Here is an 81,791-nt window from a genome sequence, read left to right as displayed (position 1 = left end):
CGCCGACGGAGCAGGTGCGCCCGGAGCACCCGGCGCTTCCGCAGGCGCCGACGGAGCAGGTGCGCCCGGAGCACCCGGCGCTTCCGCAGGCGCCGACGGAGCAGGTGCGCCCGGAGCACCCGGCGCTTCCGCAGGCGCCGACGCGGCGGGCGCCTGGCTCGCCGAACCCTCGGCCGCCGTGCGGGTACGGCGCGGGGGTGTCGCAGGGGCCGGGGTGCCCGGCGTTTCCGGGGGCGACGCCGCGGGCGTCTGGCTCGCGGAGCCGGCGGAGGCGGTGCGGGCGCGGCGTACGGGGCGGTCGCCGGCGGCGGCTCGGGCGGGGCGCTCGCCGGGGGCGCGGGTGGGGCGGGCGGGGGCCGGGGGGAGCTGGCCCTTGAGGGGGCCCCACTCGTTGGGGTCGGGGACGCCGGGCGGGAGCATCTGGCGGCGCTTGGGGCCGCCGTGCTCGGACTCGCCGGGTTCCTTGGCGCCGGGCCATGCCTTGGCGACACGGGCGGCCAGGACGAAGTCCTTGCGCAGGGGGTGGCCCTCGAAGTTCTCGGGGAGGAGGAGGTGGTCCAGCCCGGGGTGGCCCTCGAAGCGGACGCCGAACATCTCGTGGGTCTCGCGTTCGTGCCAGGCGGCACCGGCGTAGACGTCCACGGCGGTGGGCAGCACCGGGGACTCGTGCGGGACCGTGGTGCGCACGAGGAGCCGGCGGACCGGGGCCAGGGCCACGACATGGGCCGACACCCGGAATCCGGTGCCGGGTTCGTCGACGGCGCTCAGCCAGTCGAAGTAGGTGCAGCCCAGGGTGGTGCGGGCGGTGCTCAGGGCCTGGATCCAGGAGCCGGAGGGGACGTCCACGGTGAGGACGTCGTACGACTCCTCGGCGGTGGCGTCCGCGCCGAAGAGTTCCTCGGCGGGGGCGGGAAGCCAGCCGGTCACCGCTCCCCCTCCCCGGTGGAGCCGTCGTTCCCGCCGGTGGTGGTCGGCGGGGCCGGCGGCTTCACCAGGTCGCTCTGGAGGGCCGCCGGTGACGGGCGGGCGGGGGCCGGGGTCTCGGCCGGCGCCGAGGACGCGGTGGTCCCGCCGGCCGCGGTGCCCGTTCCGTTGCCGTACCGCTCGCCCAGGGACTCCTTCGCGATCTTCTCCTGGAGTTTCAGGATGCCCTGGAGGAGGGCCTCGGGGCGGGGCGGGCAGCCGGGGACGTAGACGTCGACGGGGATGATCTGGTCGACGCCCTTGGTCACCGAGTAGGAGTCCCAGTAGGGGCCGCCGCAGTTGGAGCAGGCGCCGAAGGAGATGACGTACTTCGGTTCCGGCATCTGCTCGTAGAGGCGCTTGACGGCCGGGGCCATCTTGTCCGTGACCGTGCCGGACACGACCATCAGGTCGGCCTGGCGGGGGCCCGGCGCGAAGGGGATGACGCCGAGGCGGATGAAGTCGTGGCGGGCCATCGACGCGGCGATGAACTCGATCGCGCAGCAGGCCAGGCCGAAGTTGAAGACCCAGAGGGAATAGCGGCGACCCCAGTTGAGGATCACCTTCATCGGCTCGGGGGCGAGGCGGGCGAGGGCGCCCAGCCGCTTCGGCTCGGGGAGGGACACGGGCTGCGGGGTGGACCGTTCGGCGGGCCGCGGAGCGGACTGCGCGGCGGCGGTCGTTTCTGGCGTCACGTCCATGCCAGGACGCCCTTCTTGTATGCGTAGAGCAGGCCGACGGCGAGGAAGCCGAGGAAGACGAACATCTCCACCAGCGTGGTCGCGCCGTAGCCGTCGTCGGCGAACACGGTCGCCCAGGGGAAGAGGAAGATCGAGTCGATGGCGAAGATGACGTAGAGGAAGGCGTACACGTAGTAGCGGACCTGGGTGTGGGCCCAGTGCTCGCCGACGGGGTCGACGCCGCACTCGTACGTCAGGAGCTTCTCCCGGGTGGGGACCTCGGGGCGCAGCAGGCGTCCCGCGCCGAAGGCGATGGCCACGAAGAGCACGCCCACGGCGGCGAGCAGTCCGACCACCGAGTAGGACTGGAAGTAGTCCGCCGCCACGACGTACTCCGCCGCGACGGCGACGGTCGGTTCCGGCACGTCCGCCCCTCGCTCCCTCACCTGGCGACCTGTACGTACGCGCTCCGTACGCCATACATACGTCGCTGTTCGACGATCTGTACGCACGGGAGTCTAGGCCCTGCTAAAGAGACCGTAAGCAGCCCGTCACAGCTCGGCATGCGCAGGGCCGTGACCTGGGGTCCGGTCGCCGGGCCGGGGTGACGGCCAGGCGGAGCGAAGAGGGCGGCCGGGCCGGGGCGAAGGGTGCGGCCGGGGCGACGGGGCGGGCGGGCGGAGGGGCGGTGGGGCGGGGAGGACGCCTGCGGCGACGGGTGGGGTTTTCCCCAGGGGGGCCGGGCGGTCCGCCTCATGGCGCCGGCGGGTCGGGGGCGGGCAGGCTGGGGCCATGACCGAGCCCCTTTCCCCCTCGACCGGCCGTGGACGGCCGTCCGGGCGGCCGTTGCCCTCCAGCCACACGCCCTCCGAACCGTTGCCGCCGGCGCGCCTCGCGTTCGAGGCGCACACGTGGAAGGAGATCGCGCATCTGCTGACCAATCTCCCGCTGGCGCTGATCGGCTTCACCTTCGTGACGACGGTGCTGTTCACGAGTGTCTTCCTGACGCTGACGGTGATCGGTTTCCCGCTGCTCGCGGCCGCGCTGCTGGGGGCGCGGCAGCTGGGCAAGCTGGAGCGGATACGGGCGCGGGCGCTGCTGGGGGTGCGGGTGGACGAGCCGAGTCCGCTGCCGTTGCGGGGCGGCGCGGACGGGTTCGTCGCGCAGGTGTGGATGAGCGTGAAGGACCCGGTCGGCTGGCGCTCGATGCTGTACGAGCTGATCCGGCTGCCGTGGGGGATCGCCACCTTCACGATCACTCTCACGGGGTTGTTCGTGGTGTGGCCGGTGCTGCCGTACATCGTGCGGGGGCTGGCCAACGCGGACCGGGCGATGGTGCGTGCGCTGTTGTCGCCGTCGGACGAGCTGGAGCGGCGGATCGCGGAGCTGGAGTCGGACCGGGGGGTCGTGGTGGACACGGCGGCGGCCGATCTGCGGCGCATCGAGCGGGATCTGCACGACGGGGCGCAGGCCCGGCTGGTGAACCTGGCGATGGGGCTCGGCCTGGCGAAGGAGAAGTTGCTGGAGGGCCGGGCCGACGACGCCGTCGCCTCGATGGTGGCGGAGGCGCACGGCGAGGTGAAGCTGGCGCTTCAGGAGCTGAGGGATCTGGCGCGGGGCATCCATCCGGCGGTGCTGACCGACCGGGGGCTGGACGCGGCGCTGTCGGCGGTGGCCTCGCGGTGCACCGCTCCGGTGAAGGTGTCGGTCGATCTGCCGGCGCGGCCCGCGGCGGCGATCGAGGGGATCGCGTACTTCACCGTCTCGGAGCTGCTCCAGAACGTCAGCAAGCACAGCGGGGCGAGGTCGGCGGCCGTGGACGTCTGGCGGTCCGACGACCGGCTGCTGATCCAGGTGTGGGACGACGGGCGCGGCGGCGCGAGTGTCGACGGCGGCACGGGGATCGCCGGTCTCGCGGAGCGGCTCGGCGCGGTCGACGGCCTCTTCGTGATCGATTCACCGGTGGGCGGGCCGACGACGATCACGGCGGAGCTGCCCTGGCGGGGGCGGTAGGCGGGGTGGGGATATCCCCCGGAGCGGGACGCCGACGGGCTGGATGGTTCGGCGGGCCGGGGGCGTGGAGGGTGGGTGTACGCCGGGTCGTGGTGCGCTCCGGTCGGAGTGCGGGTGAGGAGGAGGAGCGGCTGTGGAAACCGCGTATGGACAGGGGTACGGCGGCTGGGACGACACGGCCGGGGCGGGGCGGCTGCGTCGGTTGCCGGCGGGGCTGCGGGCGCCGTTGGAGGGGCGTAGCTGGCGGGAGTTCGGCTATGTGCTGCTGGGGCTCCCCGTCGGGGTGCTGATGTTCACGTACGCGGTGACGATGCTGTCGCTCGGGGTGGGCCTGCTGATCACGTTCCTCGGTGTGCCGGTGCTGGCGGCGGGGCTCGCCGGGTGCCGGGGGCTGGGGGCGCTGGAGCGGGCGCGGGCGCGGGCGCTGCTCGGGGTGGAGGTCGCCGCGCCGGAGCCGTTGCGGGTGCGCAAGCGCGGGGCGCTCGCGTGGATGGGCGCCGTACTGCGCAGCGGGTCGTCGTGGCGGCAGTCGCTGTACGCCGTCGTGCAGTTCCCGTGGTCGGTGTTCTCCTTCGTCGTCGCCCTGAGCTTCTGGGCGTACGGGTGGGCGATGCTGACGTATCCGCTGTGGTTCTGGGTCTTCCCGATGTGGGTCGGGCAGGACGGAGTGCAGCTGTACGGGGACGAGCGGCACTCCGTGTATCTCGACAACCCGTTCGAGGTGACGGTGACCGCGCTGGTGGGGCTGATGTTCACCATGGCCACGCCGTGGATCGTGCGGGGGCTGACGACGGTGGACCGGGTGCTGGTGACCGCGCTGCTCGGACCGTCCCGGCTGGGGGCGCGCGTGGTGGAGCTGGAGTCGGACCGGGGGGTCGTGGTGGACACGGCGGCGGCCGATCTGCGGCGCATCGAGCGGGATCTGCACGACGGGGCGCAGGCCCGGCTGGTCGCGCTGGCCGTGGATCTGGGCGTGGCGAGGGAGAAGCTGACCGAGGATCCGCAGACGGCGGCACGGCTGGTGGACTCCGCGCACGGGGAGGTGAAGACGGCGCTGCGGGAGCTGCGGGACCTGGCGCGGGGCATCCATCCGGCGGTGCTGACCGACCGGGGGCTGGACGCGGCGCTGTCGGCGGTCGCCGCTCGGTGCCCGGTGCCGGTGGTGGTGGATGTGGATCTGCCGGGGCGGCCGGTGCCGGCGATCGAGGGGATCGTCTACTTCACGGTGTCCGAGCTGCTGCAGAACGTCAGCAAGCACGCGGGGGCGTCCCGGGCCGTGGTGGATGTGTGGAAGGTCGAGGGGCGGCTGCTGCTCCAGGTCGTCGATGACGGGATGGGCGGTGCCGACGTCGGGGCCGGGTCCGGGCTCGCCGGGCTGGCGGAGCGGCTCGGGGCCGTCGACGGGGTGCTGGTCGTGGATTCACCGGCCGGCGGGCCCACCCGGGTGACCGCGGAACTGCCCTGGCGGGCGTGATCCCCGCAGCCGGGCCGTGAGGGACCGGCGTACGGCCGCCCGCTCCGGCGGGTGTCGCGGAAGGACCAGGGCGCGTCCGGAGCTCGAGGCTCCGGGCGCGCTTCTGCGTGTCGTGGCCCTTCTGACGGATCTCCGCGGCGGCGCGGCCCCCGGCACGGCGGGAGCACGCACCGGACGCCGCTCCTTCTCCCCCGGAGGTCCGCCGGAGGGGCCCTAACCGGCCAAGACCCGGCGGGGTTCTTGCGGTCAGGGTGTCGGGGTGGCGGGGCGGGGCGGGAATGCTGGGATGCTGGGGCGGTCGGGTGGGTGGGCCAGGATGAGGGCCGGCTCCGGTGCTGCGGGGGGATGGGTTCGTGGAGGACAGGGTGCGGGTGGTCATCGCCGAGGATTCGGTGCTGTTGCGGGAGGGGCTCACCCGGCTGTTGACCGACCGGGGGCATGACGTCGTCGCGGGGGTCGGGGACGGCAACGCGTTGATCAAGACGATCGGTGAGTTCGCGGCGCAGGGGGAGCTGCCCGATGTCGTCGTCGCCGATGTGCGGATGCCGCCGACCCATACCGACGAGGGCGTGCGGGCCGCCGTACAGCTGCGGAAGCAGCACCCGCGGCTCGGGGTGCTCGTGCTGTCGCAGTATGTGGAGGAGCGGTACGCCACCGAGCTGCTCGCCGCGTCCAGCCGGGGCGTCGGGTATCTGCTGAAGGACCGGGTGGCGGACGTGCGGGAGTTCGTCGACGCGGTGGTGCGGGTGGCGGGCGGGGGGACCGCGCTCGACCCCGAGGTGGTGGCCCAGTTGCTCGGGCGCAGCCGCAAGCAGGACGTGCTCGCGGGGCTCACGCCGAGGGAGCGCGAGGTGCTGGGGCTGATGGCGGAGGGGCGGACCAACTCCGCGATCGCCCGCCAGCTGGTGGTGAGCGACGGCGCCGTGGAGAAGCACGTCAGCAATATCTTCCTGAAGCTCGGGCTGTCCCCGAGCGACGGGGACCACCGGCGTGTGCTGGCGGTCCTCACGTATCTGAACTCCTGACCGGTCACCCCCTGCCCGTCCCCCACCACCCCCGGTCACCCCCGGAACGGCGGATGTCCGCCCCCTGTCCCCCTGAGCGCCGGGTCCGTCAGTACTAGAACCGTCGCTTCCGGGGGAGCGTCTCCTGTGGCGGTTCAGCGGGTGTGCGGGGTGGGACGGGTCAGGATCGGCGGGGGGCGAAAAATGCGCGTCGAACAGTCGAACGGTCCAGGAAGGTCCGCAGCACCGACGTAGGGTTGGTCTCGGGAGGGCCGCTGGGACGGTCGTTCCCGGACAGCCGCCTCAAGGGAGGTCAAGTTCAGTGACCAGCCAGGTCAGCAGCCCAGCGGAGCAGGCCGACGAGGCCGTTCTGGGAGAACAGCGCAAACCGACGGGGAGCAAGGACGTCCGGCGCCTCGATCGGGTGATCATTCGGTTCGCCGGGGACTCCGGTGACGGTATGCAGCTCACGGGTGACCGTTTCACCTCCGAGACCGCGTCGTTCGGCAACGATCTGTCGACGCTGCCGAACTTCCCCGCGGAGATCCGCGCCCCTGCCGGCACCCTGCCCGGCGTCTCCAGCTTCCAGCTGCACTTCGCCGACCACGACATCCTCACGCCCGGCGACGCGCCCAACGTGCTGGTCGCCATGAACCCCGCCGCGCTGAAGGCCAACATCGCCGACGTGCCCCGCGGCGCGGAGATCATCGTCAACACCGACGAGTTCACCAGACGGGCGATGCAGAAGGTCGGCTACACCACCAGCCCGCTGGAGGACGGCTCCCTGGACGGCTACAGCGTCCACCCCGTCCCCCTGACCACGCTGACGGTCGAGGCACTCAAGGACTTCGACCTCACCCGCAAAGAGGCCGAACGCAGCAAGAACATGTTCGCCCTCGGCCTGCTGTCCTGGATGTACCACCGGCCCACCGAGGGCACCGAGAAGTTCCTGACCACCAAGTTCGCCAAGAAGCCCGACATCGCCGCCGCGAACATCGCCGCCTTCCGGGCCGGCTGGAACTTCGGCGAGACCACCGAGGACTTCGCCGTCTCCTACGAGGTCGCACCCGCCGCCACCGCGTTCCCGCCCGGCCTCTACCGCAACATCTCCGGCAACCTCGCCCTGTCCTACGGACTGATCGCCGCCTCCCGGCAGGCCGACCTGCCCCTCTACCTCGGTTCCTACCCGATCACCCCCGCCTCCGACATCCTCCACGAACTCAGCCGCCACAAGAACTTCGGCGTACGCACCTTCCAGGCCGAGGACGAGATCGCCGGAATCGGCGCCGCCCTGGGCGCCGCCTTCGGCGGCTCCCTCGCCGTCACCACCACCTCCGGCCCCGGCGTGGCACTGAAGTCCGAGACCATCGGCCTGGCGGTCTCCCTGGAACTGCCCCTGCTCATCGTCGACATCCAGCGCGGCGGCCCCTCCACCGGCCTGCCCACCAAGACCGAACAGGCCGACCTGCTCCAGGCCATGTTCGGCCGCAACGGCGAGGCCCCCGTCCCCGTGATCGCCCCGCGCACCCCCGCCGACTGCTTCCACGCCGCCCTCGAGGCCGCCCGCATCGCCCTCACCTACCGCACCCCGGTCTTCCTGCTCTCCGACGGCTACCTCGCCAACGGCTCCGAACCCTGGCGCATCCCCGAACCCGACGAACTGCCCGACCTGACCGTGCAGTTCGCCCAGGGCCCCAACCACACCCTCGACGACGGCACCGACGTCTTCTGGCCCTACAAACGCGACCCGCACACCCTCGCCCGTCCCTGGGCGATCCCCGGCACACCCGGCCTGGAACACCGCATCGGCGGCATCGAGAAACAGGACGGCACCGGCAACATCTCCTACGACCCCGCCAACCACGACTTCATGGTCCGCACCCGCCAGGCCAAGATCGACGGCATCGACATCCCCGACCTCGACGTCGACGACCCGCACCACGCACGGACCCTCGTCCTCGGCTGGGGATCCACCTACGGACCCATCACCGCCGCCGTCAGACGGCTGCGGACCGCCGGGGAGTCGATCGCGCAGGCGCATCTGCGGCACCTCAACCCCTTCCCGCGGAATCTGGGTGCCGTGCTGAAGCGTTATGACAAGGTGATGATTCCCGAGATGAACCTCGGGCAGCTCGCCACGCTCATCCGGGCGAAGTACCTGGTCGACGCCCACTCGTACAACCAGGTGAACGGCATGCCGTTCAAGGCGGAGCAGCTCGCCGCGGCTCTCAAGGAGGCCATCGATGGCTGAGACGACGACCGGTGCGTCCGGCTCGTCCGGGGAAGGCACGGGCACGATCGAGGCGCTCTCGCTCGTCCCCAAGGCCGAGGCCAGGCAGTCCATGAAGGACTTCAAGTCCGATCAGGAAGTGCGCTGGTGCCCCGGCTGCGGTGACTACGCGATCCTGGCCGCCGTCCAGGGCTTCATGCCCGAACTCGGCCTGGCCAGGGAGAACATCGTCTTCGTCTCCGGCATCGGCTGCTCCTCCCGCTTCCCGTACTACATGAACACCTACGGGATGCACTCCATCCACGGCCGCGCCCCCGCCATCGCCACCGGCCTCGCCACCTCCCGCCGCGACCTGTCCGTCTGGGTCGTCACCGGCGACGGCGACGCCCTCTCCATCGGCGGCAACCACCTCATCCACGCCCTGCGCCGCAACGTCAACCTCAAGATCCTGCTCTTCAACAACCGCATCTACGGACTTACCAAGGGCCAGTACTCCCCCACCAGCGAAGTCGGCAAGATCACCAAGTCGACGCCCATGGGCTCACTGGACGCCCCCTTCAACCCCGTCTCCCTGGCCATCGGCGCCGAAGCCTCCTTCGTTGCCCGCACCGTCGACTCCGACCGCAAACACCTCACCGACGTGCTGCGCCAGGCCGCCGCCCACCCCGGCACCGCCCTCGTCGAGATCTACCAGAACTGCAACATCTTCAACGACGGCGCCTTCGACATCCTCAAGGACCGCCGGCAGGCCGAGGAAGCCGTCATCCGCCTCGAACACGGCCGGCCCATCCGCTTCGGCGCGGACGGCACCCGCGGCGTCGTCCGCGACGAGTCCACCGGTGATCTGAAGGTGGTCACCGTCACCCCGGAGAACGAGTCCCGCGTCCTCGTCCACGACGCGCACTCCCCCTCCCCCACCACCGCGTTCGCCCTCTCACGGCTCGCCGACCCCGACACCCTCCACCACACCCCCATCGGCGTCTTCCGCTCCGTCGACCGGCCCGTCTACGACACGCAGATGGCCGACCAGCTGGACAACGCGATCGAGCAGTTCGGCAAGGGCGACCTGTCGGCGCTGCTGGCGGGCGGGGACACGTGGACGGTCGTCGGCTGACCCTCCGCGCGGACTCCCCAAGGCCCGGGCCGTACGCATGCCGTACGGCCCGGGCCTTCGTCTTGGGACTCGACACTTACTTCAAAGTGGGTACTTTCGAAGAGTTAGCGCACCTCCTAGGGTTAGTGGCGCACTGGCCCCCCTGGAGGAGTTTCAACATGAGCATCGTCGTCACCGGAGCGACCGGACACCTCGGCAAGTTCGTCGTCGAGGGCCTGCTGGAGAAGGTTCCCGCCGAGCAGATCACGGCCGTCGTACGCAGCGAGGAGAAGGCCGCCGGGTTCGCGGCACACGGAGTGAGGATCGCCGTGGCCGACTACAACGCCCCGGAGACGTTCGACGGCGTCATCTCCGCCGGCGACAAGGTGCTGCTGATCTCCGGCAGCGAGATCGGCAACGACCGGGTCGGGCAGCACAAGGTCGTCATCGACGCGGCCAAGGCCGCCGGCGCCGCGCTCCTCGCGTACACCAGCGCGCCGGGCAGCCTGACCGCCGCACTGGCGGACGACCACCGGGGCACCGAGGAGGCGCTGCTCGCCTCCGGCCTGCCGTACGTCCTGCTGCGCAACGGCTGGTACAACGAGAACTACACCGAGCAGCTCGGCCCCGTGCTCCAGTACAACGCCGTCACGCACGCCGCGGGTGAGGGCCGGGTGTCCTCGGCCGCCCGCGCGGACTACGCGGCCGCCGCGGTCGCCGTACTGACCGGTGAGGGTCACGAGAACAAGACGTACGAGCTCGGCGGCGACACCGCGTGGAGCTTCGCCGAGTACGCGGCCGAGCTGAGCCGGCAGACCGGCAGGGAGATAGCGAACAACGCCGTCTCGGTCGAGGCCCTCACCGGCATCCTCACCGGCGCCGGGCTGCCCGAGGCGTTCGCCACGATCCTCGCGGGCGTCGACGCCTGCATCGAGAAGGGCGAGCTGGTGGTCTCCTCCGGAGACCTCTCCCGGCTGATCGGCCGCCCGACCACGCCGATCGCGGACTCGATCACGGCAGCGCTGAAGGCCTGACCCACAGCAGCGCCGAAGGCCCGCCCCTCGGGCGACACCGGCCCCGGCTGTCATGACCGTATGGCGATACGGGTATGACAGCCGGGGGTGGTCGGCGTTACCTTCGTGGGACCCGGGCCGCGGGGCGCGGCCGGGCGAGAAGGAGGGGCCGTGGTGGCGCAGTCCAAGGGCGAACACCGGATAGGTCTGCTGAACGGCTTCGCCGCGTACGGGATGTGGGGGCTCGTCCCGCTCTTCTGGCCACTGCTCAAGCCCGCCGGCGCGGTGGAGGTACTCGCCCACCGCATGGTGTGGTCCCTCGGCTTCGTGGGGATCGCCCTGCTGGTGCTGCGGCGCTGGTCGTGGGCCGGCGAGCTGTTGCGGCAGCCGCGCAAGCTCGCCCTGGTCACGGTCGCGGCGGCGGTGATCGCCGTCAACTGGGGCGTGTACATCTGGGCCGTGAACAACGGCCAGGTCGTCGAGGCCTCGCTCGGGTACTTCATCAACCCGCTCGTCACCATCGCCATCGGCGTCCTGCTCCTGAAGGAACGGCTGCGGCCGGTGCAGTGGGCGGCGGTCGGCGTCGGCTTCACCGCAGTGCTCGTTCTGACCATCGGCTACGGACGGCCGCCGTGGATCTCCCTCTGCCTCGCCTTCTCCTTCGCCACGTACGGGCTGGTGAAGAAGAAGGTGAACCTGGGCGGCACGGAGTCGCTCGCCGCGGAGACCGTGATCCTCTTCCTGCCCGCGCTGGGCTATCTGCTGTGGCTGGGCTCGCGGGGCGAGTCCACCTTCGGCACGGAGGGCGCCGGGCACGCCCTGCTGCTGGCCTCGACCGGCCTGGTCACCGCGCTGCCGCTGGTCTGCTTCGGGGCGGCCGCGATCAGGGTGCCGCTGTCCACGCTGGGGTTGCTGCAGTACATGGCGCCGGTGTTCCAGTTCCTGCTCGGGGTGCTGTACTTCGGTGAGGCCATGCCGCCCGAGCGCTGGGCGGGCTTCGCCCTGGTGTGGCTGGCCCTGTCCCTGCTGACGTGGGACGCGCTGCGGACCGCCCGCCGCTGGGGCGGAGCGCGTACGGCGCGGGCGCGGCCGGAGCCAGTACCGGTGCCGGAGGCCGAGCCGATCGCGCACAAGCCCGCGGGCTGACCTCCGCAGCTCCAGGCGTTTCCGCAGTTCCAGGCGTTTCCGCACCTCCGGACCTCCGGACCTTCAGGCGTTCCGCGCTCGCCGCGGCCTGTCTCGCGGCGGGGTACACGCTGGACAGCCTGCGCTCCTGATTTCCTCCCCCACTCGACGGCGGGCCGCCCCCCAGCGGCCCGCCGTCGCCATGTCCGGCCGCGTCGGCCGCGTCGGCCGCTTCGGCCATGCCGCCCGCGCCCTCCCGGTCCGAGCCTTCACGCTGCCCCTGACCGGGGTTTCGCCCGATGAGTCCGACATGCGAACACCACTGGCCGAATAGCGCTCTTGACGGAAAGTCAGCCTCGCCCGCACCATCCTGGCACCTCATCCACTCAGATTCGACATGAACACGCCAACAGCGGTTCATGCGGGATCCCTTGGAATCCGGAGCCCCCACATGAAGCTCTCCGTTCCAGTCACCGGGCGGGCCGCCGCCGTCGCCGTCGCGGCGGCCACGCTCTTCACCAGCGGTTCCGTGGCCGGGGCCGCTCCCGCCCCGGAGGCGGTGGCCGCCGCGCCCGACCTGCCCGTGGCCAACGTCAAGGCCCATCTGACCCAGTTCCAGTCGATCGCCGCCGCCAACGGCGGCAACAGAGCCCACGGCCGGGCCGGCTACACGGCCTCCCTGAACTATGTGAAGGGCAAGCTGGACGCCGCCGGCTTCACCACGACCGTGCAGTCCTTCACGTCCGGCGGCCGCACCGGGTACAACCTCATCGCCGACTGGCCGGGCGGCGACACCGACCAGGTGCTCATGGCCGGTTCGCACCTGGACAGCGTCTCCTCCGGGGCCGGCATCAACGACAACGGCTCCGGCTCCGCCGCGGTGCTGGAGGCCGCGCTGACCGTGGCCCGCACCGGCTACCAGCCCACCAAGCACCTCCGCTTCGCCTGGTGGGGCGCGGAGGAGCTGGGCCTGGTCGGCTCGCGCCACTACGTCAACAACCTGTCGTCCGCGAACCGCGCCCGGATCAGCGGCTACCTCAACTTCGACATGATCGGGTCGCCGAACCCCGGGTACTTCGTCTACGACGACGACCCGGCCATCGAGAAGACCTTCAAGGACTACTTCACGGGCATCGGCGTCCCCACGGAGATCGAGACCGAGGGCGACGGCCGCTCCGACCACGCGCCGTTCAAGAGCGCGGGCGTGCCCGTGGGCGGTCTCTTCACGGGCGCGAGCCGCACCAAGACCGCTGCTCAGGCCGCCAAGTGGGGCGGCACGTCCGGCCAGGCGTTCGACCGCTGCTACCACTCGTCGTGCGACACGACGTCCAACATCAACGACACGGCACTCGACCGGAACTCGGACGCGCTGGCGTACGCGGTGTGGGAGCTGTCTGAGTAGGAGCGGGAAAGTACGCCCAGCGCACGGGGGGTTGCCCGTTCCGGGGCCGGTCAGCGGCGGTGGGTCGCTGCCGGCCCCGGTCGCGCCGCGGGGACCTGCGGGCGGTCGGCCGCCGCGGGGGCGGTGCGCGTCACGGTGGTGCGTTCGGCTCCGAGGGCGTGGGCGTGGGCCGGGGTGGCCGTGGTCGAGCGGAGGCGGGAGGCGGCCGCCGCGGGCATGCGGGTGCCGTGGGCCAGGTCGGCGGCGACGGTGGAGCGAAGGGCGGCGATCCGGGCCAGGTGGAGCCGGAGTTGTCCGGGGCCGAGCGACGCGACGTCGACGCTCAGCGCCGCCCGTACGGCCGCCGGGTGGGTCGGGATCGGCGCGGCGCCGTTGGCGGGGGCGCGGGCCGGGTCGAGTCCGGCGGAACGCAACGCCGCGGCACGGGCACTCCAGGGTGCCTCGACGGGGTGGCGGGAGGTGGGCGTACGGGCGTGCAGGGGGCCCGGGGCGCCGCCGTACGCCGCCGGGCTGCCCGCGGGGCGGGCGGACCGGTCCGCGAGCGTGCGCCGGCTCATCGTGCCGGTGAGCTCGTTGACGTGCACCTCGACCCGGGGTCGAGGGGTTCGGTCCGGGGGTGGAGACGGCCGCGGGGTGGTGCGGGGGCGGGCGGCTTCGGGGACCGGTACGGGTGTCGGGGTGGAGGCGGCGTCGGGGGTCAGGTCCACGCCGGGAGCGGTGGCCGTCCGGGCCGCTCCCGGGGCGAGGGCGCGGCCGGCCGCCGTCCGGCGGTCGTCGCGGCGGGGGGCGCCGGGTCCGCTGTCACTGGCCATGCGCGTGCGGGCTCCCGGCGTAGGGGGCGGCGTCCAGGGCGCGGGCTCGTTCGGCGAGGCGGCCCATGCGGGTACGTGCCTTCTCGAGCTGCTCCACGTCGTCGGCGGCGGGACCGGCGTCCGCGGCGAGCTCGGCCCACACGGCGATCAGGTCGCGGCCCAGGTGCAGGCCCTGGAGCGGGTCGCGGACCGCGCGCCAGGCCGCCGCCGCGCTCTGGATGTTGCCGTACGCGGCCCGCGGGTCGCGCAGTCGGTGCCGGAGGGCTGCCAGGTCGAGGGACAGATGGAAGGACCTGAGCGCGTCACCGGCCAAGTAGGCGATGTACGCGGTCAGTTCGCGCAGCCGGAGGACCTCGGCATGCTGGGGGCCGAGGGTCGCCGTCGCCTGGGCCACGGTGTGCTCGGCCATCTCCGCGGCCTCCTGGATACGGCCCGTCTTCACGGCCTCGTTGATGCGCGAGACGGGCTCCGCGAAGGGTGAGGGGGCCGCCCCGTCGGACTCCTCCGGGTCCAGCACGGCCTCGGCGACGGCGTCGAACTCGCGCACCGGCGCGGGCTTGGGGCCGCCGTCGTCGTCCGCCAGCGTCCACTCCGGAGCGGAGTAGGGGTCGGTCGCGGACTCCTCCGGCGGGGCCGGCGCGGGGGCGGGTTCCGGCGCGGACACCTGGGCGGGGACCGGCACCGGGGTCGGCGGCGCCGCCGGCGGCCAGGGCTGCGGGTCCAGCGAGACGGGCGTCGCCTCGGGGACCGCGTCGGCGGGAGGGGCCAAGACGCGCTCGGGGGCGGTGACGGACTCGGGGGCGGGCTGCCCGTGCGCGTGGGCCGGGGCCTGCTGAACCGGTCCCTGATGCGGCGGCCAGGGCTGTGGCTCCAGGGCGGCCGGGCTCAACTCGGGGGCCGGTGCGGCATCGACGGCCTCGGCGGGGGCGGCGGCCTCGGCGGGGGCGGCCTGCGCCGCTGCCGGGTGCTGACCCGGAGGCCACGGCTGCGGCTCCAGGGCGCTCGGGCTCAGCTCCGGGGCCGGTGCGGCGTCCGACGAGTGGGTGGGTGCCGGGGCGGCGGGCGGGGCGGCGGCGCGCGGCGGCTGCCACGGCTGCGGTGCGGATACGGGCAGGTCGGTGCCGGGAGCGGCCTCGCCGACCGGACCGTGGTCCCCGGCCGCGGGCGAGGCGGCAGCGGCGGACGGGGGCGCCGCAGGGCCGTATTCGCCCGCCGCAGGGCCGTATTCGCCCGCCACGGGCTCGGCCGCGTGGCCGGAATCCGACGCTGCCCGGCTGTACTCGTCCGCCCCCGGCGAAGCCGCACCGGCGGAGTCGGCCGTCGCCCCGCCGTACTCCCCTGCCGCGGGGGCGGTCGTACCGGTGGCCGGGTCGGCGCCCTGCCCGTACTCGCGCGCCGCGGGGGCGGGGGCGGGGGCGGCGGTGGCTGCGGGGGCGGCGACGGACTGGGACGCCTCGCCCTGGACGTGGGGCGCCTCGCCCTGGACGTGGGGCGCGTTGTCGGGTGCGGGGGAGACGCCGGGGTGGGGGAGGCCGGGGGTGCGGGGTGGCTGGGCGAGGGGGCCGTCCTCGGGCTCCGGGACGGCGCGCAGGACGAAGGTCGACGGGGCGACACCGCCCGCCGGCTTCACCGCGGTGAGCGGCATTGTCCGGGGTTCCCGCTTCGGCTCGGCGGCAGCCGCGGGCTCCGCCGGTGTGCCGCCGGGCTGCCGGCCGGGAGGGGTGGCCTTCGCGGCCGTCAGCGGCAGGGTGCTCGGCTCCCGCTTCGGCTGCCCGGAAACCACCGGGTGACCGGCCGGGTCCGCCGTTGACGGCGCCGGGTCGACCGCCGACAGGCGCAGCGTGCTGGGCTCCCGCCTCGGCTGGGGCAGCGACTGCGACTCCGGCGCCTGCGGCGACTGCGAGTGCGACTCCGGCGACCGGGGGTGCGACTGCGGCTGCGCGTGCGGGGTTTGCGGGGCTGCCGCCTCCCGCTCGGGCATCGCCCGCGCCGCCGACTCCGGTACCGCGCGCAGAACGTGCGTGGACTTGTCACGGCGCGGCCCCGGCTCGGCGACCGGCTCGCCCACGGGCGGCGCGGGCGCGCCGACGGGCGGAGCCACGGGCGCCGACTCGGCGGCCGGCCGAGCGGACTCAGCCCCAGGCCGTACGGGCCCTCCCAGGGGCGCCGCGGCCCGCGGCTGGTGTGCCTGATGCGGGACCGGACCCGGTGCCGCGGTGGGCGGGGCGAGGCCGGGTGCCGTGCCCGGTGTCGCGATGTCGCCCCTCGGCTCGCTCACCTGTACGGGCTCGCCCGCGAAACGGCTGGAGCCGTCCACCTGGACCTGGAGCGGTACGACGTAGCCGATGCGTTCGTCGTGGACCGTGGCCAGGACGGGGTGACCGGTGGCGAGGGCGAGACGGTGCAGGTAGTCGAGCGCGGCGGTCTGGAGGGACTTCCCCCCGGCCGCCGGCACCGGCATGCCGCCGACCGTCGCGCCCGCCTCGGCGGAGACCCGTACGTCGATCGGGGTCAGCCCGGCCGGCGCCGGCGCGCGCCCCGCACGCTTGAGTTCCCGCTTCTGTTCGCGGCTGAGTCGAGTCATCGTTCCCTCACTCGGGTCGGTCAGAAGGAGAAACGGCGGACGGGAAGGCAAACGACACGGACGACGCGAGGGACACCGGCTTTCCGCCGACTCCCGGGTACGACGCCGTGGATGGCGACGACGCCGGTGACGTCGACGGTTGCGCCGCCGCCTCCACCGTACGCACATCGTCGACCCGCCACGGCTCGCCCTTCCCGGAACGCACCAGCTTCAGGTACACCGTGGCCTGCGGACCGGTCCCCGTCCAGCCGTCCCGGCCGTGCGCCTCACCGTCGACGAACACGGCGCGGTACGCCTCGGTCGCGGTGTCGGTGGGGGCGTCGCCGTCGTCGTCGAACTCCACCTCGACCGTGGTCCACGCCTGGTGCGCCGCCCAGGAGTTCCATCGTTCGCCCGCACCGCTCGCGGGGCGGTACGAGCGCTCCGCCTCGCGCTTGTCCGGGGTGAGCCAGCGCGCGGTGCGCAGAACGGCGTCGTGCGGACCAGAGTCGTACTTCGTGTCGTAGCCGTACGCCACCTCGACCCAGGCCCTGGAGACGGAGGTCGCGTCCTGGTCGTCGACGCCGGACGGGCTCGGGACGTGCGCGTCGGCGCCCAGCGGTTCGCCGGACGGCAGCGGGGCCTTGGGGGCGACCGACGGTTCGGCCGAGACCCCGGGGCCGCCGGCCGTCTCGCGGTGGTCCTGCAGACCGCACGCGGTGAGGACCGCCATGCCGGTCACGGTCGCGAGGACGACCGCGGCGGGCCGGCGGAGCCCGCCGGACGCACCGCGTCCGCCCGGTCCCGTACGGGCACCGGGCGTATGGCGCCCGTGGCTCCTCCTGCTCATCGTCGTCCCCCTCCTCACCTCGGTGTCCTTTCCCGTCCTCATCGTCCGTGCCGTCATTTCAGGCCCAACCAGGGCGCCGGATCCACGTACTTGCCGTTCTGCATCACCTCGAAGTGGAGGTGGGCGCCGGTGGAGTAGCCGGTGGAACCCACCGGGCCCACGCGCTGGCCGACCTTGACGTGGTCGCCGGCCTTCACGTTGAGCCCTGCGAGCATGTGGTTGTAAGTGGTGGAGATCTGGTCGCCGTTGATGGTCCCGTGGGAGATGACGACGCGGTTGCCGTATCCGTTGGCCCAGCCGGCGAAGGTGACCACGCCGTCGCGCGCGGCCAGTACCGGGGTGCCCGCCCCCGCGCCGAAGTCGGTACCGGTGTGCAGCTTGCGGACGCCGAGCGTGGGGTGCATGCGCCAACCGTACGGGGAGGTCACGGGCGGGTTGCCGGCCAGCGGCATCGCCATCTGCCTGCCCGGCGGGAGCTTGCCCGGCGGGTCGTCCACCGACTCGTACTTGGCGATCAGGGACTTGATGCGGACGACGTAGTCCTGGGTCTCCTTGTAGGGCGGGATGCCGCCGTACTGCTGGACCGCGCCGGGGCCCGCGTTGTACGCGGCGAGCGTCAGGTCGAGGGTCTCGCCGCTCGCCTGGCCGCGGTCCTTGTAGCCCTGGACCTGTTTGGCCAGCGCGCAGTCGTAGCGGCCCTGCGCCATGATCGCGTCACCGGGGTCGTACGGGGATATCCGGCCGTTGCCGTCGTCGTCGCGGCCCCAGGTCTTCCAGGTGCCCGGCATGAACTGGCTCAGACCCTCGGCCCCCACGGGTGACTTCGCCCTGGGGTTCCAGCCCGACTCCGCCTCGATCTGCGCGGCGATCACGGCCGGCTTGATGATGTCGCACATCGAGCCCGCCTTGAGGACCCACGGCACGTACTCCGCCGGGACCTGGCCCGTCTTGAGGCCGCCCCCGACGCCCTGCTCCTCGGCATCGGCCTCGCCTCCCCCGCTCACCGCGACCATCATGACCACGGGCATCATCACGGCCGCCACACAACCGCCGACCACCCAGCCCGTGTTGGACCCTCCCCCGTTGGACATCTGCTCCCCTCAGCATCGAAGTCCGGTCATGTTCCTGCCAGTCGAGGCCGGCCAGACGAGTCTCTCCGCTCACCCGGGCTCCCCGCGTCACCAGCGCGTCACAGGCTCGTAGCAGGAACCCACGTCCCGATTCCCAAGCCGCCGCCCCACGTTGAAGATCGGAGGTGAGCGCTACGACGGGGCCTCGAAACGAGGCCGGACACCGGACTCGAGAGGTCCGGTGACCTGGTCCGCAACCGGGTCCGGGCGACGGGTCCGGGCGACGGGTCCGGTCCGGCCGCGTCGGCCAGGGCCGACTTCGCGGAAGGCCGGCATTCGGAAGTCCGGCGGGTCTTCGCGCGCTCACGGCGTGTGTGACGTGTCGTCGGTCACGGGTGTGGACGGACCGTCGGAGACGGCGGTCCGGTCAGGACGGCCGGTCCGCCGCCCTTCGACCGACACGACAGGCAACGGACCGACGGCTCGGCGGGCCGGGCGGCATGGATGCCGGCCGGCTCAGGGAGACTGCCGTGGAGAACAGTGGACGCGGGGGAGAGTGGTGATGCGGTGATGCAGGGCAGGACAGGGCAGGCGGCGGCCGGGCCGGAGATCTGGGTGCGGGGGCCCGTCGTGGAGGCGGAGGCGCGGCCACCGGAGCCGGAGCCCCTGCCGGTCGCCGGCGCGCGGCGGTTCTCCTGGGTCGCCACACACGGCGGCGCCGGGTCCACCACCCTCGCCGCGGTCTTCGGCGGTCACGACGCGGGCCGCAACTGGCCCCGGCCGGAACACGGTGAGCCCGGATCGGTGCTCCTGGTGGGCCGTACGCACGCCGCGGGGCTCGACGCGGTGTCGCACACCCTCGACATCTTCCGGCGGGGCGACGCACCGCCTGGACTCGACCTCGACGCGATCGTGCTGGTCGCGGACGCGCCCGGGCGGCTGCCGCGGCAGCTCGTGCAGCGCGTGAAGGTGATCGGTTCGGTCATCGACGTCTACCGCGTGCCCTGGGTGCCCGCCTGGCGCACCGGCGATCTCACCGGGCCGCCGCCGCGGGAGAGCGCGGCGCTGGCCCGTCTCACCGGGAGGACCCCATGAGCCACCCCCTGCACACCGCGGCCACCACCCTGGCCGGGCCTCCGGGGACGGTCACCTATGAGCTCAACTACGTGCTGAACATCCTCGCCTGGCTGGTCACGGCGGCCGGTGTCTGCGGACTGCTGCTCGTCGGCTCGCGCATGGCCATCTCGCTGCGGTCGGGGGAGGGCGACGAACACCTCACCCAGTTCGCGATGGTGATGGGCGCCTGCATCATCGGGGCGACGGCGGGGCCGATCGTGGACTTCGTGATGTAGCGGGGCGGGAGAGCGAGCGGGTGACGGCCCGTCGGTTCCACGGGAACCGGCGGGCCGTCGCCATGTGCGCCGCCACCGCCGCCGCCCCCGCACCCCGACCTCCCCATTTCGCACACCGGTACGACACACTCCGCTTCGCCGCAGGTCCGAGGCTTGCTGACGGTACGTCACTGTCCCGGACATGACGAGCAGTTCCCGTCTGTCACGACCACGTCACCGCCCAGTGCTGGATCACTACATCGCTTGGCTCAGGGTCACAGGAGTCGCCAAGCTCACAGGGCGACCGGGAACCCGAGCGCATCACGCCGGCCCCGACAGCATCCCAACGCACCCATCCGCTCAAGTGAGTTGAGGTCGACCGCCGAGACGCGGCCGATCGAAACGGGGAGAAACCACATGCTGAACGCGATAGCCACCAAGGCGCAGCAGGCCGTCTACCTGGCCGACGGAACGGTGCCCGACCCCACCCGGGACGCCCCGGGCGCGCTCACCGGCAAGGTCGACACCGTGCTCGGCATCGTCGCCTGGGCCGGTACCGCGGCCGGCGTCGCGGGCGTGCTGATCACCGGCGCGATGATGGCGATCTCGATGCGCCGCGGCGAGGGCTCGGAGCACATGGGCCGCCTCGGCATGGTCCTCGGCGGCTGTGTCCTCGTCGCCGCCGCGGGCCCGCTCGTGAACTTCGTCTTCGCCTGATCCGTCACAGCGAGTCGAAAGGGGGAGCGACGATGCTGAACTCCGGCCGGGCCCGAGGAGGCAGCGGGGAGTGGGAGCAGCCGTTCTGGCAGCAGCGGGGCTGGATCCTGTCGGCCGGGTTCCTGGGGGTGCTGCTCGTCCTCGCGGTCCTCTTCGCGGTCACGGGCAACGGCGCCGACCGGTCGCCCGGTGCGTCCGGCGGCCCGAGCCCGGCACCGACCTCGTCATCGGACTCCGGCTCCGGGCCGGGGTCCGGTGACGGCGGTTCCGAGGACCGTCCCGCCGGGTGCCGTACCGACGACAGCGGCCAGGCCAGGCCCACCGAGGCGCCGCGCGACTTCCGCTGGAAGGCCAACGGCACCGGGCTGGTCCCCGTGTCGAAGACGGCGGGTCCGCTGAAGTTCGACGGGCCGGTCTGGTCCTGCTTCGCCCACACCCCGACGGGCGCCGTCATGGCCGTCCACTCCATCACCGACCACCTCAGCTACGACGGCTGGCGCCAGGTCGTCGACCGGCAGGTCGTGCCGGGCGCCGGCCGCGACGCGCTGGTCAGGACCCGTGCCCAGTCGGGCGACAAGTCCACGACGGGGTCGCCGGACGCGGGCGGCTACGCCGGTTTCACGGTCCTGACGTACAACCGCTCGCAGGCGACCGTGATGGTCCTGGTCAGCGGCATGGGCGGCGGTGGCTACGGCGCCGCCTCGGTGACCGTGCGCTGGCAGGACGGCGACTGGAAGCTCGTCCCCGAGGCCGACGGCACGATCTACGGCGGTGTGTCGCAGGTGAGCGGCACCGACGGCTTCGTCACCTGGGAGGCGTGACATGGGCTGCTCCTGGAAGATCTACGACTGCGTCATCGAAGAGGGCGGCAAGCAGTTCACGGAGGGTGCCGTCGTCGTCTTCGCCAAGGCGATCGGTGACGGCGCTGCGGAGGTCCTGAAGGCCCTGAACGGTGTCTGGCTGGGCATCGACGTCGACGATCCCGCGGGCAACGTCACCCATGGCAACCCCACGATGGATCCGGGCAGTCCCATCGGCCTGATCACTGCGGAGGTCAACTGGATCGTCGCGTACGTGGCGGTGACGTCACTGCTCGTCGCGTCGATCCGGATGGCACTCGACCGCAGAGGCCAGTCGATGAAACAGGCCTTCACGGGGATGTGGAAGGTCATCCTCGTGGGCGCGGCGGCCGTACCGGTGGTCACCGCGCTGATGAAGGCGTCGGACGCGTACGCGGCGGACGTGTACGCCAAGTCCGATCTCGGCGACAACGCCTCCGCGATGCTGGGTGTGCTGACGCTCAGCCAGCCGGGTCTGGTGCTGATCTTCGGTCTGCTGGTGATGCTGTCGAGCTTCGTGCAGATCGTGCTGATGTACATCCGCATCGGCGTGCTGATCATGCTGGTGGGCACGCTGCCGCTGGCCGCCGCGTCGTCGATGACCGGGTGGGGCGAGGGCTGGTGGAAGAAGCACATCGGCTGGCTCGCGGCCTGGCTGCTGTACAAGCCGGCGGCGGCCCTGATCATCTACTCGGCCACGGCGATGACCAAGGACAAGGAGGATCTGGACGCGGTCATCGCCGGCATGGGCATGCTGATCATGGCGGTGTTCGCGCTGCCCGCCCTGCTCAAACTGATCGTTCCGGCCACCGCGGCACTCGGCGGCACCTCGGGCGGCACGGTCACCCTCAACGCCGCCAACAACATCGCCTCCGGCGCGGTCAGCATCGCGGGCGGAGCCGTCGGCGCCGCCGGCCAGGCGGGCGGCGGGGGCGGGGGCGGGGGTTCCGGCCCCCAGGGCTCGCCCTCCTCGGGCGGGGGTTCCTCCGCGGGAGCCGGAGCGGGCGGGGCCGGGGGCGCGGGCGCGGCGGCGGGCACCGCGGCCGCGGGCGCGGCCACGGCGGGCGCGGCCGTCGCGGTCCAGGCAGCCGCGGTCGTCGTACAGACCGGTATGCAGGCGGCGACCGAGATGACCAACTCCCTCGACGACAACGACGGCATGAAGGGCCACAACCAGTAGCCGGTCCCCCGCGCCCCGGAGGAGGCGAGCCCGCAGAGGAGGCGAAGCCCGCAGAGGGGCGCGGGGAACCGCGCGACGGGCCAAGACGGGCCACGACGGACCCGCGGCCGCCCGATCACCACGACCCCCGGGCTCGTAGGCACTCGAAACCCAGCGAACTACAGCCGGAAGAAGGATTTCCCATGTCCACCGACGCCCTCACGCGTCCCACCTACGGAAACTGGCGCCGGCCCCGCCGACCCGGCCTCGGCCCGTTGGGCCTCCTCGGCACCGTGGTCGCCTTCGGCGGACTCCTCGTCGCGCTCTTCGCCTCACTCGTCTCGCTGACGGCGGCGATCGCCGTCCTCATCCCCGTCGGCCTCTTCCTCGCGCCGCTCGCGCTGCGCACGGTCGACGGCCGCAACGTCTATCAGGTGGTCGCGGTGCGCATCGGTTGGTTCAGGCGCAAGGCGAACGGCTCGCACACCTATGTCTCCGGCCCGCTCTCCCGCCGCTCGGGCGGCCGCTACCACCCGCCCGGCCTGCTCGCCCGGACGAGGATGCACGAGGGCAGGGACGCCTACAACCGCTCCTTCGGTGTGCTCCACCACCCGGGCCGCAACCTCTACACCGTGGTGCTGGCGTGCGAGCCGGACGGCGGTTCGCTGGTCGACCCCGAGCAGGTCGACATCTGGGTGGCGTCCTGGGGCGACTGGCTGTCCCGGCTGTCGCACGAGCCGGGCCTGCGCGGCGCCCAGGTCGTCGTCGAGACGGCGCCCGACACCGGGACGCGGCTGGCCGCCGAGGTCCTGCCGCGGATCTCGCCGGACGCGCCCGCCGCCGCCCGCGCGGTGATGGAGGAGGTCGTCGCGCGCTACCCGTCCGCCTCCTCGGAGATGCACACGTACATCGCCCTGACCTACGGCCCCTCCGGCGGCCCCAAGCGGAGCGTCGAGGACGTCATCACCGATCTGTCGATGCGCCTGCCCGGCCTGCTGTCGGGCCTGGTCGCGGCGGGCGGCGGCTCCGCCTACCCGCTGTCCGCGGAGCGGCTCTCGGAGGTCGTCCGGGTGGCGTACGACCCGGCCGTCGCCCCCGATGTGCTGAGCACCCGCGCCGAACAGTCCACCACCGGCCTGGAGTGGGAGGACGCGGGTCCGGCGGCGGCGGTGGAGTCGGTGCAGTCGTACAAGCACGACTCGGGTGTCTCGCGTACGTGGATGCTGACGCTGGCGCCGCGCGGCACCGTGCGCTCCGGCGTGCTGCGGGGGCTGCTCGAACCCGCGGCGGGGACACGCCGCAAGCGGGTCTCGCTGATCTACCGCCCGATCGACCCGGCGACCTCGGCGCGGATCGTGGAGTCCGACCGCCGGGCCGCGCACTTCATGGCGGGCTCGCGGCGCGGTCTCGTCCAGGCGCGGGCCAGTTCCGAGATGCAGGCGGCCGAGCAGACGGCGGCCGAGGAGGCCGCGGGCGCCGGACTCGTGGAGTTCTCGCTGATGGTGACGGTGACCGTCGACGACGAGGAGCAGCTCCCGGACGCGGCGATCACCGTACGCAACCTCCAGGCGTCCTCCCGCATCCTGATGCGCCCCGCCGACCGTATGCAGGCCTCGGCGTTCACCTGCACGCTCCCCGTCGGCCTGCTGCCGTGGGAGCACACCCTCGTTCCGTACCAGATCCGGGAGGCGCTGTGACCAGGTCCAGCACGTCCGCCCCTCGTCCCGCACGGCCCCGGACGGCGCCCCCGCGCGGCTGGCCCGGCCCCGGCGGCGGGCAGGTCGGGCACGTCGACCCGCCCGCGCTGTGGCGGGCGACCACGGTCCAGGCGTGCGGCCTGTGGCCCTTCGCGGCGGGCTCCGGCGCGCCGATGACGGGGGTGCCGCTCGGGCAGCACCTCCATACGGGCGCCACGGTCTGCGGGGACCCCATCTCCTGGTTCACCCGCGCCCGGTACATCTCCAACCCGTCGCTGTTCATGCTGGGCATGCCGGGCCTCGGCAAGTCCACGCTGGTCAACCGCATGCTGATCGGCATGTCCGCGACCGGGGTCACCCCGCTGGTGCTGGGCGACCTCAAGCCGGACTACGCCGACACGGTGCGGGCGCTCGGCGGCCAGGTGATCTCCATCGGGCGGGGCGTGGGCGGCATCAACGTCCTCGACCCCGGCGCGATGGGCGAGGCGGCGGCCCGGATCGGCGGCGAACGCGGCCGGATCCTCGCGGCCGAGGCCCACGGCCGGGTACTGAACATGGTCGCGGCGCTCATCACGATCGTGCGGGGCCGTCCGATGGACGACCACGAGCAGTCGGTGCTGTCGGCGTGCCTGCACCATCTGGCGGAGCGTACGAAGCCGGGGCGGGCACCGCTGCTGCCCGATCTGCTGAAGGTCCTCGACGAGGGCCCGGACCGGGTCCGCGCGGTGACGCTCGACCGGGGCAACGAGGCCCGCTACCAGGAGGCCGTCGACCCGCTGCACCGTTCGCTGCTGGGCGTGCTGGACGGCCCGCTGGGCGACACCTTCGCCTCCGAGACGTCGACCCGGATCGACCCGGCGTCCCCCGCCGTCTGCGTGGACATCTCCCGGATCGGCGAGGCGGACACCCAGCTCACGGCGGCGGCGATGCTGGCGGCCTGGTCGGACGGGCTCGGCACGGTCGCGGCGGCCCACGCCCTCGCCGACGCGGGCCTCGCGCCCCAGCGCTGGTTCTTCACGGTCCTCGACGAGCTGTGGCGCCCGCTGCGGGCCGCCTCAGGCATCGTCGAGCGCATCGACGCGCTGACCCGTCTGAACCGTTCCCTCGGCCTCGGCGACGCCAAGATCACCCACACGCTGAAGGACGCGGAGGCGCTGGGCAGCGAGGCCGACCGGGCGAAGGCGCGGGGCTTCGTGGAGCGGGCCGGGATGGTGGTCTGCGCCGGCCTCCCCCGTGCGGAGATGCGGGAACTCGGCGAGATCGTCGGCCTGTCGGAGCGGGAGATCGAACTCGTCTCGTCCTGGTCCTCGCCGCCGGGCTGGGCCAGCACGGGCGGGAACGAGGAACCGCCGGGGCGTGGCCGTTTCCTGATCAAGGTGGGCGGGCGTCCGGGCATCCCGATCAAGGTGTCGATCACGGACACGGAACGGGAGCTGCACAACACGAACACGAGGTGGAACCGGCCGTCGTTGTCCAAGGCCGGGGGCGTGTGAGCGGGGCGCCTCACAGCTCGGGGGTACGGGTTCGCTGGCGGGTGCGGGCGGTTCGTGGTTTCTCGCGCAGTTCCCCGCGCCCCTGAAGGGATCGGGCCTGCGGCCCGCCCTTCACCCTTTCAGGGGCGCGGGGCGGTGACACATGCGGCTCCGCCGCGTGGGCGCGAACAACCCCCACCCACCCGCACCCGCCAAGAACCCCGTACCCCCGAGCTACTAGGCCCCCCGACAAGGTCGACGGGGCCGTGGGGGCGGGACAACGCCGCATCAACGAGCTGACGGGGGAACCGAAAAGATGAGTACACGCAAGAAGTCGCACAGCACCGCCGACGACCTCCTCCCATGGGTCGTCCCCGGCGTCGCCCTCCTCGGCGCGCTCCTCTTCTTCGCCGCCTGGCTGGGCGGCACCCTGGGCGCCGCCCTCACCGGCAGCGGCTGGGACCCGCCCCCCTTCACCCTGGACACGATGTCCACCCTCGTGAAGGAGGGCCCGGCGACCGTCTGGCCGGCGACCTCCACCGGCGCGATCACCGCCGGCATCGGCACGGTCCTCGGCGCGGCCGTCGCCCTCCTCGCCGCCCCCGTCGTCCTGATCCGCCGCCGGGGAGCGAAGCCCACCGGTCTGGCCGGCCGCAGGGAACTCGCCGGTCTCCTGCCGAAGGGCGCCGCCGTCCGCGCCCGCCAACTCCGCCCGTCCCTGCCGAAGTCGGGCCGTCTGGACCCGGACGACACGGGCAACCTCCTCGGCAACCTGGAACCCGGCGGCCCCGAACTGCGCAGCAGCTACGAGGACGTGGAACTGGACCTGATGGCGCCGCGGGCGGGCAAGTCCACCGGCATCGCCGTCCCGCGTGTGCTGCGCGCCCGCGGCAGTGTCCTGCTGACCTCCAACAAGGCGGACGTCTACAGCGTCACGCGGGCCGAACGCGAACGCGCGGGCACGGTGTGGACGTTCGACCCGCAGGGCATCGCCCACACCCCGCGCGGCCTGTGGTGGGACATGCTCGCCGACGCCGCGACGATCGAGGGCGCCCGCCGGCTGGCCGGTCACTTCGTCGGCGCGGTCAACGACGACGCCTCCAAGCGGGACTTCTGGATCTCGGCGGCCCAGAACACCCTCACCGCCCTGTTCCACGCGGCCAACCGCGGCGGACGGCAGGTCGGGGAGGTGCTGGCCTGGCTGGCGGACCCCGCCGACCGCACGCCGGTCGACCTGCTGCGGGACGCGGGCATGGCGGCCCTCGCCGACCAGCTCCAGGGCACCGTCCAGGGCGCGGTGGAGACCAGGGACGGCATCTACGAGACGGCCCGCCAGTGCGTGGCCTGCCTGCTCGACCCGACCATCGCGGCCTGGGTCAGCCCGGACCCCGGGATGCCGCAGTTCCTGCCCGAACGGCACGTGCTGTCCTCGGACACGCTCTATCTGCTCTCCAAGGACGGCGGCGGCTCGGCGGCCGGTGTGATCGCCGCGTGCGCGGACTCCGTACTGCGCGCGGGTGTCGTCGCCGCCGAGCGGATGGGCGGCCGCCTCGACCCGCCGATGACGGCCGTGCTGGACGAGGCGGCGAACGTCTGCCGCATCTCCGACCTGCCCGACCTGTACTCGCACTTCGGCTCGCGCGGCATCAACGTCGTTACGCTGCTGCAGAGTTACCGGCAGGGCACGCGCGTGTGGGGCGACGCCGGGATGGACGCGCTGTGGGGCGCCGCCACCATCAAGCTGCTCGGGGCGGGCCTCGACGACGCGGACTTCGTGGAGAAGGTCTCGCGGCTGGTCGGCGAGCACGACGTGTCGACGGTGAGCTATTCCCGCAGCAAGGACGGCAGGTCCCGCTCCACGTCGTACCGCCTGGAACGCATCCTGCCCGCCGACCGCATCCGCGCCCTCCCCAAGGGCACCGCCCTGCTGCTCGCCACCGGGGTCAGGCCCGCCCTCGTCCGGCTGCGCCCCTGGTACGCCGAGCCCGGCGCCGACCGTATCGCCCTCGCCGCCCAGGCCGAGGTGAAGGCCATCACGGCCCGCGCGACGCAGAGCGCCACCCGATGAGCACGGGCGAAGACCCCACGGAAGGGAGCACCCCGATGACCACCGCAGTGGACCGGCCCGGCACGGAGCCGCCCGGCGGCGAACCGTACGGCAACGAACCGTTCGGGAGTGAGCCGCACGACGTCGACCAGCCGGGTTTCGAGCAACCGGTGTCCGCGTCCCCGCCGTTCATCCTCTATCTCGACGGCGCCGAGTACGCGCAGGAGATGCGGAGCCTGGCCGTCTGGGTCAGTGATCTGCTGCTCCCCGTGTACGGCCGTGAGGTCAGCTCCCAGCAGCCCTGGTGCCCGCGCTGGTGGGAGCACCTGGAGGCGGTGGCGAGGCTGCACGGCCTGTGGCTGGCCTGGCAGGAGCTCACCGACCCCTCGACGGGCCTGTCCGGCCCGGCCGTCTGGCACCGGGACCACCTGGGCCCCGTACTCGCCGAACTCCGCTCCCCCGCGGGCCCGTTCGCGGGCTGCAAGGCGGGCAGCCACCGGGCGAAGCGGCCGCCGGCCGCCGAACCGTACGGGACGGGACCCTGAGCGGCGCGACGGGCCTCCCTACCCTGGACCGGCGCGCGGTGGATCATCGCGCGACCGGCAGCGGGAACGCGGTCCCGGCCACTGCCGTACACGGGTTCCCGGACACAGCGACGGCCGCCGTCACGCGGCCGACAGGAGAAACACCATGAGCACTCCGACCCACCCGACCGACCCCGGCAACTCCACCAACCCGACCCTCCGGTACTTCGAGGACGTCGTCGACTGGCGCCACCGGCGGGCCGGACGGGCGCACACGCTGGTGCGCGCCGTTCACTCCACCGCCACGGGGCGGGTGGTCGCGGTCGTGTCCGAGCTGGCGAGCAACCCCGACGACCGGGGCGTCACCGACGACTTCGGCAGCGTCGCGGACGCCGTGCTGCCCGTGCTGCGGCGGGCCTTCGGCGTGGAGCCGGTCGAGGTCTTCTGGATCGCCCACTTCGGCGCGTTCTCGTACCACGACCCGACCGGGCCGGAGTCCTTCACCCAGATCCTGCTGACGGCGGGCCCGTCCGGCCACGTCGACGACCTGGCCGGTGACCGGACCTTCACCGTCCGGGACGTCGAGGAGCTCCTCGGCCGTGCACTCGAACCGGTCGACCGGGTGCTCGCCCGTATCGACCACGAAGCGACCCGGGGGAGCTGACGGATGACCGAGCATGTGTCGGGGCGGGATGTCCTGCGCCAGGCCAAGGAGTTGTACGAGCCCTACCGGGGCGCCGTGGCCCCGACGGGGCAGCGGGTGGCGATCATCCGGTTCCAGCCCGCGGAGAACGATCCGCCGGACTGGAAGATCAAGCTGGAGGCGTCGAAGGTCTCCGCCGAGCAGAAGGTGAAGAGCTTCGAGCACCTCGGCTTCCGGGCGGACCATGTGGTGATGCCGCCGGGCACCACGCGTGCGCAGTTCGCGGAGGTGCTGGAGCGGGCCAACCAGGATCCGCGGACCCGCGCGATCATCGTGCAGTTCCCGCCGCCGGCCCATCTCCAGCCGCTCGTGCAGCGGATGGACCCGGCGAAGGACATCGACGCGCTCACCAAGGGCCGCTCCCCCTACAACGCGTGCGCCACGGCCGAGGGCATCTGCCGGGTGGTGGAGCCGTTCGCCAAGGACGACCCGGTGATCGCGGTGGTCGGCAGCAAGGGGTTCGTCGGGCAGGGCGTCGTCACCACCCTGCGCGAGCAGGGCCACCGGCTGATGGAACTCGACGCCGGTGACGACCTGCGGCGGGTACGCGACGCCGACATCGTCGTCTCCGTCACCGGCAACCCCGGCATCCTCGGCCCCGACCATCTGCGCCCCCACCACCGGCTCGTCGTGGACTCCGGGTTCGTACCGCAGGCGGACGGCAGCGTGAAGGGCGACGTCCAGCGGGCGGCGTACGACATCCCGCAGCACCTCACCCCGGTGCCGGGCGGCATCGGTCCGGTCGAGATGGCCACGCTCATGGAACGCGTCGTCCGCCGCGAGGTCGACCCCGACGCGCCCTCCTGGAAGGTCGAGCCCCGCCCGTACCTCACCAAGGACCAGCTCGCCCAGGGCCCCCAGGAACCACCGCACGCCGCGGCGACGGCGGCCCGGCCGGCCCAGAGCCGGCCGGTGGCGGGCGAGCAGACCGTGGGCGGGCAGACCGTGAGCGAGCAGACCGTGGGCGGACAGACCGTGAGCGGACAGGCCGGGGGCGGGCAGGCGACCAGGCAGCAGACGCCGACGCAGCAGACGGCGGGCGGTACGGCACCGGACGGGCCCGCGCCGGGGCAGCAGGCGGCCGGCGGGCGAGGTCCGCAGGCGGCGGGGCCCCAGGCCTCCGGACCACGGACGCCCAGCTCACAGGCGTCCAGCTCACAGGCACCCGGCAACCCGATCGCGCAGGCCGCCAGACTCCGTACCGGGGCCGGGCACGGGGGTGTCGGCCCCGGTACGGTCAATCCGACCGCCGGACCGTCCGGACCGGCCCGCGCCCAGCTGCCCGTCCCGCCGAAGCCGCCGACGCCGCCGACGCCTGGCGGTCCGGGCCGCTGACCGCCGAGCATGGTGCGGGGGCGCTCCCCCTCGCCCCCGGGCACCACCGCTCACACCGCGCACCCCCGCTCACACCGCGCAGTTCGCTCACACCGCGCAGCCTCCAGAAGCCCGAGAAGGTCATGCAACCGCACACCCCCCAGCCCCGTGCCTCGACTCCCCCGCCCTCCTCGCAGGTCCCTCCCCTGTCGCCGTCGCCTGGCCCCTCGCCCCGCCACGCGACGCCCCCGCACTCCTCGCCCCTCCACGCCCTGTCCCCCGGCGCCCCGCCCTTCGGCCCCCTCCCGCCGGGTGGCTTCCCGCTTCCCCCGGCCGGGCGGATCGCCGCCGCCGTGCGGGCGGGTGAGGTGCGGGCCGTCGATGTCGTCGCGGAGTGCCTCGGCCGGATCGAGGCGGCGGAGCCCGCGCTGTGCGCGTTCGTGGAGGTGTGGGCCGAGGACGCGCTGCGGCGGGCGGCCGAGGTGGACCGGCGGGTGGCGGCCGGTGAACCGCTGCCGCTGGCCGGTGTGCCGATCGGGGTGAAGGGCCGGTCGGGGCTGCGCGCGGCCACGGCGCGGGCGCTGGTCGCGGCGGGCTGCGTTCCCGTGGGGGCGACCTCGGTGCCCGGTCGCGGCACACCGTGGCAGACATGGGGCCTCGGCGCCGGTGGCCGGACCGTCAACCCCTGGCGGCCCGACCGGACCCCGGGCGGCTCCTCGGCCGGTTCCGCGGCGGCGGTGGCCGCCGGCCTGGTGCCGATGGCGACCGGGACCGACGGCGCCGGGTCCGTGCGGATCCCGGCCGCGTGGTGCGGGGTCGTCGGCCTGAAGATCACGAACGGGCGGCTGCCCACCGCCGACCGCACGGGGCTGGCGGCGCCCGGCGTCCTCACCAGGTACGCGGCGGACGCGGCGGCGTACTGGCGCTGCGTCCGTGGCGAGGAGAACCAGCCCACCGAGCCGGTGGAGGGGCCGCCGGCCCACGGGGGCGGCCGCGGCGGCCCTCCGCTCACCGAGGGCGCCCCGTCCCCCGTCACCGCCGTCTGGTCGGCCGACCTCGGCTTCGCCGACACCGACCCCGAGCCCGCCGCGATCGCCCATGCCGCCGCGCTCCGCCTCGCGGACGCCGGCCTCCTCCGTCTCGTACAGCCGGATCGGCCCGTACGGCTGGACGACCCGGCCCCGGCGTGGCTGGCCCTGCGTGGCTCGTCGGCTCCGGATGCCGAGGCCGAGCGCGCCGCCGCCCACGCCCTCCGCGCCGGGAACGACCGGCGGCTCGCCGCGCTCTTCACCGGCGCCGATCTGCTGCTGACCCCGGCCACCCCCAACACCCCGCACGGCCACGAAGGCCCAGGTGACCGCTACTCCACGGCCCTCACCTGGGCGTTCAACCTCAGTGGCCACCCCGCCCTGAGCCTCCCGGCGGGCTTCACCTCCGACGGCTGCCCGGTCGGCCTGCACCTGGTGGCCCGCCACGGTGAGGAGGACCTGCTGCTCCACCTGGCCCGGGCCGCCGAGGCCGCCCGCGCATAGCCGCCTCCCCCACACCGCACGCTGCCGCTCCCCGGTGGAGCGGCTACGTCGTGATGTCCCGCGTCGTGAACCGTGCCCAGGCCGCCGAGCCGAACACCGCCGCGTACAGGGCCTGGAGGCCGAGGTTGCGTCGGAGTTCGTCCCAGTAGACCGGCTCGCGCATGAGGTCGGCGAAGGACAGCCAGTAGTGGGAGAAGAAATAGGGGTGGAGGGCGTCGAGCTGCGGGATCTGGTCGAGGATCTGGACGGTGATGAGCAGCCCGACCGTGGTCGCCATCGCTGCGATACCGCTGTTGGTGAGGGTCGAGACGAACAGCCCCAGCGCGGCGATCCCGGTCAGCGACGCGGCCACCGCCAGCGCGATCAGCAGCGCCCGGAAGAGCCCCTCGCCGAAACCGATGCGCGTCCCGGAGATCGTCGTCACGTCCCCGAGCGGGAACAGCAGCGCCCCCACGGCCAGGGCGGAGGCCGCCACGACCAGGGTCGCGACCAGGCAGAACGTCATCGTCGTGGCGTACTTGGTGAGCAGCAGCCGGGTACGGCCGGCGGGCGCGACCAGCAGATAGCGCAGGGTGCCCGCGTTGGCCTCACCGGCGATCGCGTCGCCCGCGACGACGCCGACCGCCATCGGCAGGAAGAACGGCAGCGTCGCGGCCAGCGCCGTGAAGACCAGGAACAGTCCGTTGTTGGTGATCTGCGCGATGAACGCCGGGCCCTCGCCGCCACCGCCGCCCGGACCGCCGCCCATCGACGAGCCGTCGCCCGTCTCGATCTTCACGGCGATCCCGACGAGGACCGGCACGGCCGCGAGCACGGCGAGCAGCGCGAGCGTCCGCCACCGCCGGAAGGTGGTGACCAGCTCACTGCGGAACAGCCCGAACGTCCACAGGGCGTGCGGCGCCCTGCCCGCGGCGGGAGCCGCCGTGACGACCGGGGTGGCCGCCGCAGGAGTGGTGCCCGTGTGCTCAGCCCGCGACATCGAAGCCCTCCCCCGTCAGCGCCACGAACGCGTCCTCCAGGGAGGCGCGTTCGAGCCCGAAGCCGCGTACCCGGACGCCCGCGGTGACCAGTGCCGCGTTCAGCTCGGCGAGGTCGCGGTCCGGTGGTTCCCCGGTCACCCGGTCCTCCGTCACCACGACGTCACCGACCCCCTGTTCCTTGAGCACCCGGGCGGCGTCCGCCCCGTCGGGCGTGGTGACGACGAGCCGTCCACGTGCCCCGGCGGCCAGTTCGGCCACCGGCCCCTGGGTGATCAGGCGTCCCTGGGCCATGACTGCGGCGTGGGTGCACACCTGCTCGATCTCGTCGAGCAGGTGCGAGGAGAGGAAGACGGTGGTGCCGTCGGACGCCAACTCGCGCACCAGGGCGCGGATCTCCCGCATGCCCTGCGGGTCGAGCCCGTTGGTCGGCTCGTCGAGGACCAGCAGGCGGCGCGGTCGCAGCAGTGCCGCGGCGAGGCCCAGCCGCTGTTTCATGCCCAGCGAGTAGGCCTTGGACTTCTTCCCCGCGGCCGCCGTGAGCCCGACCCGGTCCAGCGCGGCCGCGACGCGGGCGCCCCGGGTGCGGGGGTCGGCGGTCGGGTCGGCGGCGTCGTACCGGAGCAGGTTGTCGCGGCCGGAGAGGAACCCGTACAGCGCGGGCCCCTCGATGAGGGCGCCGACCTGCGGCAGTACGGTCCGGGCGGCACGCGGCATGGGCCTGCCGAGGACCTCGGCGGTGCCCGAGGTCGGCTCGATCAGGCCCATGAGCATGCGGATGGTGGTGGTCTTGCCCGAGCCGTTGGGGCCGAGGAAGCCGAAGACGCTGCCCGCCGGGACGGTCAGGTCGAGGCCGTCCACGGCGAGCTGCCCGCCGCGGTAGCGCTTGGTGAGCGCGCGGGTGGCGATCACCGCCGTACCCGCGTCCGCGCTGGCGCCCGTGGCCGTGTCCGGGTGCGGGGCCGGGTCCGGGTCCGGGGCCGCGGCGGGCAGGTCCTGCATGGGCTCCCTCATTCAGGTACAGGCGTACGGCGTACCGGCCTACTTGGCCGCGTCGGCCGCCTTCACCAGCGCGTCCTTGGTGACGGCGCCCGCGTACACCTTGCCGTCGTCGGTGAACAGGACGTTGATCAGGCGGGTCTTGAAGACCGTACCGGAGCCGAAGTCGCCCTTGACCTGGTCGCCGAGGGAGTTCAGGAACCCGTCGACGCGGCTGTCACCGGACGACTCGGAGCCGCCGGTGGGCATGCCGCCCTCGGCCCCGCTGTCGAACTCGGCGATGGTGCTCCAGCCCTTGCCGATGGTCTTCAGTCCGTCGAGTCCGCTCGCGAACTCCTCCTCGCCGGCCCCGGCCTCCTTGCGGGGCGTGTCCTTGCCGAAGTCCTTGCCGAGCCCGTCGGCCTTGCCGTCGTGGTGGCCGGACTCCTCCATCTCGTCGGCCTCGGTGACCTTCGCGCCCTTCGGCGGGGTGAAGTCGAAGGTGGAGGCGCTCGGCTTGCCGAAGTCGACCTGGGTGAAGCCGGCGTCCACGACGGCCGCGCCGCCGCTCGCCGGGGTCAGCGTGAACTTCAGCGGCAGCCCCGTCTTCGCGTCGACGGCGATCGAGATCGCGCCGACCGTCGAACCGGACTGCTTCGGCTCGATCACCAGCTTGTACGCGTCCCGCCCGGCGACCTGCGCGGTCCCGTCGACGGTCACGGACGTGGTGTCGTCGACGGCCTTCAGGGCCTCCTCGGCCAGCTGCTGCGGCGTGGCGGGCACGTCCTCGGGCACATCCTCGCGGCCCTTGCCGTCCTTGCCTCCCTTGCCCTCCTCGCCGGCGCCGGTCGCGTGGTACACCTCGTTCGAGGCGCTGTCGTACGCCCACACGTCGTCGCCGTTGTGGATGAGGCTGTACTCCGCGGCCTCGTCGAGCAGGGAGAGCTTCTGCTTGTCGGGGCCGTCGGCGGCGATCCGCAACGTGTGGGTGCCGGAGGCGAGTTCGAGCAGCTTGGAGGACGGGTCGGCGGAGGAGCCGCCGCTGCCGGAGGAGCCCTGCGCCCCCAGGCTGTCGGCGAGACCACCCAGGTCGGGCAGGCCGAGATCCGTGGTGATCTTCACCGTGCCGGACACCCGCTGTACGTCCGAGGCGGCGATCTTCTCGATGAGTTCCTGTGCGCTGATCTTCGGCAGATCGGGGTCGCCGGAGCCGGCGAAGGCCGGGACGAGCCCGATGGTCGCGGCCGCCACGCCCAGCACGGTGGCCGGGACGACGTACCGCGCGGCCTTGCGGCGTCGCGCCGAACGCGCCTCCTCGGCCTCGGCCGCGAGGACGGCCGCGTCACCGGCGCGGGCGCTGTCGTCGGATTCGTACGGTGCCATGTGTGCCTTACCTCCGTCGTCGGCGGCGGCGTCCACTGAGAGCCGCCATTCTCACCCGAATCGGTGAGGAGTGGTGATACCCATCTGACCAAATCGGCCGTGGCGAGTCGTCAGACTCGGGGCTCAACTCCACGTACTGCTACGGGATGACATGACGGAGTGCTTCGGGATGACATGGGCTGACGGCACCCGGGGGAACCCGTAGGGGTCGCGGAGACAGCCCCCGGTCCGGCATCCGAGGACGAGACCGAAGGGCGAAGTCACCGGGGAGGCCGAAGGCCCGGAAGCCGGGAGGCCCGGAAGGCCGGGAGACCGGAGCCGGGAAGCCGGAGCCGGAGACCGCGCGGCCCGGAAGCCCGGAGGCCCGGAAGGCCGGGAGACCGGAGCCGGGAAGCCGGAGCCGGAGACCGCGCGGCCCGGAAGCCCGGAAGCCGGGAAGCCGGGAAGCCGGGAAGCCGGGAAGCCGGGAAGGGATGGTCCGGGGGCATGGCCCCCGGACCGGGTCACACCGGTGCCGGTGTCGGGCGGCTATCCCGCCCGGTGCACCACCGCGTCGCACAGCTCGACCAGTGCATCCTTGGCACTGCACTGCGGCAGGGGTGCCAGTGCCGCCCGCGCCTCCTCGGCGTACCGCACGGTGTCCCGGCGGGCCTGTTCGAGCGCGGGGTGCACCCGGAGCCGGGCCAGTGCCTCGGCGTGGCGCGCGTCGTCGGTGAGGTCGGAGTCGAGCAGCTCGCAGAGGGCGATGTCGTCGGGCTCGCCGAGCCGTCCCGCCCGCTCACGGAGCCGCAGCACCGGCATGGTGGGCACGCCCTCGCGGAGGTCTGTGCCGGGGGTCTTGCCGGACTCGTGCGAGTCGGAGGCGATGTCGAGGACGTCGTCGGCGAGCTGGAAGGCGACCCCGAGCCGCTCCCCGTACTGGGTGAGGATGTCGACCACGCTCTCGTCGGCGCCGGCCATCAGCGCGCCGAGCCGTCCGGCGACGGCGACCAGCGAGCCGGTCTTGCCACCCAGCACGTCGAGGTAGTGGTCGATGGGGTCCCGGCCGTCGCGCGGCCCGGCGGTCTCCAGGATCTGCCCGGTGACGAGCCGCTCGAAGGCCTCCGCCTGGATACGGACGGCCTCGGGGCCGAGGTCGGCGAGGACGTGGGAGGCGCGGGCGAAGAGGAAATCGCCGGTCAGGACGGCCAGGGAGTTGCCCCACCGCGCATTGGCGCTGGGCACGCCCCGGCGGACCTCGGCCTCGTCCATGACGTCGTCGTGGTACAGCGTGGCGAGATGCGTCAGCTCGACCACCACGGCCGAGGGGACGACCCCGGGCGCGTAGGGGTCACCGAACTGCGCCGCGAGCATCACGAGCAGCGGGCGGAACCGCTTCCCGCCCGCGCGCAGCAGATGCTGGGCGGCCTCCTGGATGAAGGGGACCCCGCTCTTGGTGGCCTCGAGCAAACCCTCTTCGACGGCAACCAATCCGGCCTGGACATCGGCTTCGAGAGCCTGGTCCCGCGCGCTCAGCCCGAACGGCTCGACGACGGTCACGAGGGTTCTCCTGTCTGCTGACGTCTGCTGACGATCACATGGTCGGTCTAGGTCGGTCTCGCGGTCGATGACACAGTTTGTCGATCTGTCGCTGCCCTCACCCGAGTCAGCGTATCCGGTCACCTTTCGATCACCACGAGCGCCCACGGGTTCGACCCGGACAACACGGATCGATGCCCGAAATATTCCTGATCAACAGAAATGTCCCTATATCCAGGGTCGCCCGGATCGCGCACAGAACCCACGCCGCCCGAGCATCCGCGCGACCGCGGAATCATCGGAGCGGTCCACGATGACCGAAATCCACCCCTGTGCGCCACTCTGTGACCACCTCCGCAGATCACCCCAAACCACCCTTTCACGCAAGCCGAGTTGACCGATTTGCGCATTACCCGCACTTCACCCCACTCCTCCCGTGAGTTGAGTCACGCACACCGGAGGCCGCACCCCGCCGCACACCCTCCTTTTTCCCTTTGCAGTAGGCAAGTTGAGCCCCGCGCAGCACACGTAACCGACGCGCATTTCAGGCAAACTCAAGGTCAACTACGCCCATATGCGGATTCGAGGCTTGTTCCCGTCATGTGCTCTCGCATACGTTCACACCCCGTCCGGACGGACCGCCGAATCCTGCCGCCGCCCGGACTTCCCACCCGACCACTCGACCACGCACGGCAGGAGCGGGGGAACCAGGTAAGCCGCCGGTCCGGCCTTCCCCACCGGACCGGCTCGGGGTGAAGCCACACACGGAAGCACCGGCGCGCACACGCACAGCGCACGCCGGACGGCCGAGTGCGGCCGGGCACCTCCCGCCCGAACCCGACAGCTCACCTCGCAGGCGCCGGAGAGGAATCCGCCATGCCCGGACGAGGCAAGCACCGCCGTCCCAGAACCAACCCCTTCACTCGTGGCGTCGTCGCCGCCGGCACGGGCGGGGCCGCCCTCGTGCTGCCGCTCACCGCGGTCGGCACCGCGAGCGCCGCCCAGCCGCCCCAGGCCGCCGCCTCCGTGCAGTCGGCCCCGCGGTCCGCGCCGACCGTCGTCCAGCCGAAGTCCGTCACCTACACCGTGGCCTCCGGTGACACGCTCTCCTCGATCGCCCGCAAGCACGGTGTGCGCGGTGGCTGGCAGCGGCTCTACAAGGACAACCGCACGACCGTCGGCGACAACCCGCAGCTGATCCACCCTGGCCTGAAGCTGAAGGTCCACTCGACCAAGACGACCGGCACGGCGAAGACGACCAAGGCGGTCAAGAAGCCGGCGTCCACGAGCAAGGCGGCCGGCACGGTGGCCCAGGCCACACCGGTGGCCGTCACGACGTACCCGAACAACCTCGACGGGTGGATCCGGGAGTCGCTGGACATCATGGCGCGCAACGGGATCCCCGGCTCGTACGACGGCATCCACCGCAACATCATGCGGGAGTCCTCCGGCAACCCCCAGGCCATCAACAACTGGGACTCCAACGCCGCCGCGGGCACCCCGTCGAAGGGCCTGCTCCAGGTCATCGACCCGACCTTCGCCGCGTACCACGTCCCCGGCACCGCGTTCGACCCGTTCGACCCGGTCGCGAACATCACGGCGGCGTGCAACTACGCCGCCGCGCGGTACGGCTCGATCGACAACGTCTTCGGCGCGTACTGAGCCCGCCCGGCCTCGGCCCTCCCTAGTTCCCGGGTCGGTGACCCGGGGGGAACAGGCGCTCAGGCGAACAGCCGCTCCAGCACCACCGCGATCCCGTCGTCCTCGTTCGAGAGGGTCACCTCGTCGGCGACGGCCTTGAGTTCGGGGTGGGCGTTGGCCATGGCGACCCCGTACGCGGCCCAGTCGAACATGGGGATGTCGTTGGGCATGTCACCGAAGGCGACGGTCTCACCCGGAGTGAGACCCAGATGGTCGGCGGCCAGCGCGAGACCCGTGGCCTTGGTGATGCCGCACGGCTGGAGTTCCACGGTGCCGGGCCCCGACATGGTGACCGTCGCCAGCGAACCGATCGCCATGCGCGCCGCCGAGGCCAACTCGTCGTCGGACAGGTACGGGTGGCGCAGCAGCACCTTGCTGATGGGCTCGCACCACAGGTCGTCGCGGCGCGGCACACGCAGGGCGGGCAGCGTGGGATGCGGCATGAGGTAGCCGGGCTCGATCAGGGTGAGGCCGTCCACCCCGTCCTGGTCCACGGCCGCGTACACCTGGCCGACCTCCGCCTCGATCTTGCCGAGCGCGGTCTCGGCGAGTTCCCGGTCGAGGGTGACCGACCAGAGCAGCCGGTCCGCGCCGGGGTCGTACAACTGCGCGCCCTGCCCGCACACCGCGAGCCCCCTGCTGCCGAGGTCGTCGAAGAGGGGACGCACTCTCGGCGCCGGCCGCCCCGTCACCACGAGGTGCTGGGCACCCGCCTCCGTGGCCTGCGCCAATGCGGCGAGGGACCGGTCGGAGAGCGTGTCGTCACTGCGCAGGAGCGTTCCGTCCAGGTCAGTGGCGATGAGTGAATATGCGGTGGGAGCGGCCATGATCAGAGAATACGGATGCCGACCCCCATCGGTTCGCCCCCCACCGGCCGACGTCAACCCCCCTTGTCCGAAACGGTGTTCGTCGAGGGAGGGTCGCCGACTGAGCCGACGGTCCCCTACCCGTGCGCCCCCGCGAGATGCCGGGCCAGCCGAGGCGACGCGAACTCCGTCCCGCACACGAACCGCATCACCGGCCCGTACGAGGCCGCCGCGGGCAACCCCGTGAAGTACAGCCCGGGTATCGACGACCGGAACCCCGCTCCCAGCACCGGCGTACCCCGGCTCACCTCCAGCTCCGTCAGCAGCTCGGGCCCGAGGAATCCCATCGCCCCGAGGTCCACCCGGTACCCGGTCGCCGCGATGACATGATCGGCCGCCATCTCCTCCGTACGCCCGTCATGCCCCCGCACCACCAGCCGCGGCCCCCCGTCGTCGGTCCCGGCGCGCACCAGCCGGTCGACCTCCCGTACCTCGACCCGCCCCTGGAACCGCTCGCGCAGCCACCACGCGCCGAGCGGCCCCAGCACCCGGCGGACCAGGTGGTGCCGCACCCCGGCGGGCAGATAGCGGTACGGATGCGGGTAGTAGCTGAGCGCCCACAGCGACCAGGCCCGCCCGAACGGCGACTCCGGCCGCAGCCGCGGCTGCTTCCACGGCGGCGCCCCGAACGCCACCGCGCCCCGGCCGCGCGCGACCACCCGTACCCGGGCCCCCGCCTCGGCCGCCAGGACGGCGGTCTCCAGCGCGGACTGGCCCGCCCCCACGACGATCAGTTCCCGGCCGGCGAACCTGCCGAGGTCGTGGTGCTGGGAGCTGTGGGAGACCGGCCCGCCGGGTGCCGGTCCGTCGCCGACCGCCCCCGCCAGCTCGGCAGGCAGGTGCGCGAGCCCGAAGAGCCCGCTGGCCACCACGACGGCCCGCGCCGTGAACGCCTCCCCCGAGTCCAGCTTCAGTTCGAAGCCCCCGCCCCTGCCGCGGTCCACGGAGACGACCCGCACGCGCTCCAGTTCGGGCACGAGCCGCTGCTGGAACCACTCGCCGTAGGAGATGAAGGTCTCCACGGGGATGATGTCCTCGTCCGTCACCAGGCGGCGGATGCCCGCCGCGTCGCAGTAGTCGCGCAGGGTGTTGCCGCGCTGCGGCGCGTCGATGCCGGACGCGGCCGGCGTCGACTTCAGCAGCATCCCGGCGGGCATGCCGTCCCGCCAGCTGACCATGGGTTCGCCGAAGACGCGGACCGGAATGCCGTGCGCCCGCAGATGGGCGGCGGTGGACAGGCCGAACGGCCCGGCGCCGATGACTGCTACCGGTTGGATCACGAAGTCCCTCCCCAGGACGCGATTGCTACTTCGTGTGCTGCCTGGCACCGAGGCCGAACCGGTTGGCCCGGTAGGCCCGGTTGGCCCGGTTGGCCCGCCACATTCGGTAGAGGTGCTTCGCGCCCGGTCGCACGAAGCGGGCGAGCATCGTGAGGAACGGCAGCGGATCGTCACCCGCGAGCCACGCCAGCTCCGTACCGCTCGCTCGGGCGGGCGCGTGCGGTGTGGTGTACCCGCTGCGCCGGTAGGCGAGCAGGGCCGGCAGATCGATGTTCTCCACGATGTACCGCCGCCCGGCGAGCTGTTCCCCCTCCGGCACCGGGCGTCCGGTCAGATCCAGATGCATGGCGCGCACGACGTCGATCCCCGCCTCGCTCTCGAAGATCCGGAACTGCGCACCCATCCGCGGATTGAAGTCGAGCAGCTTGTACCGCCCGTCCCGCCGGTCGAAGCGCAGATCCAGGTCGATGACACCGCTGAAGCCGATCTGCTTGATGAACCGGGCCGCGATATCCGCCAGTTCCGGGTTGTCGACTATGTACGCGTTCGCCGTCATCCCCGCGTGCGGCGGCCACGAGCGCACCTTGACCCCGGTGAACATCGCGAGCGGCGTGGACTCCGCGTCGAAGTAGGCGTGCACGATCCAGTCCTCGGCGTCCTCCCGGGGCAGGTACTCCTGGAGGATCACCCCGGGCCGCTCGCCCCACCCGCGGGCCAGCCGCAGCAGCGCCTGCGGGCTCTCGATCCGGGTCGTCCCGTTGACGGCGGGCTGCCGGCGCCGCTCGAACGCCTCCCGGTTCTTGGCCACCACCGGAAAGCGCGCCCGCCGCGCGAACCGCTCGACCTCCTCGTACGACTGCGGGAAGACGGCGGCGGGACTGGCGACCCCGTGCTCGACGCACAGCTCGTGCAGCCCCTGCTTGCTGGCGAGGCGACGGGGCAGCCCGGCGTCGACGCGCGGGAAGAGGAACACCGCGCCCAGTACGTCCTGATGCTCGGCGATCAGCACCGCGGCCTCCTCGTCGGTCGGCACCAGCACGCTCGGCCGCCCGATCTTCCGCCCGATCCCCAGCAACCCCTCCACCAGCAGCCCGGGCTCCTCGGTCCCGGTGGTGGGCCACACGAACGCCCGCCGCAGATACCGCGAGAGGGCGGCCGGCGTGTAACGGTCCTCGGTGATCGCGTACATCGGCACACCGAGCCGCCCGAGGCTGCGGATCGCCCCGACGCCGCCGTGGTGCAGCGGATAGTCACCGAACTTCACGATGAGCCCCGGGACGTTCCGATCCACCCGGATCGGCGCACGCCCGGTACCCCTGGCCACGGGTCCCCCCACGTGTCCCCCTCACCGGACCCGGACCCACCCCGTCCGTGCCCCCACAGGACGCTAAGCCGGAATCACCCCCTCCGACCCTCCCCTATCAGGACATTGCGAACTCTTTAGACACTCCCCGTTCCCGTCATCGCCCCGTAACGTGTGCCGCGACCAGACGGAACGACGGCACGCACGAGAGCGAGGCAGCACCCCATGCCCCCCTTCGACGTCCCCGAAGGCCACCCCTTCGGGCCGCACAACCTTCCCTACGGCGTCTTCTCCCTCTCGGGCTCCGACACCCGCACGGTCGGAGTCCGCCTGGGCGACCACGTCCTCGACGCCGCGGCTGCGGCCCAGGCCCTGGGCTCCCCGTACGGCGCCCTCCTCGCCCACCCCACCCTCAACCCCCTCCTCGCCGCGGGCCGCACCGCCTGGTCGGACGTCCGCCGAGCCCTCACGGCCTGGGTGACCGTCCCCTCCCACCGCGAGACGATCAGCCCCTTCTTCCACCCCCTCGCCTCGGTGACCCTCCACCTCCCGTTCGAGGTCGCCGACTACGTCGACTTCTACGCCTCCGAGAACCACGCCCGGAACGTCGGCCGGATGTTCCGCCCCGACTCCCCGGACCCCCTGACCCCCAACTGGAAGCACCTGCCCATCGGCTACCACGGCCGGTCCGGCACCGTGGTCGTCTCCGGCACCGACGTGGTACGCCCCTCGGGCCAGCGCAAGGCCCCCACCGACCCGGCCCCCGTCTTCGGCCCCTCGATCCGCCTCGACATCGAAGCGGAGGTCGGCTTCGTCGTGGGCACGCCCTCACGCATGGGCCACCCGGTCCCCCTCTCCGGTTTCCGGGACCACGTCTTCGGCGTGACCCTCCTCAACGACTGGTCGGCCCGCGACCTCCAGGCCTGGGAGTACGTGCCGCTGGGCCCCTTCCTCGGCAAGTCCTTCGCCACGTCCGTCTCGCCGTGGATCACCCCGCTCGACGCCCTCGACGAGGCCCGTGTGACCCCACCGCCCCGCACCCACGACCTCCTCCCCTACCTGGACGACTCCACCGAGGACCCCGGCGGCTACGACCTGAGCATCTCCGTCGCCATCAACGGCCACGTGGTCGCGGAGCCCCCCTTCTCCACCATGTACTGGACCGCCGCCCAGCAGCTGGCCCACATGACGGTCAACGGCGCCTCCCTGCGCACCGGCGACCTCTACGGCTCCGGCACGGTCAGCGGCCCCGCCGCACACCAGCGCGGCTCGCTGCTGGAACTCACCTGGAACGGGCGGGACCCCCTCGACCTGCCCACCGGCAAGCGCACGTTCCTGGAGGACGGCGACGAGGTGACCCTCACGGCCTGGGCCCCCGGCCCGAACGGCACGAGGATCGCGCTGGGCGAGGTGACGGGCAGGGTCGTACCGTCACCGCAGGAGGGGTAGAGCCCCGGACGGAGCCCCGCCGGATCGGCCGCGTCCGCAAGGCGCGGCCCACGCCCGGCCGGCCGCGTCACCAACCTCCCCGGACGACCCGCCTAGGCCCAGTGGTCGTCATCGGGTTCCGGTTCGTCCTCCGGCCAGTCGAAGGAGCTGTCCGCTCCCCCGGCGCCCGCATCACGCGCCGGGTCTGCCGCCCCTCCGGAGCCCGCCGGCACGCCTTCCGCGCCCGCGGGGGCGGCCTGCGGGCTTTCCCGGGTCGCCCCGCCGCCGAGCGACGCGAGCACCCCGAGGACGCCCTCGCCGTAGGTGGCCAGCTTCTTCTCGCCGATGCCGCTGATGGTGCCGAGTTCCGCCACGGACGTGGGCCCGACCGAGGCGATCTCCCGGAGCGTGGCGTCGTGGAAGATCACATACGCCGGGACGCCCTGCTCGCGGGCCTGCTCGCCACGCCACGCCCGCAACGCCTCGAACACGGGCAGCAGTTCCTCCGGCAGTTCCGCGACGACGGCCTTGGCCTTCCGCTCGCCCCGCCCCGAGCCCGACGAACCCGAGCCCGAGCCGGACCCCGACGCCGACGCCGACGCCGACCGCAAGGCAACCGGCTTCTTCGGCTCCTTGCGCAGCGGCACCTCCCGCTCCCGCCGCAGCACCGCCCCGCTGGCCTCGGTGAGCACCAGCGTGCCGTACTCGCCCTCGACGGCGAGCAGCCCCTGAGCGAGCAACTGCCTTACGACGCCGCGCCATTCACCGTCGGACAGCTCCGCGCCGATACCGAAGACGGACAACTGGTCGTGGTCGAACTGGATGACCTTGGCGGTCCGCTTCCCCAGCAGGATGTCGACGATCTGCACGGCCCCGAACTTCTGCCCCCGCTCCCGCTGCAACCGCACCACCGTGGAGAGCACCTTCTGTGCCGCGACGGTGCCGTCCCAGGTCTCCGGCGGTACGAGGCAGGTGTCGCAGTTGCCGCAGCCGCCGGGGGTCGGTTCCTGGCCGAAGTAGCGCAGGAGCTGTCCGCGCCGGCACTGGGCGGTCTCGCAGAGCGCCAGCATGGCGTCGAGGTGGGCGGCGGCCCGGCGGCGGAACGCCTCGTCGCCCTCTGAGCCCTGGATGAGCTTGCGCTGCTGAATGACGTCGTTCAGCCCGTACGCCATCCACGCCGTGGACGGCAGCCCGTCGCGGCCGGCGCGGCCGGTCTCCTGGTAGTAGCCCTCGACGGACTTCGGCAGGTCCAGGTGGGCGACGAACCGTACGTCCGGCTTGTCGATGCCCATGCCGAAGGCGATCGTGGCGACGACCACGAGCCCCTCCTCGCGCAGGAACCGCGCCTGGTGCGCCGCGCGGGTGCCCGCGTCGAGCCCCGCGTGGTAGGGCACCGCCTCGATGCCGTTGCCGCTCAGGAATTCCGCGGTGCGCTCGACGGAGTTGCGGGACAGGCAGTAGACGATGCCGGCGTCACCCGGGTGCTCCTGCCGCAGGAAGGACAGCAGCTGCTTCTTCGGGTCGGCCTTGGGCACGATCCGGTACTGGATGTTGGGCCGGTCGAAGCTCGCCTCGAAGTGCCGGGCGTGCGGCATGGCGAGCCGCTCGGTGATCTCCCGGTGTGTGGCGCGGGTGGCGGTGGCGGTGAGCGCGATGCGCGGTACGTCGGGCCAGCGCTGCCCCAGCAGGGACAGGGTCAGGTAGTCGGGCCGGAAGTCGTGCCCCCACTGGGAGACGCAGTGCGCCTCGTCGATCGCGAAGACGGAGATCTTGCCGCGGGCGAGCAGGTCCAGGGTGGCGTCGAGGCGCAGCCGCTCCGGGGCGAGGTACAGCAGGTCCAGTTCGCCCGCGAGGAACTGCGCCTCGACGACGCGCCGCTCGTCGAAGTCCTGTGTGGAGTTGATGAACCCCGCCTGCACGCCCAGGGCCCGCAGCGCGTCCACCTGGTCCTGCATCAGCGCGATCAGCGGGGAGACCACGATGCCCGTCCCCGGGCGGACCAGGGCCGGGATCTGGTAGCAGAGCGATTTGCCGCCGCCGGTCGGCATGAGGACGACGGCGTCACCGCCCGCCACCACATGGTCGATGATCGCTTCCTGCTCACCGCGGAAGGCGTCGTACCCGAAGACCCGGTGGAGCACGGCCAGCGCTTCGCTCTCCGTCGGCGGTCCCCCGTCCTCGTCCGGCCACGGGGTCGTCGTCGGGGCGGCCTCGCCGTCCTTGGGCCCTGCCGTCGTCATGCCCTCGTCCGCCATCACACTCGTCCCGCCCGTCCCGATCATGTCCGTCCCCCGTGCTTGCGCGCCGTGCCCCGTGTCCCGCGCCGTCCGTGGTTCCTCCAGCCCCTGCCACGATAGGCGCCCGCACCGACAGCCTCAGAGTTATCCACAGGCTCCACCCTTCGGAGACCACCACGGGCACCCCCGCACGCCCTCGGGGGCACCGCACGAACGACGGGACCCGGCCCCCCGAGGGCCGGGTCCCGTCGTTCCTCGCCGCCGGGCGGAGCGTCAGCGCACGAACACCCCCGCCTGGCTCGCCAGGTCCAGGAAGTACTGCGGTGCCACGCCCAGGACGAGCGTGACGGCCACGCCGACCCCGATCGCGGTCATGGTGAGCGGTGACGGCACGGCGACCGTCGGACCCTCGGGGCGCGGCTCGCTGAAGAACATCAGCACGATGACGCGGATGTAGAAGAACGCGGCGATCGCGGACGAGATCACACCGACCACGACGATCCCGCCGGCGCCGCCCTCCGCGGCCGCCTTGAACACGGCGAACTTGCCCGCGAACCCGGACGTCAGCGGGATGCCCGCGAAGGCCAGCAGGAACACCGCGAACACGGCCGCGACCAGCGGTGACCTGCGTCCGAGCCCGGCCCACTCGGAGAGGTGGGTGGCCTCGCCGCCCGCGTCCCGCACGAGCGTCACCACGGCGAACGCGCCGATCGTGACGAACGAGTAGGCGCCCAGGTAGAACAGCACCGACGAGACGCCGTCCGGCGAGGCCGCGATGACACCGGCGAGGATGAAGCCCGCGTGCGCGATCGACGAGTACGCGAGCAGCCGCTTGATGTCGGTCTGGGTGATGGCGACGATCGCGCCGCCCAGCATGGTGACGATGGCGACGGCCCACATGACCGGCCGCCAGTCCCAGCGCAGGCCCGGAAGGACGACGTACAGGAGCCTGAGGAGCGCGCCGAACGCCGCCACCTTGGTGGCCGCGGCCATGAATCCGGTGACCGGGGTGGGGGCGCCCTGGTAGACGTCGGGCGTCCACATGTGGAACGGCACAGCGCCGACCTTGAACAGCAGGCCCATGACGACCATGGCGGCGCCGATGAGGAGCAGCGCGTCGTTGCCCATGGTGCCGGCGAGGGCGGGGGTGACCTCGCCGACGGTGCCGTCGACGACCCGGGCGATGGTGCCGTACTTCACGGAGCCGGCGTAGCCGTAGAGCAGGGCGATGCCGAAGAGGGTGAACGCGGAGGCGAAGGCACCCAGGAGGAAGTACTTGACGGCGGCTTCCTGCGACATGAGCCGCTTGCGGCGGGCCACGGCGCACAGCAGGTACAGCGGGAGCGAGAAGACTTCCAGGGCGATGAACAGGGTCAGCAGGTCGTTCGCCGCGGGGAAGATCAGCATGCCGCCGACGGCGAAGAGCAGCAGCGGGAACACCTCGGTGGTGGTGAAGCCCGCTCTGACGGCGGCCTTCTCGCTGTCGCTGCCCGGTACGGACGCCGCCTGCGCGGCGAAGGAGTCGACCCGGTTGCCGTGCGCCGCGGGGTCCAGGCGCCGTTCGGCGAAGGTGAACACGCCGAGGATGCCGGCGAGGAGGATCGTGCCCTGGAGGAACAGGGCCGGTCCGTCGACGGCGACGGCGCCCATCGCGACGATGCCGGACCTGGTCGTGGCGTATCCGCCCGCCGCGAGCGCGATCACCGCGGCGAAAGCGGCGGCGAGCGCGACGACGGACAGGAATGCCTGGGCGTGGTAGCGGGTCTTGCGGGGGACGAACGCCTCGATCAGCACGCCGAGGATGGCCGCCCCGATGACGATCAAGGTGGGCGACAGTTGCCCGTATTCGATGTCCGGCGCGCCGATCTTGTCGATCGGCTCGGCCGCCGTTGTCCACAGGCTGTGGACGGCTGATGCGCTCACTTGGCCGCCTCCACCTCGGGCTTGGGGTCCTTCTTCTCCACGTCGGACAAGGTCTGCTTGACCGCCGGGTTGACGATGTCGGTGACGGGCTTCGGGTAGACGCCCAGGAAGATCAGCAGAGCGATCAGCGGGGCGACCACGACGAGTTCCCGCACCCGCAGATCGGGCATGCCCTCGACCTCGGCCTTCACCGGGCCCGTCATCGTCCGCTGGTAGAGGACGAGGGTGTAGAGCGCGGCGAGGACGATGCCGACGGTGGCGATGATCCCGATGACGGGGTAGCGGGCGAAGGTGCCGACCAGGACGAGGAACTCACTGACGAACGGGGCGAGCCCCGGCAGCGACAGGGTGGCGAGACCGCCGATCAGGAAAGTGCCGGCGAGCACCGGGGCGACCTTCTGCACACCGCCGTAGTCGGCGATGAGCCGCGATCCCCGCCGGGAGATCAGGAAGCCGGCGACCAGCATCAGGGCCGCGGTGGAGATGCCGTGGTTCACCATGTAGAGCGTCGCGCCCGACTGGCCCTGGCTGGTCATCGCGAAGATGCCCATGATGATGAACCCGAAGTGCGAGATCGACGCGTAGGCGATCAGTCGCTTGATGTCGCGCTGGCCGACCGCGAGCAGCGCCCCGTAGACGATGCTGATGAGGGCGAGGACGAGGATCGCGGGCGTCGCCCAGGTGCTGGCCTCCGGGAACAGCTGGAGGCAGAAGCGGAGCATCGCGAAGGTGCCCACCTTGTCGACGACCGCCGTGATCAGTACGGCGACCGGGGCCGTCGACTCCTGCATGGCGTTGGGCAGCCAGGTGTGCAGCGGCCACAGCGGGGCCTTCACCGCGAAGGCGAAGAAGAACCCGAGGAACAGCCACCGCTCGGTGCTGGTCGCCATGTCCAGGGTCCCGTTGGCGCGGGCCTCGGCGATCTGGGTGAGGGAGAAGTTCCCGGCGACGACGTACAGGCCGATGACCGCGGCCAGCATGATCAGGCCGCCGACCAGGTTGTAGAGGAGGAACTTCACGGCGGCGTACGACCGCTGGGTGGAGGCCGCCTTCTCGCCGTGCTCGTGGGCACGGTCCCCGAAGCCGCCGATGAGGAAGTACATCGGGATGAGCATGGCTTCGAAGAAGATGTAGAAGACGAAGACGTCGGTGGCCTCGAAGGAGATGATCACCATCGCCTCGACCAGCAGGATCAGCGCGAAGAAGCCCTGGGTGGGCCGCCACCGCCTGCTGCCGGTCTCCAGGGGGTCGGCGTCGTGCCAGCCCGCGAGGATGATGAACGGGATCAGCAGCGCGGTGAGCGCGATCATCGCGACCGCGATGCCGTCCACACCCAGCTCGTAGCGGACCCCGAACTCCTTGATCCAGGCGTGGGACTCGGTGAGCTGGTAGCGGTCGCCGTCGGGGTCGAAGCGGACGAGGACGACCGCGGCGAGCACGAGTGTGGCCAGCGAGACGATCAGCGCCAGCCATTTCGCGGCGGTCCGCCGGGCGGCCGGTACGGCGGCCGTGGCGATCGCCCCCAGGGCCGGGAGCACCGCCGTCGCTGTCAGCAGAGGAAAGGACATCGGTATCAGACCGCCCTCATCAGCAGGGTCGCGGCGATGAGGATCGCAGCGCCGCCGAACATGGAGACCGCGTACGACCGGGCATAGCCGTTCTGGATGCGGCGCAGCCGCCCGGAGAGGCCGCCCATGCCGGCCGCGGTGCCGTTGACCACACCGTCGACCAGGGTGTGGTCGACGTACACCAGGGACCGGGTCAGGTGCTCCCCGCCGCGGACGAGGACCACATGGTTGAAGTCGTCCTGGAGGAGGTCGCGGCGGGCGGCCCGGGTGAGCAGCGATCCGCGCGGGGCGACGACCGGGACGGGACGGCGCCCGTACTGGAGCCAGGCGAGGCCGACGCCGATGACCATCACGGCGACCGTGGACGCGGTGACCGCCGCCGCGCCGATCGGCGGGTGCCCGTGCCGGTGCCCGGTGACCGGCTCCAGCCAGTGGATGAACCGGTCTCCGATGCTGAAGAACCCGCCCGCGAAGACCGATCCGACGGCCAGCACGATCATCGGGATCGTCATGACCCTGGGCGACTCGTGCGGGTGCGGTTCACCGTGGACGCCGTGGTGTTGGGCGGCGGGCTCCACGTCCGGCTCCGCCGGGGAGGCGGTCGGCCGGTCGCGCCAGCGCTCCTCACCGAAGAAGGTCATCAGCATCACGCGGGTCATGTAGAACGCGGTGATGGCCGCGCCCAGCAGGGCCACGCCGCCGAGGATCCAGCCCTCGGTGCCGCCCTTGGCGAACGCCGCCTCGATGATCTTGTCCTTGGAGAAGAACCCGGACAGGCCGGGGAAGCCGATGATGGCGAGGTACCCGAGGCCGAACGTCACGAAGGTGATCGGCATGTACTTGCGCAGGCCGCCGTACCTGCGCATGTCGACCTCGTCGTTCATGCCGTGCATGACGGAGCCGGCGCCGAGGAACAGCCCGGCCTTGAAGAAGCCGTGCGTCACCAGGTGCATGATCGCGAAGACGTAGCCGATGGGGCCGAGGCCCGCGGCGAGCACCATGTAGCCGATCTGGGACATGGTCGATCCGGCGAGGGCCTTCTTGATGTCGTCCTTCGCGCAACCGACGATCGCACCGAACAGCAGCGTGACCGCGCCGACCACGGTGGTCACCAGCTGGGCGTCCGGGGCGGCGTTGAAGATGTCGGCGGAGCGGACGATCAGGTAGACGCCGGCGGTGACCATGGTCGCGGCGTGGATGAGGGCCGAGACGGGGGTCGGGCCCTCCATCGCGTCCCCGAGCCAGGACTGCAGCGGCACCTGGGCGGACTTGCCGCACGCGGCGAGCAGCAGCATCAGGGCGATCGCGGTGAGCGTGCCCTCGCCGGTCTCCCCCGTGGACTCCAGGACCGGCCCGAAGGCGAACGTCCCGAAGGTGGTGAACATCAGCATGATGGCGATGGACAGGCCCACGTCGCCGACGCGGTTGACCAGGAAGGCCTTCTTCGCCGCGGTGGCGGCGCTGGGCTTGTGCTGCCAGAAGCCGATGAGGAGGTAGGAGGCGAGACCGACGCCCTCCCAGCCGACGTACAGCAGCAGGTAGTTGTCGGCGAGGACGAGCAGCAGCATCGCCGCGAGGAACAGGTTCAGATAGCCGAAGAAGCGGCGCCGGCGCTCGTCGTGCTCCATGTATCCGATGGAGTACACGTGGATGAGCGAGCCGACTCCGGTGATCAGCAGGACGAACGTCATCGACAGCTGGTCGAGCTGGAAGGCGACGTCCGCCTGGAAGCCCTCGACGGGGATCCAGCTGAACAGGAACTGGCTCATCGCACGCTGTTCGGGGTCCTTGCCGAGCATGTCGGCGAAGAGGACGACGCCGACGACGAAGGAGGCGGCGGCGAGGACGGTGCCGATCCAGTGGCCGACGGCGTCGAGGCGCCGGCCGCCGCACAGCAGGACGGCGGCTCCGAGCAGGGGCGCCGCGATCAGCAGCGCAATCAGGTTCTCCACGATTCTTCCGACCCCTTACAGCTTCATCAGGCTGGCGTCGTCGACCGAGGCCGAGTGGCGGGAACGGAACAGCGACACGATGATCGCGAGTCCGACCACGACCTCCGCGGCGGCGACGACCATCGTGAAGAAGGCGATGATCTGGCCGTCGAGATTGCCGTGCATACGGGAGAAGGCGACGAGGGCGAGGTTGCAGGCGTTGAGCATCAGCTCGACGCACATGAACACCACGATCGCGTTCCGCCTGATCAGGACGCCGGTGGCGCCGATCGTGAACAGCAGGGCGGCGAGATACAGGTAGTTGACGGGATTCACTTCGATGCCTCCCCGCTGTTGCCGCTGTTGGTGCGCTCCAGGCGGTCCTCGGCGCGCTGTTCCAGGGCCTTGAGGTCGTTCAGCGCCTCGGTCGACACGTCGCGGATCTGGCCGCGGTCCCGCAGCGTCTTGTTGACGGTCAGCTCGGACGGGGTGCCGTCCGGCAGCAGGCCCGCGATGTCGACCGCGTTGTGCCGGGCGTAGACGCCGGGGGCGGGCAGCGGCGGGAGGTGCTTGCCCTCGCGGACGCGCTGCTCGGACAGTTCGCGCTGGGTCCTGGCGCGCTCGGTGCGCTCGCGGTGGGTGAGCACCATGGCGCCGACGGCGGCCGTGATCAGCAGGGCGCCGGTGAGCTCGAAGGCGAACACGTAGTCGGTGAAGATGAGGGCGGCGAGGCCCTCCACGTTGCCCCCGGAGTTCGCCTGGCCGAGGCCGTTGAACTCGGTGAGCGCCGCGTTGCCGATGCCCGCGACGAGCAGGATGCCGAAGCCGAGGCCGCACAGCAGGGCCAGCCAGCGCTGGCCCTTGATGGTCTCCTTCAGGGAGTCCGCCGCGGTGACGCCGACGAGCATCACCACGAACAGGAACAGCATCATGATCGCGCCGGTGTAGACGACGATCTGCACGATGCCCAGGAAGTAGGCGCCGTTGGCGAGGTAGAACACCGCCAGAACGATCATGGTGCCGGCGAGGCAGAGCGCGCTGTGCACGGCCCGCTTCATGAACACGGTGCACAGGGCGCCGAGCACGGCGACGGTACCGAGCACCCAGAACTGGAAGGCCTCGCCGGTGGAGGTCGTGTAAGCGGCGAGTTGGTGCGTCATCGGCCGACCGCCTTCTCCGACGCGGGCTCGTCCTCACCGAAGGTGGAGGCGGCCTCCTGCGGCACCTCGCCCTTGGAGAGGGCGACCTGCCGCTCGGTGCCGGGCGCGGCCTCGGTGACCAGGCCCCGGTAGTAGTCCTGCTCGTCGGTGCCCGGGTAGATCGCGTGCGGCGTGTCGACCATGCCGTCGTCGAGCCCGGCGAGCAGCTGCTCCTTGGTGTAGATGAGGTTGGCACGGCTGGAGTCGGCCAGCTCGAACTCGTTGGTCATGGTCAGCGCGCGGGTGGGGCACGCCTCGATGCACAGACCGCACAGGATGCAGCGGGCGTAGTTGATCTGGTAGACGCGGCCGTACCGCTCGCCCGGCGAGTAGCGCTCCTCGTCCGTGTTGTCCGCGCCCTCCACGTAGATCGCGTCGGCGGGGCAGGCCCAGGCGCACAGCTCGCAGCCGACGCACTTCTCCAGGCCGTCCGGATGGCGGTTGAGCTGGTGCCGGCCGTGGAACCGCGGGGCGGTGGTCTTCTCCTGTTCCGGGTACTGCTCGGTCAGCCGCTTCTTGAACATGGCCTTGAAGGTCACACCGAAGCCGGCGACGGGGTTCTGGAAACCCGGCTTGGTCTCCTTGGGCTCATCAGCCATCGGACGCCTCCCTCCCATTCGAAGATCCGTCACTGTCAGTATCGGACCCACCACTGACAATCAGCTCCCGCTCGCGGCGCGGACGCCTGCGCGGCACCGGCGGGAGGGTCTGTCCGGGCAGGGGCGGTACGGGGAACCCGCCGGCCATCGGGTCGAAGGCGGCCGGTTCGGCGGGCTGGTCCCGGCCCTCGCGCCGGTCGCGGAAGACGTCCGCGACGAACGACAGCAGGAACAGCACGACCACGGCACCGGCGACGTACAGCGCGATCTGGGCGAAGTCGTAGTTCTCGTTGCGCAGGGTCCGCACGGTCGCGACCAGCATCAGCCAGACCACGGAGACCGGCAGCAGGACCTTCCAGCCGAGCTTCATCAACTGGTCGTAGCGGACGCGCGGGAGGGTGCCGCGCAGCCAGATGAAGAAGAACAGCAGCAGCTGCACCTTCACCACGAACCAGAGCATCGGCCACCAGCCGTGGTTGGCGCCCTCCCAGAAGGTGCTGATGGGATAGGGAGCCCGCCACCCGCCGAGGAAGAGCGTCACCGACACCGCCGAGACGGTCACCATGTTCACGTACTCGGCGAGCATGAACATCGCGAACTTGATCGACGAGTACTCGGTGTTGAAGCCGCCGACCAGGTCGCCCTCGGACTCCGGCATGTCGAACGGGGCGCGGTTGGTCTCGCCGACCATGGTCACGATGTAGATCACGAACGAGACCGGCAGCAGCACGATGTACCAGCGGTCCTGCTGGGCCTCCACGATCGCCGACGTCGACATCGACCCGGAGTAGAGGAACACCGAGGCGAACGCGGCGCCCATGGCGATCTCGTAGGAGATCATCTGCGCGCAGGACCGCAGGCCGCCCAGCAGCGGGTAGGTGGAGCCGGAGCTCCAGCCCGCCAGCACGATGCCGTAGATGCCGACGGAGGCGACCGCGAGGATGTAGAGCATCGCGATCGGCAGGTCGGTGAGCTGCATCGTGGTGCGCTGGCCGAGGATCGAGATCTCGTTGCCGGCCGGGCCGAAGGGGATCACCGCGATCGCCATGAAGGCCGGGATGGCCGCGACGATCGGTGCGAGGACGTAGACCACCTTGTCCGCGCGTTTGACGATGACGTCTTCCTTGAGCATCAGCTTGATGCCGTCGGCGAGCGACTGGAGCATGCCCCAGGGGCCGTGCCGGTTGGGGCCGATGCGCAGCTGCATCCAGGCGACGACCTTGCGTTCCCACACGATGGAGAACAGCACGGTCAGCATCAGGAAGGCGAAGCAGAACACGGCCTTGATGACGACCAGCCACCAGGGGTCGCGGCCGAACATCGAGAGGTCTTCAGCGGCGAGGTAGTACGCGCTCATGCCTCCACCTCCTCGGGGGCCTCGGCGGCGAGCGTCGCGGGGCCGATACGGACGAGTGCGCCGGGCAGCGCCCCGGTGTCGGAGGCGACGCCCGAGCCGGCGGAGTTCAGCGGCAGCCAGACGACGCGGTCGGGCATCTCGGTGATCCGCAGCGGGAGTTCGACGACGCCTGCGGGACCGGTGACCGCCAGGAGGTCTCCGTCCTTGACGCCGGCCTCGGCGGCCGTCGCGGCGGACACGCGCGCGAGTGCGGCGTGCCGGGTGCCGGCGAGCGCCTCGTCGCCGTCCTGGAGGCGGCCCTGGTCGAGCAGCAGCCGGTGCCCGGCCAGTACGGCCTCGCCGACGGCGGGCCGCGGCAGCCCGGCGGCGATCTCCACGGGCTCGGTGGCCCTCGCACCGTCCCATGCCCCGAGCCGGTCCAGCTCCGCGCGCGTGGTGCGCAGATCGGGCAGTCCGAGGTGGACGTCCATGGCGTCGGCGAGCATCTGCAGCACCCGTCCGTCGGTGGGCGCCAGACGGCGGGTCATCTGGTCGGGCTTGAGCGCGGCCTCGAACGGCCGGACCCTGCCTTCCCAGTTGATGAAGCTGCCCGCCTTCTCGGCGACGGCGGCGACCGGGAGGACGACGTCGGCGTGGTCGGTGACCTCGCTGGGCCGCAGTTCCAGGGAGACCAGGAAGCCCACCGCGGCGAGCGCTTCCCGCGCGCGTGCCGGTTCGGGCAGGTCGGCGACCTCGACACCGGCCACCACCAGGGCCCCGAGCTCTCCGGTGGCGGCGGCCTCGACGATCTGCCCGGTGTCGCGGCCGTAGCGCAGCGGGAGTTGGGCGACGCCCCAGGCGGCGGCGATCTCCTCCCGCGCGCGGGGGTCGGTGGCCGGGCGCCCGCCCGGCAGCAGCGACGGCAGCGCGCCGGCCTCGATCGCACCGCGCTCCCCGGCCCGGCGGGGGATCCACACCAGCCGGGCGCCGGTCAGGGCGGCGGCCCGTACGGCGGCGGTGAGTCCGCCCGCCACACCGGCGAGCCGTTCGCCGACGACGATCACCGCGCCCTCGGTGCGCAGGGCCGCGGCGGCCTCGGTGCCGTCCCCTTCGAGTCCGGCGCCGCTCGCGAGGGCGTCCAGCCACTCGGTCTCGGTGCCGGGCGCGGCGGGCAGCAGCGTGCCGCCGGCCTTCTCCAGGCCCCGGGTGGCGTGCGTGGCCAGCGAGAACACCCGCATCTTGCGCTTGCGCCAGGCCTTGCGGAGCCGCAGGAAGACACCGGGTGCCTCCTCCTCGGCCTCGAACCCGACCAGGAGGACCGCGGGCGCCTTCTCCAGGGAGGCGTACGTGACGCCCTTGCCGTCGAGGTCGCGGCCCCGGCCGGCGACCCGGGCGGCCAGGAAGTCGGCCTCCTCGCCGCTGTGCACGCGCGCGCGGAAGTCGATGTCGTTGGTGTCGAGCGCCACCCGCGCGAACTTGCTGTACGCGTAGGCGTCCTCGACGGTGAGCCGGCCGCCGGTCAGGACACCGGCCCTGCCACGCGCCGCGAGCAGCCCCCGGGCGGCGGCCTCCAGGGCCTCCGGCCAGGACGCGGGCTCCAGGACGCCCTCCTCGTTGCGGACGAGGGGGGTGGTCAGCCGGTCGGGGCGCTGCGCGTAGCGGAACGCGAAGCGTCCCTTGTCGCAGATCCACTCCTCGTTGACCTCGGGGTCGTCGGCGGCGAGCCGCCGCATGACCTTGCCGCGCCGGTGGTCGGTGCGGGTGGCGCAGCCGCCGGAGCAGTGCTCGCACACGGACGGCGAGGAGACGAGGTCGAAGGGCCGGGAGCGGAATCGGTACGCCGCCGAGGTCAGCGCGCCCACGGGGCAGATCTGGATGGTGTTACCGGAGAAGTACGACTCGAACGGGTCGCCCTCGCCGGTGCCGACCTGCTGGAGCGCGCCCCGCTCGATCAGCTCGATCATCGGGTCGCCGGCGACCTGGTTGGAGAAGCGGGTGCAGCGGGCGCACAGCACGCACCGCTCGCGGTCGAGCAGGACCTGGGTGGAGATCGGTACCGGCTTCTCGTAGGTGCGCTTCCTGCCCTCGAAGCGGGACTCGGACTGGCCGTGCGACATGGCCTGGTTCTGCAGGGGGCACTCGCCGCCCTTGTCGCAGACGGGGCAGTCCAGCGGGTGGTTGATGAGCAGGAGCTCCATCACCCCCTTCTGGGCCTTCTCGGCGACCTGGGAGGTGAGTTGAGTCCTGACGACCATTCCGTCCGTACAGGTGATCGTGCAGGACGCCATGGGCTTGCGCTGGCCCTCGACCTCGACGATGCACTGGCGGCAGGCGCCCGCCGGGTCGAGCAGGGGGTGGTCGCAGAAGCGGGGGATCTCGATGCCGAGTTGTTCGGCGGCCCGGATGACCAGGGTGCCCTTGGGCACGCTGAGCTCGACGCCGTCGATGGTCAGCGAGACGAGATCTTCCGGCGGGACCGCCGCCTCGCCGCCCCCGGAGGGAGCGCCGGTCGTCACGGTCATGCGTTCACCTCCGCGTGCTTGTCCTTGTCGGCCCAGGCGGTCGACTTGGCGGGGTCGAAGGGGCAGCCCCGGCCCTTGATGTGGTCCTCGTACTCCTCGCGGAAGTACTTCAGCGAGGAGAAGATCGGTGAGGCGGCGCCGTCGCCGAGGGCGCAGAACGACTTGCCGTTGATGTTGTCGGCGATGTCGTTGAGCTTGTCGAGGTCGCTCATGACGCCCTTGCCGGCCTCGATGTCACGCAGCAGCTGCACCAGCCAGTACGTGCCTTCGCGGCAGGGGGTGCACTTGCCGCAGGACTCGTGGGCGTAGAACTCGGTCCAGCGGGTGACGGCCCGTACGACGCAGGTGGTCTCGTCGAAGCACTGGAGTGCCTTTGTGCCGAGCATGGAACCCGCGGCGCCGACCCCTTCGTAGTCGAGGGGGACGTCGAGGTGCTCGTCGGTGAACATCGGGGTGGAGGAGCCGCCCGGCGTCCAGAACTTGAGGCGGTGTCCGGGCCGCATGCCGCCGCTCATCTCCAGCAGCTGGCGCAGGGTGATGCCGAGCGGGGCCTCGTACTGGCCGGGGCTGGCGACATGGCCGCTGAGCGAGTAGAGCGTGAAGCCCGGGGACTTCTCGCTGCCCATCGACCGGAACCACTCCTTGCCCCGGTGCAGGATGGCGGGAACCGACGCGATCGACTCGACGTTGTTCACCACGGTGGGACAGGCGTAGAGGCCTTCCACGGCAGGGAAGGGGGGACGCAGTCGCGGCTGACCGCGGCGGCCTTCGAGCGAGTCGAGCAGTGCGGTCTCCTCACCGCAGATGTACGCGCCCGCGCCCGCGTGCACGGTGATGTCGAGGTCGAGTCCGCTGCCCAGGATGTTCTCGCCGAGGAAGCCGGCCTCGTAGGCCTCGCGTACGGCCTCGTGCAGCCGCCGCAGTACGGGGACGACCTCACCCCGCAGATAGATGAAGGCGTGCGAGGACCTGATGGCGTAGCACGCGATGATCATGCCCTCGATGAGGCTGTGCGGGTTCGCGAAGAGGAGCGGGATGTCCTTGCACGTTCCCGGCTCCGACTCGTCGGCGTTGACGACCAGATAGTGCGGCTTTCCGTCCCCCTGGGGAATGAACTGCCATTTCATCCCGGTGGGGAAGCCGGCGCCGCCGCGACCGCGCAGTCCGGATTCCTTGACGTACGCGATGAGGTCGTCCGGGGTCATCGCGAGCGCCTTGCGGAGTCCCTCGTACCCGTCGTGCCGTCGGTAGACGTCCAGCGTCCAGGACCTGTCCTCGTCCCAGAAGGCCGACAGTACGGGTGCGAGCAGCTTGTCGGGGCTGGTGCCCTTGATCTCGGGTGCCAACGTCATCACTCCCCCTCCTCGGCGGTGGGCCCTGATGGGTGGGCCGGGTCGGAGGCCGATGTCTCCTGCGGCGCGTCGTGCGAGCTGAGGTGCTCGCCCGGTGACGGCTCGTGCACCTTGTCCTGCGGCTCGTCGTGCGGGCCGCCGTCCCGTGGATGGACCACCCGCGCGGATGCGGTCTCTCCCTTGGCCAGGCGGAGGCCCACCAGCGACGCGGGGCCCGCGCCGCCGGTCGCCTCGACGGCTCCGGGCCGCTCGTCGGGGAAGCCGGCGAGGATGCGCGCCGTCTCCTTGAAGGTGCACAGCGGCGCCCCGCGGGTGGGCTCGACCTGCGCGCCGGCGCGCAGGTCGTCCACGAGGCGCTTGGCGCTGTCGACGGTCTGGTTGTCGAAGAACTCCCAGTTGACCATGACGACCGGCGCGAAGTCGCAGGCCGCGTTGCACTCGATGTGCTCCAGGGTGACCTTGCCGTCGTCGGTGGTCTCGCCGTTGCCGACGCTCAGGTGCTCCTGGAGCGCCTCGAAGATCGCGTCGCCGCCCATCACCGCGCACAGGGTGTTGGTGCAGACGCCGACCTGGTAGTCACCGCTCGGCTTGCGCCGGTACATGGTGTAGAAGGTGGCGACCGCGGTGACCTCGGCCGTGGTCAGGCCCAGCACCTCGGCGCAGAACCGCATGCCGGTGCGGGTGACGTGGCCCTCCTCGGACTGCACGAGGTGCAGCAGCGGCAGCAGGGCGGACCGGGAGTCGGGGTAGCGGGCGATCACGTCGGCCGCGTCCCGCTCCAGGCGGGCTCGAACGTCGTCCGGGTAGTCGGGCGCGGGCAGCTGGGGCATGCCCAGGCTGACGCCGTCAGGGGTGGTGGTCACCGGTCGACGCCTCCCATCACGGGGTCGATGGACGCGACGGCGACGATGACGTCGGCGACCTGGCCGCCCTCGCACATCGCCGCCATGGTCTGCAGGTTGGTGAAGGACGGGTCGCGGTAGTGGACCCGGAAGGGGCGGGTGCCTCCGTCGGAGACGACGTGCACCCCGAGTTCGCCCTTGGGTGACTCGACCGCCGCGTAGGCCTGTCCCGGCGGGACGCGGAAGCCCTCGGTCACCAGCTTGAAGTGGTGGATCAGGGCCTCCATGGAGGTGCCCATGATCTTCTTGATGTGGTCCAGGGAGTTGCCGAGCCCGTCGGGTCCCAGGGCGAGCTGGGCGGGCCAGGCGATCTTCTTGTCGGCGACCATGACCGGGCCGGGCTGCAGCCGGTCCAGGCACTGCTCGACGATCCTGAGCGACTGGCGCATCTCCTCGAGACGGATCAGGAAGCGGCCGTAGGAGTCGCAGGTGTCGGCGGTCGGGACGTCGAAGTCGTACGTCTCGTAGCCGCAGTACGGCTGGGCCTTGCGCAGGTCGTGCGGGAGGCCGGCGGAGCGGAGGATCGGGCCGGTGGCGCCGAGGGCCATGCAGCCGGCCAGGTCGAGGTAGCCGACGTCCTGCATACGGGCCTTGAAGATGGGGTTCCCGGTGGCGAGCTTGTCGTACTCGGGGAGGTTCTTGTTCATCTTCTTCACGAACTCGCGGATCTGGTCCACCGCGCCGGGCGGCAGGTCCTGGGCGAGTCCGCCGGGCCGGATGTACGCGTGGTTCATGCGCAGGCCGGTGATGAGCTCGTAGATGTCGAGAATGAGTTCACGATCACGGAAGCCGTAGATCATGATCGTGGTGGCGCCCAGCTCCATGCCGCCGGTGGCGATGCACACCAGGTGGGAGGAGAGCCGGTTCAGCTCCATCAGGAGCACGCGGATGATCGAGGCGCGGTCCGGGATCTGGTCGTCGATGCCGAGGAGCTTCTCGACCGCGAGGCAGTACGCCGTCTCGTTGAAGAACGGCGTCAGGTAGTCCATGCGCGTCACGAACGTGGTGCCCTGCGTCCACGTGCGGTACTCGAGGTTCTTCTCGATGCCGGTGTGGAGGTAGCCGATGCCGCAGCGGGCCTCGGTGACGGTCTCGCCGTCGATCTCCAGGATGAGCCGGAGCACCCCGTGGGTGGACGGGTGCTGGGGGCCCATGTTGACGATGATGCGCTCGTCGTCGGACCTCGCCGCGGTCTCGGCGACCTCGTCCCAGTCGCCGCCGGTGACCGTGTAGACGGTGCCCTCGGTGGTCTCGCGCGCCGAAGCGGACTCGGCAGATGCGTGCTGCGTGCTCATGAGTACGACCTCCGCTGGTCCGGAGCCGGGATCTGGGCGCCCTTGTACTCGACGGGGATGCCGCCGAGGGGATAGTCCTTGCGCTGTGGGAAGCCCTGCCAGTCGTCCGGCATCATGATCCGCGTCAGCGCGGGGTGGCCGTCGAAGACGATGCCGAAGAAGTCGTACGTCTCGCGCTCGTGCCAGTCATTCGTCGGGTAGACGGCGACGAGCGACGGGATGTGCGGGTCGGCGTCGGGGGCGGAGACCTCCAGGCGGATCAGCCGGTTGTGGGTGATCGAGCGCAGGTGGTAGACGGCGTGCAGTTCCCGGCCCTTGTCGCCGGGGTAGTGGACGCCGCTCACGCCGGTGCACAGTTCGAAGCGGAGGGCCGGGTCGTCGCGCAGGGTGCGGGCGACGGTGACCAGGTACTCGCGCTCGATGTGGAAGGTGAGCTCCCCGCGGTCGACGACGGTCCTGTCGATCACGTTCTCGGGGACGAGGCCCTGTTCCTCCAGGGCGCCCTCCAGTTCGTCGGCGACCTCGTCGAACCAGCCGCCGTAGGGGCGGGTGGCCGGGCCGGGGAGCCGGATGGAGCGGACCAGGCCGCCGTAGCCGGAGGTGTCGCCGCCCTTGTCGGCGCCGAACATGCCGCGCTGGACGCGGATCTCCTCGCCGCCGTCGCCGCGCTGGCCGGGGAGGTTGGAGGCGGAGAGGTCCTTCTCGGGGTTGGGTCCGCCGTTGCCGTTCGCGGCGCTCATCGCAGCAGCCCCTTCATCTCGATGGTGGGGAGTGCCTTGAGCGCGGCTTCCTCGGCCTCGCGGGCCGCTTCCTCCGCGTTCACACCGAGCTTGGACGACTGGATCTTCTGGTGGAGCTTGAGGATCGCGTCCATCAGCATCTCGGGCCGTGGCGGGCAGCCGGGGAGATAGATGTCGACGGGGACGATGTGGTCGACGCCTTGGACGATCGCGTAGTTGTTGAACATGCCGCCGGACGACGCGCAGACCCCCATGGAGATCACCCACTTCGGGTTCGGCATCTGGTCGTAGACCTGCCGCAGCACCGGCGCCATCTTCTGGCTCACCCGGCCGGCCACGATCATCAGGTCCGCCTGGCGCGGCGAGCCGCGGAACACCTCCATGCCGAAGCGCGCCAGGTCGTAGCGGCCCGCGCCCGTGGTCATCATCTCGATGGCGCAGCAGGCGAGGCCGAAGGTGGCGGGGAAGACGGACGCCTTGCGTACCCAGCCCGCGGCCTGCTCGACGGTGGTCAGCAGGAAGCCGCTCGGCAGTTTTTCTTCGAGTCCCATGGTCTAAAGGCCCCTCAGTCCCATTCCAGGCCGCCGCGACGCCAGACGTACGCGTAGGCGACGAAGACGGTGAGCACGAAGAGCAACATCTCCACGAGCCCGAAAACACCCAGGGCGTCGAAGGTGACGGCCCAGGGGTAGAGGAAGACGATCTCGATGTCGAAGACGATGAAGAGCATCGCCGTCAGGTAGTACTTGATGGGGAAACGCCCGCCGCCGGCCGGCGTGGGGGTGGGCTCGATTCCGCACTCGTAGGCCTCGAGCTTGGCCCGGTTGTAGCGCTTCGGGCCGATCAGAGTGGCCATGATCACGGAGAAGATCGCAAAGCCTGCCCCGAGGGCTCCCAGTACGAGGATGGGCGCATACGCGTTCACCGCTCCTCGCTCCTCTCAGTCGGCACTGACTGCTGGCGGTTGCGTGGACCGGCGCTCCGCCCCACCTGTCCCACGAACCCCGCCCGTCCCGACGAAGATCGCGAACATGTGAAGCAGGTCACAAGCCCAACTGCCCCGCATCTTATGCCTGTGGGTCTGTGATCTGCGACACGGGGTACCGCACCGAGTTTGTGATCTCCACCACCTGACGAAGGATCATGAAGTCGGATGAGCGGCGATCTTCATACACGAAGCGCCAGAGTGATCACCAGAGGTGACAATTTCGATCGTAGTCGCAGGTGAGAAGGGGCGTCTCTATATCAAGAGAGTTCCTCTGCATGCAAATTGGTGCTGGACGGAGGCGCTTGCTAGAGGGCCGCGTTCACACATGAGGAGGAGGTGCGGTGGCGGATGTGGACGCGTGCACACATTCACGAGCGCCGACGGTCGTCGACCACGCGCGGGACGCGGCCGTATCGGCGACCGTTCCGTGACCTGCGCCACATCACGGCAAGATCACATCAGCCGGGCTTGGCCACTCGGTGCAATCAGTGGTAAGCGCAGGGCAATTCGGACGTAATCACGAAAGCGCATGATCACAGGCGTGATCGGTCGTGTCCGCAATGCCCGTTACGCCGTCAATAAAGAGTGACGCGCAGGGAATTTGGGGCGTCTGTTGAACAACTGTGGCGCAGCACACGTTGCTTGAAGGTATGGAGCAGCCCCTGGTACCGCTTGTACCCATGTCCCACACCGCTCACATACGCAGCCACCGGAAACCCCGCCGTAACGCGTCGTCCTCGATCGCGGTGCGCGCCGGAGTCGCCGGTGGCATTCTCAGCACCGTGGCAGTGGCCGGTGCGTCCGCGGCGGTCGCCGCGGAGCCGGTGACGCAGACCCTCGAACTGCCCACCCTCACGGCCGACCTGGCCACGCAGGCGGCGCAGTCCGCGGACGCCACGCAGCAGATGGCGGCCGACTACCAGCTGCAGGCCGAGCGCGACGCGGCCGCCGAGGAAGCGGCCAAGAAGGCCGACAAGGACCTCGCCAAGGCCAAGAAGGAAGCGGCCCGCAAGAAGGCCGCCGAGGAGGCGGAGCGCAAGGCCGCCGCCGAGCGCGCCTCGCGGGACAGTGAGCGGACCACTCTCACCACGAACTCCGCCCCGACGTCCGCGCCGGCCAGCGCCAGCGGCAGCGTCGAGACGGTCATCGACTTCCTCGAGGCCCAGTTGGGCGACGCGTACGTGCTGGGCGCCACGGGACCCAACGCGTGGGACTGCTCGTCGCTGGTCCAGGCCGCGTTCAAGCAGGTCGGCGTGGACCTCCCGCGGGTCTCGCAGGACCAGTCGATGCAGGGCACGGACATCCCGCTGTCCCAGATCCAGCGCGGCGACATCCTGTACTGGGGCGGCAAGGGTTCCGCCTACCACGTGGGTGTCTACCTCGGTGGCGGCAAGTACCTCGACGCGGCGAACCCCTCCAAGGGCGTCGTCATCCAGGACCTGTCCGGTTACCCGGCGTCGGGCGCGGTGCGCGTGCTCTGAGCCGGGCCGCCGACGGCTCGTTGTACGGAAGGGCCGCCTGCCCCGTTGGGCCGGCGGCCCTCCGGCATGCCTCCGTGCGGGCCGTGACGGCCCCTGGGAGGGCCTTTCGGTCCAAGCCGAAGGTGTTCGACGGGTCGCGGCGGTGACGGGCCCCGTCGACCCGCTCCGGGGGTTCCGGCCTCGCGGTCGGCGGTAGCCGTTTCCGGCGACCTCAAAAGCACGGAAAAAACGCCACACTTGGGTGTATGTGACGAAACGGACGACGGTGAGCGCGCCCGACGGGTTCCGGGCCCCGGAGCCTTCGCGTCCGGGACCGGGAACGGGTGCGCGCTCAGGCCGTCACGCCTTGGGGGCCACCTTCGAGAGGCCGTTGATGACGCGGTCCATCGCGTCGCCGCCGGTCGGGTCGGTGAGGTTGGCGAGCAGCTTGAGCGTGAACTTCATCAGCAGCGGGTGGGTGAGGCCCCGCTGCGTGGCGAGCTTCATGATCTTGGGGTTGCCGATGAGCTTCACGAAGGCGCGGCCCAGCGTGTAGTAGCCGCCGTAGGTGTCCTTGAGGACCTGGGGGTAGCGCTGGAGGGCGAGTTCGCGCTGGCCGGGGGTGGCGCGGGCGTGGGCCTGGACGATGACGTCGGCGGCGATCTGGCCGGATTCCATGGCGTAGGCGATGCCCTCGCCGTTGAAGGGGTTGACGAGGCCGCCGGCGTCGCCGACGAGCAGCAGGCCCTTGGTGTAGTGGGGCTTGCGGTTGAAGGCCATGGGGAGGGCGGCGCCGCGGATGGGGCCGGTCATGTTCTCGGGGGTGTAGCCCCACTCCTCCGGCATGGAGGCGCACCAGGCCTTGAGGACCTCGCGCCAGTCGAGTTCCTTGAATGCCTCGGAGGTGTTGAGGACGCCCAGGCCGACGTTGGACGTGCCGTCGCCCATGCCGAAGATCCAGCCGTAGCCGGGCAGAAGGCGGTCCTCGCCCGGGCCGCGCCGGTCCCACAGCTCCAGCCAGGACTCCAGGTAGTCGTCGTCGTGGCGCGGGGAGGTGAAGTACGTGCGGACGGCGACGCCCATGGGGCGGTCCTCGCGGCGGTGCAGGCCCATCGCGAGGGAGAGGCGGCTGGAGTTGCCGTCGGCGGCCACGACCAGCGGGGCGCGGAAGGTGACCTCCTTCTTCTCGCCCGAGTCCGGGTCGCCGAGCTTGGCCGTGACGCCGATGATGCGGCCCGTGCGGTCGTCGATGACGGGACCGCTCACATTGCAGTTCTCGTGGAGGCGTGCGCCGGCCTTCTGGGCCTGGCGGGCGAGCTGCTCGTCGAAGTCGTCGCGCTTGCGGACGAGTCCGTAGTCGGGGTAGGAGGCGAGATCCGGCCAGTCGAGCTGGAGGCGGACACCGCCGCCGATGATCCGCAGCCCCTTGTTGCGGAGCCAGCCGGCCTCTTCGGAGACGTCGATGCCCATGGACACGAGCTGCTTGGTGGCGCGGGGCGTGAGGCCGTCGCCGCAGACCTTCTCCCGCGGGAAGCTGGTCTTCTCCAGCAGGAGCACGTCGAGCCCGGCCTTCGCCAGGTAGTACGCGGTGGTGGAACCGGCTGGCCCGGCCCCGACGACGATCACATCGGCGGTGTGTTCGGTAAGGGGCTGGGGCTCGGTCACGACGGGTTCTCCCCAAGAGGTAGTTGGAGCACTGGAAGACCAGAAAACAGGTGCCGACAGGCGTCGGACATGGGCAGTCTATTCAGCGGAACCTGATCACCGGCTGAAGGGCTGCCCCTGTGAACCGAGCTCTGCCCGACGTACGGCTGCGCGTCCCCACCGACGAGGACGCCTTCGCGTGGCACCGGATCTTCGACGACCCCGACGTCATGGAGTTCCACGGCGGCCGGTCCGCCGAGCTGTCCGTCTACGAGGAGCTCACCGCGCGCCAGCGTCGCCACGACGCCGAGTACGGGTTCTGCCTGTGGACCATGCTCGACGAGGAGGGCCGGGCCATCGGCTTCACCGGCGCCCAGCCGTGGCCGCGGTCCTGGGGTCCGGTCGGCGAGATCGAGATCGGCTGGCGGCTCGCGCGCGAGCACTGGGGCAGGGGATATGTGACCGCCGCCGCCCTGACGACCCTGGAGCGGGTGCGGGCGGCGGGCATCAGCAGCGTCGTCGCCGTGGTCGACGCCCGCAACGAGCGCTCGATAGCGGTCACCAGACGGCTGGGCATGGAGCTGGCGGACACCTTCACGACGCCGGTCTCGCAGCAGGTGTGCCACTGCTACCGGCTGGCCCTCTGAGCCGCCGACCGGGCTGCCGAGGGCGACAGACCCCCGGCCGATGACACTGAGTAGCGATTTCCGGCAGATCGCCACTCAGTGCTTCCGGACGAGCACACCCGGCGGCTACCCTGCGGGTACCGCTGGGGGTGAACGTCTGTGCGCTTGACACCCAAGTCCTTCGAAGTGCGTGTGCCTCGGTTCGTCGGTCTGATGGCCGTGGACGCGCGTGAGACAGCCGAGGCGAGCGGGGTCGGGCTGGCCGCCGGTGACCGGCCCGACGTCGAACTCGCCGTCGTGGACTATGTGGTACGGCAGTACCCCCCGCCGGGCGTCGAGGTCCCTCGGGGCGCCGTGGTGACCGTCTGGTTCGAGCCGGGCGACGGGGGCGGCGGTGTGCGCGAACCCCGCCGCGGCGGCCCTCCCCCCGGGTTGCGCAGGGAGTTGGACGAGCCGGGGGAACCTTTCCCGGTGCTCCGGTAGGGCCGGTCGCGGCGCGCTTCACCTCTGTCTCGGGCGCCCCTACTTCTGCAGGAGCAGGATCGCGATCGCCGCTCCCCCGCCGACCACGAAGGCCGCCGCGATCGTGAGGATCCACAGCAGCGCCCGGCTGCGCGGTTTCGCGACCGGGCCGGCCGGGAGCTGATGGCCGATCTCGACCATCGGGACCTCGTACGGCTCGACGGGCCGGGAATGGTGCACCGGTTGGCCCTGCGACGGGGTCGGGTGGCTCGGCTGCACCGGCGGTACGCCCTGGACACCGTGGGCCTGGGTCTGGATCTGGGTCTGGGCCTCGGCCTGGGTCTGCTGGGCGTGCTGGGTCGGAAGCGTGGTGGGGTGGGACGGGGTCCCGTAGGCCGCGGGGGCGCTCGGCATCGCCGGGACCGGGGGCGCGATCACGCCCGTGGGGACACCGGTCATCTGCAGCAGATAGGGGGCCAGGAAGGCCGCCGCGAAGATCCAGACGATGCCGAAGAGCATGGCCTCGGCGAGGTCGAGGCCCACGTCCGCCCGGCCCGCGGCGGAAAGCCCACCACCGAGGTCGGTCGTGGCGGAGCCGGACGCCTCCATGGCGAAGCCGCTGATGCCGGCGAGGAGGAGGAAGAGACCGAAGAAGACACCGGCGGCGAGGAGTTGCTCGCCCCGGCCCGAGGACCGGCGGGCGGCCAGGACGCCGAGGATCAGGGCGCAGACCGCGCCGAGCGCCAACGCCCCCACGACCGCCCAGGCGTTGACGGCGTCGCCCAGCTCGGACAGCCCGAACGCCTCGTGCTCGTAACCGCCGTAGGGGCTGGATCCGCCGAGGCCGTAGTCACCGTGGGAGTCGTTGCCGTACCCGTCGTCGCCGTACGACGAGTCGTCGCCGTAGCGCGCGCGGCCCGCCTCGCCCTCGACGGACGCGCCCCAGGAGATGCCGAGGAAGCCCACGGCGATGTTGGGCAGGACGAGCAGCGCGACCAGCAGCGGGTTGACGTCGTCCTCCCAGTCGGCCTGCAACTCGTCGCTCGACGCGAGGGTGATGAACGCGACGAGCGAGCACAGGGCGAGGACGAGCGCCATGGCGCGCACCGCCGTTCCGGTCGCCCGGAACAGGGACCGCGGGCCGGGCCGGACGGCCAGCCAGGCGGCCAGGTCGTCGCGTTGCAGCACCCCGCCCGAGACGGCGGCGGTGAGCAGCAGCGCGCCGAGCGCGGCGAGCCAGGGTGAGGTGGAGACCTCGGCCAGGGCGATCGTGGGCTGGGCGAACAGCCCGAGCAGCAGGACGGCGACGGTCACCAGCAGCGTGACCCGCACGGCCGCTTCCAGCCCGGCGGTACGGCCACCGGGAGCGCCGGGGCCGGTGACGTGCGCGTACGCGGCCCGGGTCACCAGGCGGGTGCGGAGTTGCCGTACGCCGATGTAGAGCGCGGCGGCGAACAGGAGGGTCACCGTGAGGGGGACCATGGTGAGGGTGAATCCGGCCTCGACGGTCTGCAGGTCGCCGGAGTAGCCGCCGCCGGTCTCGGAGATCTTCAGGCCGCCGCCGAGCCCCTGGAGGAGAGCGGCGAGGGCGATGCCCGTACGGTCCCCGAAGCCGACGAGGTCCTCCTCGTCCTGGCCGTAGTCGGGAATGGCGAGGGCGATGGCACTGCCGAGCAGCAGGAGCACCGGCCAGAGCGCCGCGAGCGCCGATCCGGCCCAGTCACCGCGGAAGGCCCGCCCCGCAAAGGCGCCCAGGGGCGACGGCCGGACGGGGACCGGGGCGTATCCGGGAGCGGGCGGCCCGGCGGGTGGGGCACCGGGCACGGCCCCCGGCGGAGGCGGGGGCGGCGGAGGTGTTCCGGGCGGTGCCGGCGGAGGCCCGGCCGGCGGGGCGGCCGGTGGCGTCGGAGGTGCTCCGGCATCGCCGGGTGCGCCGGGTGCCGGGGGCGCCGAGGGGACCGGTATGCGTTCCCGCCCGCACGTCATGCAGTAACGCGCCTCGTGGGGACCCGGTGTCCCGCAGTGCGGGCAGTAGGACGTCATGGAACGCTCCGTCATCCAGAGAACTCGTGCCGTGATCGGACGTGGGCACACGTGTGCCGCGTGCTCCGACGTATCAAACGGACGGCGTTTTCCGTTGACCGGTTCCCATCAACAGGGCGCCCTGTGGAGCATCCCCCTCACGGGTGAACCTTGAACCCCCGGTGCAGTGCGACGACCCCACCCGTGAGGTTCCGCCACGCGACGTTCCCCCAGCCGGCCTTCCGCAGCCGCTCGGCGAGACCGGCCTGGTCGGGCCAGGCCCGGATGGACTCGGCGAGGTAGACGTACGCGTCGGGGTTGGACGACACGGCGCGGGCCGCCGGCGGCAGCGCCCGCATCAGGTACTCGGTGTAGACGGTCCGGAAGGGCGCCCACGTCGGGTGCGAGAACTCGCAGATCACGACCCGTCCGCCGGGCTTGGTCACCCGGTACATCTCGCGCAGCGCCGCATCCGTGTCCTGCACGTTCCGCAGGCCGAAGGAGATGGTCACGGCGTCGAAGGTGTCGTCCTTGAAGGGCAGCCGTGTGGCGTCGCCCGCGGTGAACGGAAGCCAGGAGGTGCGCTCCTTGCCGACCCGGAGCATGCCGAGGGAGAAGTCGCAGGGGACGACGTACGCGCCGGTCTGCGCGAAGGGCAGCGAGGAGGTGCCGGTACCGGCCGCCAGATCCAGGACCTTCTGGCCGGGGCGGGCGTCCACCGCCCGCGCGACCTCCTTGCGCCAGCGCCGGTCCTGCCCGAGGGACAGCACGTCGTTGGTCAGGTCGTACCGTTCCGCCACTCGGTCGAACATCGAGGCGACTTCGTGCGGCTGCTTGTCCAGGGATGCGCGGGTCACGGGCCCATTGTGGCAGGAGGGGCCGACCGCCCACGCGGCGGCCGCCGCAAGGCGGCGTCTTTTCGCGAACGGACCCGGACGGCATGGCCCCCTGTGCTTGGTTGCTGTCGTGAGCAGCGTGAGGAGTTCCCTGAAACCGGTCGCCGCACTGATCTGTGCGGTGGCCCTGACCTGTGCGGGCTGCGCCTCCAAGGCAACGGAGTCCGCGTCGTCCGAGGGGGCGGAGTCCCCGTCGTCCGAGGGGACGGAGTCCGCGTCGTCCGAGGGGGCGGGGACCGCCACGGTGTACGCCCCCTACGTGGACGCCACGGAGGCGTCCGGCCTGGACGGCGCCGGGTCGGCCGCCGCGTACCACCTCGCCTTCGTGATCGCCGACGGCGACGCGTGCCGGCCCGCGTGGAACGGCACCACCGCGATCGGCGACTCGGCGGTGCGGTCCCGTATCGCGGCGCTGACGGAGTCCGGGGCGTCGGTGCGGGTGTCCTTCGGCGGGGCCTCGGGATCGGAGCTGGCCGAGACCTGCGACAGCGCGGAGGACCTCGCCGTGGCGTACGGCGCGGCGCTCGACGCCGCGGGTGCGACGGCCGCCGACTTCGACGTCGAGGGGGAGGCGCTGAAGGACAGCGACTCGGTGGGCCTGCGGTCCGAGGCGATCGCCCGCCTCCAGCGGGAGCGGCCGGACCTCACCGTCACCTTCACGCTCCCCGTGATGCCGTCCGGCCTCGGCGACGACGCCGTCGCCCTGCTCGATTCCGCGAACGACGCGTCCGTCGACGTGTCCACCGTCAACATCATGACCATGAATTACGCCGGTTCGTACGACGGCGACATGGGCGACTACGCGCAGCGGGCCGCGAAGGCCGCGCACGATCAGCTGAGGGACGTCTTCGGGACGTCGGGGGGCGCGGCGTGGCGGGCGCTCGCCCTGACTTCGATGCTCGGCGTCAACGATGTGGCGAACGAGACGTTCACCTTGGAGGACGCGGCGCAGGTAAGGGAGTTCGCGGAGGACAGGGGGATCGCCTGGGTTTCCCTGTGGGCGACGTTCCGGGACCGGGAGTGCGGGGGCGGGGCGAGTGACGAACCGACCGAGTGCAGTGGTGTGGTGCAGGAAGACGGGGCGTTCGCGGAGGCGCTGTCGGGATGAGCGAGGCCGGATGAGCGGGGCGGGTCTCCCCTGCCGTCACCGGCGGCGGTGCACCAGGCGGCCCGCGCAGACCGTCGCCACGCACGCGCCCGTCTCGTCGAAGACCGCCAGGTCCGCTCTGCCGTTGTCGACGATGGCCGGCGGGCGGGGAACGGCGAGCACGGCGACCTCGTTCCGCTCGGCGGCGGCGCGGAGTTCGGGGATGCCCGCGTGGTCCCCCAGCACGGCGGTCGCCCCCGACTTCAGTACCGCGTGGACGCGTTCCCGTGGGGTGGGCGCGTCGGGGAGCGGACCCTCGTGGACGCGGGCGGGGCCGAGGACGCCGGGCCACCGGCGCACGCGGGCGCCCGGGAACCGCTCCCGCATCTCCTCCAGCGGCCCCGAGGCGCGCACCCGGGGGCCCTCCACGACCACGGCGCCGTCCTTGACCGGCTCCGGGTCGTCCCAGGTGAGGCGCACCTCGTCGGCGGCATGGATCGTCAGCATGTGCGCCCCGTGCTCTAGTTGGCGCCGAGCAGCTTCAGCTCGGGGTGGGCCGTGCCGCCCTCGATGGCCGTGGACGAGATGTGGGACATGACGCGCTCGTCGACCGGGTCGTTCGCCGGGTCGTCGTGCACGACGAGGTGCTCGTACGTCGTCGACCGCTGGGCGGGGACCCGGCCCGCCTTCCTGATCAGGTCGATGATCTCCTGGCGGTTGGAGCGGTGCTTGGCGCCGGCGGAGGAGACCACGTTCTCCTCCAGCATGATCGAGCCGAGGTCGTCCGCGCCGTAGTGGAGGGAGAGCTGGCCGATCTCCTTGCCCGTGGTGAGCCAGGAGCCCTGGATGTGGGCGATGTTGTCCATGAAGAGCCGGGCAATGGCGATCATGCGCAGGTACTCGAAGATCGTGGCCTGCGTACGGCCCTTGAGGTGGTTGTTCTCCGGCTGGTACGTGTACGGGATGAAGGCGCGGAAGCCTCCGGTCCGGTCCTGTACGTCACGGATCATCCGCAGGTGCTCGATGCGCTCGGCGTTGGTCTCGCCCGTGCCCATGAGCATCGTGGACGTGGACTCCACGCCCAGGTTGTGCGCGATCTCCATGATCTCCAGCCAGCGTTCGCCGCTCTCCTTGAGGGGCGCGATGGCCTTGCGGGGGCGCTCGGGGAGCAGCTCCGCGCCGGCGCCCGCGAAGGAGTCGAGACCGGCGGCGTGGATGCGCCGGATGGCCTCCTCCACGCTCACCTTGGAGATGCGGGCCATGTGCTCGACCTCGGACGCGCCGAGGGAGTGGATGACCAGCTGCGGGAACTCCTTCTTGATGGCGGCGAAGTGCTGCTCGTAGTACTCCACGCCGTAGTCCGGGTGGTGGCCGCCCTGGAACATGATCTGCGTGCCGCCCAGTTCGACGGTCTCCGCGCAGCGGCGCAGGATGTCGTCGAGGTCGCGCGTCCAGCCCTTGTCCTTGGCCTTCGGCGGGGCGTAGAACGCGCAGAACTTGCACGCCGTCACGCACACGTTCGTGTAGTTGATGTTCCGCTCGATGATGTACGTCGCGATGTGCTCCGTGCCCGCGTACCGGCGCCGGCGGACGGCGTCGGCGGCGGCGCCGAGCGCGTGCAGCGGGGCGTCGCGGTAGAGGTCGAGCGCCTCCTCCGGCGTGATCCGCCCGCCCTCGGCGGCACGGTCGAGAACGGACTGGAGGTCGGCCTTCTCGGTCACCGGGAGCGTCCCTTTCGTAAGGGTTGAACGGACCAAGCCAGCCTACGCCAGCCGCTCGGGCCGGCCGACGTCAGCCCGGACGCCGGCGCGCGGGCAGCGCGGCTTCCGCCCCGTGGTCATGCCGCGTAGGCCTCCAGGAGCAGGCCCGCGTACGCTCCCGCGATCATGAACGGGCCGAGGGCCACGAGCTGTCCGCGCCTGGCCCGGCCGCGGGCGGCCTGGACCAGGGTCCAGACGCTGCCGACGAGCGCGCCGGCGAAGGTGCCGACGTACAGGGCGCCCCAGCCGTACCAGCCGAGGGCCGCGCCCAGGCCCACGGCGAGCTTCACGTCGCCGAAGCCGAGGGCGAGGGGGCGGATGAGGAAGAGGAGGAAGTACGCGCCGCCGAGGGTGAGGGCGCCGAACGCCGCGGTGCGCCACTCGCCCGCGTGCTCGGGGGTGAGGGCGGCGGCGCCCAGCAGGGTGAGGGCGAGGGCGGCGAAGGGGAGGGTCAGGGGGTCCGGGAGGCGCTGGACCGCGAGGTCGACGAGGACGAGCAGGACGCCGAGGGGGGCGAGAAGGAGCCAGACCGCGAGCTCCGGGCGGACACCGGTGGCCAGGGCGAGCGTCGCGCAGACGAGGGCGGTGAGAAGCGCGACGGTGCGGGTGCTCGGGCCGTAGGCGCAGGGTGCGGGCGGTGCGGTGCCGGGCCCGGGGTCCGTGCAGCGGGCTCGGCCCAGCCAGCCTCGGGCCGGGCCGGTGAGGGGGTGGCCGGTGGGACAGGTGGCCTGCCAGGGGGTGTCCTCGTCGACTGCGAAGCGGTAGGCGGGACGCGGGAGGAGGGTGCCTGCCGCCGCGCCCCAGAGGGCGGCGACTGCCGTCAGGGCGATCAGCCAGGGGTCCAGGTCCACGGGGTCAGCCTAGGGGCTGCCGGGGGTGGCGTTCGGGAGGGTTTTCCGCCCTCGCCGCCCTGCCCGTCCCCTCCCCGTCCAGGGGCTGCGCTCCTTCGCCCCCCGTCCGCCCTTCAGTCCGGGTGGCCGGGGTTCGCCGGCGGGGGCGGGACCGAGGGGTTGATCGCGCGGTCCCCCGCACCCCCGCAAGGGGCTTGCGGCCCTTCATGGGGTGCCGCGTAGCAGCGGACCCTCACCGTCTGGTGCGGGCTCCATCGCTGGTCGACCGTGGCCAGGAGTCGCCAGCCGAGGCGTTCGTACAGAGCCGCAGCCGCGACGTCGGAAGCGACCACGTCGAGTACCGGGTGCAGGGCGCGGCTGCGCGCTTCCGCCGTGGCCCGCGACACCAGCAGCGCACCGATCCCGTGGCCTCGGGCCGCCGGGGACACGAACAGCCGGTTGACCACGGCGGTCGTGTCGGCGCCCACCCCCGCGCGGGCGGCCCACAGTCCGGGCGCCACGTCCGTGCCGTCGCCGCGGGACAGGCCGATGTGGCCGACGACGCGGCCGTCCAGTTCCGCCACCCACGAGGCGACGAGCGAGGCCGGGGTCAGCCAGGTGCGCGGGTGCTCGGGCCGGTTCAGGGGGTAGCCGTCCTGCTCGTGGACCTGCGCCAGCATCCGCGCACAGGCGTCGAGGTCGTTCCCGGTCCTCGGCCGGACGGCCGGGGGGTGGGCCAGAAGCGGGCCGGGGACACTGTGGTTCTTCACCGTGGCATCGGACCACGGCCCCACACCCGCGACCAGTGAATTTCCTACTTCAGCTTCTTCATCCGGGCCGTCGGGTCGCCCGCGTCCGCGTTGTCCGAGGCGTACTGGAGTTCGTCGCCGACGGTGGTGAAGGTGACGACGTGGGTGTTCCTGGTACAGGTCCCGGGGTTGTTCTCGGTGTCGGCGATGCTCGTGGCCAGGACGTGTTCGCCGGTCACCTCCTTGAGGACCAGCCTGTCGTCGCAGGCGCCGCCCAGGAGGTCGACCGAGCGGAAGGTGCCCAGCTCCCCGCCGACGGCGGCCTGTTTCAGGGTGACCCGGAAGGTGCCCGCGGGGAGTTTGCCGTCCAGGGCGTAGCCGTCGCCCTCCCAGGTGCCGAGGTACTTCTTCGGTACGTCACCCGTCTGTGAGCCCGGGAGTTCGGAGGCACTCTCGCTGGCCGTCGGCGCGGGGGCCGCCGTGTCACTGTTGCTGTCGTCGTCCTCGCTCTGGAGCATCCCGAAGACGAGCACCGACCCCACGCTCACCGCCGCGAAGGCCCCCGCCACCGCCAGCGCGATCGAGCAACTCACCCGCCGGCCGCGTCCGTTCGCCTCGGTCGTCGAGGCCGCCGCCACGCTCAGGGAGACCTTGCCGGGCGTGGCCGGCGGTACGGTGTCCGCCACCGCGGCACCGGCTTGTGCGCCGGGCACGTGCGTGACGGGACCGGAACGGGCCTGCGGCACCGACGGCGTCACCGGCGACATGACCGGCGGCGGCCCGAACGTCCCGCTCACCCCGCCGGCACCCGCGGCCCCGCTGCTCCCGCCGGCACCCGCGGCCCCACTCGCCCCGCCGGCCCCGCTGCTCCCGCCGGCCGACGCGGCGTCCGCCGTCGCCGACACCCCGGGCTCCCCCACCGAAGGGCTGCTGAATCCCACCGGCCCGGAGGGGCCGGTTTCCGTCGCCTCCAGGTTGAGGAGGTGGACGGCGCTGCGGCCGACCTGTTCGACGAGGGAGCCGGGGAGCCAGCCGGCAGTGACCAGGCGGGCGGCGCCGTCGGGGGCGAGGGCGCGGGCGATCTCGCCGGGGGTCGGGCGGGCGCCCGGCTCCTTCGCGAGGCAGCGCTCGACGAGGTCGCGCAGTTCGCCCCGCAGGCCGTCCAGCCGGGGCGGCTCGTGGACGACCTTGTAGAGGAGCGCGGCGGAGGAGTCGCCGGGGAAGGGGGACTCGCCGGTCGCGGCGTAGGCGAGGACCGCGCCGAGGGAGAAGACGTCGGCGGCTCCGGTGACGCCTTGGCCGAGGATCTGCTCGGGGGACATGTAGCCGGGGGAGCCGATGGAGACGCCGGTCGAGGTGAGGGAGGCCGTGCCGTCGGTGGCGCGGGCGATGCCGAAGTCGATGAGGAGCGGGCCGTCCACGGTGAGCAGCACGTTGGAGGGCTTCACGTCGCGGTGGACCAGGCCCAGCGCGTGCACGGCGGACAGCGCCTCGGCGAGGCCGGCGCCCAGCACCCGGACGGTGTGCTCGGGCAGCGGGCCGCCGTCCGCGACGGCCGCCGAGAGGGAGGGCCCGGCCGCGTACCCGGTCGCCACCCACGGCACCGACGCCTCCGGGTCCGCGTCGAGGAAGGGCGCGGTCCAGGCGCCGCCCACCCGCCGGGCGGCCTCCACCTCGCGGCGGAACCGGGCGCGGAACTCCTCGTCCAGCGCGAAGTGCGGGTGCACGACCTTGACCGCGACGGTGCGGCCGCCCGCGCTGCGCCCGAGGTAGACCCGGCCCATGCCGCCCGCGCCGAGCCGGCCGAGCAACCGGTAGGGCCCCATGACCGTGGGTTCACCGACGTCGAGCGGCTGCATCGCCCCACCCCTCCCCCGTACGTCCTCTCCACGACTCCCCAGCAGCGTAGTGCCGTACGCCCGAATGGGAATGCGAACGCCGGCCGCCGATGCCACAGACCCCGGAATTCGTCAAACGAATTTCCGGGGACGCCGCGGTGAGCGGCGGAGGAAATGTTCAGGAAAGGAGATCCACCTTCACGTCCGCCGGAAATCCCGTCGTGGGGCCGACGCGGCGGGCGAACTCGGCGACCGCCCGCAGCTGCGGTTCGCCGAAGCGGAAGTCGAGGGTGGTGAAGTAGCGCTCAAGGACCCGCTCGTCGAAGGCCTCCCAGCGCGCGGCCTGCTCCGCGACCTTGGCGACCTCGACCAGGGACAGGTCGCGGGAGGCCAGGAACGCCTCGTGGACCTGCCGGGTGACCCGTGGGTTCCGCTCCAGGTAGTCCCGGCGCGCCGCCCACACCGCGAAGACGAAGGGCAGCCCCGTCCACGCCTTCCACATGGCACCCAGGTCGTGCACCTCCAGGCCGTACGCCGGCCCGTCGAGCAGGTTGGCCCGCAGCGCCGCGTCGCCGATCAGTACGGCCGCCTCCGCCTCCTGCATCATCAGCGAGAGGTCGGGCGGGCAGGTGTAGTACGACGGCTGCACGCCGACGCTCTCGGCCAGCAGCAGCTGGGCGAGGCGCACGGAGGTGCGCGAGGTGGAGCCGAGGGCGACGCGGGCCCCGTCCAGGCGTTCGAGGGGGACCTGCGAGACGATGACGCAGGACATCACCGGCCCGTCGCAGCCGACCGCGATGTCTGGGAAGGCGACCAGGTCATCGGCGTTGCGCAGGAACTCGACGAGGGTGATGGGGCCGATGTCGAGATCGCCGCGCACCAGCTGCTCGCTGAGCTTCTCCGGCGTGTCCTTGGTCAGCTCGAAGTCGAGGAGCGTGCCCGTTCTCGCGAGCCCCCAGTACAGGGGCAGGCAGTTCAGGAACTGGATGTGGCCTACGCGCGGCCGGGTGCGAGAATTGTCCACATCGCGAGACTAGACCTCATGAGGTACGGTCCGGGGTCCGGGGTCCCGAGCGAGGTCCGTGACACGATCGGCGCAACGATCGTCAATCCGGCGCAACGATCACTCAAACATCCGGGTGACGTGATCTTGACCTCTATTGCATTCGGCTGCCCCCGTGCTAGGCTCGCCGCAAGTTGCAGTTTGGTTTCCCTTGCAGTACAGAGCCTGCGGAGCATGTAACCGCGGGCTCTAGTCGTTTTCAGACGTATGCAGTTGTGCGGCACTGTTTCACACTTGCAGGTTCTGGAGCAGGGCGACCCTTTTGGGCCCAAGGAGGGCTTATGGCTACCGGAACCGTTAAGTGGTTCAACGCCGAAAAGGGCTTTGGTTTCATCGCCCAGGAAGGCGGCGGCCCCGACGTCTTCGTTCACTACTCCGCGATCAACGCCAACGGGTTCCGTTCGCTTGAGGAGAACCAGCAGGTCTCCTTCGACGTGACCCAGGGTCCGAAGGGCCCCCAGGCGGAGAACGTCACCGCCATCTGAGACCGTTCCAGTCTCTGATCCGGACCTGAAAGCAGTACCCAAGGAGTCCCGCGCCGCACGGCAACGGGACTCCTGCCTTTTTCCGCCCTTTTCGCCCTTTTCACCCTTGATCAGATGTGCTGCATGACGAGCACGAACGACGTTCCCGGCGCCAGCGCCTCGTACGAGTGCGGCACATCGCCCCGGAACGCCATGTAGTCACCGGGCCCCAGCTCGACCTCCTCGCCCCTCGGGCCCGCCTTGACCCGGCCCGTGCTCACGGTGAGGTGCTCGACCGTGCCCGGGATGTGCGGCTCCGACTCCCGTACCGACCCCGGTTCCAGCCGCGTGCGGTAGATGTCGCGGCGCGCGCCCGGCGGGCTCGCGGAGAGCAGGACCGCCGCGTAACTGGAGTGCTCGGAGTGGACCGTGGGCCCCTCCCCCGCCCGGATGACCTGCACCGCCGGCACCGGCGGCTCGATCAGCGCACTGAACGGCACCCCGAGCGCCACGCCCAGCGCCCAGAGCGTCTCCATGCTCGGATTGCCGCTCGCCGCCTCCAGCTGGGACAGGGTGGACTTGGCGATTCCGGCGCGTTTGGCCAGCTCGGAGAGGGAGAGGCCGGCACGTGCGCGCTCCCGGCGGAGGGAGGCGGCGATCCAGTCGAGCGGGAGGCGCGCCGGGGGCTTCCCGTCGTTCCCCGCCCCTCCGGCTGCGTGCTCGGGCGCTGTGTCGGCCATGTCGTTCGCTCCAGAAGTACGATCGTTCGCCTTGACGAACAGGACGGCTGCTGTTCATTGTAGAAAACATGCGTTCGCTTCTCCGAACGGCCCGCGGGCCGCGGTCGTCTCGTACATGGCCTCCGGACGTCCTCGGCGTCCACGGCTCCGGGCTGTTCCGGGACATCGCCCTGGTGTGTCTGGCCGGCGGTGTCGTCGGGGTCTCCTTCGGGGCGATCTCGGTGGCGGGCGGATTGCCGGTGTGGGTACCGGTGGTGATGTCGCTCGTGGTGTACGCGGGGGCGGCGCAGTTCAGCGCGGTGGGGATCCTGCTGGCCGGGGGCGGCCCGTTCGCGGCGGCGGCCACGGGGCTGCTGCTCAACACCCGGACGGCCGCGTTCAGCCTGGCGGTCGCCGACGTCCTGGGCCGGGGCAGGCTCGCCCGGCTGGTGGGCGCGCACCTGGTCACCGACGAGACGGTGGCCTTCGCCCTGGCCCAGCGGGACCCGGCACGCCGCCGGGTCGCGTTCTGGGTCTCCGGGCTCGGCCTCTTCACCACCTGGAACGTGTGCGTCCTCGTGGGCGCGCTGGCCGGTTCCGCCCTGGGCGACACCGCCGCGTACGGCCTCGACGCCGCCTTCCCCGCCGTACTCGCCGCGCTGGTCCTGCCCGCCCTGCGCGAGCAGCCGCCGGTACGCCGGGCCGCGCTGCTCGGGGCCCTGGTGGCACTGGCGGCGACTCCGGTGACCCCTACGGGAGTACCCGTACTCCTCGCGCTGACCGGGCTGCTCGCCCGGCGGGCCCCGGCGGGCGGGAGGGCGGCGGCATGAGCGGGGTCGTCGTGGCGATGCTCGTCCTTGCGGTGGGGACGTACGCCTTCCGGCTCACCGGGCCGCTGCTGCACGGCCGGGTCGAGATCCCCGTCCGGGCCCGGGAGCTGCTGGCCGCCGCGGCCGTGGTGCTGCTGGTGGCCCTGCTCGCCACGGGTGCCCTGACCGAGTCGGGCGGCTTCGCCGGCTGGGCCCGGCCCGCCGGGGTGCTGGTGGGCGGCGTACTGGCGTGGCGGCGGGCGCCGTTCGCGGTGGTGGTACTGGGGGCGGCGGTGACGGCAGGGGTGCTGCGGGCGCTGGGGGTGCCGTAGGTGTACGACACGCGTAGGCCGTCCCCGCGACGCGAGTAGGCCCGACGGGTGTACGGCAGATGCAGGCTCCACAGGCGCGCCACAGATGTCGGGGTGAGTCGCCTCGCACCCCGCCGGCCGACCGCGCGGACGGGGCCGAGGACGTCGAGCGAGCCGACGCCGAGGGTGACGTCGGCGCAGTCGGCGAGGAAGGCCCACGGCCTTCGACAAACACGGGAAAGCTTCAGCCGAGGCAGGCGTCAAGCGCTGGGTCCTCACGCACAAGCCCGTTGACCTCAAAGAGGAATTCGTCCGCCGAAAGTCCGAAGCAAACGGCAGCCCACCCGCGTTCCAGCATCTGCACGCCCGCGCCATCGACGCCGAAGCCGCCGCCCAGGCCCTGCGGGAGGACAACGACCGGCTCCGCGAGCGCGTCGCCGTCTATGCCCAGGTCATCCACGAACTCCGCACCGAGCTGGATGGGCGCACCGACACCAGCGCCCAGCGCAGCCTCACCCATCTACCCACCAAGACCCGAGCATCCGAACGACGTATCGCCCTCCCCACCGAATGCATCAACTCCCTCAAGATCCACCAGGAAAGGCAGCGGGAAGAGCGCCAGGCCGCCGGAACGGGCTGGACGGACAGCGACCTCGTCTTCACCACCCCGAAGGGCAAACCGCTCGACCCCACCAACCTCACCCGCCGCTTCCGCCGCCTCCTCCACGTCGCAGAACTCCGGACCATCCGCTTCCACGACCTCCGGCACTCGACCGCAACCCTGCTCCTGGAACAGGGCGTCGACCTCGTCGTCATCAAGGAACTCCTCGGCCACGCCCACATCGGCGTCACCGCCGGCGTCTACGCCCACGTCCGAATCCGCCTCCAGCGCCAGGCCATCGACACCCTCGGCGACGCGCTCAGCCCCACCGATGACGGCCCTGACGCCCCACCCACCGCAGCCGTCGTCCGCTGACGTTGCCGTCACCGTTGCCGTCAAACGCCAGGATGCCCCTTTCACCATCACCCGGGAAAGGGGCATCCTGTTTCACTCTGCGAGAGCACCTATGGGCGAGTTAGCTTTCGCCCAGGAATTGCAAAACTCCTTCAGGCCCACCTGATTCGATGATGCCCTTAAAGGAATCCAGCATCGCCGCCAGGCCACCCTTCGGAATGATCACGAGATCGGGGCACTGGAAATATGACCCTCCGGAGCATTCTCCAGTCTCCCGCCAGCGATTCATCACCTGATCGATTGCACGCAGCGTCATGAATGTGGCGCTCCATCGCGTCCCGTCCGGCAGACAGAGTTCTGCGTCGACGTTCTCGACGGTTTCCTTGTCGTCCTCCGCACCCAGCATGAAGAGCGCACTGAACTGCTGGTTCTCTACGCGGTAGAGAGGGTCACTGGCCATAGAGCTGGTTCAGCCTCGCAATCACCTTGGACTCGTTCGCCTTGTCGGATTTGCCAACGATCTGAATCCCGCCATCGACGTTCCGGAAGAACAAGCGACCACCGTTCCTTCCTCGCCCATAGGTGACATCCGTTCCAGCCAAAGCCTTGCTCCCAAGTCCCGGATTCATATTTCCGCGAGACAGTTGCTGGAACAGGCTATCCAGATCCGCCTGAACCTTCTGATTCTTCCCTGCCTGCTGCGCAGCCTTCACCAGCGCTGAATCTTCGCTGATCACGGAGGACATCGTGAGGCAGCCGCTGGAATTATGAACGAGCACCGGCGTCGAACCCGCCAGCACATAGTACGTGTGCTACGCGATCTCTCTCTACCTGCGTTTTCGCAGGTCAAGTGATATTCGTCGGTCCGCTGAGGTACGGAGTCGGCCGGGGTTGTTCGTGGTTGTTGCCGTCGCTACTGCCGTCAAGGGTCTTGCCCCCTCAGGCAGGGCTGGGGCCTCGCGGCGGCTCGGCCGTCCGACAGTGCGGGCCGGGGCGGGTTCGCCGCTCGGAGGAGCCAGCTTCGCTCCCTGTCGGAGGCGATGCGCCGACAGCCCGTTTCTGGTCAGCCTGGTCACGGGCCGCTGCCCCTCGCCGGGGAGCCCGGTCCGGCTGCGTCGGCGGCTACTCCGTGCCGAGGATGCGCAGACCGTGGTGGGCTTGGAAGTCCTCGTAGTCCTTGAGGTTGAGCGTAGCCAGCGGCAGGTCGTAGGTGAGGGCACAGGCCGCGATCCACATGTCGTTGATCGGGCGTGGCCGTCCGCGCTGGATGCCCGCGGCTGACAGGCGGCCCCAGGTCGCGGCCACGGCTTCGTCGCCAGGCAGGATCGGGATGCCAGAGAGCCAGTCGGCGAGTTCCTGGCGGCTGCGCGTGCCCCAGTGACGGATCTCGGTCCACTTGGTCAGTTCACCGAAGGTCACGAAGGTGATCAACGGCTTGCGGCCGATCAGCCTGGTGGCGAGCGGACCGGTGAGCTTGCGCTTGTGGGACAGCGAGGCGACGTCGGTGTCGAGGATGACGGGTTGCACGGCGGCGGCTCAGGCGACGTCGCGGTGACGCTCGGCGTACGTGAAGGCCAGGAACGCCTCCAGTTCCTCGTCCGACTCAAAGGTGTCGGCGGCGAGGTCGTCCAGGGACCGGATCGGCTGGGTGTTCTTCGCGGCCAGCAGTTCCTCGACCGAAACACGGGGCCGAAGCGGCGGGTAGCCGGAGTACTCCGCGTCGGGTGCGCTCATCGGGACCTCCACGGAATGGGATACAGCTACCAAGGCCAGCATACGGGGGCTGCCCCGCGCCGACACCGGACTTCACCCCACAGCCCATCTCCGAACGTGCGTGTGCCGGTCCTCGCAGGTGCCAGCAGGATCTCGGGCCGATGGCCTGCCTGGGGATGTGGTCGGGTACAGGCAGAGGCCCTGAACCGGGCCAACGAACGGGGCAGGCAGTTGGTCCTGCTGCATCAGCGCGTCCGCCCGGACGGCTTGCCCCGCCGGGAGCCAGGTTCTGGTCAGCTCGGTCACCAAACGTCGACGGATCCTGAGTCGGTCGTCGCTCAAGGCCCGACGCGCGTCCGTGGGCCGCGCCGGGAGCTTCGCGCGCTCCCCGCCGGAGGCGACGTCGGCCACCGCCCTCGGTGAGCCTGGCGATGGACGTGAAGGGTCGACCCCCTGGTCGGCCCTGTGCCTGCGATCCGGCCGTAGGACGGTCGTAGGTGACAACTTGCTGTGCGAAGCGCGAGGGTTCCAACGCCCCCAACTCTGCTCCGGCAGAACCAAGTTAAGTCTCGCTCGCGCCCGGGTCCGGCCGTCCGTCAGCACCTCGGTCGGGCGTCGGCTACTCGCCCGACGGCGGGTCGGTCGGCGATGTTCGGCCAGTTCAGACGGCTGGACGCCGCCTTGAACCTCGTACAGAAAATCTGAACGCACACGCCGGGCGGCCGGGTGT

Annotated in this window: 72 protein-coding genes and 2 pseudogenes; 30 read left to right on the top strand and 44 right to left on the bottom strand. The window is 71.8% G+C overall.

Features of this window, described 5'->3' with window-relative positions; translation table 11 throughout:
• The 3 genes from AC067N_RS25450 to AC067N_RS25440 form a co-directional block, all read right to left on the bottom strand.
• Nucleotides 1–927: NADH-quinone oxidoreductase subunit C (locus AC067N_RS25450; protein ID WP_478681188.1), on the bottom strand; the 927-nt coding region annotated here is incomplete at its 3' end.
• Nucleotides 924–1,664 carry an NADH-quinone oxidoreductase subunit B gene (locus AC067N_RS25445; RefSeq protein WP_478681187.1) on the bottom strand — a complete coding sequence of 247 codons (741 nt, stop codon included), beginning with the start codon at nucleotides 1,662–1,664 and terminating at the stop codon, nucleotides 924–926. The genes AC067N_RS25450 and AC067N_RS25445, both read right to left, overlap by 4 nt.
• Nucleotides 1,655–2,068: an NADH-quinone oxidoreductase subunit A gene (locus tag AC067N_RS25440; RefSeq protein ID WP_055523485.1), complete on the bottom strand. Its 414-nt coding sequence runs from the start codon at nucleotides 2,066–2,068 to the stop codon at nucleotides 1,655–1,657. Before AC067N_RS25440 ends, AC067N_RS25445 begins: the two co-directional genes overlap by 10 nt.
• Before the next feature lie 367 nt (nucleotides 2,069–2,435).
• On the opposite strand from AC067N_RS25440, the gene AC067N_RS25435 reads away from it, so the two are divergent.
• From AC067N_RS25435 to AC067N_RS25400, 8 genes are all read left to right on the top strand, one after another.
• Nucleotides 2,436–3,656, top strand: a complete 1,221-nt coding sequence (locus tag AC067N_RS25435) for a sensor histidine kinase (protein WP_478681186.1) — start codon at nucleotides 2,436–2,438, stop codon at nucleotides 3,654–3,656.
• Nucleotides 3,657–3,789: 133 nt separating this feature from the next.
• On the top strand, nucleotides 3,790–5,130 hold the full coding sequence (locus AC067N_RS25430) for a sensor histidine kinase (RefSeq protein ID WP_478681185.1): 1,341 nt from the start codon (nucleotides 3,790–3,792) through the stop codon (nucleotides 5,128–5,130).
• Nucleotides 5,131–5,495: 365 nt separating this feature from the next.
• On the top strand, nucleotides 5,496–6,155 hold the full coding sequence (locus AC067N_RS25425) for a LuxR C-terminal-related transcriptional regulator (protein ID WP_478681229.1): 660 nt from the start codon (nucleotides 5,496–5,498) through the stop codon (nucleotides 6,153–6,155).
• Nucleotides 6,156–6,456: 301 nt separating this feature from the next.
• The gene (locus AC067N_RS25420; RefSeq protein ID WP_478681184.1) at nucleotides 6,457–8,385 is read left to right on the top strand and encodes a 2-oxoacid:acceptor oxidoreductase subunit alpha; all 1,929 of its coding nucleotides are present in this window, start codon (nucleotides 6,457–6,459) and stop codon (nucleotides 8,383–8,385) included.
• Complete coding sequence (locus tag AC067N_RS25415; RefSeq protein ID WP_478681183.1) at nucleotides 8,378–9,478, top strand: 2-oxoacid:ferredoxin oxidoreductase subunit beta; 1,101 nt, start codon at nucleotides 8,378–8,380, stop codon at nucleotides 9,476–9,478. Before AC067N_RS25420 ends, AC067N_RS25415 begins: the two co-directional genes overlap by 8 nt.
• Before the next feature lie 158 nt (nucleotides 9,479–9,636).
• Nucleotides 9,637–10,491 (top strand): NAD(P)H-binding protein, encoded by an 855-nt coding sequence (locus tag AC067N_RS25410; RefSeq protein WP_478681182.1) that lies wholly within the window; start codon nucleotides 9,637–9,639, stop codon nucleotides 10,489–10,491.
• 150 nt (nucleotides 10,492–10,641) lie between these two features.
• The gene (gene rarD / locus AC067N_RS25405) at nucleotides 10,642–11,616 is read left to right on the top strand and encodes an EamA family transporter RarD (RefSeq protein WP_478681181.1); all 975 of its coding nucleotides are present in this window, start codon (nucleotides 10,642–10,644) and stop codon (nucleotides 11,614–11,616) included.
• A gap of 430 nt (nucleotides 11,617–12,046) precedes the next feature.
• A complete protein-coding gene (locus AC067N_RS25400) occupies nucleotides 12,047–12,997 on the top strand; it encodes a M28 family metallopeptidase (protein ID WP_478681180.1) in 951 nt (316 codons plus the stop codon).
• A gap of 50 nt (nucleotides 12,998–13,047) precedes the next feature.
• Here AC067N_RS25400 and AC067N_RS25395 read toward each other — a convergent pair whose 3' ends face one another.
• Genes AC067N_RS25395 through AC067N_RS25380 form a run of 4 tightly spaced genes read right to left on the bottom strand, consistent with a single transcriptional unit; the run spans nucleotide 13,048 to nucleotide 18,313 of the window.
• Nucleotides 13,048–13,809 (bottom strand): hypothetical protein, encoded by a 762-nt coding sequence (locus AC067N_RS25395; protein WP_478681179.1) that lies wholly within the window; start codon nucleotides 13,807–13,809, stop codon nucleotides 13,048–13,050.
• Nucleotides 13,799–16,393 (bottom strand): tetratricopeptide repeat protein, encoded by a 2,595-nt coding sequence (locus AC067N_RS25390; RefSeq protein ID WP_478681178.1) that lies wholly within the window; start codon nucleotides 16,391–16,393, stop codon nucleotides 13,799–13,801. Before AC067N_RS25390 ends, AC067N_RS25395 begins: the two co-directional genes overlap by 11 nt.
• A 7-nt stretch (nucleotides 16,394–16,400) precedes the next feature.
• Nucleotides 16,401–17,222 (bottom strand): hypothetical protein, encoded by an 822-nt coding sequence (locus AC067N_RS25385; RefSeq protein ID WP_478681177.1) that lies wholly within the window; start codon nucleotides 17,220–17,222, stop codon nucleotides 16,401–16,403.
• A 53-nt stretch (nucleotides 17,223–17,275) separates the two neighbouring features.
• Nucleotides 17,276–18,313, bottom strand: coding sequence for a peptidoglycan DD-metalloendopeptidase family protein (locus AC067N_RS25380; protein WP_478681176.1), 1,038 nt, complete (start codon nucleotides 18,311–18,313; stop codon nucleotides 17,276–17,278).
• 549 nt (nucleotides 18,314–18,862) lie between these two features.
• On the opposite strand from AC067N_RS25380, the gene AC067N_RS25375 reads away from it, so the two are divergent.
• The 12 genes from AC067N_RS25375 to AC067N_RS25320 all read left to right on the top strand — a co-directional run bounded on the left by AC067N_RS25375 (nucleotide 18,863) and on the right by AC067N_RS25320 (nucleotide 31,627).
• A complete protein-coding gene (locus AC067N_RS25375) occupies nucleotides 18,863–19,387 on the top strand; it encodes a DUF6668 family protein (protein ID WP_478681175.1) in 525 nt (174 codons plus the stop codon).
• Nucleotides 19,384–19,644, top strand: a complete 261-nt coding sequence (locus AC067N_RS25370) for a hypothetical protein (protein ID WP_478681174.1) — start codon at nucleotides 19,384–19,386, stop codon at nucleotides 19,642–19,644. The genes AC067N_RS25375 and AC067N_RS25370 overlap by 4 nt, the downstream gene beginning before the upstream one ends.
• Before the next feature lie 396 nt (nucleotides 19,645–20,040).
• Nucleotides 20,041–20,340, top strand: a complete 300-nt coding sequence (locus tag AC067N_RS25365; protein WP_478681173.1) for a hypothetical protein — start codon at nucleotides 20,041–20,043, stop codon at nucleotides 20,338–20,340.
• Between the two features lie 32 nt (nucleotides 20,341–20,372).
• Nucleotides 20,373–21,161, top strand: coding sequence for a DUF8175 domain-containg protein (locus AC067N_RS25360; protein ID WP_478681172.1), 789 nt, complete (start codon nucleotides 20,373–20,375; stop codon nucleotides 21,159–21,161).
• A gap of 1 nt (nucleotide 21,162) precedes the next feature.
• Entirely contained in the window at nucleotides 21,163–22,359 is a 1,197-nt protein-coding gene (locus AC067N_RS25355; RefSeq protein ID WP_478681171.1) for a hypothetical protein, read from the top strand.
• A gap of 182 nt (nucleotides 22,360–22,541) precedes the next feature.
• Nucleotides 22,542–24,035: an SCO6880 family protein gene (locus tag AC067N_RS25350; RefSeq protein WP_478681170.1), complete on the top strand. Its 1,494-nt coding sequence runs from the start codon at nucleotides 22,542–22,544 to the stop codon at nucleotides 24,033–24,035.
• A complete protein-coding gene (locus tag AC067N_RS25345) occupies nucleotides 24,032–25,528 on the top strand; it encodes an ATP/GTP-binding protein (protein ID WP_478681169.1) in 1,497 nt (498 codons plus the stop codon). The genes AC067N_RS25350 and AC067N_RS25345 overlap by 4 nt, the downstream gene beginning before the upstream one ends.
• 295 nt (nucleotides 25,529–25,823) lie before the next feature.
• The gene (locus AC067N_RS25340) at nucleotides 25,824–27,575 is read left to right on the top strand and encodes a type IV secretory system conjugative DNA transfer family protein (protein ID WP_478681168.1); all 1,752 of its coding nucleotides are present in this window, start codon (nucleotides 25,824–25,826) and stop codon (nucleotides 27,573–27,575) included.
• 35 nt (nucleotides 27,576–27,610) lie between these two features.
• Complete coding sequence (locus tag AC067N_RS25335) at nucleotides 27,611–28,099, top strand: DUF4913 domain-containing protein (RefSeq protein WP_478681167.1); 489 nt, start codon at nucleotides 27,611–27,613, stop codon at nucleotides 28,097–28,099.
• A gap of 145 nt (nucleotides 28,100–28,244) precedes the next feature.
• The gene (locus AC067N_RS25330; RefSeq protein ID WP_478681166.1) at nucleotides 28,245–28,742 is read left to right on the top strand and encodes a hypothetical protein; all 498 of its coding nucleotides are present in this window, start codon (nucleotides 28,245–28,247) and stop codon (nucleotides 28,740–28,742) included.
• A 3-nt stretch (nucleotides 28,743–28,745) separates the two neighbouring features.
• The gene (locus AC067N_RS25325) at nucleotides 28,746–30,116 is read left to right on the top strand and encodes a tetrahydrofolate dehydrogenase/cyclohydrolase catalytic domain-containing protein (RefSeq protein ID WP_478681165.1); all 1,371 of its coding nucleotides are present in this window, start codon (nucleotides 28,746–28,748) and stop codon (nucleotides 30,114–30,116) included.
• A gap of 122 nt (nucleotides 30,117–30,238) precedes the next feature.
• A complete protein-coding gene (locus AC067N_RS25320; RefSeq protein ID WP_478681164.1) occupies nucleotides 30,239–31,627 on the top strand; it encodes an amidase family protein in 1,389 nt (462 codons plus the stop codon).
• A 43-nt stretch (nucleotides 31,628–31,670) separates the two neighbouring features.
• Here AC067N_RS25320 and AC067N_RS25315 read toward each other — a convergent pair whose 3' ends face one another.
• From AC067N_RS25315 to AC067N_RS25300, 4 genes are all read right to left on the bottom strand, one after another.
• Nucleotides 31,671–32,606 (bottom strand): ABC transporter permease, encoded by a 936-nt coding sequence (locus tag AC067N_RS25315; RefSeq protein WP_478681163.1) that lies wholly within the window; start codon nucleotides 32,604–32,606, stop codon nucleotides 31,671–31,673.
• On the bottom strand, nucleotides 32,593–33,606 hold the full coding sequence (locus tag AC067N_RS25310) for an ABC transporter ATP-binding protein (RefSeq protein WP_478681162.1): 1,014 nt from the start codon (nucleotides 33,604–33,606) through the stop codon (nucleotides 32,593–32,595). Before AC067N_RS25310 ends, AC067N_RS25315 begins: the two co-directional genes overlap by 14 nt.
• A 39-nt stretch (nucleotides 33,607–33,645) precedes the next feature.
• The gene (locus AC067N_RS25305; protein ID WP_478681161.1) at nucleotides 33,646–34,965 is read right to left on the bottom strand and encodes a LolA family protein; all 1,320 of its coding nucleotides are present in this window, start codon (nucleotides 34,963–34,965) and stop codon (nucleotides 33,646–33,648) included.
• A gap of 528 nt (nucleotides 34,966–35,493) precedes the next feature.
• Nucleotides 35,494–36,504 (bottom strand): polyprenyl synthetase family protein, encoded by a 1,011-nt coding sequence (locus AC067N_RS25300; RefSeq protein ID WP_478681160.1) that lies wholly within the window; start codon nucleotides 36,502–36,504, stop codon nucleotides 35,494–35,496.
• Between the two features lie 855 nt (nucleotides 36,505–37,359).
• Here AC067N_RS25300 and AC067N_RS25295 point away from each other — a divergent pair.
• Entirely contained in the window at nucleotides 37,360–38,145 is a 786-nt protein-coding gene (locus AC067N_RS25295; RefSeq protein ID WP_478681159.1) for a transglycosylase SLT domain-containing protein, read from the top strand.
• Nucleotides 38,146–38,204: 59 nt separating this feature from the next.
• On the opposite strand, the gene AC067N_RS25290 is transcribed toward AC067N_RS25295, so the two are convergent.
• The 3 genes from AC067N_RS25290 to AC067N_RS25280 all read right to left on the bottom strand — a co-directional run bounded on the left by AC067N_RS25290 (nucleotide 38,205) and on the right by AC067N_RS25280 (nucleotide 41,627).
• Nucleotides 38,205–39,011 carry an HAD family hydrolase gene (locus tag AC067N_RS25290; RefSeq protein ID WP_478681158.1) on the bottom strand — a complete coding sequence of 269 codons (807 nt, stop codon included), beginning with the start codon at nucleotides 39,009–39,011 and terminating at the stop codon, nucleotides 38,205–38,207.
• A gap of 116 nt (nucleotides 39,012–39,127) precedes the next feature.
• Nucleotides 39,128–40,330: an FAD-dependent oxidoreductase gene (locus tag AC067N_RS25285; RefSeq protein WP_478681157.1), complete on the bottom strand. Its 1,203-nt coding sequence runs from the start codon at nucleotides 40,328–40,330 to the stop codon at nucleotides 39,128–39,130.
• A 25-nt stretch (nucleotides 40,331–40,355) separates the two neighbouring features.
• Nucleotides 40,356–41,627: a carboxylate--amine ligase gene (locus tag AC067N_RS25280; protein ID WP_478681228.1), complete on the bottom strand. Its 1,272-nt coding sequence runs from the start codon at nucleotides 41,625–41,627 to the stop codon at nucleotides 40,356–40,358.
• Nucleotides 41,628–41,858: 231 nt separating this feature from the next.
• On the opposite strand from AC067N_RS25280, the gene fahA reads away from it, so the two are divergent.
• Entirely contained in the window at nucleotides 41,859–43,082 is a 1,224-nt protein-coding gene (gene fahA, locus AC067N_RS25275; RefSeq protein WP_478681156.1) for a fumarylacetoacetase, read from the top strand.
• A gap of 92 nt (nucleotides 43,083–43,174) precedes the next feature.
• On the opposite strand, the gene recQ is transcribed toward fahA, so the two are convergent.
• The 15 genes from recQ to AC067N_RS25200 form a co-directional block, all read right to left on the bottom strand.
• Complete coding sequence (gene recQ, locus AC067N_RS25270) at nucleotides 43,175–45,343, bottom strand: DNA helicase RecQ (protein WP_478681155.1); 2,169 nt, start codon at nucleotides 45,341–45,343, stop codon at nucleotides 43,175–43,177.
• Between the two features lie 228 nt (nucleotides 45,344–45,571).
• Nucleotides 45,572–47,221 carry an NADH-quinone oxidoreductase subunit NuoN gene (nuoN, locus tag AC067N_RS25265; protein ID WP_478681154.1) on the bottom strand — a complete coding sequence of 550 codons (1,650 nt, stop codon included), beginning with the start codon at nucleotides 47,219–47,221 and terminating at the stop codon, nucleotides 45,572–45,574.
• The gene (locus tag AC067N_RS25260) at nucleotides 47,218–48,789 is read right to left on the bottom strand and encodes an NADH-quinone oxidoreductase subunit M (protein WP_478681153.1); all 1,572 of its coding nucleotides are present in this window, start codon (nucleotides 48,787–48,789) and stop codon (nucleotides 47,218–47,220) included. The genes nuoN and AC067N_RS25260 overlap by 4 nt, the downstream gene beginning before the upstream one ends.
• 5 nt (nucleotides 48,790–48,794) lie before the next feature.
• Entirely contained in the window at nucleotides 48,795–50,741 is a 1,947-nt protein-coding gene (nuoL, locus tag AC067N_RS25255; RefSeq protein WP_478681152.1) for an NADH-quinone oxidoreductase subunit L, read from the bottom strand.
• A gap of 15 nt (nucleotides 50,742–50,756) precedes the next feature.
• A complete protein-coding gene (gene nuoK, locus AC067N_RS25250) occupies nucleotides 50,757–51,056 on the bottom strand; it encodes an NADH-quinone oxidoreductase subunit NuoK (RefSeq protein ID WP_009310327.1) in 300 nt (99 codons plus the stop codon).
• Nucleotides 51,053–51,880, bottom strand: a complete 828-nt coding sequence (locus AC067N_RS25245) for an NADH-quinone oxidoreductase subunit J (protein ID WP_478681151.1) — start codon at nucleotides 51,878–51,880, stop codon at nucleotides 51,053–51,055. The genes nuoK and AC067N_RS25245 overlap by 4 nt, the downstream gene beginning before the upstream one ends.
• The gene (nuoI, locus tag AC067N_RS25240) at nucleotides 51,877–52,518 is read right to left on the bottom strand and encodes an NADH-quinone oxidoreductase subunit NuoI (protein WP_478681150.1); all 642 of its coding nucleotides are present in this window, start codon (nucleotides 52,516–52,518) and stop codon (nucleotides 51,877–51,879) included. Before nuoI ends, AC067N_RS25245 begins: the two co-directional genes overlap by 4 nt.
• A complete protein-coding gene (nuoH, locus tag AC067N_RS25235; RefSeq protein ID WP_478681149.1) occupies nucleotides 52,511–53,875 on the bottom strand; it encodes an NADH-quinone oxidoreductase subunit NuoH in 1,365 nt (454 codons plus the stop codon). Before nuoH ends, nuoI begins: the two co-directional genes overlap by 8 nt.
• A complete protein-coding gene (locus AC067N_RS25230) occupies nucleotides 53,872–56,376 on the bottom strand; it encodes an NADH-quinone oxidoreductase subunit G (RefSeq protein WP_478681148.1) in 2,505 nt (834 codons plus the stop codon). Before AC067N_RS25230 ends, nuoH begins: the two co-directional genes overlap by 4 nt.
• Entirely contained in the window at nucleotides 56,373–57,728 is a 1,356-nt protein-coding gene (nuoF, locus tag AC067N_RS25225) for an NADH-quinone oxidoreductase subunit NuoF (RefSeq protein ID WP_478681147.1), read from the bottom strand. The genes AC067N_RS25230 and nuoF overlap by 4 nt, the downstream gene beginning before the upstream one ends.
• On the bottom strand, nucleotides 57,728–58,558 hold the full coding sequence (gene nuoE, locus AC067N_RS25220; protein ID WP_478681227.1) for an NADH-quinone oxidoreductase subunit NuoE: 831 nt from the start codon (nucleotides 58,556–58,558) through the stop codon (nucleotides 57,728–57,730). Before nuoE ends, nuoF begins: the two co-directional genes overlap by 1 nt.
• A gap of 29 nt (nucleotides 58,559–58,587) precedes the next feature.
• The gene (locus AC067N_RS25215) at nucleotides 58,588–59,925 is read right to left on the bottom strand and encodes an NADH-quinone oxidoreductase subunit D (protein WP_478681146.1); all 1,338 of its coding nucleotides are present in this window, start codon (nucleotides 59,923–59,925) and stop codon (nucleotides 58,588–58,590) included.
• On the bottom strand, nucleotides 59,922–60,665 hold the full coding sequence (locus AC067N_RS25210) for an NADH-quinone oxidoreductase subunit C (RefSeq protein ID WP_478681145.1): 744 nt from the start codon (nucleotides 60,663–60,665) through the stop codon (nucleotides 59,922–59,924). Before AC067N_RS25210 ends, AC067N_RS25215 begins: the two co-directional genes overlap by 4 nt.
• Nucleotides 60,662–61,216 (bottom strand): NuoB/complex I 20 kDa subunit family protein, encoded by a 555-nt coding sequence (locus AC067N_RS25205; protein ID WP_007383964.1) that lies wholly within the window; start codon nucleotides 61,214–61,216, stop codon nucleotides 60,662–60,664. The genes AC067N_RS25210 and AC067N_RS25205 overlap by 4 nt, the downstream gene beginning before the upstream one ends.
• 14 nt (nucleotides 61,217–61,230) lie before the next feature.
• Nucleotides 61,231–61,590 carry an NADH-quinone oxidoreductase subunit A gene (locus AC067N_RS25200; RefSeq protein ID WP_009310323.1) on the bottom strand — a complete coding sequence of 120 codons (360 nt, stop codon included), beginning with the start codon at nucleotides 61,588–61,590 and terminating at the stop codon, nucleotides 61,231–61,233.
• 713 nt (nucleotides 61,591–62,303) lie between these two features.
• Here AC067N_RS25200 and AC067N_RS25195 point away from each other — a divergent pair.
• Nucleotides 62,304–63,134: a C40 family peptidase gene (locus AC067N_RS25195; RefSeq protein ID WP_478681144.1), complete on the top strand. Its 831-nt coding sequence runs from the start codon at nucleotides 62,304–62,306 to the stop codon at nucleotides 63,132–63,134.
• Between the two features lie 339 nt (nucleotides 63,135–63,473).
• On the opposite strand, the gene AC067N_RS25190 is transcribed toward AC067N_RS25195, so the two are convergent.
• Nucleotides 63,474–64,778, bottom strand: a complete 1,305-nt coding sequence (locus tag AC067N_RS25190; protein ID WP_478681143.1) for a geranylgeranyl reductase family protein — start codon at nucleotides 64,776–64,778, stop codon at nucleotides 63,474–63,476.
• A gap of 119 nt (nucleotides 64,779–64,897) precedes the next feature.
• Here AC067N_RS25190 and AC067N_RS25185 point away from each other — a divergent pair, with 119 nt between their 5' ends.
• Nucleotides 64,898–65,404: a GNAT family N-acetyltransferase gene (locus AC067N_RS25185; protein ID WP_478681142.1), complete on the top strand. Its 507-nt coding sequence runs from the start codon at nucleotides 64,898–64,900 to the stop codon at nucleotides 65,402–65,404.
• Between the two features lie 138 nt (nucleotides 65,405–65,542).
• Nucleotides 65,543–65,866 (top strand): PASTA domain-containing protein, encoded by a 324-nt coding sequence (locus tag AC067N_RS25180; protein ID WP_478681141.1) that lies wholly within the window; start codon nucleotides 65,543–65,545, stop codon nucleotides 65,864–65,866.
• A 39-nt stretch (nucleotides 65,867–65,905) separates the two neighbouring features.
• On the opposite strand, the gene AC067N_RS25175 is transcribed toward AC067N_RS25180, so the two are convergent.
• Both AC067N_RS25175 and AC067N_RS25170 read right to left on the bottom strand, forming a co-directional pair.
• Complete coding sequence (locus AC067N_RS25175; RefSeq protein WP_478681140.1) at nucleotides 65,906–67,669, bottom strand: cell division protein PerM; 1,764 nt, start codon at nucleotides 67,667–67,669, stop codon at nucleotides 65,906–65,908.
• Between the two features lie 356 nt (nucleotides 67,670–68,025).
• Nucleotides 68,026–68,724: a demethylmenaquinone methyltransferase gene (locus AC067N_RS25170; protein WP_478681139.1), complete on the bottom strand. Its 699-nt coding sequence runs from the start codon at nucleotides 68,722–68,724 to the stop codon at nucleotides 68,026–68,028.
• A gap of 118 nt (nucleotides 68,725–68,842) precedes the next feature.
• Here AC067N_RS25170 and AC067N_RS25165 point away from each other — a divergent pair, with 118 nt between their 5' ends.
• Nucleotides 68,843–69,871 (top strand): chitinase, encoded by a 1,029-nt coding sequence (locus tag AC067N_RS25165; RefSeq protein WP_478681138.1) that lies wholly within the window; start codon nucleotides 68,843–68,845, stop codon nucleotides 69,869–69,871.
• Between the two features lie 36 nt (nucleotides 69,872–69,907).
• Here AC067N_RS25165 and AC067N_RS25160 read toward each other — a convergent pair whose 3' ends face one another.
• The 6 genes and pseudogenes from AC067N_RS25160 to AC067N_RS25135 form a co-directional block, all read right to left on the bottom strand.
• Nucleotides 69,908–70,357, bottom strand: a complete 450-nt coding sequence (locus AC067N_RS25160) for an imidazolonepropionase-like domain-containing protein (RefSeq protein WP_478681137.1) — start codon at nucleotides 70,355–70,357, stop codon at nucleotides 69,908–69,910.
• Between the two features lie 14 nt (nucleotides 70,358–70,371).
• Nucleotides 70,372–71,571 (bottom strand): cyclic dehypoxanthinyl futalosine synthase, encoded by a 1,200-nt coding sequence (mqnC, locus tag AC067N_RS25155; RefSeq protein WP_478681136.1) that lies wholly within the window; start codon nucleotides 71,569–71,571, stop codon nucleotides 70,372–70,374.
• Nucleotides 71,572–71,687: 116 nt separating this feature from the next.
• Nucleotides 71,688–72,461, bottom strand: a complete 774-nt coding sequence (locus AC067N_RS25150) for a prepilin peptidase (RefSeq protein WP_478681135.1) — start codon at nucleotides 72,459–72,461, stop codon at nucleotides 71,688–71,690.
• A gap of 212 nt (nucleotides 72,462–72,673) precedes the next feature.
• Nucleotides 72,674–73,120: pseudogene (locus AC067N_RS25145) on the bottom strand (GNAT family N-acetyltransferase); the annotation flags it as partial.
• A 134-nt stretch (nucleotides 73,121–73,254) separates the two neighbouring features.
• Nucleotides 73,255–75,048, bottom strand: coding sequence for a serine/threonine-protein kinase (locus AC067N_RS25140; RefSeq protein ID WP_478681134.1), 1,794 nt, complete (start codon nucleotides 75,046–75,048; stop codon nucleotides 73,255–73,257).
• Between the two features lie 157 nt (nucleotides 75,049–75,205).
• Complete coding sequence (locus tag AC067N_RS25135; RefSeq protein WP_478681133.1) at nucleotides 75,206–76,051, bottom strand: menaquinone biosynthetic enzyme MqnA/MqnD family protein; 846 nt, start codon at nucleotides 76,049–76,051, stop codon at nucleotides 75,206–75,208.
• A gap of 320 nt (nucleotides 76,052–76,371) precedes the next feature.
• Here AC067N_RS25135 and AC067N_RS25130 point away from each other — a divergent pair, with 320 nt between their 5' ends.
• The gene (locus AC067N_RS25130) at nucleotides 76,372–76,575 is read left to right on the top strand and encodes a cold-shock protein (protein WP_043442843.1); all 204 of its coding nucleotides are present in this window, start codon (nucleotides 76,372–76,374) and stop codon (nucleotides 76,573–76,575) included.
• A gap of 110 nt (nucleotides 76,576–76,685) precedes the next feature.
• Here AC067N_RS25130 and AC067N_RS25125 read toward each other — a convergent pair whose 3' ends face one another.
• Nucleotides 76,686–77,294: a helix-turn-helix domain-containing protein gene (locus tag AC067N_RS25125; protein WP_478681132.1), complete on the bottom strand. Its 609-nt coding sequence runs from the start codon at nucleotides 77,292–77,294 to the stop codon at nucleotides 76,686–76,688.
• A gap of 68 nt (nucleotides 77,295–77,362) precedes the next feature.
• On the opposite strand from AC067N_RS25125, the gene AC067N_RS25120 reads away from it, so the two are divergent.
• Nucleotides 77,363–78,103, top strand: a complete 741-nt coding sequence (locus tag AC067N_RS25120; protein WP_478681131.1) for an AzlC family ABC transporter permease — start codon at nucleotides 77,363–77,365, stop codon at nucleotides 78,101–78,103.
• Nucleotides 78,100–78,414 carry an AzlD domain-containing protein gene (locus tag AC067N_RS25115; RefSeq protein WP_478681130.1) on the top strand — a complete coding sequence of 105 codons (315 nt, stop codon included), beginning with the start codon at nucleotides 78,100–78,102 and terminating at the stop codon, nucleotides 78,412–78,414. The genes AC067N_RS25120 and AC067N_RS25115 overlap by 4 nt, the downstream gene beginning before the upstream one ends.
• 223 nt (nucleotides 78,415–78,637) lie before the next feature.
• Here AC067N_RS25115 and AC067N_RS25110 read toward each other — a convergent pair whose 3' ends face one another.
• On the bottom strand, nucleotides 78,638–78,913 hold the full coding sequence (locus AC067N_RS25110; RefSeq protein WP_478681129.1) for a hypothetical protein: 276 nt from the start codon (nucleotides 78,911–78,913) through the stop codon (nucleotides 78,638–78,640).
• Between AC067N_RS25110 and AC067N_RS25105 the strand changes: the two are divergent.
• Nucleotides 78,878–79,369: pseudogene (locus AC067N_RS25105) on the top strand (tyrosine-type recombinase/integrase); the annotation flags it as partial. The gene AC067N_RS25110 and the pseudogene AC067N_RS25105 overlap by 36 nt on opposite strands.
• A gap of 100 nt (nucleotides 79,370–79,469) precedes the next feature.
• Here the strand turns inward: AC067N_RS25105 and AC067N_RS25100 are convergent.
• The 4 genes from AC067N_RS25100 to AC067N_RS25085 all read right to left on the bottom strand — a co-directional run bounded on the left by AC067N_RS25100 (nucleotide 79,470) and on the right by AC067N_RS25085 (nucleotide 81,082).
• Complete coding sequence (locus AC067N_RS25100) at nucleotides 79,470–79,808, bottom strand: hypothetical protein (RefSeq protein WP_478681128.1); 339 nt, start codon at nucleotides 79,806–79,808, stop codon at nucleotides 79,470–79,472.
• Entirely contained in the window at nucleotides 79,798–80,085 is a 288-nt protein-coding gene (locus AC067N_RS25095) for a hypothetical protein (protein ID WP_478681127.1), read from the bottom strand. The genes AC067N_RS25100 and AC067N_RS25095 overlap by 11 nt, the downstream gene beginning before the upstream one ends.
• A 385-nt stretch (nucleotides 80,086–80,470) precedes the next feature.
• On the bottom strand, nucleotides 80,471–80,875 hold the full coding sequence (locus AC067N_RS25090) for a type II toxin-antitoxin system VapC family toxin (RefSeq protein ID WP_067249461.1): 405 nt from the start codon (nucleotides 80,873–80,875) through the stop codon (nucleotides 80,471–80,473).
• 9 nt (nucleotides 80,876–80,884) lie between these two features.
• Nucleotides 80,885–81,082 (bottom strand): hypothetical protein, encoded by a 198-nt coding sequence (locus tag AC067N_RS25085; RefSeq protein WP_478681126.1) that lies wholly within the window; start codon nucleotides 81,080–81,082, stop codon nucleotides 80,885–80,887.
• Nucleotides 81,083–81,791: the final 709 nt, after the last annotated feature.

The sequence above is a fragment of the Streptomyces sp. NPDC042364 genome (genome assembly GCF_056437585.1).
The sequence above is the reverse complement of the archived record's forward strand: the minus strand, read 5'-3'. Positions and strand labels throughout refer to the sequence as shown.

What these genes read in the sequence shown, in the direction of transcription:
- AC067N_RS25445 (WP_478681187.1), bottom strand. Translation starts at nt 1,664, where the DNA reads ATGGACGTGACGCCAGAAACGACCGCCGCCGCGCAGTCCGCTCCGCGG.
- AC067N_RS25435 (WP_478681186.1), top strand. Translation starts at nt 2,436, where the DNA reads ATGACCGAGCCCCTTTCCCCCTCGACCGGCCGTGGACGGCCGTCCGGG.
- AC067N_RS25415 (WP_478681183.1), top strand. Translation starts at nt 8,378, where the DNA reads ATGGCTGAGACGACGACCGGTGCGTCCGGCTCGTCCGGGGAAGGCACG.
- AC067N_RS25410 (WP_478681182.1), top strand. Translation starts at nt 9,637, where the DNA reads ATGAGCATCGTCGTCACCGGAGCGACCGGACACCTCGGCAAGTTCGTC.
- AC067N_RS25400 (WP_478681180.1), top strand. Translation starts at nt 12,047, where the DNA reads ATGAAGCTCTCCGTTCCAGTCACCGGGCGGGCCGCCGCCGTCGCCGTC.
- AC067N_RS25395 (WP_478681179.1), bottom strand. Translation starts at nt 13,809, where the DNA reads ATGGCCAGTGACAGCGGACCCGGCGCCCCCCGCCGCGACGACCGCCGG.
- AC067N_RS25390 (WP_478681178.1), bottom strand. Translation starts at nt 16,393, where the DNA reads ATGACTCGACTCAGCCGCGAACAGAAGCGGGAACTCAAGCGTGCGGGG.
- AC067N_RS25385 (WP_478681177.1), bottom strand. Translation starts at nt 17,222, where the DNA reads ATGAGCAGGAGGAGCCACGGGCGCCATACGCCCGGTGCCCGTACGGGA.
- AC067N_RS25380 (WP_478681176.1), bottom strand. Translation starts at nt 18,313, where the DNA reads ATGTCCAACGGGGGAGGGTCCAACACGGGCTGGGTGGTCGGCGGTTGT.
- AC067N_RS25375 (WP_478681175.1), top strand. Translation starts at nt 18,863, where the DNA reads ATGCAGGGCAGGACAGGGCAGGCGGCGGCCGGGCCGGAGATCTGGGTG.
- AC067N_RS25370 (WP_478681174.1), top strand. Translation starts at nt 19,384, where the DNA reads ATGAGCCACCCCCTGCACACCGCGGCCACCACCCTGGCCGGGCCTCCG.
- AC067N_RS25365 (WP_478681173.1), top strand. Translation starts at nt 20,041, where the DNA reads ATGCTGAACGCGATAGCCACCAAGGCGCAGCAGGCCGTCTACCTGGCC.
- AC067N_RS25360 (WP_478681172.1), top strand. Translation starts at nt 20,373, where the DNA reads ATGCTGAACTCCGGCCGGGCCCGAGGAGGCAGCGGGGAGTGGGAGCAG.
- AC067N_RS25355 (WP_478681171.1), top strand. Translation starts at nt 21,163, where the DNA reads ATGGGCTGCTCCTGGAAGATCTACGACTGCGTCATCGAAGAGGGCGGC.
- AC067N_RS25350 (WP_478681170.1), top strand. Translation starts at nt 22,542, where the DNA reads ATGTCCACCGACGCCCTCACGCGTCCCACCTACGGAAACTGGCGCCGG.
- AC067N_RS25340 (WP_478681168.1), top strand. Translation starts at nt 25,824, where the DNA reads ATGAGTACACGCAAGAAGTCGCACAGCACCGCCGACGACCTCCTCCCA.
- AC067N_RS25335 (WP_478681167.1), top strand. Translation starts at nt 27,611, where the DNA reads ATGACCACCGCAGTGGACCGGCCCGGCACGGAGCCGCCCGGCGGCGAA.
- AC067N_RS25330 (WP_478681166.1), top strand. Translation starts at nt 28,245, where the DNA reads ATGAGCACTCCGACCCACCCGACCGACCCCGGCAACTCCACCAACCCG.
- AC067N_RS25325 (WP_478681165.1), top strand. Translation starts at nt 28,746, where the DNA reads ATGACCGAGCATGTGTCGGGGCGGGATGTCCTGCGCCAGGCCAAGGAG.
- AC067N_RS25320 (WP_478681164.1), top strand. Translation starts at nt 30,239, where the DNA reads ATGCAACCGCACACCCCCCAGCCCCGTGCCTCGACTCCCCCGCCCTCC.
- AC067N_RS25315 (WP_478681163.1), bottom strand. Translation starts at nt 32,606, where the DNA reads ATGTCGCGGGCTGAGCACACGGGCACCACTCCTGCGGCGGCCACCCCG.
- AC067N_RS25310 (WP_478681162.1), bottom strand. Translation starts at nt 33,606, where the DNA reads ATGCAGGACCTGCCCGCCGCGGCCCCGGACCCGGACCCGGCCCCGCAC.
- AC067N_RS25305 (WP_478681161.1), bottom strand. Translation starts at nt 34,965, where the DNA reads ATGGCACCGTACGAATCCGACGACAGCGCCCGCGCCGGTGACGCGGCC.
- AC067N_RS25295 (WP_478681159.1), top strand. Translation starts at nt 37,360, where the DNA reads ATGCCCGGACGAGGCAAGCACCGCCGTCCCAGAACCAACCCCTTCACT.
- AC067N_RS25290 (WP_478681158.1), bottom strand. Translation starts at nt 39,011, where the DNA reads ATGGCCGCTCCCACCGCATATTCACTCATCGCCACTGACCTGGACGGA.
- fahA (WP_478681156.1), top strand. Translation starts at nt 41,859, where the DNA reads ATGCCCCCCTTCGACGTCCCCGAAGGCCACCCCTTCGGGCCGCACAAC.
- recQ (WP_478681155.1), bottom strand. Translation starts at nt 45,343, where the DNA reads ATGATCGGGACGGGCGGGACGAGTGTGATGGCGGACGAGGGCATGACG.
- AC067N_RS25260 (WP_478681153.1), bottom strand. Translation starts at nt 48,789, where the DNA reads ATGTCCTTTCCTCTGCTGACAGCGACGGCGGTGCTCCCGGCCCTGGGG.
- AC067N_RS25245 (WP_478681151.1), bottom strand. Translation starts at nt 51,880, where the DNA reads ATGACGCACCAACTCGCCGCTTACACGACCTCCACCGGCGAGGCCTTC.
- nuoI (WP_478681150.1), bottom strand. Translation starts at nt 52,518, where the DNA reads ATGGCTGATGAGCCCAAGGAGACCAAGCCGGGTTTCCAGAACCCCGTC.
- nuoH (WP_478681149.1), bottom strand. Translation starts at nt 53,875, where the DNA reads ATGAGCGCGTACTACCTCGCCGCTGAAGACCTCTCGATGTTCGGCCGC.
- AC067N_RS25230 (WP_478681148.1), bottom strand. Translation starts at nt 56,376, where the DNA reads ATGACCGTGACGACCGGCGCTCCCTCCGGGGGCGGCGAGGCGGCGGTC.
- nuoF (WP_478681147.1), bottom strand. Translation starts at nt 57,728, where the DNA reads ATGACGTTGGCACCCGAGATCAAGGGCACCAGCCCCGACAAGCTGCTC.
- nuoE (WP_478681227.1), bottom strand. Translation starts at nt 58,558, where the DNA reads ATGCCCCAGCTGCCCGCGCCCGACTACCCGGACGACGTTCGAGCCCGC.
- AC067N_RS25215 (WP_478681146.1), bottom strand. Translation starts at nt 59,925, where the DNA reads ATGAGCACGCAGCACGCATCTGCCGAGTCCGCTTCGGCGCGCGAGACC.
- AC067N_RS25210 (WP_478681145.1), bottom strand. Translation starts at nt 60,665, where the DNA reads ATGAGCGCCGCGAACGGCAACGGCGGACCCAACCCCGAGAAGGACCTC.
- AC067N_RS25205 (WP_007383964.1), bottom strand. Translation starts at nt 61,216, where the DNA reads ATGGGACTCGAAGAAAAACTGCCGAGCGGCTTCCTGCTGACCACCGTC.
- AC067N_RS25195 (WP_478681144.1), top strand. Translation starts at nt 62,304, where the DNA reads ATGGAGCAGCCCCTGGTACCGCTTGTACCCATGTCCCACACCGCTCAC.
- AC067N_RS25160 (WP_478681137.1), bottom strand. Translation starts at nt 70,357, where the DNA reads ATGCTGACGATCCATGCCGCCGACGAGGTGCGCCTCACCTGGGACGAC.
- AC067N_RS25140 (WP_478681134.1), bottom strand. Translation starts at nt 75,048, where the DNA reads ATGCAGCCGCTCGACGTCGGTGAACCCACGGTCATGGGGCCCTACCGG.
- AC067N_RS25130 (WP_043442843.1), top strand. Translation starts at nt 76,372, where the DNA reads ATGGCTACCGGAACCGTTAAGTGGTTCAACGCCGAAAAGGGCTTTGGT.
- AC067N_RS25125 (WP_478681132.1), bottom strand. Translation starts at nt 77,294, where the DNA reads ATGGCCGACACAGCGCCCGAGCACGCAGCCGGAGGGGCGGGGAACGAC.
- AC067N_RS25120 (WP_478681131.1), top strand. Translation starts at nt 77,363, where the DNA reads ATGCGTTCGCTTCTCCGAACGGCCCGCGGGCCGCGGTCGTCTCGTACA.
- AC067N_RS25115 (WP_478681130.1), top strand. Translation starts at nt 78,100, where the DNA reads ATGAGCGGGGTCGTCGTGGCGATGCTCGTCCTTGCGGTGGGGACGTAC.
- AC067N_RS25110 (WP_478681129.1), bottom strand. Translation starts at nt 78,913, where the DNA reads ATGGGTGAGGCTGCGCTGGGCGCTGGTGTCGGTGCGCCCATCCAGCTC.
- AC067N_RS25100 (WP_478681128.1), bottom strand. Translation starts at nt 79,808, where the DNA reads ATGGCCAGTGACCCTCTCTACCGCGTAGAGAACCAGCAGTTCAGTGCG.
- AC067N_RS25085 (WP_478681126.1), bottom strand. Translation starts at nt 81,082, where the DNA reads ATGAGCGCACCCGACGCGGAGTACTCCGGCTACCCGCCGCTTCGGCCC.